Raw genomic sequence first — 115,343 nt, forward strand, 5'->3', positions numbered from 1 at the left:
AACTAGGCCCTCTAGCCATTCGTTGGTATGCCTTGTGTATTGTGACAGGCTTGATTCTTGCGGTTTATTTGACCATGAAAGAAGCGCCTAGAAAGAAGATCATACCAGACGATATTTTAGATTTTATCTTGATAGCCTTTCCCTTGGCTATTTTAGGAGCTCGTCTCTACTATGTCATTTTCCGTTTGGATTATTATAGTCAGAATTTGGGAGAGATTTTTGCCATTTGGAATGGTGGTTTGGCCATTTATGGTGGTTTGATAACTGGGGCTATTGTGCTCTATATCTTTGCTGATCGCAAACTCATCAATACTTGGGATTTTCTAGATATTGCGGCACCTAGCGTCATGATTGCTCAAAGTTTGGGTCGCTGGGGTAATTTCTTTAACCAAGAAGCCTATGGTGCAGCAGTGGATAATCTGGATTATCTACCTGGCTTTATCCGTGACCAGATGTATATAGAGGGGAGCTACCGTCAACCGACCTTCCTTTATGAGTCTCTATGGAATCTGCTTGGCTTTGCCTTGATTTTGATACTCAGAAGAAAATGGAAGAGTCTCAGAAGAGGTCATATCACTGCTTTCTACTTGATTTGGTATGGTTTCGGTCGTATGGTCATCGAAGGCATGAGAACAGATAGCCTCATGTTCTTTGGTCTTCGAGTGTCCCAATGGCTATCAGTTGTCCTTATCGGACTGGGTATTTTTATCATTCTATATCAAAATCGAAAGAAGGCCCCTTACTATATTACAGAGGAGGAAAACTAAATGTTAGAAGTTGCATATATTCTTGTAGCCCTTGCTTTGATTGTCTTTTTGGTTTATCTGATTATCACTGTACAAAAGCTTGGTCGTGTTATTGACGAAACAGAGCAGACGATTAAAACCTTGACTTCAGATGTGGATGTGACCTTGCATCATACCAATGAGTTGCTGGCTAAGGTCAATGTCTTGGCAGATGATATCAATGTCAAGATGGCAACGATTGATCCACTCTTTAGTGCTGTTGCTGATTTATCTCTATCTGTTTCAGACCTCAATGACCATGCGCGTGTCTTGAGCAAGAAAGCTTCATCAGCTGGTTCGAAAACACTCAAGACTGGGGCAAGTTTGTCAGCTCTTCGTCTTGCAAGTAAATTTTTAAAAAAATAAAAAAGGAGAATCCTTATGGGTAAACTATCCTCAATCCTTTTAGGAACCGTTTCAGGTGCAGCTCTTGCCTTGTTTTTAACAAGCGACAAGGGCAAACAAGTTTGCAGTCAGGCTCAAGATTTTCTAGATGATTTGCGAGAAGATCCAGAGTATGCCAAGGAGCAGGTCTGTGAAAAACTGACAGAAGTTAAGGAGCAAGCTACAGATTTTGTTCTGAAAACCAAAGAACAGGTTGAGTCAGGTGAAATCACTGTGGACAGTGTACTTGCTCAAGCTAAATCCTATGCTTTTCAAGCGACAGAAGCATCAAAAGATCGATTTAATAATCTCAAGGAGCAATGGCAAGAAAAGGCCGAAACTCTTGATGAATCAGAAGAGATTGTGATTGACATAACAGAAGAATAAAAGAAATAATAACTATTCTAGGTCCTATAAACTCTCTAGTGGATTATACCTCTATAGAGCTTATAGGTTTTTTTTATGTGGATAAAACCTTAAATAAAAAGAAATTTAATGATTTTTGAAAATAGATAAGTATAATCTATTTTTTTGTGAATAGAGTTGTTTTTAAAAAATATCAATATATTCACAATGTTATACTTAAATATACAATATTTTTCGAATTTTAAAGAATATAAGGCCAAATATTTGATTAAGTATGTATAAAATAGTATAATTGAGCTGTGATAGCTGTGATAGCTGTGATGTTATTTGCCTATAGCAATCATCATAGTGATTTTTGTAGCTTAACTCTTTTTAAGGAGTTGAAGTTATAAAGATTGCTTTTTTATTATATTTTCCTTAGGAGGAGAAATGGAACACAAATCGAATTCATATAAAGTAAATCGACAGCAACGTGAAAAGGTACTGCGCTTTTCGATTCGTAAATATAGCTTTGGTGCAGCTTCAGTAGCTGTTGCGGCATTGATGTTTTTGTCTGGGCATCAGGCTGTTCGAGTTGAGGCGGCTCAAGTTTCAGATACGACTGAAGCACCGGTTATCCCAGATAAAGAAGATGCTCATACTGCTACAATAGTAGATTTGCCTAAAACAGAAGATTCTCTAACTACAGATAAAGAAGAAAAATCACTAACCACTGCTGAGAATCCAGCTGAGACTTTATCTGAGAAACTACCTGAAACTTCAACTGAGAATGCATCTGAAAACGAGACTACTGCCCTTGATAAAGAGGTAGTTGAAAAACAAACATTAGATAAGACTAAATTACAAGCTAATATTACAAAAGTTCAAGAACTCTTGGATAAAGTCAACAAAGAAAAAGCTCCAGCTTCGACCCTTGCTGCAATCCAGGCAGATTTAGAAACAGCTAATAGTGTGCTTAATAACAATAGTCTTGAATTAACACAAGCTGAAATTGATGCGGCAGCTAAAACGCTTAGCGATAAATTGTTTATATTATCTTCAATGCCTAAGATTGGCACTCCTGAAAAAGTAGTAAAAGAAGGCAAAAATACGATTGCTAATACTGGATCTCGTGATTCACGTAATGGCGAAACCATGGAAGAAGGATCTGATCTTCGCTCAGCACCTATTGATAAAAATACCAAACGTGGTGAGTTAGGAATCGTTGTAGCCAACTCTGGATTTATTACAGGATATGCAACGCCATCTTCAACAATTGAGATTAAAAGAAATGGCACAACTGTATTGACTTCTACACTAGACGATACTGGAGCTTTTAAATTAAATGCTCCAGGTATTGAAGTTGGAGATGTTGTTGAATTAGTGGTTAATGGACAGACTGTTACTACTACTACAGTAAAACAAACAGATACAGTAGCGTTTAACGACAGTTTAGCTGGTATTGCTCAAGTTGATGGATATACAGCGGCAGAAGCTGATGTTGAGGTAACTGTTGGCGGAAAAACATATACGACTAGATCACAATCAAATGGATACTTCACAGTCAATGTTGATACGAAATTGATGGTAAAAGATGCAGTTGTTACAACTGTCGTTAAAAAGAATGGGAAAAAAGTAGGTTCTGGAACAAGTACAGTACGTGACACGAAAGTAACAGACTTTGGTGTTGGTTGGATTAAAAATCCAATGATTAACTATTCAGAGCGTGATGTGTACTCGCCAGATACGAAACAATATGCCTTTGTAAGTAAAGGGACTGCTGATAAAGCCTACGATAATATTCGTGTGTATCGTGAAGAGCGTATCGAAAAAGATGGAAATAAATATTACTATTGGATATTAGATTCAGGTCCAGCAGCAAATGCTCAGGCAGGATTGTCTAAGAAAGTTTCACTTACGATTCCTCGTAGTGTAGGAGATCCGTATGACTTTACGTATACAAAATATGCTGATGGGGTTCAGTACTCTCATAATGAATATCCCAATGCAACAGCTTGGGAGCATGAAAACTCTAATTATCGTGCTTATGTAAAAAATGGAGAACGTCGTTCAGGAACTTCTTACACAGAAAATTTAGGTTCTTGGATGGATTATGCTAATCCAGATAATAACTGGTGGAGAAATATTTATCGTGACTCTAGAAAAGATGGTACCGATCGAAATCCAGATGCAGCTTCTCGTGTAAAAGATATGTACGGTATTACAACGGGTGGTCTGATTTACAACCTTGGTAGAGGTGTTATTGAAGACAAACTGAACGTAAAAAAAGGTCAACGTACGATTATCACTTTTAAAACAAAAATTCTTGAAGGGGATGAGCTAGATCAAAGCATTATGTCAGATTGGGGGAATAAAGATAAAAATAACCCAATGCTTGCTGATATTAAAAAACGTTTAGCAAACGATCCATACTTAGCATATGGTGGATATACAGACCTTGGTTATGTTCGATACAGAAATGGTCAAAATGCCATTATCGGTACTTTACCACTGAAACCTGAAGAAGCAGAAAGATATAATATTAAACCAAGAGCTAAGGAACAAAGTACTAAAGTAGGCGTTATTCCAGATGCTTACAATAGTATTGCTAATACAAAAGACTTACCTGCTGGTACAACATACCGTTGGTTTAAAGATCCAGATGTATCAAGACCTACAGTACCAAATGCACCTGTGTATGGTAAAGTGGAAGTCATTATTCCAGAACGTGGAACATTTATTGTAGATGCACCTATTCATGTTACAGAGGATAAGGCAAAAACACCAGAAGCTCCATCAGCAACAGCAAAAGAAGATGGATCTGTAACAGCAAAACCACAAGATTCAACAAAAGTAGATAAAATTAAAGTTAGCTATACAGATGAAAATGGTTCTAATAAGACAGCTGAAGGAAATAAAGGTGGAAATGGAACATGGACTGTTGTGAACAATCCAGATGTTCAAATTGATGCAAACACAGGTGAAATCACAATCCCAGCTGATAAAGTCAAAGACAATACAGAAGTAACAGCAGTTACAAAAAATGGAAACAGTGATGACTCAACTCCAGCAAAAGCAACTGCAAAGACTCCAAAACCTGAAAAACCAATCTTAACTGCACCAAATAACGGTAATGTAACAGCAAAACCACAAGATTCAGCCAAAGCAGATAAAATTACAGTTACTTATAAAGACGAAGATGGAACAAATGTAACGGTAGTAGGTAATAAAGGAAATGATGGTACATGGACTGTTGTGAACAATCCAGGTGTAACTATTGATTCTAATACAGGTGAAATTACAATTCCAGCTGATAAGGTAAGAGATAATACCGTAGTAACAGCTATCACAAAAAATGGAAATAGTGTTGATTCAGACCCAGCAACAGAAACAGCAAGAGCACCAAAACCTGAAACACCAACAGTAACGGCAAAAGAAGATGGATCTGTAACAGCGAAACCACAAGATCCTGAAAAAGCAGATAAAATTACAGTCACTTACACAGGAGAAGATGATTTACCAAAAGAAGTAGTAGGAACGAAAGACAAATTTGGTCAATGGACTTCAGATGATACAGAAATCAAAATCAATGCAGACACAGGTGAAATCACAATCCCTGCTGAAAAAGTAAAAAATGAAACAGTTGTAAAAGCTATCACAAAAAATGGAACGAGTGATGATTCAGATCCGGCAACAGATACAGCGAAAACACCAGATAATGAACCACCAGTTTTAACTCTATCGACTAATAATGTAACAGTAGTAGAAGGCGGAACTATAACCTTTACAGTAACAGCAAAAGATGATAAAAAGGTGACTTTTGACTTAACTGGAACAAGTACTGACTTTTTAACTAAAGCACTTCAATCTGGAAGACTTAATACACAGGGTACACCTGGAACGGTAACGACTAAGTATGTAAAAGAAACAGAAGCAGAAAAAGTAATAGAGATTACAATTAATACTATAGAGGGAGATGTTGGTAAGCAAAATACTATTATATTTGGTGCGAAAGATGATGCAGAGAACAAGGCTAAACCAGTGATTTTCTCATTTGTTGTAACTCCACGTGACAAGATAGGACCAACTATTTCGGCGGATGGAGCAACAGTTACAAGTCGTGAGGAAATTACGCCAATTCCAGTAACAGCTAAAGATAACGATGGCGGAGTTGGAATGCGTGAAAATACTCCAATCGAAGTAAAAGACTTACCAGAAGGACTAAGATTCGAAGATGGCAAAATTGTAGGAACTCCAACTGGAACACCTGGAACTGCCAAAGTAACGATTACAGCTTATGATAAAAATGATAATAAGGCTGAGAAAACAATTGAAATTGTAGTCAAAGGGCAAAATGAGCAGTATAACCCATTAGGAAAAGACCAAACTGTTCCTAAAAATTCAGTACCTAAGGCAGAGGATAGTATTGCGAATAAAACTGACCTTCCACAAGGAACAAAATATACTTGGTTAACTACACCAGATACGAGTCAAGGCGGGCAAACAGTTTCTGCAGTTGTTGTGGTAGAATATCCAGACAAAACAAGAGATAACGTTAGTGTGAATATTAGTGTACCTACGAATTTAACAGCAGAAGTTACGAAACCAAATGAAGTTTTGGAGAAACGTGCAGTCGAATCCAAAAAAGTAGTCACACCAAATAAAGAGGGTTCAACGATTGCAACAGAAAAAGCAGAAAATGGTTTAACCGTTAATGGAGAAGGTAAATTAACTGGAACACCAAAAGTAGAGAATTGGGGCAAAGATGAAGAAAAACGTGCTATCACAATTCCGGTTAAAGTTACGAATGGCAACGAAGAAATCACCGTAAATGTACCAGTTACAATACTACGAGACACAGATGAAGATGGAAAACCAGACACTACAGATCCAGATGATGACGGTGACGGAATTACGGATGAGGAAGAAAAGAAAAATGGAACAGATCCGAAGATTTTTGATAAACCTGATAAACCAACATCATACGGTCTAACAGGAGTAGTCAAACCATCTACTGTTATTGAAAATAAAGATGTTAATATACCAGAAGTAGTAAAACCAAATAAAGAAAACTCAACGATAGAAACACCAGATCCTGTAAATGGCTTGAGAGTTGATAACAATGGTAAATTAACAGGAAGACCGACAGTAGGCAAATGGGGTGAAGGTGAAGAAGAACGTGATATTACTATCCCAGTAAAAGTTAAGAAGGGTTCGGAAGAAGCTAACGTAATTGTACCGGTTAAAATCCAACGTGATACAGACGGAGATGGTGATCCAGATGTTACAGATAAAGATGATGATAACGATGGAATTTCAGATGACGATGAAAAGAGAAATGGAACAGATCCAAAAGTTAAAAATGATCTGACAGGAATCGTTACAGCACCAGCTAAAGTAAAAGAAAAAACTCCAGTACCGACACCTTTACCAAAAGTTGTAACACCGAATAAAAAAGATGCAACAATTGAACCATCAAATCCAGAAAAAGGTTTAATCGTTAATGGAGAAGGTAAATTAGAAGGAACACCAACCGTAAATGATTGGGTTGGCGGAGAAGAAGAACGCAATATCACAATCCCTGTTAAAATTACGAGAGAAAAAGATGGTAAAAAAGAAGAAGTTACGGTACATGTTCCAGTGACCATCCAACGTGATACAGATGAAGATGGAACTCCTGATGTTGATGATTTAGATGATGATAACGATGGAATTTCAGATGAAGATGAAAAGAGAAATGGAACAAATCCAAAAGTTGTAGACGGTCTAGCTGTAAAAGTTACAAAACCGAATGTAGTGATGGAGAAAAAAGAAGTCACTCCAAAAGAAGTTGTTACACCAAATAAAAAAGGCGCAACAATTACAACTACTACGTCAGACAATTCAGGAAAAGTGAACGGTCTGACAGTTAATGGAGAAGGTAAATTAACAGGTACACCAACAGTTGACAATTGGGGCGATGATGAAGAAAAAACTATCAACATTCCGGTTAAAGTTACAAAAGATGTTGAAAAAGTAACGGCAAATGGTAAAGAAACTGTTACCGATGAAGTTCCAGTAACAATCCAACGTGATACAGATGGAGATGGAACACCAGACGTTTTAGATACAGATGATGATAATGATGGAATTCCAGATGAAGTAGAGAAAAGTAATGGAACAAATCCAAAAGTTCCTGATAATCTAACAGCAATAGTTGCTTCACCAACTAAAGTTAAAGAGAAAAAACCAGTAACTCCAACAAAAGTTGTCACACCGAATATGCCAAATTCAGCAATTACGACAGAAAATCCAATGAATGGCTTGAAAGTCAATAATGAAGGTAACTTAGAAGGAACACCGTCAGTAGATAATTGGAAAAAAGACGAAGAAGAACGTCATATCTTAATTCCGGTTAAAGTAAAAAATGGTGATAAAGAAATCATAGTAAAAGTTCCAGTCACAATCCAACGTGATACAGATAATGATGGAATCCCAGATTCAGAAGACACAGATGATGATAACGATGGAATCCCAGACACTGTAGAGGATACAAACGGAACAGATCCAAAAGCTGCAAATGATTTAGAAGTAGCAGTTACAAATCCAGACAAAGTGAAGGAGAAACAACCAGTTACTCCAATAAAAGTTGTAACTCCAAATAAAGAAGGTTCAACGATTGTAACAAACGCCCCAAATGGAACAGTGAACGGACTAAAAGTCAATGATAAAGGCGAACTGGAAGGAATCCCAACAGTAAATGATTGGGATAAAGAGGAAGAAGAACGCCCTATCGACATTCCGGTTAAAGTTACTAAAGTTGTAGAAAAATTCACAGAAAATGGTAAAGAAGAAGTAACGGAAGAAAAAGACGTAACAGTTCGAGTAACAATCCAACGTGACACAGATGGAGACGGAGATCCAGATGTTACAGATACAGATGATGATAACGATGGAATTCCAGATGAAGTTGAAAAAGCAAATGGAACAGATCCGAAAAATGCAAACAACCTAACTGCAAAAGTTTCAGATCCAACTAAAGTTACAGAGAAGAAACCAGTTCCTTCAACATTAGCGAAAGTTGTCACACCGAATAAAGACGGTTCAACAATTACAACAGAAAACCCAGTAAATGGATTAAGTGTTGATAAAGATGGTAAATTAACAGGAACACCGAGCGTAACTAATTGGGGTAGTGATGAAGAACGTAAAATCAACATTCCAGTTAAAGTTAAGAATGGTGATGAGGAAATTCGAGTAGAAGTTCCAGTTATTATTCAACGTGATACAGATGGAGATGGAGATCCAGATGTGACAGATAAAGATGATGATAATGATGGAATTTCAGATGAGGAAGAAAAGAAAAACGGAACAGATCCAAAAGTTGCTACAACACAAACTCCTGTGGAAATAACTATTACACGTGAGAAAAATGGAGACGCAATTGTTACACCGAAAAAACCAGACGGAAAACCGTACCCTAAAGATACGAAGGTAGAAATTCCAGGTGAAAATGGAACAACAATAGTAGTAACGATAGGTGACAAAGGTTTTGGAACAGTACCAAATGATCAACTTCCAAAAGGTGAAGTACCAGGACAAGGTGTCGTAACAGAACCAAACAAACAACCATCAAAACCAGTAGATGTAACAACGCCAGTTCGTAAGACACCAACGGTAGAGTTGACTCAAAACCCAAGCACAGGAGATGTTACAGTAACACCGAAGAAAATAGATGGCTCAAACTATCCTACAGGAACTACTGTAACAATCCCAGGCAAAGATGGAAAAACGATTGATGTAGTAATCGGTGAAAATGGTTCAGGTACAGTTGCAAATGGTGATTTACCAGAAAGAGATGTACCAGGAACAGCTATCATTACAGAACCAAATCAAAAACCATCACAACCAGTGAATATTACAACACCAGCTAAAAAGGTTCCAACACTACAATTAGATCAAGATCCAAAAACTGGAGATGTCACAGTAACACCGAAAAAACCAGATGGAACAACATATCCATCAGGAACTAAGGTAGAAATTCCAGGGAAAGATGGAAATCCAATCACTGTAACAATTGGAAAAGATGGTACAGGAAAAGTTCCTAATAATGATTTACCGGATGAAGATACTCCAGGAACAGGTAAGATTAAAGAAGATGGTAAACCAGAGGTAGAGATTAAGGTAGAAACACCGAAAAAAATTGACCCTAGTGCGCCAGAAACAGCACAAGTAGGGACAATTGAAATCACAAGAAAACCAAACGGAGATGCTGTAGTTACACCTAAGACCACAGATGGAAAAAATTATCCTAAAGATACTAAAGTGAAAATTCCAGGAGAAAATGGAACAAGCATCGTAGTAACGATAGGAGAAAATGGTTCAGGAGAAGTACCGAATGACCAACTTCCAAAATATGAAGTACCAGGAAAAGGAACAGTAACAGAACCGAATAAGAAACCGTCACAACCAGTGGCTGTAACAACACCAGCTCGTAAGACACCAACAGTGGAAATGGAACAAAATCCAAACACAGGAGATGTAACGGTAACACCGAAGAAACCAGATGGAACAACATATCCACCAGGAACGAGGGTAGAAATTCCAGGAAAAGATGGAAAAACTATTGAAGTAACACTTGACAAAGATGGCAAAGGTACAGTTCCGAATAATGATTTACCTGATGAGGATACTCCAGGAACAGGTAAGATTAAAGAAGATGGTAAACCTGAGATAGATGTTAAGGTAGAAACACCGAAAAAAATCAATCCAAATCATCCAGCTACAGAACAACCAACTGAAATTGACATCACAAGAAAACCAAATGGAGATGCGATTGTTACACCTAAGAAACCAGATGGAACACCATATCAAGCAGGAACGACTGTGAAAATTCCAGGAGAAAATGGAACACCTATTGTTGTGACAATCGGAAAAGATGGTTTTGGATTAGTTCCGAATGACAAACTTCCAAAAGATGAAGTGCCAGGAAAAGGAATAGTAACAGAGCCAGGAGCTAGACCGTCACAACCAGTGGATGTGATAACGCCTGCTCGTAAGCCGTCAACTATACGTTTGGATCAAGATCCAAAAACTGGAGATGTAACAGTGATTCCTATGAAGCCAGGTGGAGGAACATATCCACCAGGAACTAAGGTCGAAATACCAGGTAAAAATGGTAATCCAATTGTAGTAGAAATCGGACAAGGTGGAACAGGAACAGTTCCAAATAACGACTTACCAGACGGAAATGTACCTGGAACAGGTAAGATTACAGAACCAGGAAAACCAACTACTGAGACTCAGGTGCTAACACCAGGTAAAATCAATCCAATAGCTCCTCAAACAGAGCAACCAGGTAAGATTGAAATTACAAGAAATTCAAATGGAGATGCTGTAGTAACACCGAAAAAACCAGATGGCTCAACATATCTATCAGGAACTAAGGTTGTGATTCCAGGAGAAAATGGAACATCTATTATTGTAACGATTGGAGATAACGGCTCAGGAACAGTTCCAAATGATAAACTTCCAAAAGAAGCTGTCACAGGAAAAGGAATTGTAACAGAGCCGAATAAGAAACCGTCACAACCAGTAGCTGTAACGACACCTGCTCGTAAGACTCCAACAGTAGAGCTGACACAAGATCCAGCTACAGGAAATGTCACCGTCACACCGAAAAAAACCAGATGGAACAACATATCCACCAGGAACTACTGTAGAAATTCCAGGGAAAGATGGCAAGCCAATCGTTGTACCAATCGGAAATGATGGAACAGGAACAGTTCCAAATAATGATTTACCTGATGAAGATACTCCAGGAACAGGTAGGATTAAGGAACCAGGTAAGCCAACAGTTGAAGTTAAGGTAGAAACACCGAAAAAAATTGATCCTACTGCGCCAGAAACGGCAGAATTAGGTACAATTGAAATCACAATAAAACCAAATGGAGATGCAGTCGTCACACCGAAGAAGAAAACAGATAAAACAACGTATCCGGAAGGTAGTAGGGTGAAAATTCCAGGAGAAAATGGAACATCTATAGTAGTGACAATTGGAAAAGATGGCTCAGGAACAGTTCCGAATGACCAACTTCCAAAAGAAGCTAAACCAGGAAAAGGAACCGTAACAGAACCAGGTAGGAAACCATCTAATCCGGTGTATGTAACAACCCCAGCTCGTAAGACACCAACAGTAGAGTTGGATCAAAATCCAAATACAGGGGATGTGACGGTAACACCTAAGAAACCAGATGGAACACTATATCCAGAAAATACTAAGGTAGAAATACCAGGTAAGAATGGTAAACCTATCGTCGTAATAATTGGACAAGACGGAAAAGGAACTATACCTAATAAAGATTTACCAGATGGAATAGAACCAGGAAAAGGCACGATTATGGAACCAGGAAAAGATCCTGTAGAAGTAATTGTAACAACCCCAGCTCGTAAGACACCAACAGTAGAGTTGGAACAAGATCCTAAGACAGGTGACGTTACAGTAACACCTAAGAAACCAGATGGCTCAACATACCCACCAGGAACTAAGGTAGAAATCCCAGGTAAAGATGGTAACCCAATCACTGTTACAATCGGTGAAGACGGTAAAGGTAAAGTACCAAACAGTGAATTACCAGACGGTAAAGTACCAGGAACAGCTAATATTACAGAACCAGGTCAACCAGCTGTGGAAGTTCCTGATGTAACAACACCAGGTAAAGTCACACCATCAACACCAACTCCTAATACAGATCAGGTAGATACTAAGACTACTATGGATAATGGAGCTAAATCAAATGATTCTCAAAATGTATTGCCAAATACAGGAACAGAATCAAATGCGGCTCTTGCATCTCTAGGACTTCTTGGACTATTGAGTGGATTTGGACTTGTAGCTCGCAAGAAAAAAGAAGACTAAAAATTTAGTCAGATGAACATTCATTCTTTTGTGTTTTAACAACGAACTAGATTGATTCTGATAGTTGTGTTATCCATAAAATACAAAGAATGATTAGATAAAGAAAGCGAACAATGCTAGGATTTTGTTAAACGGAATTCTAAGTATTGTTCGCTTTTTGTGGTATAATAATTACTATGCAGAAAAAACCAACGTCAGCCTATGTGCACATCCCATTTTGTACCCAGATTTGTTATTATTGTGACTTCTCAAAGGTTTTCATCAAAAATCAGCCGGTAGATAGCTATTTGGAGCATCTGCTGGAAGAGTTTCGTTCTTATGACATTCAAAAGTTACGAACCCTTTACATCGGTGGTGGGACACCGACAGCCTTATCGGCTCCGCAACTGGAGGTATTGCTGAAGGGATTGACTGAAAACTTGGACTTGTCTGTCTTGGAGGAGTTGACCATTGAAGCCAATCCAGGAGACTTGGATGCAGATAAGATAGCGGTTTTGAAAAACTCAGCTGTCAATCGTGTTTCACTAGGTGTGCAAACTTTTGATAACAAAATGTTGAAAAAGATTGGGCGCAGTCATTTGGAGAAGGATATTTATGAAAATATCGACCGTCTAAAACTGGCTGGTTTTGACAATATCTCTATTGATTTGATTTATGCACTGCCTGGTCAGACCATGGAGCAGGTCAAGGAAAATGTGGCTAAGGCCATTGGACTTGATATTCCCCATATGAGTCTGTATAGCTTGATTTTGGAAAATCATACGGTCTTTATGAACCGGATGCGACGAGGGAAATTGCCTCTGCCTAAGGAGGAACTGGAAGCAGAGATGTTTGAGTACATCATCACTGAGCTGGAGAGAGCGGGCTTTGAGCATTATGAGATTTCCAATTTCTCAAAGCCTGGTTTTGAAAGTCGTCACAATCTCATGTACTGGGACAATGCTGAATACTATGGCATCGGTGCTGGGGCATCTGGTTATGTTAATGGAGTGCGCTATAAGAATCATGGTCCGATTCGTCATTATCTGAGTGCAGTTGAGGAAGGCAATGTTCGCATCACAGAAGAGAACCTGAGTCAAAAAGAGCAAATGGAAGAAGAAATGTTCTTGGGACTCCGCAAGAAATCAGGGGTCTCGATGGCGCGATTTGAGGAAAAATTTGGCCGGTCTTTTGATGGACTATATGGCGAAATCGTCAGAGACTTGGTTCAAAAAGGTCTCATGCAAATAGAGGGTGACCGAGTTCGCATGACAAAGAGAGGTCTCTTTTTAGGAGACACCGTAGCAGAACGATTTATTTTGGAGTAGGATCATGGGCTTAACTTATCAAATGAAAATGAAAATTCCTTTTGATATGGCTGATATGAACGGTCATATTAAACTTCCAGATGTGGTTTTGCTATCCCTACAAGTTTCAGGGATGCAGTCTATTGAACTAGGAGTCGGTGATAAGACTATTTTAGAAAACTATAATTTAGTCTGGATCATCTCAGGCTATGATATTGAAGTGATTCGTTTACCTCGTTTTGGAGAAGAAATTACCATCGAAACAGAAGCTTTGAGCTACAATCGACTTTTTTGCTACCGTCGCTTTACCATTTATGATGAAGCGGGGCAGGAGCTCATTCACATGATGGCGACCTTTGTTCTCATGGACCGAGACAGTCGAAAAGTTCATGCTGTTGAACCTGAGATTTTGGCTCCTTACCAGTCTGAGTTTGATAAAAAGCTTATCCGTGGACCAAAGTATGCAAATCTAGAAGAGCCTATCAGCAAGGATTACAATGTTCGTTTTTACGACTTGGATATGAATGGTCATGTTAATAACAGTAAATACCTGGACTGGATTTTTGAAGTTATGGGAGCTGAATTTTTGACCCAATATATTCCCAAGAAAATCAACCTCAAGTATGTCAAGGAAGTTCGACCAGGTGGGGTGATTACATCGGCTGTTGAACGGACTGGACTGGAAAGCAAGCATGAGATTACAAGCGACGGTGTTACCAATGCACAGGCTATTATTACTTGGCAAGAAATGAAGAAGGATTAGGGGGAAATAGATGAAATATAAAGGCTATTTAATTGATCTAGACGGAACGATTTATAAGGGGAAAGATCGAATCCCAGCAGGAGAGGCTTTTGTTCATGAATTGCAAAAGCGGGACCTCCCCTATCTCTTTGTGACCAACAATACAACCCGCACTCCAGAGAGTGTTCAAGAGATGTTGGCTCAGAATTTTAATATAGATACGCCCCTATCGACTGTCTACACAGCAACTTTGGCGACTATCGACTATATGAACGACTTGGGACTGGAAAAGACTGTCTATGTCATCGGAGAAGCAGGTCTCAAGGAAGCCATCAAGGCGGCTGGTTATGTGGAAGACAAGGAAAATCCTGCCTATGTGGTAGTAGGCCTGGACTGGCAAGTTGATTATGAAAAATTTGCGACAGCAACTCTTGCGATTCAAAAGGGTGCTCACTTTATCGGAACCAATCCTGACCTCAACATTCCGACAGAACGCGGTCTTTTGCCAGGTGCTGGTTCACTGATTACGCTGCTTGAAGTAGCAACACGAGTGAAGCCTATTTATATTGGTAAACCAAATGCCATCATTATGGACAAGGCGGTTGAGCACTTAGGCTTGGAACGTAAAGAGTTAATCATGGTCGGGGACAACTATCTGACAGATATCCGAGCAGGGATTGACAATGGCATTCCAACGCTCTTGGTGACGACAGGTTTTACCAAGGCAGAAGAAGTAGCAGACCTGCCAATTGCACCGACTCATGTGGTTTCTAGCCTTGCGGAGTGGGATTTTGATGAAAACTAAACTGATCTTTTGGGGCTCTATGCTCTTTCTCCTCTCTCTTTCTATCCTTCTGACCATTTATTTGGCTTGGATTTTCTATCCTATGGAGATTGAGTGGTTGAATTTAACAAATCGGGTTTATCTAAAACCAGAAACCATTCAATACAATTTTCATATTTTGATGAATTATCTGACCAATCCATTTAGTCAGGTCCTAGAGATGCCAGATTTTCGTTCGTCATCTGCTGGGCTACACCATTTTGCAGTGGTCAAGAACCTCTTTCACCTGGTTCAGCTAGTAGCTCTAGTGACACTGCCAAGTTTTTACGTCTTTGTCAAAGGGATTGTGAAAAAGGGCTTCTTGTCTCTATTTAGTAAAGGGCTTTTGGCTCTAGTGGTTTTGCCTTTACTGATTGGGCTTGGGGGAGTGTTGATTGGTTTTGACCAATTCTTTACCCTTTTCCATCAAATTCTCTTTGTGGGAGATGATACCTGGCTTTTTGACCCAGCCAAGGATCCAGTGATTCTGATTTTGCCAGAGACCTTCTTCCTTCATGCCTTCCTCCTCTTTTTCGCCCTCTATGAGACCTTCTTTGCCTATCTTTATCTGAAAAGTTGTAGGAAGTGAAAGATGTTTTTAATTTGTATATATAAAATTGCATATCATTTGAAACCATCGTTAAGAGTGAATTAAGCAAATCCAATTGTGTCCATCGTTCGCGAACAGTCTATTTTTCTTGAAAAATAGGCTTTTTTTCTAAAAATCCCTAGTCAAGCGCTTTATTTTTTTGTATAATAGAAGTAGCAAAGTATAGATAAGAAGAGAAAAGCATGATTACACTATTTCTATCACCGAGCTGTACATCATGTCGTAAGGCTAAGGCCTGGTTAGAGAAACATAAGGTACCTTTTGTGGAACACAATATTATGACCAGTCCTTTAACAAGAAAAGAATTGCAACATATCCTTTCCTTGACCGAAAATGGTACTGATGACATCATTTCAACTCGTTCAAAAATTTTTCAAAAATTGAATATTGATGTAGAGAGTATTTCAGTATCGGAATTGCTTCATTTGATTGAGCAGTATCCTAGTCTTTTGCGTCGCCCAATTATTATCGATGCCAAACGCATGCAGATCGGTTTTAATGAAGATGAGATTCGTGCTTTTCTCCCTCGTAGTTACCGTAAGCAAGAACTAAAAGAAGCAAGAATGAGAGCTGGTATTAGTTAATGAACAAACAGTATAGTTACCCACTAGATTTGTCGTGGAGCACTGAAGAACTTGCTTCAGTGCTTTCTTTTTTTAATGATGTTGAAGCTGCCTATGAAGGCAAGGTAGAGGCTCAAAAGTTACTGGACTCCTATAAGGGGTTCAAGGAGGTCGTGCCAAGCAAGAGTGAAGAGAAGCGTTTGGGACGAGAATTTGAAACGGTCAGTGGCTATTCGCTTTACCGAGCGGTTCAGGTGGCTAAGGAAAAAGGGGAAGGAAAGATTTCTCTTGGAAAGTAAATTTGAATTTGCCAAAGAGCTTGTTAAGAAAGCAGGCCAGTACATCCTTGACCATATGCAGGAAGACTTGTGTGTTGAGACCAAGTCCTCTCCGACAGACTTGGTGACTAGACTGGACAAGGAAGTTCAGGAACTCTTGGTTAGTGAGATTTTGTCCCGTTATCCTGAGGATAAGATTTGTGCTGAAGAGGGCTGTTTGCGTGCTTCGGTTCAAGAGGGCAAGGTTTGGGTTATTGATCCGATTGATGGTACCAATAATTTTGTAGCCCAGCAGGAAGATTTTGCTGTTATGATGGCTTATTTTGAAAATGGTCAGGGACAGTTTGGTCTGATTTATGATGTGGTCAAAGGGGATTGTTACCACGGTGGTGGGGAATTTCCAGTTTGTCTAAATGATAGGCCCCTAGCTCCCTTTAAAGCCAAACCCCTTGGAGATTTTCTCATTGCGGGAAATAGTGGCATGCTGGAAACCAACGAATGGGGGCTGGCTGATTTGAGTCGAGCGGTCCTCGGTGTTCGTGTCTATGGGAGTGCGGCCATTAGTTTTGCCAAGATTTTATCAGGGCGTTTGTTGACCTATGTCACCTATCTGCAACCATGGGATTATGCTGCGGCTAGTATTTTAGGGGAAAGTCTGGGCTATGAGGTTGTGACTCTTTCTGGTGAAGCTCCTGATTTTCAAACCAGACAGGCGGTCATGATGGTGCCTCTTGAGATGCAGGAGGAAATTCAGTCCTATATTTACGAAAGGAAAAGAACTTAAATGCAATTTCCAGAAGGATTTGTTGAAAAATATGAAGAGATACTAGGAGATGAGGCAAGAGATTTTCTTGCCTCTTTTGAGGAGGAAGCGGTTTCGGCCTTTCGGGTCAATCCCTTAAAAGAAGAGCAACTTTCCTTTTCTGATGCCATTCCTCAAACCCCTTGGGGACATTATGGGAAGGTTTCAGGGAAATCGCCTGAGCATGCTACTGGTTTGGTTTATTCTCAAGAACCCGCTGCTCAGATGGTTGCTCAGGTAGCCCAGCCCAGTCCTGGTATGAAGGTTTTGGACTTGGCTGCTGCACCGGGAGGTAAATCCACTCAATTAGCAGCCTATCTAGCAGGGGAGGGGCTCCTTGTTTCCAATGAAATTTCAAGCAAACGGGCTAAGATTTTAGTAGAAAACATGGAGCGCTTTGGAGCGACAAATGTCGTGGTGACCAATGAATCTGCTGACCGTTTGTCCAAGGTCTTTAAAGGCTATTTTGACCTCATTGTCCTAGATGCCCCTTGCTCAGGGGAAGGGATGTTCCGTAAGCAACCAGATGCTATGGACTATTGGAGTCTCGATTATCCGAGTCAATGTGCTAGCTTGCAAAGAGAAATTCTGGAGGATGCGGTGAACATGTTAGCTGAAGGTGGTCGTTTGGTTTATTCAACCTGTACCTGGGCACCTGAGGAAAACGAAGAGATTGTCAATTGGTTGCTGGAAGAGTATGATTTTGACTTGTTGCCAGTAGAGCATATCAATGGAATGGTAGCTGGTATTGACCTGCCAGAAACGGCTAGGATGTATCCTCATCAGTTTAAGGGAGAGGGGCAGTTTGTAGCTCATCTACAGTTTAAAGGTGAAAATACAGCCCCTAAATGTAAGGCAAGTAAGAGCAACCTCAGCCGTGAGCAAGTTGCCTTGTGGCAGGAATTTGCCCAAAAACATTTGAAGGTCAATCTAAGGGGAATCTTGCAGACTTTTGGTGACCAACTCTATCTCCTGCCAGAACTTTTGCCAGATTTAGGGAAACTCAAGATTGCTCGCAATGGACTGCATCTAGGGACCTTTAAGAAGAAACGCTTTGAGCCTAGTTTTGCTCTTGGTCTAGCCTTGAAACCGAGTCAGGTCAAGCAGTCGGTTGAAATTGACCAAGAAGAGTTTGTAAAGTATGTGGCTGGAGAAACTGTTCAGCTGGCAGAAAGTCTGCCAAATGGTTGGTATCAAGTTTTGGTTCAAGGCAATGGGTTGGGCTTTGCTAAGGTGACTGGAAATGTTTTGAAAAATTATTTTCCAAAAGGCCTTAGATTCAAGTGAAAATGCTAGTCAAAGTAGCTTGTCTATGTTATAGTGGAAGTATGGATTTTTTTCAAATTGTCTTTCATTTTAAGTCAAAATTGGTGGGAAAGGTAACTAAGCAAATTTCTAGTTAAACCAAGCTAATACTCTTCGAAAATCAAATTCAAACCGCGTCAACGTCGCCTTGCCGTACTCAAGTACAGCCTGCGGCTAGTTTCCTAGTTTGCTCTTTGATTTTCATTGAGTATAAGAATTTTAGTTGGCTCCCAATTTTAAAAAATAAAAACATAAATAAATAGTTGAAAAAATTCACAGCATTCACCATTATTTTCAAGGAGAAAAACAGTGAAAAAACGGAAAAAACTCGCTCTATCCCTTGCAGCTATCTTGCTAGCAAGTTCTTTGGCGGGATGTGCTAGCTGGATTGATCGTGGAGAATCCATGACAGCTGTTGGCTCAACGGCTCTTCAGCCCTTGGTCGAAGCAGCAGCAGATGAATTTGGCTCTATGCACGTTGGAAAAACAGTCAACGTCCAAGGTGGAGGATCTGGTACAGGTCTGTCTCAGGTTCAGTCTGGAGCCGTTGATGTAGGAAATTCAGACGTATTTGCCGAGGAAAAAGACGGTATCAACGCATCCGCTCTAGTGGACCATAAGGTTGCTGTAGCAGGCTTGGCAGTGATTGTAAATAAGGAAGTTGACGTTGAAAATCTAACAACTGAACAACTCCGTAGCATCTTCACAGGTCAAGTGACCAACTGGAAAGAAGTCGGTGGGAAGGACCTAGCTATTTCCATTATCAACCGTGCGGCAAGTTCTGGTTCACGTGCAACCTTTGATAGTGTTGTCATGGATGGCCAATCTGCCGTGCAGAGTCAAGAACAGGATTCAAATGGGATGGTCAAAAACATTGTTTCCCAGACACCAGGAGCCATTTCTTACCTAGCCTTTGCCTATGTGGATGACTCTGTCAAACGCATGAAATTGAACGGCTATGAGCCGATTGCAGAAAATGTTACAAGCAATAACTGGCCTTTGTGGTCTTATGAACACATGTACACCTTAGGTCAGCCAGACGAATTGGTGGCAGAATTTCTTAACTTTGTCCTCTCAGATGAAGCGCAAAGTGGAATCGTTAAGGGAATGGGCTATATTTCTGTCAAGGAAATGAAGGTTGAAAAAGATGCTGTCGGAACGGTGACAGCGCTAGAAGGGAGTCAATAATGAATCAAGAAGAATTAGCTAAAAAATTACTTTCTCCCTCAAAGAACTCTCGTTTAGAGAAACTAGGAAAAGGTTTGACCTTTGCCTGTCTGTCTTTGATTGTCATCATTGTGGCAATGATTTTGATTTTCGTAGCCCAAAAAGGCTTGTCGACCTTCTTTGTCAATGGAGTTAATATCTTTGATTTCCTATTTGGTCAAACTTGGAATCCTTCAGGTAAACAATTTGGTGCCCTTCCTATGATTTTGGGTTCCTTTATTGTCACAATCCTGTCAGCACTTATCGCAACTCCTTTTGCCATTGGAGCAGCTGTCTTTATGACCGAAGTCTCACCAAAAGGTGCTAGAATCTTGCAACCAGCCATTGAATTGCTGGTCGGTATCCCTTCCGTTGTGTATGGATTTATCGGTTTGCAGGTCGTAGTTCCTTTTGTTCGCAGTGTCTTTGGTGGAACTGGTTTTGGGATTTTGTCAGGGATTTTCGTTCTCTTTGTCATGATTTTACCGACGGTAACCTTTATGACAACGGATAGTTTGCGTGCGGTGCCTCGTCACTACCGTGAAGCTAGTTTGGCTATGGGGGCCACTCGTTGGCAAACCATCTGGCGCGTGACCTTGAAGGCAGCGCGTTCAGGGATTTTCACAGCAGTGGTCTTTGGGATGGCGCGTGCCTTTGGTGAGGCCTTGGCCATTCAGATGGTAGTCGGAAACTCAGCAGTTGTCCCAACTTCATTGACAACACCTGCTGCGACCTTGACCTCTGTGTTGACCATGGGTATCGGAAATACCGTTATGGGAACAGTTGACAATAACGTTCTCTGGTCACTGGCCTTAGTCTTACTCTTGATGAGTTTGGCCTTCAACAGTGTGATTAAATTGATTACGAAAGAAAGAGGAAAGAAAAACTATGCACGCTAAGAAATTAGATAAAATTGCAACAGCTGTCCTCTACTCGATTGCAGGGATTATCGTTGCCATCTTGGCATCCTTGATTCTCTATATCTTGGTTCGTGGTTTGCCTCACATCTCTTGGTCTTTCTTGACTGGCAAATCATCTTCTTACCAAGCAGGTGGAGGGATTGGAATTCAGCTTTATAATTCCTTCTTCCTTTTGGTCATTACCTTGATTATCTCTGTGCCTTTGTCTATGGGAGCTGGGATTTTCCTAGCTGAATATGCCAAGAAAGGTCCTGTGACCAATTTTGTCAGAACCTGTATTGAAATCTTATCTTCACTGCCATCAGTGGTTGTAGGTCTCTTTGGTTATTTGATCTTTGTAGTTCAGTTTGAGTATGGATTTTCAATAATCTCAGGTGCCTTGGCCTTGACGGTCTTTAACCTGCCTCAGATGACGCGTAATGTTGAGGACAGTTTGAAACACGTTCACCATACGCAGCGTGAAGCTGGTCTGGCCCTTGGGATTTCTCGTTGGGAGACTGTGGTCCATGTGGTCATTCCAGAAGCCCTACCAGGTATTGTGACTGGAGTCGTCTTGGCCTCTGGTCGTATATTTGGTGAGGCTGCGGCTCTTATCTATACAGCAGGACAATCCGCTCCAGCCCTTGACTGGTCTAACTGGAATATTCTCAGTGTGACTAGCCCAATCTCTATCTTCCGTCAAGCAGAAACCTTGGCTGTCCACATCTGGAAGGTCAATAGTGAAGGAACCATTCCAGATGGAACTATCGTATCAGCAGGTTCTGCGGCCGTGCTCCTCATCTTTATCCTCATTTTTAACTTTGGAGCCCGTAAACTCGGAAGCTACTTACACAAGAAATTAACCGCTGCCTAAAGGAGAAGCCATGTCAAAATATAATTGGGATGAAAAGCATATCATCACCTTTCCTGAAGAGAAAGTGGCCCTCTCTACTAAGGATTTACATGTTTACTACGGTAAAAATGAATCTATTAAGGGCATCGATATGCAATTTGAAAAAAATAAAATCACGGCCTTAATTGGCCCTTCTGGTTCAGGGAAATCAACCTACCTCCGCAGTCTCAACCGTATGAATGATACCATTGATATTGCCAAGGTCACAGGTCAAATCCTCTATCAAGGGATTGATGTCAACCGCCCAGAAATCAACGTTTATGAGATGCGCAAGCACATTGGAATGGTCTTCCAACGCCCAAATCCCTTTGCCAAGTCTATCTACCGCAATATCACTTTTGCTCATGAACGTGCAGGGGTTAAGGACAAGCAAGTCTTGGATGAAATTGTGGAAACTTCTCTCCGTCAAGCTGCCCTTTGGGATCAGGTCAAAGACGATTTGCACAAGTCAGCCTTGACCTTATCAGGTGGTCAGCAGCAACGTCTTTGTATCGCTCGTGCTATTTCTGTTAAACCAGATATTCTCTTGATGGATGAGCCAGCGTCTGCCTTGGATCCGATTGCGACAGCCCAGCTGGAAGAAACCATGTTGGAATTAAAGAAGGACTTTACCATCATTATCGTGACCCACAGTATGCAACAGGCTGCGCGTGCTAGTGATTACACAGGATTTTTCTACTTGGGTGACTTGATTGAGTATGATAAGACGTCTAATATTTTCCAAAATGCCAAACTACAGTCAACCAATGACTACGTAACAGGACACTTTGGATAGAAAGGAAACAGTATGACAGAAGCGATTTTACAGGTGTCAGACCTGTCCGTTTACTACAATCAAAAAAAGGCCTTGAATAGTGTTTCCCTATCTTTCCAACCTAAGGAAATTACAGCCTTGATTGGTCCATCTGGATCAGGAAAGTCAACTCTTCTTAAGGCTATCAACCGTATGGGGGATCTCAATCCAGAGGTGACTACAACTGGTTCGGTGGTTTACAACGGCCACAACATTTACAGTCCACGTACAGATACAGTTGAATTGCGGAAGGAAATCGGTATGGTTTTCCAACAACCAAATCCCTTCCCTATGTCTATCTACGAAAATGTTGTTTACGGGCTTCGTATCAATGGAGTGAAGGATAAGCAGATTCTGGATGAAGCGGTAGAAAAAGCCTTGCAACGAGCTTCTATCTGGGATGAGGTCAAGGACCGCCTGCATGATTCAGCTATCGGGCTTTCAGGTGGACAACAACAACGTGTCTGCGTTGCCCGTGTCTTGGCAACCAGTCCTAAAATCATTCTCTTGGATGAACCGACTTCAGCCTTGGACCCTATCTCGGCTGGTAAGATTGAGGAAACCTTATATGGCCTAAAAGATAAATACACCATGCTCTTGGTTACGCGTTCCATGCAACAAGCCTCTCGTATCTCTGACAAGACAGGATTTTTCCTTGATGGAGATTTAATCGAGTTTAACGATACCAAGAAGATGTTCCTCAACCCACAACACAAGGAAACAGAAGATTATATTTCAGGAAAATTTGGATAAGGAGATAAATGATGTTACGTTCTCAATTTGAAGAAGATTTGGAGAAATTGCACAACCAGTTTTATGCTATGGGACAAGAAGTGCTATCCCAAATCAATCGGACAGTGCGTGCCTTTGTTACGCACGACCGTGATTTGGCCAAAGAAGTCATCGAAGACGATGCAGAAGTAAACGAATACGAGGTGAAATTGGAGAAGAAATCATTTGAAATGATTGCCCTCCAACAACCCGTTTCTCAGGACTTGCGTACTGTTTTGACAGTCTTGAAGGCTGTATCGGACTTGGAACGTATGGGTGACCATGCCGTTTCCATTGCCAAAGCGGCAATTCGTATGAAAGGGGAGCAACGCATCCCAGCTGTTGAAGAAGAAATCAAGAGAATGGGTCGCGATGTCAAGAACTTCGTCGAAGCAGCCCTTGAACTCTATCTGAATGGTTCAGTGGATCAGGCCTATGAAGTAGCAGCCATGGACGAAAAAATCAACCATTACTTTGATAGCATTCGTGATTTGGCTACAGAAGAAATCAAGAAAAATCCAGATGCCATCGTTACAGGTCGTGATTATTTCCAAGTGATTGCCTTCTTGGAACGCATTGGAGACTATGCCAAAAATATCTGTGAATGGGTTGTTTACTTTGAAACAGGTAAGATTGTCGAACTATAAAACAGGTTCATCCTGTATAAAAAGGAGCTTGAAGTCAACAGATAGCTCCTTTTATTGAATGAAAAAAATATTTTTAAGATAAAAATTCAAAAAAGTGCTTGACAAGTAGCTTGAATAGCGTTATAATTATACAAAATCAACAGAGAGGTTGTTTATTTATGAAATCAAAAAAATGGATATTTGTTTTATGTAGTTTTCTTGCAAGTTTCTTCTTAGTAGCTTGCCAGTCGGGTTCTAATGGTTCTCAGTCAGCTGTTGAGGCCATTAAGCAAAAGGGGAAATTAGTTGTGGCGACTAGTCCTGACTATGCACCTTTTGAATTCCAATCCTTAGTTGACGGGAAAAATCAGGTTGTCGGTGCGGATATTGACATGGCACAAGCTATCGCTGATGAACTTGGGGTTAAGTTGGAAATCTCAAGCATGAGTTTTGACAATGTTTTGACCAGTCTTCAAACTGGGAAGGCTGACCTAGCGGTTGCAGGAATTAGCGCTACTGATGAGAGAAAAGAAGTCTTTGATTTTTCAATCCCTTACTATGAAAACAAGATTAGTTTCTTGGTTCGTAAGGCTGATGTAGAAAAATACAAGGATGTAACTAGCCTAGAAAGTGCTAATATTGCAGCCCAAAAAGGGACTGTTCCAGAATCTATGGTCAAGGAACAATTGCCAAAAGCGCAATTAACCTCCCTAACCAATATGGGTGAAGCTGTTAATGAATTACAGGCTGGAAAAGTAGATGCTGTTCACATGGATGAGCCTGTTGCCCTTAGCTATGCTGCTAAAAACGCGGACCTAGCTGTCGCAACTGTCAGCTTGAAGATGAAAGACGGCGAAGCCAATGCAGTTGCCCTTAGAAAAAATAGTGCTGATTTGAAAGAAGTGGTGGACAAGGTCATCCAAAAACTCAAGGATGATGGTACCTACCAAAAATATCTTGAAAAAGCAGCAAGCCTAACAGAAGTTGAACAATAAGAAAAAGCAGAGTTGGAAGTTATTCCAATTCTGCTTTTAAATAGTCTAAAACATTTTTTAGATTGTCTAAGGACACCTTGGCAAATTGATAAGGACAGGCACCCAAGTAAGCCTCTTCAAAGAAGTCCAAGCCTAGTTGACTGTGTTTGAGACTGGCGATTTTAGGGTACTGTCTGAGATCAAGCAATAAACCATCATGTAGAGAGAAATGAGGAAGGGGGCAAGGAGTGTTAGCTAATCTTTCCTCGAGTTGTTTTTGGTAAGCTTCCTGATTGGACAAGCGAGCTAGCCGATTTTTTTCAAACAATTGACTGTCGATATAGAGTGACAGGGCCTTTTGCATGATGAGGTTGCTGTCGTAATCTAGGATATTTTTGTAGGCCACAAAGGCTTCTTTGATAGCATTTGGCAGAATGAGTGCTGTTATCCGCAGGGCTGGAAAGAGGCTGGTTGAGAAGGACTTGATATAAATGACGCGCTCCTCTGTATCCAGATAGTGGAAGGTCTGGCCCTTCTTGGAGTCCAAATCACCCAGATAGTCGTCCTCTACGATATAGACTCCATACTTGGCAGCTAAGTCAAGAATAGCTCGTTTGTCCTGCTCTGAGTAGGAATGGCCTAGGGGATAGTGAAATCGAGGAATGGTATAGAAAAACTTAATTTTTCCTGTTTTGAAATGGCGCTCCAGTTCCTCCAAGTCAATCCCATCAATGCCTCGTTCAATCGTTTGATAGTCCAGACCCTGAGCAATCAAGAGTCGATTCATCCGATGATAGGTCGGCTGCTCCACCAAGATTTCCTTAGCTAGGCTAGGAAAGGATATTTGAGAAAGGATAAAAAGGGCTTGTTGGGTTCCAGAAGTCAGTACCAGTTGATCAGCTTTGCAGTAGAGGGCTTGTTCAAAGAGGAGTTTATGAATGGATTGTCTTAAGTCTTCTAATCCTTCTTGGTTGTCATAGTAGTTGAAGAGGTAGTTTTCCCGTCCAATCAAGGTTTCATTGATACAGAGTCGGAAATCGTCATAGGCGCTGGCATGTTCATCGGTAACCTCGATTTCAAGGTCTTGATGTTGCCCTTGTTCTAATACATAGTAACCACTCTGGGGCTTGGCATAGAGGTATTGTTCGTGCCGTAATTCCAGCAGGGCGCGTTGAATGGTGTCCTTGCTGCAGTGAAAGTCAAGGCTCAGTTGACGGATAGAAGGCAGGCGACTTCCCGTTGGAAAACGTCCAGACTCGATACCGTTTTTCAGATAGGAAACAACCTCTTGGTACTTGCTTTGTTTCTTCATTCCATACCTCCTTGATTTTGTTACATTGTACCTTTTTTTTTCCTTCTTGGCAATGTATAGAGTGTTTCTCTCGTTCACATCTAGGGGCAAATGTGGTATACTTAGGAGTAAGATTTATAGACTAATACTCTTCGAAAATCTCTTCAAACCACGTCAGCTTCGCCTTGCCGTAGATATGGTTACTGACTTCGTCAGTTCTATCCACAACCTCAAAACAGTGTTTTGAGCTGACTTCGTCAGTTATATCTACAACCTCAAAGCAGTGCTTTGAGTAACCTGCGGCTCGCTTCCTAGTTTGGTCTTTGATTTTCATTGAGTATAACAGACAAGAAAGTGAATGGATAAGAACGTGCAGGAACCAGTGAAATTATTTCAATACAATACCCTTGGAGCCTTGATGGCTGGCCTTTATGGTGGTACTATGACAGTAGGAGAATTGCTAGAGCATGGTGACCTTGGTTTGGGAACCTTGGATTCTATTGATGGAGAATTGATTGTCTTAGATGGCAAGGCCTATCAGGCCAAAGGCTCAGGAGAACAACCAGAAATTGTAGAAGTGTCACCAGATGCCCTTATTCCTTACGCAGCAGTGGTACCACACCAGGCAGAGGTCATTTTCCGTCAGCGCTTTGAGATGACGGACAAGGAGTTGGAAGAACGAATTGAGTCTTATTATGATGGGGAAAATCTTTTCCGCTCTATCAAGATTCGGGGGGAATTTTCGCATATGCATGTGCGTATGATTCCTAAGTCAACACCAGATACCAAGTTTGCTGAGGTCGCAACCCATCAACCTGAATATAGTTGTGATAATGTGGCGGGAACCATCGTTGGTTTCTGGACGCCAGAGATTTTTCATGGTGTCAGTGTGGCAGGCTATCATCTACACTTCATCTCAGATGACTTGACCTTCGGTGGGCATGTTATGGACTTTGTCATCAAGGAAGGCATTATCGAGGTAGGAGCAGTTGACCAGTTGGACCAACGTTTCCCAGTCCAAGACCGTCAATACTTGTTTGCTAAGTTCAATGTTGACGAGATGAAAAAAGATATTGAAAAGGCGGAATAGGAGAAGAAAATGACCATTCATATTATCATTACCATGGTGCTGTTGCTAGCTTTTCTGTTTGGGAGCATTTGGTATGCCAAAAAGAAATACCAGATCAATCTAGCTGTTTTGGGCTTGGGGGCTGTTGCCTTCTTTGTCTCTTCACAGATTTTGGAAAAACTGGTGCATATCTTGGTTTTGCATCCTCAAAAAGACGGTAGTATTGCCCTCTTGCAGGATCATCCGCTTGTCTATATCATTTATGGTCTAGCCATGGCAGCATTTTTTGAGGAAACAGCTCGCCTTATTTTTTTCAAATGGTTGGAGAAAAAGAGAAGTTTGGAAAAGGCAGATGCCTTGGCCTATGGCTTGGGGCATGGTGGCTTGGAGTTGATTTTCCTAGGCCTTACTAGTTTGATCAATCTCTACATCGTTCTTTCGGCAGTTCAAACGCAAAATCCACAGATTATGCAATTACTGTCTGAAAATATGTTGAAAACCATCCAGTCGCTATCAATCTGGCAGATTTATTTGCTTGGTTTTGAGCGAATCTTGGCGCTAGGTTTCCAATTACTTTTGACAGTTTGGGTTTACCAAGCTATTCGCCAGAAGAAATGGATTTATCTCCTAGCAGCCTATGGCCTACATGCCTTCTTTGATCTGGCACCATCTCTAGTCCAAGTTGGCTGGTTGACAAATCCAGCCTTGGTTGAAGTGGTCCTAGCACTTGAACTTGTTCTGGTTGCCTATGGAACAAAGGCAATCTTTTGCAAAAAATCATAAGAAAAGGGGGAAACCTCTTTTTCTTATGCAAAAACCAAACGAGATTTTTTTAGGGTCGTCAAATGGTCTTAAAAATGGTATAATGGAATGAATTTTGTAAAAGGAAGAGTGACATGTCTGTAAGAGAAAAAATGCTTGAAATCTTAGAAGGAATTGATATCCGTTTTAAGGAAGCCTTGCATAGCTATAGTTATACAAAAGTAGGTGGAGAGGCCGATTATTTGGTCTTTCCACGAAATCGTTTTGAGTTGGCGCGCGTTGTCAAATTTGCCAATCAAGAAAATATCCCTTGGATGGTTCTTGGAAATGCTAGCAACATCATTGTTCGTGATGGTGGGATTCGTGGATTTGTTATCTTGTGTGACAAGCTCAACAACATTTCCGTTGATGGCTATACCATCGAAGCTGAAGCTGGTGCTAACTTGATTGAAACAACTCGCATTGCCCTTCGTCATAGTTTGACTGGCTTTGAGTTTGCTTGTGGCATTCCAGGGAGCGTCGGTGGTGCTGTCTTTATGAATGCAGGTGCCTATGGTGGTGAGATTGCCCACATCTTACAGTCTTGTAAGATTTTGACTAAGGACGGAGAAATCGAGACCCTGTCTGTCAAGGACTTGGCTTTTGGTTACCGCCACTCAGCCATTCAGGAGTCTGGTGCGGTTGTCTTATCAGCTAAATTTGCCCTAGCCCCAGGAAGTCATCAGGTTATCAAGCAGGAAATGGACCGCTTGACGCACCTACGTGAACTCAAGCAACCTTTGGAATATCCATCTTGTGGTTCGGTATTTAAGCGTCCTGTTGGGCATTTTGCAGGTCAATTAATTTCAGAAGCTGGCTTGAAAGGCTATCGTATTGGTGGAGTAGAAGTCTCAGAAAAACACGCAGGTTTCATGATTAACGTTGCTGATGGAACGGCTAAAGACTACGAGGACTTGATTGAGTCTGTGATTGAAAAAGTCAAGGAACACTCTGGCGTTACTCTTGAGAGAGAAGTCCGTATTTTAGGTGAAAGCAAGTAAGAAGCTGTATTTGAAAAGCTGCTGCTATATCATGGAAAGGGGGTGAAAGCCTATCGTTAGTGCAGAAGAATGTAGGCAGTTTAATCTCCTACACGAGGTAGTGGCGGCCTGACAGAGCCCTGATCTGTTAATCTATGAAAAAGAAGGAATAAATGACAATTGAAAAAACCAATTATTGAATTCAAAAACGTCTCAAAAGTTTTTGAAGACAGCAACACCAAGGTTCTCAAAGATATCAACTTTGAGTTGGAAGAAGGGAAATTCTATACCCTTCTAGGCGCGTCTGGTTCAGGGAAATCAACTATCCTTAACATCATTGCAGGTTTACTGGATGCGACGACAGGAGATATTTTACTGGACGGTGTCCGCATCAATGACATCCCAACCAACAAGCGAGACGTCCATACTGTCTTCCAATCCTATGCCTTGTTTCCACATATGAATGTGTTTGAAAATGTTGCCTTTCCACTCCGCTTGCGTAAAATTGATAAGAAAGAAATCGAGAAACGCGTAGCGGAAGTTCTCAAGATGGTTCAGTTGGAAGGGTATGAAAAACGTTCCATTCGCAAACTTTCTGGAGGACAACGTCAGCGTGTGGCTATTGCCCGTGCCATCATCAACCAACCCCGTGTGGTCTTGTTGGACGAGCCTTTGTCAGCGTTGGACTTGAAATTAAGAACAGATATGCAGTACGAACTGCGTGAACTGCAACAACGATTGGGAATTACCTTTGTCTTTGTTACCCACGATCAGGAAGAAGCCCTTGCCATGAGTGACTGGATTTTCGTTATGAATGATGGAGAGATTGTCCAGTCTGGAACTCCTGTGGACATCTACGATGAGCCAATTAACCATTTTGTTGCCACCTTTATCGGCGAGTCAAACATCTTGCCAGGTACCATGATTGAGGACTACTTGGTTGAGTTTAACGGCAAACGCTTCGAAGCGGTTGATGGGGGGATGAAGCCAAATGAACCTGTTGAGGTTGTTATTCGTCCAGAGGATTTGCGGATTACCCTTCCTGAAGAAGGCAAGCTCCAAGTTAAGGTCGATACCCAGCTCTTCCGTGGGGTTCACTATGAGATTATTGCCTATGACGAACTTGGAAATGAATGGATGATCCACTCGACTCGCAAGGCCATTGTGGGTGAGGAAATCGGTCTGGACTTTGAACCAGAAGACATCCATATCATGCGTCTCAATGAAACCGAAGAAGAGTTCGATGCCCGTATCGAAGAATACGTGGAAATCGAAGAGCAAGAAGCAGGTTTGATCAATGCAATCGAGGAGGAAAGAGATGAAGAAAACAAGCTCTAAACTCTTTGTAGTGCCCTACATGCTTTGGATTGCACTCTTTGTCCTGGCACCCTTGGTATTGATTTTCGGCCAATCCTTTTTCAACATCGAAGGCCAGTTTAGCTTAGAAAACTATAAATCCTACTTTGCGTCACAAAACTTGACCTACCTAAAAATGAGTTTCAACTCTGTACTCTATGCAGGAATTGTGACCTTTGTGACCTTGCTTATCAGCTATCCAACAGCCCTCTTTTTGACCCGTCTCAAGCACCGTCAACTCTGGCTTATGCTGATTATCCTGCCTACATGGATCAATTTGCTCCTTAAAGCCTATGCCTTTATTGGGATTTTTGGTCAAAATGGCTCTATTAACCAATTTTTGGAATTCATCGGAATTGGTTCACAGCAGTTGCTCTTTACCGATTTCTCCTTTATCTTTGTCGCAAGCTACATCGAGCTTCCCTTTATGATTTTGCCGATTTTTAATGTCTTGGACGATATGGATAACAATCTCATCAATGCCAGCTATGACCTCGGTGCGACCAAGTGGGAGACCTTCCGTCATGTCATCTTCCCTCTATCGATGAACGGTGTAAGAAGTGGGGTTCAGTCGGTCTTTATCCCCAGCTTGAGTCTCTTCATGCTGACACGTTTGATTGGTGGGAACCGTGTTATCACCTTGGGGACAGCCATTGAGCAGAATTTCCTAACCAATGACAACTACGGTATGGGTTCAACCATCGGTGTGATTCTCATCTTGACCATGTTCATCACCATGTGGGTGACCAAGGAAAGGAGAGAACGATGAAAAAATTTGCCAACCTTTATCTGGGACTGGTCTTTCTTGTCCTCTACCTGCCGATTTTTTACCTGATTGGGTATGCCTTTAACGCAGGCAATGACATGAATAGCTTTACAGGCTTTAGCCTGAGCCATTTTAAAACTATGTTTGGGGATGGTCGTCTCATGTTGATTGTGACTCAGACCTTTTTCTTGGCCTTTCTGTCAGCCTTGATTGCGACCATTATCGGGACTTTTGGAGCTATTTATATCTACCAGTCTCGTAAGAAATACCAAGAAGCCTTTCTATCACTCAATAATATCCTCATGGTTGCGCCTGACGTTATGATTGGTGCCAGCTTCTTGATTCTCTTTACCCAACTTAAGTTTTCACTCGGCTTTTTGACCGTTCTATCTAGTCACGTGGCCTTCTCCATTCCTATCGTGGTCTTGATGGTCTTGCCTCGACTCAAGGAAATGAACGGCGACATGATTCATGCGGCCTATGACCTTGGTGCCAGTCAATTTCAGATGTTCAAGGAAATCATGCTTCCTTACCTGACTCCGTCTATCATTGCAGGTTATTTCATGGCCTTCACCTATTCGCTAGATGACTTTGCTGTGACCTTCTTTGTAACGGGAAATGGCTTTTCAACCTTGTCCGTCGAGATTTACTCTCGTGCTCGCAAGGGGATTTCGCTAGAAATCAATGCCCTGTCTGCCCTTGTCTTTCTCTTTAGTATTATCCTAGTTGTTGGATATTACTTTATCTCACGTGAGAAGGAGGAGCAAGCATGAAAAAACTCTATTCATTTTTAGCAGGAATTGTAGCCATTATCCTGGTCTTGTGGGGAATTGCGACGCATTTAGATAGTAAAATCAATAGCCGAGATAGTCAAAAACTGGTTATCTACAACTGGGGGGACTATATCGATCCAGAACTCTTGACTCAGTTTACAGAAGAAACAGGAATCCAAGTCCAGTACGAGACCTTTGACTCCAACGAAGCCATGTATACCAAGATTAAGCAGGGTGGAACGACCTACGATATTGCCATCCCTAGTGAATATATGATTAACAAGATGAAGGACGAAAACCTCTTGGTACCGCTTGACTATTCAAAACTTGAAGGTCTTGAAAATATCGGACCAGAGTTTCTCAACCAGTCCTTTGACCCAGGCAATAAATTCTCCATTCCTTACTTCTGGGGAACCTTGGGAATTGTTTACAATGAAACCATGGTCGATGAGGCGCCTGAGCATTGGGATGATCTCTGGAAGCCAGAGTATAAGAACTCTATCATGCTCTTTGATGGGGCGCGTGAGGTGCTGGGACTGGGGCTTAACTCGCTGGGCTACAGCCTCAACTCCAAGGATCCCCAGCAGTTAGAAGAGACAGTTGATAAGCTCTACAAATTGACTCCAAATATCAAGGCTATTGTGGCGGATGAGATGAAGGGCTATATGATTCAGAACAACGCTGCAATCGGCGTGACCTTCTCTGGTGAAGCCAGCCAAATGCTGGAGAAAAATGAAAATCTACGCTATGTGGTACCGACTGAAGCCAGCAACCTTTGGTTTGACAATATGGTCATTCCCAAAACAGTCAAAAACCAAGATGCAGCCTATGCCTTTATCAACTTTATGTTGAAACCCGAAAATGCTCTCAAAAATGCAGAGTATGTCGGATATTCAACACCAAACCTACCAGCCAAGGAACTACTCCCAGAGGAGAAAAAAGAAGACAAGGCCTTCTATCCAGATGCTGAAACCATGAAACACCTAGAAGTTTATGAGAAATTTGACCATAAATGGACAGGCAAATATAGCGACCTCTTCCTACAATTTAAAATGTATCGGAAGTAGAAATAGAATGTACGAAAACGAATCAGTTAAGCTGGTTCGTTTTTTAAAAAATAAAAGGCAATTTTGTAACGGTATCTTTTTCTATGATAGTTGCTTATTTGCTTGCCTAGTAGTATACTAAGCTTAACCTTACAGAAAGCGGTAACAAATAATGAAAATATCTACTTTTTTCAAAAAATTTTTTTGGCCAGCCCTTTTGACTGCTCAGCAAACTGTTATACTATTCTCTCTAAAGGATGGTTTGGATCGACAATACCTAACAACTGATTCCATACATTTGGTGATAGGGTTCTTTATATTTGCAAATATTTTCGTAGCTATCTTTAACAATTCAAAACTTTGGGATAAAAGTTGGGATAAAAAGAAAAATGGCAGTAAGAAAAAGTATATTCTGAAAAAGTAATCTGAGATGTAGGGAATGGGTTATTTAAATAGGAATCATTTCCAGTTGACGCAAACTTAAAAAAACGTTATAATAAGAAAGTTGAGAATTGATTTTCAGTTGTCTTAGTCCAGAGAAATGGCGGTGCTGCGAGCCATCTAAGCTAGGAAGTCATGCTACTCAATTTAACAATTGCATAAGAACAAGAGAATGACAAGTTCATTGAATGAAGGTGGTACCGCGGTTTTTCGCCCTTCGTGATATGAGCTTGTCTTTTGATTTTTTGGAGGTGTTGATGAAAACATTTCTTGTCAAACAAAAGTTTCGTCTTGGAGGCGAACGCTTCGCTATCAAGGATGACAGGGGAGAAATCGCCTATCAGGTAGAGGGATCATTTTTTAAGATTCCCAAAACTTTTACCATCTATGATGCTAATGGTGAACAAGTCAGTCAGATCAGTAAAGAAATCTTGACCTTGCTACCTCGTTTTGAGATTCAGCTTCGGGATGGCTCGAGTTTTGTCATTCGTAAGAAGTTGACCTTCTGGCGAGATAAGTATGAGTTTGATAATCTGGGTCTTCGTATCGAGGGCAATATCTGGGATTTGAATTTCAAATTGCTGGATGATCGCGATCAGCTGATTGCGGAAATCAAGAAGGAACTCTTCCATCTGACCTCTACCTATACCGTAACGGTTCTTGAGGATGCTTATGCAGACCTAGTCATTTCTCTCTGTGTCGCGATTGACTATGTGGAAATGCTGGAAAGCCAATCACATTAAACAAGTAATAAGGAGACAATATGAAACAACTATCTAGTGCACAAGTCCGCCAAATGTGGCTTGATTTCTGGGCGACCAAAGGACACTCTGTAGAACCATCAGTGAGTTTGGTTCCTGTAAATGACCCAACACTTTTGTGGATCAACTCTGGGGTAGCAACCCTTAAGAAATACTTTGATGGGACTATCATCCCTGAAAATCCACGTATTACCAATGCCCAAAAAGCGATTCGTACCAACGACATCGAAAACGTAGGGAAGACAGCACGTCACCATACTATGTTTGAAATGTTGGGGAACTTCTCTATCGGGGATTACTTCCGTGACGAAGCTATCACTTGGGCTTATGAGCTTTTGACAAGCCCTGAGTGGTTTGACTTCCCAGCTGAAAAACTTTACATGACTTACTATCCAGATGATAAAGATTCTTACAACCGCTGGATTGAGGTAGGAGTGGACCCAAGTCACTTGATTCCGATTGAGGACAACTTCTGGGAAATCGGTGCAGGACCTTCTGGACCTGATACAGAGATTTTCTTTGACCGTGGAGAAGCATTTGACCCAGAAAATATCGGTCTTCGTTTGCTTGCAGAAGATATTGAAAACGACCGTTATATCGAAATCTGGAACATCGTTTTGTCACAATTTAACGCAGACCCTGCTGTTCCTCGTAGCGAATACAAGGAATTGCCACACAAGAACATTGATACGGGCGCTGGTTTGGAGCGTTTGGTGGCCGTTATCCAAGGGGCTAAGACCAACTTTGAAACAGACCTCTTCATGCCAATCATTCGTGAAGTAGAGAAATTGTCTGGTAAGGTCTATGACCAAGATGGCGACAACATGAGCTTCAAGGTCATCGCAGACCACATCCGTTCACTTTCATTTGCTATCGGTGATGGTGCCCTTCCAGGAAATGAAGGCCGTGGTTATGTCCTTCGTCGTCTCCTTCGCCGTGCTTCTATGCATGGTCAAAAATTGGGAATCAACGAGCCTTTCCTTTACAAACTCGTTCCAACTGTTGGAAAAATCATGGAAAGCTACTACCCAGAAGTGCTTGAAAAACGTGACTTTATTGAGAAAATCGTTAAGAGCGAAGAAGAATCATTTGCGCGTACTCTTCACTCAGGTCAACACTTTGCCCAAGGCATTGTAGCAGACTTGAAAGAAAAAGGTCAATCTGTTATCGCTGGTTCAGATGTATTCAAACTCTATGATACTTATGGATTCCCAGTTGAATTAACTGAAGAAATCGCTGAAGAAGCTGGCATGACTGTAGACCGTGAAGGTTTTGAAGCAGCCATGAAAGAACAGCAAGAACGTGCGCGTGCGTCAGCTGTTAAGGGTGGTTCAATGGGGATGCAAAATGAAACCCTTCAAAACATCACTGTAGAAAGTGTCTTCAACTACAATGCTAGCCAATTGCCTTCTAAGTTGGTGGCTATCGTGGCTGACAATGCAGAAGTAGAAGCTGTAGCAGAAGGAACTGCATCACTGATCTTTGCAGAAACACCATTCTATGCTGAAATGGGTGGACAAGTAGCTGACCACGGACAAATCTTGGATGAGTCAGGTAAGGTCGTAGCTACTGTGACCAATGTTCAAAAAGCTCCAAACGGACAAGCTCTTCATACAGTTGAAGTTCTTGCACCACTTGCTTTGAACCAAGAATATACCTTGGCAATTGATACAAATCGTCGTCACCGTGTTATGAAAAACCACACTGCGACTCACTTGCTTCATGCTGCCCTTCATAATATCCTTGGAAATCACGCAACACAAGCAGGATCTCTTAACGAAGTCGAATTCCTTCGCTTTGACTTTACCCACTTCCAAGCAGTGACTGCTGAAGAATTGCGTGCGATTGAACAGCAAGTCAACGAAAAAATCTGGGAAGCTCTTGAAGTCAAGACAGTTGAAACAGATATTGACACTGCCAAGGAAATGGGAGCTATGGCCCTCTTTGGTGAGAAATACGGCAAGGAAGTCCGTGTTGTTACTATCGGTGACTACTCTATCGAGCTTTGTGGTGGTACCCACGTTGGTAACACTTCTGAAATTGGTCTTTTCAAGATTGTCAAAGAAGAAGGTATCGGTTCAGGAACTCGCCGTATCTTGGCAGTGACTGGTAAGGAAGCCTTTGAAGCCTACCGTGAACAAGAGGACGCTCTTAAAGCTGTCGCAGCAACTCTTAAAGCACCACAAGTCAAGGAAGTACCTCACAAGGTAGAAGGACTTCAAGAACAACTTCGTCAATTGCAAAAAGAAAATGCTGAGTTGAAAGAAAAAGCCGCAGCCGCAGCCGCAGGAGACATCTTCAAGGATGTTAAGGAAGTCAATGGTCACCGTTACATTGCTAGCCAAGTTTCTGTATCAGATGCAGGTGCCCTTCGTACTTTTGCAGATAACTGGAAACAAAAAGACTACTCTGATCTTCTTGTCCTAGTTGCCGCTATCGGTGACAAAGTCAATGTCCTTGTAGCAAGCAAGACAAAAGACCTTCATGCAGGAAACCTTGTCAAAGAATTGGCACCAATCGTCGATGGACGTGGTGGTGGTAAACCAGACATGGCCATGGCAGGAGGAAGCAACCAAGCTAAGATCCAAGAATTGTTGGATGAAGTAGCAGGTAAATTGTAATCAAGTAATACTCTTCGAAAATCTCTTCAAACAATGTCAGCTTCACCTTGCCGTAGGTATGTAACTGACTTCGTCAGTCTTATCTACAACCTCAAAACTGTGTTTTTAGCAGCCTGCGGCTAGCTTCCTAGTTTGCTCTTTAATTTTCATTGAGTTTAAAGATCTATCCATTTGGGTAGGTCTTTTTCATACCAAAAAAGCCAAATCTGATTGGATCTGACTTTATAATCATTGACTATTAGATTGTATTAGCTGCCCAGACACTTACCGAAGCAGCTGAGACTGGGAATTGTCCATAACCTTCCTCATCGATTGTAACTTGATCTTGGTGGTTTTCAAGTAAATCTACAAAGGTTTGGTTAGCCCATTCTTGGCCGACAAACATTGACTTGCTGTTTTCTTGGTCATTTGAGATAAGGACTGCGATTGGGTATTGATTTTCAGCACCTGAACGTACCCAACCGATACAGTTAGCATCATCAAAGTAGTCTGTTTGCTCTCCATAGGCCAAATCTTTTCGGATGGTTAGGAGGCGGTCAAGGACTTCTTTGAAATCTTCTTGAGCATATTGCCCTGAAATCCCATAGTAGTCGCCGTAAAAGACACATGGAAGGCCATTTTGGCGTAACAGAATGAGGGCATAGGCTGCTGGTTTGAACCATTCTTCAACAGTAGACTCAAGAGCCTGACCTCGTTGTGTATCGTGGTTGTCGACAAAAGTCACAGCCTTGTCAGGCTTGAGTTCAACCAGGCTATCTGTGAAAATGCCACGAAGGTCATAGTTGGAACCTGCTCGGCTAGCATCAAAGAGATTCTGGTGGAGACGAACATCGACAAGGTCAAAGCGTTCTTCCGTTTTTTCGAGATAGTCCAGATTGGCTTCTTTGTCTGGGTTCCAAAATTCCCCAAAAACATAGAAATCCTCACCGTATTTTTCCTTCATATCGCGGATGAAATTGCGCATGAAGAAAGAGTCGATGTGTTTAACGGCATCCAAGCGGAAACCAGCTACACCAGTCGTTTCCATGAACCAGTCAGCCCAGTCATAGATGTTTTGGATGACTTCAGGATGTTTAAAGTCTAGGTCGGCATACATGAGGTAGTCGTAGTTTCCGTTTTCGTTATCGACCAATTCCTCGTTAGCCCAGCCTTTATTGTCCCCTTGGATGAGATAAATCCCAGACTTACGACGTTTGGCATCGTAGTCTGTACCTGTGAAGTGGTACCAATGCCAGTGGAAGTCATTGTAGGTATCTTGGCGACCATCAAAGGTAAAGCTAGTCCAGCCATTGATGGTGAAGGGTTCTCCAAGTTCGACTGTACGGTCTACAGGGTCCACTTCGATGACCTGAAAGGCTTCCATGTGATCGGCCGCAGCCTTGTGGTTGAGTACCACATCAGCCATTGGTTGGATTCCCTGTGCTTTTAGAGCTTGAATGGCTTGAAGATAGTTTTCTTTAAAACCATACTTGGTGCGGACAGTCCCTTTTTGATTAAACTCTCCTAAGTCAAATAAATCATAGACCCCATAGCCGACATCTTTTTCATTGGTAGCCTTGAAAGCTGGTGGCATCCAGACATGACTGATACCGAGATCAGCTAGGTGTGGAGCATCTTCAGCCAGACGCGTCCAGTGCTGACCGTCGTGGGGCAGATACCATTCAAAGTATTGCATGAGTGTTTGATTTTGCATGATGTTTCCTCTTACTTGTCAATCTTGTTCTTTATTCTATCATAAAGTATTGGTTAGCGCCAACGTTTGCGTAAGAATAGAAGGAAACTATTGTATCTACTTAAAATAAAGTGTTGATTTTTTTGTATCAAAGTGCTAGTATAATAGTATGTAATATAGATAAAGATAGGAGTCATCCCATGATTGAATTTCAAAATGTTAGTAAGTTGTATGGTGATAAAGAGGCTTTGAGCAATCTCAATTTGCAGATTGAAAATGGGGAGATTATGGGCTTGATTGGCCATAATGGGGCTGGAAAATCGACCACCATAAAATCCTTAGTCAGTATCATTTCGCCCAGCAGTGGTCGTATTCTGGTAGATGGTCAGGATTTATCGGAAAATCGCTTGGCGATCAAACGAAAGATTGGCTACGTAGCAGACTCGCCTGACTTATTTTTACGCTTAACGGCCAATGAATTTTGGGAATTGCTTGCCTCATCCTATGATCTGACTAGCTCTGACTTGGAGGCTAGTCTAGCTAGGCTATTGAACGTTTTTGATTTTGCTGAAAACCGCTATCAGGTTATTGAAACTCTTTCTCACGGAATGCGTCAGAAAGTCTTTGTCATTGGGGCACTCTTGTCTGATCCTGATATTTGGGTCTTGGACGAACCCTTAACTGGTTTGGATCCCCAGGCTGCCTTTGATTTGAAGCAGATGATGAAGGAACATGCACAAAAAGGTAAGATAGTTTTGTTTTCAACCCATGTCCTAGAGGTAGCTGAGCAAGTCTGTGATCGGATTGCCATTTTGAAAAAGGGACATTTGATTTATTGTGGTAGCGTAGAGGACTTGAGAAAAGACCATCCAGACCAGTCTTTAGAAAGTATCTATCTTAACCTTGCTGGTAGAAAAGAGGAGGTTTCAGATGCGTCTCAAGGTCATTAAAAAATTAGTTGATATCAATATCCTCTATTCATCTCAAGAAGCTAATCTGGCTAACCTACGAAAGAAGCAAGCCAAGAATCCTGGGAAAAAAGTAAATGTTTCCGCTAGAGTCCTAAGTTCTTACATTTTTTCTAGTCTCTTGATGCTTTTAATGTTTATAAATATAGCATTTCGTTTTCCTTTTGAGGAAATACCAAGTTTTTTTAGTAGCATGGTTGCTATTTTACTGGTGCTTGCCTTTTCAACTTCTTTCACTGCATTTTACAATGTCTTTTATGAGAGTAAGGATTTGGTATCGTATAGGCCTTATGCCTTTAAAGAATCAGAGATTATAATTGCTAAAGGACTGTCTGTCCTCTTGCCAGCTCTGCCTGGAATTGTACCAATCCTAGCTTATTTTCTAGTTCTCTACATTAGGCTAGCACCTTCTCTTTGGCTTGGCTTGCCTTTGATGCTGCTGTCCTTGGCCTTATTATTTGTCTCTGTTACTTTAGTGATGGTAGTGGCAGTACATTTCTTGGCTCAGACTAGGGTCTTCAGAAAGTATCAGTCTATTTTTGCCAATGTGATGATTGGGATAGGAGTTCTCATACCTTTAATATTTGTCCTCTTTCTACAGTCGACTTTTGGAAGTATTGTTGACAAAGTTAGAGACATTCCATTTCTCCTTTATCCTCTTCATATCTTTTACAAAATAGCAGTGGAGCCTTTTTCGACAGAAGCCATACTGGGTCTGCTCGCTTGGATAACTCTAACTGTCTTCTTACTTTACCTGACCAAAAAGAAGGTTCTTCCTCATTTTTATGACGTGATTCTGCTTAACAGTGAGGAGAAGGTCAAGAAAGAACGTCGCAATAAGGAGAGAATTTCAACTACTAATAAAAAGGGCTTTTTCCGTATGGTTTTACGCTACCACCTCACCCTCTTGGGACAGGGAACTGGCGTGGTTACAGTGCTTTTTACAAGTGCTTTCCTTCCTTATCTCATGATGATTGGTCTGATTTCCAAAATCCGAGATTCTCAGATAGTTCCATATATTCATCCTCTATACTGGTTACCCTTGTTTTTTGTAGGAGTGTTTATAGCAGTTGTCAATAACAATATCACCAGCCTGCATTCAATTGCTTTATCCTTGGAGAGGGAAAATGTTGATTTTCTGAAGAGTTTACCCTTTGATTTTGCTCGTTATGTGAAAGTGAAATTTTGGATTATATTTGCTGTCCAGTCCTTTTTACCAGTTCTGACTTTACTTGGCTTTTCTCTATATCTAGGCTTGCCCATCCTTTCGATGATTTACCTTCTTGTGGCATGGATCCTTGCCAGTGTTATCCTTTCTTGCCACCATTACCTTAAGGACGTGAAAAATCTGTCAACCAATTGGAGTAGTATTACTGACCTGGTGAACCGTTCAAATCGTATAGTAGCAATAGTTTTGATTTTTATTTATAGTGCAATCTTAATGGCCCTTGTAATAGGGAGCTTATTCTTGGTTCGGTCTCTCGCCCCTGTCCTTGCCATCAGCTTGGGAGTAGGAGTTCTTATCCTCTTGCTTGCTCTTGCTATTTTTGGATATCATTACTACCTGTCACGCATATTGACAGAAATAGAAAAAAGATGAGCTAGTTGGTCGCTTGCTTGATAAATTCAATTCTACAAACGCTTTTATAGTTTGTTATAATGTAGTTGTAAATGATTAAGATTGGTAATCAAAAAATATAGGGAGGAATGTTTTGAATAAGAAATATAACATAGTTCTATTTTTGTTGTTTATAGTTTATTTATTGGGATATTTTTCAATTTCAAAAACTTTCATTCCTATAATGTGTGTGATCCAAGTGTTTTTGATAGAACATATATTTAAAGTTCGAAATAGAATGATGCAAATAGGCGAAATTTTAATTATTGTTGCTTCTATAATATTATTTATTGATAGTATATTGAGTTTGTAACAAAAGGCTTTTCTATAAAATTAAATTTTCCAGATACCTGCTGAAGCTGATTTATCTTCTACTATCTACGTCACTAAACTTGACAGACATATATTGTAGTTACAACCTCTCTACCTATAATCTCAAAGTTAATCTGAGGCTAGTTTTTTAGTTTGCTCTTTGATTTTCATTGATAAAAAGAAATGCTCCTCCACGATGGAAGAGCATCTTTTATTGTGATTTTGATTCGGTTTCTGCCGACTCGGGATGGAGTTCTTGGTAACTTGGTGCCTTGAAAAGGTCAGCACTGGTCTTACCTTGTCGTTGGCTAAAGAGACTGGTTGATTGACTACCTTTTTCCTGCTCAATCTTTTGAAGAATTGGTAAAGAATTGAGGTAAGAAATACTTTCAGTATCAACTTTTCCAAGATGATCTGCTTGGTAGAAACGGATCAAATCGCCAGTTTGAATCTGGTCGCTGATTTTCAGCTGTTGACTGGCTGCCTGACGAACGCTTTCCAGTTCGGTCTGAGTTTGTTCATCAAAATTGCTGATTTCAAGACCGCTCTCAGTATAGTAGGTTCGTCCGTCGTAGCTGGTATATTTGGGTGTGACGAAGGAATTGGCAGTCCGAAAGGCAACGATTTCTTGATGATCTGGAGACAGAAGGTCTTGGCCGACTTGAAGGAAGGAATTGGACTCAATACCAAGGAGGTGTTCGAGAGTCGGTAAGATATCGATTTGTCCACCGTAGGTATTGATGATTTGCCCCTTTTCATAACCAGGCATGACCACCATAAAAGGCACTCGTTGCAACATGGCATTGTCGTAATTCGACCAGTTCTCAGAAGTCTTGCCAATCAAGGGTGCCAGCTCAGGATTGCGGGAGTTGGAAATCCCATAATGGTCTCCGTAAATGACGATGATGGATTTTTCATAGAGGCCACTTTCTTTGAGATAGTCAAAGAAAGCCTTGATGGCACTGTCCAGATAGTTGGCGGTTTGGAAGTAGCCGTTGATTGTTTCATCTTTGGTCTTAGCCAGTGGGAAACCAAGCTCATCGCCTGTCAGATTGCTAGCATAGGGATAGTGATTGGACACTGTGATATACTTAGCATAAAAAGGTTGCTGTAAATGCTCCAGATACTGAATAGAATCTTTCATCATGATTTTATCATTTAAACCATATTGGAAAGAATTGCTACTGTCCTGCTTGGTGAAGTAGGAAGCATCAAAGAAGTATTGGTAGCCCCATTGTTTGTAGGTCGTATTTCGGTTCCAGAAGGTCCCAATATTACCGTGAAAGACAGCACTTGATTGGTAGCCATTTTTCGATAGGATAAAAGGCGCTGCCTGCTGGGTATTGGTACCACCGTAATTGACCATAAAGGAACCTTGGTCAAGTCCAAACAAACCAGTCTCCAGCATGGTTTCTGCATCTGAGGTCTTCCCAGCCTTGACTTGGTTAAAGATATTCGAAAAGGCTAGGGTTGATTGCGAATGGTAGAGGGAGTTGAGGAAGGGAGTGACTTCATGCTCAGTTCCATCTATGTTGAGTTTATAGTCAAGCAGGAACTGTTGGAAACTCTCCAAGTGGAGATAAATCACATTTTTTCCTTTGGCAAGGCCAAAATAGTCTGGATTGGGTTTAGCAGAATGTTCTTGAATATAATCTGTAATAGGTTGCAGGTCGGTCTCAGAGGCCTTGGCACGTTCCTTGTTGGCGCTGTAGGATTGGTTGGCACTATAACCTAGAAAAGCTGGTAAACTGAGGGCGCGGACAACATAATAATTCGAAAATCCTCGCGACAGGAGATCGGGACGTTCAATTTCAGCCAAGAAAAGATTAGCAGAAAAGAGCAGGGCTGAGAGAGCAGTGATAGCAACACTGGAGCGGAATTTGAAGGGTCTCCTATCCAGTTGGATGAATTTTTTATAGAAAAGGAAAGCCAGCAATGGGAAATCCATAAAATAGATGAAATCCCAAGGACGCAGTAACTCTAGTTCTGCAGTGCCGACAGACACCTTGCTGACCACCTTCATGGTATTAGCCGTGATAAAGTCGCTAAATTCTCGATAGTAAAAGACGTTAGAATAAAGCCAAATGAATAAAAGGCTATAAATAGCTATACTCAGGCCATAAAAAATCTTGGTTGACCGAGCATAGAGGGCTAGAGCCAGCAGGAGTAGTCCCAAGGGAAGGGGATTGAAAAAGGCGATAAAGGCAAGGTAATTTCCCTGCAACTTGCCCACTTGAATATCTAAATTAAAGTCAACGGCATAGGCTAATAAGGTTTTGAGCCAATATAGGATTAAAAGGGTTAGGACAAAACCCAGTCTGGTACCGACGGCTTTTTGGATTTTGTTAAAATTGCTTTTCACACATTTACTTCCTAATTTTTTATTAGTATTAGTATACCATTTTTTAAAAGAAGAGTAAAAAAGCAAGGGTAGTTTCTTTTTTGAGAATTGTCTAAAAGTTTGATATAATGGTAGTTATGAATAGAATAAGAGTTAGCAAAAGGGTTGAAAAGAAGCTCGCTAAGGGACTAGTTTTACTAGAAGCCAGTGATCTTGAGAATGTCAATCTCAAGGATCAGGAAGTAGAAGTCCATAGTCAAGATGGAACCTTTCTTGGGACTGCCTACCTTTCTCAACAAAACAAGGGCTTGGGCTGGTTTGTTAGTAAGGACAAGGTGGCCTTCAATCAAGCTTTCTTTGAAACGTTGTTTAGAAAAGCCAAAGAAAAGAGAAGCGCCTACTATCAAGATGATTTGACAACTGCCTTTCGTCTCTTTAATCAAGAGGGAGATGGCTTTGGCGGTCTGACAGTGGACTTTTATGGCGACTATGCTGTCTTTTCTTGGTATAACTCTTATGTTTATCAGATTCGCAAGGTTATCTCAGAAGCCTTTAGCCAGGTTTTTCCTGAGGTGTTAGGGGCCTATGAGAAGATACGCTTTAAGGGTTTGGACTATGAATCAGCCCATGTTTATGGTCAAGAAGCACCTGACTTTTTCACTGTTCTGGAAAATGGTGTCTTGTATCAAGTCTTTATGAATGATGGCCTGATGACAGGGATTTTCCTTGACCAGCACGAGGTTCGCGGTAGTCTGGTTGATGGATTGGCTATGGGCAAATCTTTGCTCAATATGTTTTCTTATACAGCAGCCTTTTCAGTAGCTGCGGCCATGGGAGGAGCTAGCCAGACAACTTCTGTTGATCTAGCTAAACGTTCACGAGAATTGTCGGAAGCGCATTTTCAGGCAAATGGAATCAGTACAGACGACCATCGTTTTATAGTCATGGATGTCTTTGAGTATTTCAAATATGCCAAACGAAAAGGCTTGACCTACGATGTGATTGTCCTAGATCCGCCTAGCTTTGCTCGGAACAAAAAACAGACCTTCTCTGTGGCCAAGGATTATCACAAGTTGATTTCCCAGAGTCTTGAGATTTTAAATCCGGAAGGGATTATCATTGCCAGTACCAATGCTGCCAATGTTTCCCGTCAGAAATTTATAGAACAAATTGATAAAGGCTTTGCAGGAAGAAGTTACCAGATTTTAAATAAATACGGTCTTCCAGCAGATTTTGCCTATAATAAAAAAGATGAAAGTAGTAATTACCTCAAGGTGATTAGTATGAAGGTTAGTAAATGAAATTGATCGTTTCAGTAATGCCAAGAAGTTTAGAGGAGGCCCAGGCTCTGGATGCCACTAGGTACCTGGATGCCGACATCATTGAATGGCGTGCCGACTATCTGCCTAAGGAAGCGATTTTGCAGGTAGCTCCAGCCATTTTTGAAAAATTCGCAGGTCGTGAGTTGGTTTTCACGCTGAGAACTCGCTCTGAAGGGGGAGAAATCGAACTTTCTCCAGAAGAATATATCCATCTAATCAAGGAAGTGGCGCAACTCTATCAACCAGACTATATTGATTTTGAGTACTATAGCTACAAGGATGTTTTTGAGGAAATGTTGGATTTTCCAAATCTCATTTTGAGTTACCACAATTTCCAAGAAACACCTGAGAACATGATGGAAATCTTGTCAGAGTTGACGAGCCTAAATCCAAAACTTGTTAAGGTTGCGGTGATGGCTCACACGGAGCAGGATGTCTTAGACTTGATGAACTATACACGAGGCTTTAAAACCCTCAATCCTGAACAGGAGTATGTGACCATTTCTATGGGCAAGGTGGGCAAGGTTTCTCGTATCACTGCGGGTGTGACTGGTTCGAGTTGGTCTTTTGCCAGTCTGGATGAAGCCAGTGCCCCTGGTCAGATTTCCCTAGCTAACATGAAAAAAATCAGGGAGATTTTGAATGAAGCTTGATGGCTATACACGTTTAGCTGCCGTTGTTGCCAATCCTATTAAGCATTCTATTTCTCCTTTCATCCACAATAGGGCCTTTGAGGCGACAGCTACCAATGGTGTTTATGTGGCTTGGGAGATTGAAGCGAGTGACTTGGCAGAAACAGTGGCTAATATTCGCCGCTACCAGATGTTTGGAATTAACCTTTCTATGCCCTATAAGGAGCAAGTGATTTCTTATTTGGATGAGCTGAGCGATGAAGCGCGCTTGATTGGTGCGGTTAATACGGTTGTCAATGAGAATGGCAATTTAATTGGATATAATACAGATGGCAAGGGATTTTTTAAGAGCTTGCCTTCTTTTACAATTTCAGGTAAAAAGATGACCCTGCTGGGTGCAGGTGGTGCGGCCAAGTCCATTTTGGCACAAGCTATTTTGGACGGAGTCAGTCAGATTTCAGTCTTTGTTCGTTCAGTTTCTATGGAAAAAACAAGACCTTACCTGACCAAGTTACAGGAGCAGACAGGCTTTAAAGTGGACTTGTATGCTTTAGAAGATGTTCCTGAACTGCAAGCAAGGATTGCTGGGTCTGATTTACTGGTCAATGCGACAAGTGTAGGGATGGATGGTCAATCCTCTCCAGTTCCAGAAAGCATAGTCTTACCAGAAACTCTTTTAGTAGCAGATATCATTTACCAACCCTTTGAAACACCATTTTTGAAATGGGCTAGAAGTCAGGGGAATCCAGTTGTCAATGGTCTGGGAATGTTGCTCTATCAAGCTGCAGAAGCTTTTCAACTGTGGACAGGCAAGGAAATGCCGACGGAAGAGATTTGGCAGTCCTTAACAGAAAAATACCAATAAAGAAAAGGAGACTCTCCTATGAAAATCAGAATCGATATTCCTCATCATCCTTATGATATTCAGATTGAAAAAGGTTGTCTAGCTCAGGCTGGTCAATGGTTGCGAGAACTCTGGCAACCACAAAAGGTAGTCATCGTAACAGACAACCATGTAGCTTCTCTTTATGCAGAGAAGGTCAAGCTCAGCCTAGAAGATGCTGGTTTTCAGGTAGCAGTTTTTGACTTTTTAGAAGGGGAAGAAAGAAAGAACTTAACCACTGTTCAGAAAGTCTATGAATTTCTAGTTAAGCAGGGGTTGACTCGTAGCGATGGAGTCGTGGCTCTCGGAGGTGGTGTCGTTGGAGACCTGGCTGGTTTCGTAGCCTCTACCTATATGCGGGGTATTCATTTTGTTCAGATTCCGACTAGTTTGACTGCTCAAGTTGATTCTTCTATCGGCGGAAAGACAGGCGTTAACACTCCATTTGCTAAAAATATGGTGGGGACCTTTGCCCAGCCAGACGGGGTTTTGATTGATCCGCTTGTCCTTGAAACGCTTGGAAAAAGAGAGTTGATTGAAGGAATGGGTGAAGTTATCAAATATGGCTTGATTGAGGACCCAGAACTATGGACTCTCTTGACGGAGCTGGATGGTTCTGTTGAGAGCATTTTGGAGCATGCAGAAACCTTGATTGAACATTCTTGTCAGGTCAAGCGCAAGATGGTGGTTGAGGATGAGTTGGACAATGGTGTTCGTCTTTACCTCAATTTTGGCCACACTATTGGTCATGCCATTGAAGCAACTGCCGGTTATGGAAAAGTCATGCATGGAGAAGCTGTGGCCATGGGCATGGTTCAGATTTCCAAGGTAGCTGAGGAAAAAGGCCTTATGCCAGCTGGCATAACTCAGTCCATTACAGATATGTGTCAGAAATTTGGCTTGCCTGTTGACTATGAGAGCTGGGATGTTGACAAGCTTTATCAGGCTTTGACTCATGATAAGAAAGCGCGTGGCAACACCTTGAAATTGGTCTTGGTACCAGAGCTTGGTTCTGCAACCATTCACCCAGTTTCTCTGGAAGAGATGAAAGACTACTTGGTAAAATAAGGAGAACGTATGAGATATTTAACTGCAGGAGAATCACACGGCCCCCGTCTGACGGCTATCATTGAAGGAATTCCAGCTGGACTTCCTTTGACAGCAGAGGACATCAATGGGGACCTTAAACGTCGTCAGGGTGGATACGGCCGCGGTGGTCGTATGAAGATTGAGAGTGACCAAGTTGTCTTTACTTCGGGCGTTCGCCACGGGAAGACGACAGGGGCGCCTATTACTATGGATGTCATCAATAAGGACCACCAGAAATGGCTGGACATCATGTCTGCGGAGGACATTGAAGACCGCCTTAAAAGCAAGCGGAAAATTACTCATCCTCGCCCAGGTCATGCCGATTTGGTTGGGGGGATTAAGTACCGTTTTGATGATTTGCGAAATTCTTTGGAGCGTTCGTCAGCTCGTGAAACCACCATGCGGGTGGCAGTTGGTGCAGTAGCCAAACGCCTCTTGGCTGAGCTGGATATGGAGATTGCCAACCATGTCGTGGTCTTTGGTGGCAAGGAAATCGATGTTCCTGAAAATCTAACAGTCGCTGAGATTAAGGAACGAGCTGCCCAGTCCGAAGTTTCTATTGTCAACCAAGAACGGGAACAGGAAATCAAGGACTACATTGACCAAATCAAGCGTGACGGTGATACCATAGGTGGGGTTGTAGAGACAGTCGTTGGAGGTGTTCCAGTTGGTCTTGGTTCCTATGTCCAATGGGACAGAAAATTGGATGCGCGATTGACCCAGGCAGTTGTCTCTATCAATGCTTTTAAAGGGGTGGAATTTGGTCTTGGCTTTGAAGCTGGTTATCGTAAAGGCAGCCAAGTCATGGATGAAATTCTCTGGTCTAAAGAAGACGGTTATACCCGCCGTACCAACAATCTGGGAGGCTTTGAAGGTGGTATGACTAATGGGCAACCGATCGTTGTTCGTGGCGTCATGAAACCCATTCCTACTCTCTACAAACCACTTATGAGTGTGGATATCGAAACCCATGAACCCTACAAGGCAACAGTCGAAAGAAGTGATCCGACCGCTCTTCCAGCAGCAGGAGTGGTTATGGAAGCCGTTGTGGCAACGGTTCTGGCACAAGAAATCCTTGAAAAATTCTCATCAGATAATCTTGAGGAACTAAAAGAAGCGGTAATCAAACACCGAGACTATACAAAGAACTATTAAGGAGTTCCTATGGCAAAAACAATCTATATCGCAGGTCTTGGTTTGATTGGTGCCTCGATGGCACTCGGTATCAAACGCGATCATCCTGATTATGAGATTTTGGGTTATAATCGCAGTCAAGCTTCGAGAGATATCGCCTTGAAAGAAGGCATGATTGACCGTGCAACGGATGATTTTGCCAGTTTTGCTCCTTTGGCAGATATCATCATTCTCAGCTTGCCAATCAAGCAAACTATTGCTTTCATTAAGGAGTTGGTCAACTTGGACTTGAAAGAAGGCGTCATTATTTCAGATGCTGGTTCAACCAAGTCAGCCATTGTGGATGCAGCGGAGCAGTATTTGGCTGGCAAATCTGTTCGCTTTGTCGGGGCTCATCCCATGGCTGGTAGTCACAAGACAGGGGCTGCTTCTGCGGATGTCAATCTTTTTGAAAATGCCTATTATATCTTTACACCTTCAAGTCTGACAGGTCAGGATACGCTTGAGGAAATGAAGGATCTGCTTTCAGGTCTTCATGCTCGTTTTATCGAGATTGATGCCCAGGAGCATGATCGTGTGACTTCTCAGATTAGCCATTTTCCTCATATTCTGGCTTCCAGTCTCATGGAGCAGACTGCGGTCTATGCTCAAGAGCATGAGATGGCAAGGCACTTTGCGGCAGGTGGTTTTCGAGATATGACTCGAATTGCAGAAAGCGAGCCAGGAATGTGGACCTCCATTCTCTTGTCCAATCGCGAAACAATTTTAGATAGAATTGAGGATTTCAAGGAGCGTTTGGACGAGATTGGACAAGCTATCAGTAAGGGTGATGAAAACCAAATCTGGAACTTTTTCAACCAAGCGCGTGAGCAACGTCAGGTCATGGAAATCCATAAACGTGGCGGTGTGGATAGCTCTTATGACCTCTATGTGGATGTTCCCGATGAAGAAGATGTCATTTTACGAATCTTGGAACTGCTACGTGGAACTTCCTTGGTTAATATTCACATCAATGAGGAAAACCGTGAAGATATTCACGGGATCCTACAAATTTCATTTAAAAACGCTCAAGACTTGGAACGAGCCGAGTACCTCATAACAGAAAATACCGACTACACAGTCGTTATCAAATAAGGAGAAAAATATGCCTAAAATAGAGCCTAGATTCATATTTGGTATTATCTTTATTTCTTTTATCCTACTTAGTGCTTGTGCTGTTAAAAAAGATGTGAAAACTAATTCAGAAGCAAGTGTCGAGACAAAAAATGAACCATCCAAGAAAGAAACAAGTTCAGAGAAAACTAATTCAAAGTATGTAGACGATAGAATTATTAATGAGTTTATCAATAGCTATAATCAAAATTCTAATAGCCCATTAGAAAATATCAAAAAAGGAAATATAAAAATAAAATATTTCGCATCAAGCTACGGATACTACTTGGAGCTTTTACATGCAAATGATACTGACAAAATCAATGTAACAATAAATCAGACAAATGAAAATAGTGAATCTGGTGTTGCAGGAATGAAAGAAGTATTTCATGATATTGTTAAATCGATTGAATCATCCTTATCTGATGATGAGATAAATAACTATTTTGATAATCTTACGTCAAATGAAATAAAAACAGGCTCTAATTTAGGAACTTTGAAGATAGAGTATATACCAGATAAGGAATTAAGCAATGGACATTCAAGAGGTCATATAAAAGTGATTGCACAATAATAATGACCACAGAGTGACTAGTAATTTTAAAAGAAATAAATAAGGAGAAAATTATGTCAAATATTTACGATAGTGCAAACGAACTCAGTCGCGGTCTACGCGAATTACCAGAATACAAGGCTGTCAAAGCAGCTAAAGATGCGATTTCAGCAGATGCTGAGGCAAGCAAAATTTTTACAGAATATGTTGCTTTCCAAGACGAAATTCAAAGACTAGCGCAGACAGGTCAAATGCCAGATGCATCCTTCCAAGCGAAGATGGAAAACTTTGGCAAGCAGATTCAGGGGAATAGCTTCTTGTCAGAATTCTTTACCAAGCAACAACAATTGGCCATTTACCTTTCTGACATTGAAAAAATTGTTTTTGAACCAGTTTCAGAATTGCTAAAATAAGAAAATAACTATCATAAAGTCAGGAATTTTTAAGGAATTTCTGGCTTTTTATGATAAAATAGGTAAAAGTATTGCAAGTATGAGGTCCAGTATGAAACTAAAAACAAACATTAGCCACTTACACGGCTGTATCCGAGTTCCAGGTGACAAATCTATCAGTCACCGTTCCATTATCTTTGGAAGTTTGGCTGAGGGTGAGACCAAGGTTTATGATATTCTTCGAGGTGAAGACGTTCTTTCGACCATGCAGGTTTTTCGTGACCTTGGTGTTGAAATTGAGGATAAAGATGGGGTTATTACCATTCAAGGTGTCGGTATGGACGGCCTAAAAGCTCCGCAAAATGCCCTTGATATGGGAAATTCTGGAACCTCGATTCGCCTGATTTCAGGTGTCCTTGCTGGTGCAGACTTCGAAGTAGAAATGTTCGGAGACGATAGTCTTTCCAAACGTCCTATGGACCGTGTGACGATTCCTCTGAAAAAAATGGGCGTCAGCATTTCAGGGCAAACTGAACGAGACCTGCCTCCCCTTCACTTAAAAGGGACTAAAAACCTAAGACCTATTTACTATGAGTTGCCAATTGCCTCTGCCCAGGTCAAGTCAGCCTTGATGTTTGCAGCTTTACAAGCTAAGGGAGAGTCAGTGATTATTGAAAAAGAGTGCACTCGTAATCATACTGAAGATATGCTACAGCAATTTGGTGGTCATTTAAGTGTGGATGGCAAGAAAATCACAGTCCAAGGACCGCAAAAATTGACAGGACAAAAGGTGGTTGTTCCAGGAGATATTTCCAGTGCAGCCTTTTGGTTGGTCGCAGGTTTAATTGTTCCAAACTCTCGTGTCGTGCTGCAGAATGTGGGTATCAATGAAACGCGTACTGGTATTATTGATGTCATTCGCGCCATGGGTGGAAAATTGGAAATGACTGAAATCGATCCAGTCGCTAAATCTGCTACCTTGACTGTTGAGTCTTCTGACTTGAAAGGAACAGAGATTGGCGGTGCCTTGATTCCACGTTTGATTGATGAATTGCCCATTATTGCTCTACTTGCGACCCAAGCTCAAGGTGTAACAGTTATTAAGGATGCTGAGGAACTTAAGGTCAAGGAAACAGACCGCATTCAGGTTGTGGCAGACGCCTTAAATAGTATGGGAGCAGATATTACTCCTACGGCAGATGGGATGATTATTAAAGGAAAATCAGCCCTTCACGGTGCTAGAGTCAATACTTTTGGTGACCACCGTATCGGCATGATGACAGCCATCGCGGCCCTTTTGGTTGCAGATGGAGAGGTGGAGCTTGATCGGGCAGAAGCCATCAATACCAGTTATCCTAGCTTCTTTGATGATTTGGAGAGCTTGATTCATGGCTAAGGTATTACTAGGATTTATGGGGGCTGGAAAATCGACTATTGCAAGAGGCTTGGATCCTAATTACCTTGATATGGATGCCCTGATTGAGAAGCGCCTAGGTATGTCCATTGCGAATTTTTTTGCTGAAAAGGGAGAAGTGGCCTTTCGTCAGATAGAGTCAGAAGTCCTAGCGGATTTACTACAAAGAGACCAAGTCGTGTCAACTGGAGGAGGAGTGGTTATTTCTCAGAGAAATCGTGACTTGCTCAAGACTAATACAGATAACATCTACCTGAAAGCAGATTTTGAAACTCTCTACCAACGCATATCAGCTGATAAGGACAATCAGCGCCCGCTTTTTTTAAATAATAGTAAGGAAGAACTAGCAGCTATTTTTCAAGAAAGACAGGCTTGGTATGAGGAAGTGGCTAGTAGGGTTTTGGATGTGACCAAGCTAAGCCCAGAGGAAATTATAGAGGAACTAAGATGAAAATTGCTTATCTAGGTCCCAAGGGATCATTTTCACACCACGTTGTGCAGACAGCTTTTCCTCATGAGGAATTGCAGGCCTTTGCCAATATTACAGATGTCATCAAGGCCTATGGACAAGGATTGGTGGACTATTCTGTGGTGCCAGTTGAAAATTCTATCGAGGGTAGTGTGCATGAAACCTTGGACTATCTTTTTCATCAGGCTCGCATTCAAGCAGTAGCAGAAATTGTTCAGCCCATTCATCAGCAGTTGATGGTGGTTCCGGGTCACACTAAGATTGAAAAGATTTTTTCTCATCCACAGGCCTTGGCTCAAGGAAAGAAATTCATCGATGAACAGTATCCAGAGGCTCAAATCGAGGTAACAGCTAGTACAGCCTATGCGGCCCGTTTTATTTCCGAACATCCAGACCAGCCTTATGCAGCCATTGCACCTAGAAGTTCTGCTGAAGAATATGGCTTGGAACTGATTGCTGAGGATATTCAGGAAATGGAAGCCAATTTCACACGTTTTTGGGTGCTAGGAGCCGAAATTCCTACTATTCCCTTGCAAGCACAAATTGAAAAAATGAGTTTGGCCTTGACCTTACCTGACAACCTTCCAGGTGCTCTTTACAAGACCCTTTCTACCTTCGCTTGGCGAGGAATTGACCTGACAAAAATTGAAAGTCGTCCACTCAAGACAGCGCTAGGCGAATACTTTTTCATTATCGATGTGGACTATACTGATAAGGACTTGGTTCACTTTGCCCAAAAAGAACTAGAAGCCATCGGAATCCAGTATAAAGTTCTGGGTGCCTATCCTATTTATCCAATATCAGACCATGGAAAGGAGAGAAGATGAGTAAAGAAAATCCTCTCAGTCATCATGAAAAATTACGTTATGATTATTTGCTAAAAAATATTCACTATCTCAATGAGAGAGAAAAAAATGAGTTTGCCTATTTGCAAGAAAAGATAACTCTTGCTAGGGTAAATAGTAGTTCCAGTCTGGAGCAAGAAAGAGAAGAGCAGGTTGACTTACCAAGCTATGCGAACCGGAGTCGCTTACAATCCAAATCACAAGCACTCTCTGCTCCTCCCAAAAAGAAAAGACGGAAGCTCCGTCTTAAACGCATTTTTATGGTGATTTTTTCACTTTTGGTCTGTGTGGCTTTGGCCATGGTATTCATGTTTTTGCGTGGTTACCAAGATGCTAGTGCAAAGAAAACTGCTGATGCCCGGGCAGCTCAAGTAGAAGTCTTTAATGGTCAGGATACCAGAGATGGTGTTAATATTTTGATTATGGGTACAGATGGGCGAATCGGTCAAAATAGTGCTGAGACGCGGACTGACTCTATTATGGTATTAAATGTTGGTGGCTCAGATAAGAAAATGAAGCTGGTCAGCTTCATGCGTGACAATTTGGTCTATATAGACGGTTACAGCCAAGTCATTAACGGTAGAAAACAGACGGATAACAAGTTAAACGTAGCCTACGAGTTAGGAGAACAAGAGGGGCAAAAAGGGGCAGAAATGGTTCGCCAAGTCTTGAAAGATAATTTTGACTTGGACATTAAGTACTATGCCTTGGTTGATTTTCAGGCCTTTGCAACAGCGATTGACACCCTTTTCCCTGATGGGGTGACGATTGATGCCCAATTTTCAACATTGAATGGGCGTCCACTAACAGAAGCTACAGTCGGAGATGATTTACACGCTACTGAGACTGAGTCCCCAACCCAAACCATCAAAGTCGGAAAACAGCAGATGAATGGCTCGACCCTGCTCAATTATGCTCGTTTCCGTGATGACGATGAGGCGGATTACGGCCGTACAAAAAGACAGCAACAAGTTTTAACAGCAATTTTAGAGCAAATTAAAGATCCTACTAAACTTTTCACTGGTTCTGAAGCTCTTGGAAAGGTTTTTGCTATGACCTCAACCAATGCACCCTATACTTTCCTCCTAACAAACGGTTTATCTGTTTTGGATGGAGCAAAAAATGGTATTGAAAAATTGACGATTCCAGAACTTGGTGACTGGGTAGATGCCTATGATGTTTATGGAGGCTTGGGCTTGCTTGTCGATCAAAACAAATATCAGAATAAATTGTCTCAGATGGGTTTGAGATAAGATAAGACAGGAGAATCAAAGCTTGAAGGCTATTTATCTAGCAGTCAGGCTTTGATTTTTTACAGTCTTCAATAGATTTTCACCCCCTATTTGTGGTATAATGAAATGATACGATAGAAAGAATAATGAACAATATGACTGATTTAAAAGCAATTCAGGCTCGTAGTCTGGAGATGGCTGAATATTTTGTGGCCTTTTGTAAAGAACATGATTTACTTTGTTATCTCTGTGGAGGGGGTGCTATTGGTGCCCTTCGAAACAAGGGATTTATTCCTTGGGACGACGACCTAGACTTTTTTATGCCTCGTAAAGATTATGAGAAATTAGCAGAATTATGGCCTCGTTATGCAGATGAGCGTTATTTCTTGTCAAAGAGTCACAAGGATTTTGTCGATCGTAATCTTTTTATTACCATTCGTGACAAGGAAACCACCTGTATCAAACCTTATCAGCAGGATTTAGAATTGCCGCATGGTCTGGCCTTGGATGTTTTGCCTTTGGATTATTATCCGAAAAATCCAGCTGAGCGGAAGAAACAGGTTCGTTGGGCACTGATTTATTCTCTTTTTTGTGCTCAAACTATTCCAGAAAAGCATGGCGCACTTATGAAATGGGGAAGCCGTATTTTACTGGGTGTGACTCCAAAATCTCTCCGTTATCGCATTTGGAAAAAAGCTGAGAAAGAAATGACTAAGTATGATTTGGCTGAGAGCGATGGCATCACAGAATTATGCTCAGGTCCTGGCTACATGAGAAACAAGTACCCAATCGCATCTTTTGAAGACAATCTTTTCTTACCATTTGAAGGGACAGAGATGCCTATTCCAGTTGGCTACGATGCCTATCTCAGCACTGCTTTTGGAGATTATATGACGCCACCACCAGCAAATAAGCAAGTACCGCATCATGATGCTGTCATCGCTGATATGAATAAGCCTTATACAGAATACAAGGGAGAATATGGTGGCTAAGAAAAAAATCTTATTTTTTATGTGGTCTTTTTCTCTCGGAGGCGGTGCAGAGAAGATTCTGTCTACCATTGTTTCAAATCTAGATCCAGAAAAGTATGATATTGATATTCTTGAAATGGAGCACTTTGACAAGGGATACGAATCTGTTCCCAAGCATGTACGAATGTTAAAATCCCTTCAGGATTATCGCCAAGCCAGATGGATTCGAGCTCTTTTGTGGAGAATGAGAATTTATTTTCCAAGATTGACACGTCGCTTACTGGTGAAAGATGACTATGATGTTGAAGTTTCCTTTACCATTATGAATCCTCCACTTTTGTTCTCTAAAAGAAAAGAAGTCAAGAAAATCTCTTGGATTCATGGAAGTATTGAAGAATTTCTTAAGGATAGCTCCAAAAGAAAATCACATAGACGACAGTTGGATGCTGCGGATACCATTGTAGGGATCTCAAAAAAGACCAGCCATTCTATCAAGGAAGTCTACCCAGATTATGCTTCAAAATTACAGACGGTCTACAATGGTTATGATTTTAAGACTATCCTAGAAAAATCTCAAGAGAAGATTGATATCGAGATTGCGCCTCAAAGTATCTGTACTATCGGACGGATTGAAGAAAATAAGGGTTCTGACCGTGTGGTGGAAGTGATACGGTTATTACACCAAGAGGGGAAAAATTATCACCTTTACTTTATAGGTGCTGGTGATATGGAAGAGGAACTGAAAAAACGGGTCAAAGAGTATGAGCTTGAGGACTACGTACATTTCCTTGGCTATCAAAAAAATCCTTATCAGTATTTATCTCAGACGAAAGTTCTCTTGTCTATGTCTAAGCAAGAAGGTTTTCCCGGAGTGTATGTGGAAGCCTTGAGTCTGGGACTTCCTTTTGTCTCTACAGATGTTGGAGGGGCTGAGGAATTATCCCAAGAAGGTCGATTTGGACAAATCATTGAGAGCAATCAAGAGGCAGCTCAGGCAATTACAAACTACATGACATCTGCCTCAAACTTCGATGTCGATGAGGCTAGCCAATTCATTCAACAATTTACAATTGCCAAACAAATCGAACAAGTAGAAAAACTATTAGAGGAGTAGCATGGAAACTGCATTAATTAGTGTCATTGTGCCAGTCTATAATGTGGCGCAGTACCTAGAAAAATCGATAGCTTCCATTCAGAAGCAGACCTATCAGAATCTGGAAATCATTCTTGTTGATGATGGAGCAACGGATGAAAGTGGTCGCTTGTGTGATTCAATCGCTGAACAAGATGATAGGGTGTCAGTGCTTCATAAAAAGAATGAAGGTTTGTCGCAAGCACGAAACGATGGAATGAAGCAGGCTCACGGAGATTATCTGATTTTTATTGACTCAGATGATTATATCCATCCAGAAATGATTCAGAGCTTATATGAGCAAATAATGCAAGAAGATGCGGATGTTTCGAGCTGTGGTGTCATGAATGTCTATGCTAATGATGAAAGTCCACAGTCAGCCAATCAGGATGATTATTTTGTCTGTGATTCTCAAAGATTTCTGAGGGAATACCTCATAGGTGAAAAAATACCTGGAACGATCTGCAATAAGCTAATCAAGAGAGAGATTGCAACTGCCCTATCCTTTCCAAAGGGATTGATTTACGAAGATGCCTATTACCATTTTGATTTGATCAAGTTGGCCAAGAAGTATGTGGTTAATACCAAACCCTATTATTACTATTTCCATAGAGGAGATAGTATTACGACCAAACCCTATGCAGAGAAGGATTTAGCCTATATTGATATCTACCAAAAGTTTTACAATGAAGTTGTGAAAAACTATCCTGACTTGAAAGAGGTTGCTTTTTTCAGATTGGCCTATGCCTACTTTTTTATTCTGGATAAGATGTTGCTAGATGATCAGTATAAACAGTTTGAAGCCTATTCTCAGATTCATCGTTTTTTAAAAGGCCATGCCTTTGCTATTGCTCGGAATCCAATTTTCCGTAAGGGGAGAAGAATTAGTGCTTTGGCTCTATTCATAAATATTTCCTTATACCGATTCTTATTACTGAAAAATATTGAAAAATCTAAAAAATTACATTAGAACGGGGGTGAGCAAGTGATTGATGGAAAACGATTATTATTTAGTTTGACCATAGTCAGTTATGCCTTGACGCTAATAAGTGGAATTGTGTATCTGTTTAATAATAACAATGTTAGCTTGCTTTCTACTTTATTGTTCTTACTGGTTAGTAGCTTAATTGCCTGCTGGAATGATATCAAGTATTACTTAATCCATTTTATTTTCTATTTAACTATTTTTGTCTTTCTGGTATCAAGACCGACCATTGATTATTTTAGGGATGGCGCTCTGGATACCTATCATCCCATAGCCTATCGTTTTGCCTTTATAGTCGTCATGGTTTCGATTCTGGGCTTGACCACAGGAGGCGTCCTGGCTCGTTACTTCATAGCTAGGAAGAAAATAAAAGTAGCAAATATAGGAAATTCTCTAAAAGAGGTTTATATCAAGCGGTTACGCTTTGTTTCGCTAGGAGTTTTTCTTCTCACCTATCCTTTCTATTTCATTCGGTTATTTGAACGGCTCCTGTATCGCTTGCAGACGTCCTACTATGCCTACTATGCAAATTTTGAAAGTAAACTGCCTTATTTTACCTACATTTTGTCTACCTTTACGGTCTACGCAATGTGTATGTATCTGGCAACCAAGCCAAAGAAATTGCAGGCCACAGCAGTGCTTGTCTCCTTTATTGCAGCCAATACCATTCATTTGGCAATCGGGACACGAAATCCCTTTATTTTAAGTATTTTATTTGCTTTTGTTTATTACTTTATGCGGGAGCAAACTGAAAAAGGAAAATGGATTGGGTTTAAAGAAAAGTTAGCGATTTTTGTAGGTTCTCCTATTCTCATGTTAGCGATGGGAGTGCTCAATTATGTACGGGATAATGTCCAGGTTTCCCATACAGGTTTCTGGGATATCTTGCTTGACTTTATCTATAAACAAGGGACTAGTTTTGGTGTCTTGGCTCGAGGTTTTCTATTTAACAGTAGCCTCCCTTACCGAGATTTCCGTAATTTTACTTTTGGTCCTGTTCTTGATTATTTTGCAAGGGGGAGTTTGGGGGCCATTTTCGGAGGAAAAGCTTTTGAGCATACAACCAATAGTGTGGAGCTAGCTATTGATAGTAATAGTTATGCCCACAATTTATCCTATCTTGTTTTGAACAAGGAATACTTGAAAGGACATGGTATCGGAAGTAGTTATATCATGGAGTTGTATACAGACTATGGTATGATAGGAGTCTTTCTACTTAGTCTCTTACTCGGTATGCTATTTATAGCCATGTTGCAAGTAGCCTATCGTTCAAGGACAATCCTATTTGCCTTGTCCCTACTCATCTTGAATAATTTATTCTTTATGCCAAGAAGTAGCTTTTCAGAAAGTTTCTTCAATCTATTTACAATGCAATTCTGGGGAATTGTTCTTGTGATGATATTTGTAGCAAAAATGCTTACAAAAGAGAACCAGTATCTACTCAACAAAGGAGAAAAAAATCATGTTTGAACATTATTCAGTAGCTGATTTGTTTGCAAATCTTTATAAAAAACGAAAAGTAAATATTTTAGCTCTTATCGCTTTATTTGCTCTCATTGCTGTACCATTTACAATTAAAGCAGTTAGGAATAAAAACACTGTCAAAGATACAACAAGTTATTCAACTTATCTTAGTTATAAAATCACTCCTCCAGAGGATTCAGCTAAAACGATTTTGAATCATCAAATTGGTGGTTATAGTGATTTTTATGGGAAATTGATTGATGGGAATTTGAATGGAGCTTATCTTTTCAATGATGTAGAACCCAGTGAGTTGAAAAAAATTGCCAGTGAATTAGACACGACAGAAACAACCTTGAAAAATTCAACGAATGACTATTGGTGGAAAAAATTGACCGTCTACTATATGATTGACGATGCAGGGGTTGGTGTGAAAATTTTGACACCAAGTAAAGATGTCAATGACTTGTTAGAGCGAAAAATTGATGGATTGATTGAGAAATTTAAACACACTTATGCAAATGTAAAAATTGAAAAATTGGAAACCATCAACTCTAAAGAATTGAATGCAAATGGTGAGACAGCACTTGGATTGAATGTGAAGAATTTGATTCTCCGTTTAGCTGTTATTGGAGTAGTCTGTGTGATTTTGGTTGTGATGGGAAATGTATTGGTTTATCTCTTTAACCCAACAATCAATAGAGCAGGTGATTTTTCTCGATATCAAATTGATTTTGTAACAGAGATCACAACAATTGCCAACCTAGCAGATGTCTTGTCATACAAAAATGCTGGACAGGAATTGACTATCGTTAGCTCAAATAAAGCTATCCTAGATAAATTGAAACAGAGTCAAGAGGCTTTAAAAGGAATGCATTTTGTAGATTTACAGGATGTATCATCTATTTTGGAAAGAGATACCGTCCTTCTTGTTGAAGAATATGGAGTAACTCGTTATAAGAAATTTGAGCAAAGTCTTCAAATTCTCAGAAACTTAAATCGTTCTATCCTCGGTGTAGCAACCTTTAAACTATAAGCTTTCTGATGTATTAGGTCTTCAAAGTCGGCTAAGAGCCGATTTTGAAGGCTTTTTCTATCTGTCTGCAGAAATTTTCTTTTGGAGTCTCCTATAGAAATACCCTAGGGAAAATCTATCCGTATAGAGGAGCCTTCTTTTGATAAAATCGTAAAAATCTAGTATAATAGATAGAACTGAAAGTATGAGGTTACTAGCAATGAAAATGAAACAAATTAGTGATACAACTTTGAAAATCACGATGTCTTTAGAGGATTTGATGGATCGTGGAATGGAGATTGCTGACTTTCTTGTTCCTCAAGAAAAAACAGAAGAGTTCTTTTATGCTATCTTGGATGAGTTAGAGATGCCTGATAGCTTTCTGGATACAGGCATGTTGAGCTTCCGTGTGACTCCAAAACCTGATAAGGTAGATGTCTTTGTAACCAAATCAAAGATTGACCAAAATCTAGATTTTGAAGACTTATCGGATTTACCAGATATGGAAGAATTGGCTCAAATGTCTCCAGATGAATTTATCAAAACCTTGGAAAAAAGCATCGCAGAAAAGACTAAAGATGATATCGAAGCGATTCAATCTCTAGAGCAAGTTGAAGCCAAGGAAGAAGAGCAGGAACAGGCTGAACAAGAAGTTGAAAGTAAGAAAGAGCCTTACATCTATTACATCCTTTCTTTTGCTAAGTTGGCTGAGTTGGTGGCTTTTGCCAAGACAGTGACTTTTGAGATGGAAACTTCTGAACTCTACAAGATGAATGAGCGCTATTATTTGACTATTTTAGTGGATATTGAAAATCATCCAAGTCCATATCCAGCTTGGCTGTTGGCTCGTATGCGTGAGTTTGCGGACGATAGTGACATCAGTCGCTCGGTCTTGCAAGAGTATGGTCAAGTCTTGATGAATCACGATGCAGTACTTAATCTGCAAAAGATTGGATAATCATTTCTGGAAAGCTATTTCTAGATTTCGAGAAGAGCGAATCGTCTGATTCGTTTTTTCTTTTTATACTGAAATAGTGATTTACTATAATAGGAATTTTCACAAAATTCTGTTATAATGGCTATATCAGAAAATTTCGAGGAGACAAACATGACAGTTAAAATTGCTTTACTAGGATTTGGTACCGTTGCAAGTGGTGTGCCTTTCCTCCTAAAGGAAAATGGAGAAAAAATTAATCAATCAGCACATTCAGAGATTGAAGTTGCTAAGGTGTTGGTCAAGGATGAAGATGAAAAGAATCGCTTGCTTGCAGCAGAGAATGATTTTAATTTTGTAACCAATGTGGATGACATTTTGTCAGACCAAGACATTACGATTGTAGTGGAATTGATGGGGCGTATCGAACCAGCTAAGACCTTTATCACTCGTGCCTTGGAAGCTGGAAAGCACGTTGTTACTGCTAACAAGGACCTTTTGGCTGTCCATGGTGCAGAATTGTTAGAAATCGCTAAAGAGAATAATGTAGCACTTTACTATGAAGCAGCAGTAGCTGGTGGGATTCCAATTCTTCGCACTCTAGCAAATTCCTTGGCTTCTGATAAAATCACGCGTGTGCTTGGAGTAGTCAACGGAACTTCCAACTTCATGATGACCAAGATGGTGGAAGAAGGCTGGTCTTATGATGATGCTCTTGCGGAAGCGCAAAGACTTGGTTTTGCAGAAAGCGATCCGACAAATGATGTAGATGGGATTGATGCAGCCTACAAGATGGTTATTTTGAGCCAATTTGCCTTTGGTATGAAGGTTGCCTTTGACGATGTAGCCCACAAAGGAATCCGCAATATCACACCAGAAGATGTGGCTGTAGCCCAAGACCTTGGCTATGTAGTGAAATTGGTTGGTTCTATCGAGGAAACTCCTTCAGGTATTGCTGCAGAAGTGACTCCAACCTTCCTACCTAAAGCGCATCCACTTGCCAGTGTGAATGGGGTAATGAACGCTGTCTTTGTAGAATCTATCGGTATTGGTGAGTCTATGTATTACGGACCAGGTGCTGGTCAAAAACCAACTGCAACAAGTGTTGTAGCAGATATTGTCCGTATCGTTCGTCGTTTGAATGATGGTACCATTGGCAAAGACTTCAACGAATATAGCCGTGACTTGGTCTTGGCAAATCCTGAAGATGTCAAAGCTAATTACTACTTCTCAATCTTGGCTCCAGACTCAAAAGGTCAGGTCTTGAAATTGGCTGAAATCTTTAATGCCCAAGATATTTCCTTCAAGCAAATTCTCCAAGATGGAAAAGATGGTGACAAGGCGCGTGTTGTTATCATCACACACAAGATTAATAAAGCCCAGCTTGAAAATGTTTCAGTTGAATTGAAGAAGGTTTCAGAATTCGACCTCTTGAATAGCTTCAAGGTGCTAGGAGAATAAGATGAAGATTATTGTACCTGCAACCAGTGCCAATATCGGGCCGGGTTTTGACTCGGTCGGTGTAGCTGTAACCAAGTATCTTCAAATTGAGGTCTGCGAAGAACGAGATGAGTGGCTGATTGAACACCAGATTGGCAAATGGATTCCTCATGACGAGCGTAATCTCTTGCTCAAAATTGCTTTGCAAATTGTACCAGACTTGCAACCAAGACGCTTGAAAATGACCAGTGATGTTCCCTTGGCGCGTGGTTTGGGTTCTTCCAGTTCTGTTATTGTTGCTGGGATTGAACTAGCCAACCAACTGGGAAATCTCAACTTATCTGACCATGAAAAATTACAGTTGGCGACTAAGATTGAAGGACACCCTGACAATGTAGCTCCGGCCATTTATGGTAATCTCGTTATTGCAAGCTCTGTTGATGGACAAGTTTCTGCTATCGTAGCAGACTTCCCAGAATGTGATTTCCTAGCCTACATTCCAAACTATGAATTGCGTACTCGAGACAGCCGTGGCGTCTTACCTAAGAAATTGTCTTACAAGGAAGCTGTTGCAGCTAGTTCTATCGCCAATGTGGCGGTTGCAGCCTTGTTGGCAGGAGACATGGTGACCGCTGGGCAAGCAATCGAGGGAGACCTCTTCCACGAGCGCTATCGTCAGGACTTGGTGAGAGAATTTGCGACGATTAAGCAAGTGGCCAAAGAAAATGGTGCCTATGCAACCTACCTCTCTGGTGCTGGGCCGACAGTTATGGTCTTGGCTTCTCATGATAAAATGCCAAAGATTAAGGCAGAATTGGAAAGGCAACCCTTCAAAGGAAAACTTCATGACTTGAAGGTTGATACCCAAGGTGTCCGTGTCGAAGCAAAATAAAGAATAGAAGATAGGATGGGGAAACTCTCGATAAGAGGGCTTCCTATCCTTTTTTTGAAAAGAAGTTTATACTCAATGAAAATCAAAGAGCAAACTAGGAAGCTAGCCGCAGGTTGCTCAAAGCACTGCTTTGAGGTTGTAGATAAGACTGACGAAGTCAGCTCAAAACAGTGTTTTGAAGTTGTAGATGAAGCGACGCTGACGTGGTTTGAAGAGATTTTCGAAGAGTATTAGTTAAAAACTTGATAAAGGAGAAATAAAGATGACAGAAATTTATCTAGCAGGCGGTTGTTTTTGGGGCTTAGAGGAGTATTTTTCACGTATTTCTGGAGTGCTAGCAACCAGTGTCGGCTACGCTAATGGGCAAGTCGAAACGACAAATTACCAGCTACTCAAGGAAACAGACCATGCAGAAACAGTTCAAGTGATTTATGATGAGAAGACAGTGTCACTTAGAGAGATTTTACTTTATTATTTCCGTGTCATCGACCCTTTATCCATCAATCAACAAGGGAATGACCGTGGACGTCAGTATCGGACCGGAATTTATTACCAGGACGAAGCAGACTTGCCAGCTATCTACACAGTGGTGCAGGAGCAGGAGCGCATGCTGGGTCGAAAGATTGCAGTGGAAGTGGAGAAACTACGTCATTACATTCTGGCTGAAAACTACCATCAAGACTATCTTAAGAAAAATCCTTCAGGTTACTGTCATATCGATGTGACCGATGCTGAGAAGCCATTGATTGATGCCTCTAACTATGAAAAGCCTAGTCAAGAAGTGTTAAAGAAAAGCTTAACCGAAGAGTCCTATCGTGTTACCCAAGAAGCTGCCACAGAGGCTCCATTTACCAATGCCTATGACCAAACCTTTGAAGAGGGAATTTATGTAGACATCACGACAGGTGAGCCACTCTTTTTTGCCAAGGATAAGTTTGCCTCAGGTTGTGGTTGGCCAAGTTTTAGCCGTCCGATTTCCAAGGAATTGATTCATTATTACAAGGATCTCAGTCATGGAATGGAGCGAATCGAGGTTCGTTCTCGGTCAGGCAATGCTCACCTAGGTCATGTTTTCACAGATGGACCTCGGGAGTTAGGCGGCCTCCGTTACTGTATCAATTCTGCTTCTTTACGCTTTGTGGCCAAGGATGAGATGGAAAAAGCAGGATATGGATATCTATTGCCTTACTTAAACAAATAAAACAGAGAGGGTGGGTGCTTCCCACTTTCTTCATTTTCAGAATAAGAATAGAAGGGATTTATGAAACACTTACTATCTTACTTTAAACCCTACATCAAGGAATCCATTTTATCCCCCTTGTTCAAGCTATTAGAAGCTGTGTTTGAGCTTCTTGTTCCCATGGTGATTGCAGGGATTGTTGACCAATCCTTGCCCCAGAGAGATCAAGGACATCTCTGGATGCAGATTGGCCTGCTCCTTATCTTTGCAGGGATTGGCGTTGTAGTGGCCTTAATAGCCCAGTTTTACTCAGCCAAGGCTGCGGTTGGTTTTGCCAAAGAACTGACAAACGACCTTTATCGTCATATTCTTTCCTTGCCCAAGGATAGCAGAGACCGTCTGACCACTTCTAGTTTGGTGACTCGCTTGACTTCGGACACCTATCAGATTCAGACTGGTATCAATCAATTCCTGCGCCTCTTTTTGCGAGCACCTATTATCGTTTTTGGAGCCATTTTTATGGCTTATCGCATCTCGGCTGAGCTGACTTTCTGGTTCTTGGTCATGGTTATCATTTTGACCGTCGTCATTGTAGGTCTTTCTAGGTTGGTCAATCCTCTCTACAGTAGTCTCAGAAAGAAAACGGACCAACTGGTTCAGGAAACACGTCAGCAATTACAAGGGATGCGGGTTATTCGTGCTTTTGGGCAAGAAAAACGAGAGTTACAGATTTTTCAAACCCTTAACCAAGTCTATGCTATATTACAAGAGAAAACAGGTTTCTGGTCTAGTTTATTAACACCTCTGACCTATTTGATTGTCAATGGAACTCTCCTCGTTATTATCTGGCAGGGATATATTTCTATTCAGGGAGGATTGCTCAGTCAAGGTGCTCTCATTGCCCTTATTAATTATCTCCTACAGATTTTGGTGGAATTGGTCAAGCTAGCCATGCTGATAAATTCTCTCAACCAGTCCTATATCTCAGCTAAGCGAATTGAGGAAGTCTTTGCCGAGGTTCCAGAAGATATCCATTCAGAATTAGAACAAAAGCAAGCTACCAGTGATCAGGTTTTACAAGTTCAAGAACTGACCTTTACCTATCCTGATGCGGCCCAGCCTTCTCTGAGAGATATTTCCTTTGATATGAAGCAAGGGCAAATCCTGGGTATCATTGGGGGAACGGGTTCTGGTAAATCAAGTTTGGTGCAACTCATCCTTGGACTTTATCCAGCAGACAAGGGGAACATTGACCTTTATCAAAATGGACGTAGTCCTCTTAATTTGGAGCAGTGGCGGTCTTGGATTGCCTATGTACCTCAAAAGGTCGAGCTCTTTAAAGGAACCATTCGTTCCAACCTGACTCTAGGTTTACATCAAGAAGTAACTGACCAAGAGCTTTGGCAGGCCTTGGAAATTGCACAAGCCAAGGATTTTGTCAGTGATAAGGAAGGACTCTTGGATGCTCTAGTTGAGGCAGGAGGGCGAAATTTCTCGGGCGGTCAAAAACAAAGGCTGTCTATCGCACGAGCAGTCTTGCGGCAGGGTCCGTTTCTCATCCTAGATGATGCGACCTCGGCCCTTGACACCATTACTGAGTCCAAGCTCTTGAAAGCTATCCGAGAAAACCTGCCAAATACAAGTTTAATCTTGATTTCTCAACGAACCTCGACTTTACAGATGGCTGACCAGATTCTCCTCGTAGAAAAAGGAGAGCTCCTAGCTATCGGCAAGCACGAGGACTTGATGAAATCCAGTCAAGTTTATCGTGAAATCAATGCATCTCAACATGGAAAGGAGGACTAGCATGAGACGACAAACTGCAAACCAGACGCTCAAACGTTTAGCCGTAGATTTAGCAAGCCATCCCTTCCTCCTTTTCCTAGCCTTTCTAGGAACTATTGCCCAAGTTGGCTTATCAATTTACCTACCTATCTTGATTGGGCAGGTCATTGACCAGGTTCTGGTGGCTGGTTCTTCACCAGTTTTTTGGCAGATTTTTCTCCAGATGATCTTGGTGGTCATAGGAAATACACTGGTACAATGGGCCAATCCTCTTCTTTATAATCGTCTAATCTTCTCTTATACCAAAGACTTGCGAGAGCGAATCATCTATAAGCTCCATCGTTTACCGATTGCTTTTGTGGATCGGCAAGGTAGTGGGGAGATGGTTAGTCGTGTAACTACCGATATCGAACAGTTGGCAGCTGGCTTGACCATGATTTTTAACCAATTTTTCATTGGTGTCTTGATGATTTTGGTTAGTATTTTAGCCATGCTTCAAATTCATCTCCTCATGACTCTTTTGGTCTTGCTGTTGACGCCACTGTCTATGGTGATTTCACGCTTTATTGCCAAGAGATCCTATCATCTCTTCCAAAAGCAAACAGAGACAAGGGGGATTCAAACTCAGTTGATTGAAGAATCTCTTAGCCAGCAGACCATTATCCAGTCCTTTAATGCTCAGGCAGAATTTATCCAACGGCTGCGTGAGGCTAATGACAACTATGCAGGTTATTCTCAGTCAGCCATCTTTTATTCTTCAACGGTCAATCCTTCGACTCGCTTTGTAAATGCGCTCATTTATGCCCTTCTAGCTGGAGTAGGAGCTTATCGTATCATGATGGGTTCCACCTTGACCATTGGACGCTTAGTGACTTTTTTGAATTATGTTCAGCAATACACCAAGCCTTTTAATGATATTTCTTCTGTTTTAGCCGAGTTGCAAAGCGCTCTGGCTTGTGCAGAGCGCGTCTATGCTGTCTTAGAAAGTCCTGAGGTGGCTGAAACAGGCAAGGCGGTCTTGACCAGTGACCAAGTTAAGGGAGCTATTTCCTTTAAACATGTCTCTTTTGGCTACAATCCTGAAAAGATTTTGATTAAGGGCTTATCTATCGCTATTCCAGCTGGTAGCAAGGTTGCCATTGTTGGTCCGACAGGTGCTGGCAAATCAACCCTTATCAATCTCCTTATGCGATTTTACCCCATTAACTCGGGAGATATCTTGCTGGACGGTCGTTCCATTTACGACTATACCCGAGCATCATTGAGACAGCAGTTTGGCATGGTGCTCCAAGAAACCTGGCTCAAACAAGGAACTATTCATGACAATATTGCCTTTGGCAATCCTGATGCTAGTCGGGAGCAAGTGATTGCTGCTGCCAAAGCAGCCAATGCAGATTTTTTCATCCAACAGTTGCCACAGGGTTACGATACCAAGTTGGAAAATGCTGGAGAATCTCTCTCTGTCGGTCAGGCTCAGCTCTTGACCATAGCGCGAGTCTTTTTGGCTATTCCAAAGATTCTTATCTTAGACGAAGCAACTTCATCCATCGATACGCGGACAGAAGTGCTGGTACAGGATGCCTTTGCTAAACTCATGAAGGGGCGCACAAGCTTTATCATTGCCCACCGCTTGTCAACCATTCAGGATGCGGATATGATTCTAGTCTTAGTGGATGGTGATATTGTTGAGTATGGGAACCATCAGGACCTTATGGCTAAGAAGGGCAAGTATTACCAAATGCAGCAAGCTGCCGCTTTTAGCTCTGAATAATCCATTCTCTTTTGAAAGTTTATGAACGAAAAAAGTTGCCTTCGGGTGACTTTTTTGTTACAATAGCTAGAAAAATTATTCACTGTAAATTATTTTTTAGAAAAGGAGCCTAGTATGAAAGTCTACCAGCATGTAAATATCGTGACTTGTGACCAAAATTTCCATGTTTATTTGGATGGAATCTTAGCAGTTAAGGATTCTCAAATCGTCTATGTCGGTCAAGAGAAGCCAGAGATTTTAGATCAAGCTGAGCAGATTATAGACTATCAGGGAGCCTGGATTATGCCTGGGTTGGTCAATTGCCACACCCATTCTGCTATGACAGGATTGAGAGGAATTCGAGATGATAGCAATCTCCATGAATGGCTCAATGACTATATTTGGCCTGCAGAAGCTGAGTTTACTCCCGACATGACTACCAAGGCGGTCAAAGAAGCTCTGACAGAGATGCTCCAGTCGGGAACAACAACCTTTAACGATATGTATAATCCCAATGGTGTAGATATTGAGCAGATTTACCAGGCAGTGAAATCTTCCAAGATGCGTTGTTATTTTTCTCCTACTCTTTTTTCTTCTGAGGCGGAGACAACTGCTGAGACCATTGCTAGAACTCGAGCAATCATTGAAGAAATTATTGGATATAAAAATCCAAATTTCAAGGTGATGGTGTCCCCACATTCTCCCTACAGCTGTAGTAAAGATTTGCTACAAGCGAGTTTAGACATGGCAAAAGAACTGGGTATTTCCATCCATATCCATGTAGCAGAGACCAAGGAGGAGTCAGGCATTCTCCTGAAACGCTACGGCAAACGCCCCCTTGCTTTTCTAGAAGAACTGGGTTACTTAGATCATCCGTCTGTCTTTGCTCACGGGGTCGAATTAAAGGAGCGAGAAATTGAACGCTTGGCAACTTCTCAAGTGTCTATTGCCCACAATCCTATCAGTAACCTCAAATTGGCATCAGGTATTGCTCCCATCATCCAACTGCAAAAAGCAGGAATAGCAGTAGGAATTGCGACTGACTCGGTCGCTTCTAATAATAATTTAGACATGTTTGAGGAAGGACGGACCGCCGCTCTCCTACAGAAAATGAAGAGTGGAGATGCTAGCCAATTCCCAATCGAAATAGCCCTTAAGGCACTGACAATCGAAGGGGCTAAGGTTCTAGGGATGGAAAATCAGATAGGAAGCCTAGAAGTAGGTAAACAGGCAGATTTTCTCGTCATTCAACCACAAGGGAAAATTCATCTCCAACCTCAGGAAAACATGCTTTCTCATCTCGTCTATGCTGTTAAATCCAGTGATGTAGATGATGTCTATATTGCTGGAGAACAGGTTGTTAAGCAAGGTCAAGTCCTGACAGTAGAACTTTAAAAGAAAAATAACGAAAAAAATTTAAAAAAAGTTTGCAAAAATCTTGCATTCTTTTTTTGACTATGCTATACTTATATACGGTTTGAAAAAACTGCCTAAGACAGTAGGGGAGCTCGACTCATAAGGATCCTACCGAGGACAAAACGTATCATGTAAAAAGAAGCGTATTGTACTTTCGTGTCTAGGTTTGGGCGCGTTTTTCTTTTGGAAAAATTCCCCAAGCAAAATAATTACGGAGGTGAACACACTAATGAGTGAAGCAATTATTGCTAAAAAAGCGGAACTAGTTGACGTAGTAGCTGAAAAAATGAAAGCTGCTGCATCTATCGTCGTTGTAGACGCTCGTGGTTTGACAGTTGAGCAAGATACAGTTCTTCGTCGTGAGCTTCGTGGAAGCGAAGTTGAGTACAAAGTCATTAAAAACTCAATCTTGCGTCGTGCAGCTGAAAAAGCTGGTCTTGAAGAACTTGCATCAGTATTTGTTGGACCATCTGCAGTAGCATTTTCTAACGAAGATGTTATCGCACCAGCGAAAATCTTGAACGACTTTTCTAAAAACGCTGAAGCACTTGAAATCAAAGGTGGTGCAATCGAAGGCGCTGTCGCATCTAAAGAAGAGATTCTTGCTCTTGCAACTCTTCCAAATCGCGAAGGACTTCTTTCTATGCTCCTTTCTGTACTTCAAGCGCCAGTGCGCAACGTTGCTCTTGCAGTCAAAGCGGTTGCAGAAAGCAAAGAAGACGCAGCTTAATCTTAAGCTACGCAGCGTAGCTTAGCTACGAAAAATCTATTATAAATTTAAAAACATATTTGGAGGAAATAACAATGGCATTGAACATTGAAAACATTATTGCTGAAATTAAAGAAGCTTCAATCCTTGAATTGAACGACCTTGTAAAAGCTATCGAAGAAGAATTTGGTGTAACTGCAGCTGCTCCTGTAGCTGTTGCTGCGGTTGGTGCTGCTGACGCTGGTGCTGCTAAAGATTCATTCGACGTTGAATTGACATCTGCAGGCGACAAAAAAGTTGGCGTTATCAAAGTTGTACGTGAAATCACAGGTCTTGGTCTTAAAGAAGCTAAAGAACTTGTTGACGGTGCACCAGCACTTGTTAAAGAAGGCGTTGCAACTGCAGAAGCTGAAGAAATCAAAGCTAAATTGGAAGAAGCTGGAGCTTCAGTTACTCTTAAATAATAGAGCGACTACATTAGTAGCTTAAAAACATGATTAAACCGTTATTCTTAGGAGTAGCGGTTTTTCTTTTTGTATAAAAAAGTTGGCGAGTAAGTAATACTCAATAAAAATCAAAGAGCAAACTAGGAAGCTAGCCGCAGGCTGCTCAAAACACTGTTTTGAGGTTGTGGATAGAGCTGACGAAGTCAGTATCATATACATACGGTAAGGCGACGCTGACGTGGTTTGAAGAGATTTTCGAAGAGTATAAAATAGATTGAATTTAGAATAGTCCACCGAGTTTTATAAAACATTGTTAGAAATTGGTTTGAATTCCGAAATCAATTTGTTTGGTTTTTATTTCATTTCATTTAATTAAATGAAATGAAATTAGAATTTTCCAACTGTTTAACTCAACTAAAAATCCCCAATCAGAGCGATTGAGGATTGAGAAAATAAATCTTAAACAATACCTTGTGCAATCATAGCATTTGCTACATTTTCAAAGGCAGCAATGTTTGCTCCTGCAAGGTAGTCTTTATCAAGACCGTATGTTTCTGAAGTTGTTTTAGCTGTGTTGAAGATGTTTGTCATGATGTCTTTGAGACGTCCATCAACTTCTTCACGAGTCCATGAGAGGCGAAGACTATTTTGGCTCATTTCAAGTGCTGAAACGGCTACACCACCAGCGTTGGCAGCTTTTGCAGGTCCGTAGAAGATACCATTTTCTTTGTAGACTTTGATGGCATCAAGGTCGCTTGGCATGTTGGCACCTTCAGATACACAGATAACGCCTTGAGCAACCAAACGTTTAGCTGCTTCACCGTTGATTTCGTTTTGAGTCGCACATGGAAGCGCAATGTCATAGTTTCCAGCGTAAGTCCATACAGAACCTTCATGATAAGTAGCAGTTGCTTTTTCAGCAGCATACTCAGTCAAACGAGCGCGACGTTTTTCTTTAACGTCAACCAAAAGATCGAAGTCGATACCATTTTCATCGATGACATAGCCGTTTGAGTCAGATACAGAGATAACAGTTGCACCAAGTTCAGTCGCTTTTTGAAGAGCGTATTGAGCTACGTTACCAGAACCTGAAATAACCACTTTCTTACCAGCAAAGCTGTTACCGTTAGCTTTGAGCATTTCTTCAGTGTAGTAAACCAAACCGTAACCAGTTGCTTCTGGACGAATCAAGCTACCACCAAATCCAAGAGGTTTACCAGTCAAGACACCAGCATCAAATTGGTTAAGGCGTTTGTATTGACCGTAAAGGTAACCAATCTCACGTCCACCAACACCGATATCACCAGCAGGTACATCAAGTGATGGCCCAATGTATTTTTGCAATTCAGTCATGAAGCTTTGGCAGAAGCGCATCACTTCAGCATCTGTTTTACCTTTAGGATCGAAGTCTGATCCACCTTTACCTCCACCGATAGGAAGTCCAGTCAAGACATTTTTAAAGATTTGTTCAAATCCGAGGAATTTCAAGATCCCTTGGTTTACAGTTGGATGGAAACGAAGTCCGCCTTTGTATGGTCCAACAGCTGAGTTGAATTGAACACGGTAGCCACGGTTTACTTGAACTTTTCCATCACGGTCAACCCAAGGAACACGGAAAGAAATCACGCGCTCAGGCTCAGTAATACGTGCCAAGATATTTTCTTCGATATACTCAGGGTGTTTTTCAAATACAGGTTCTAAAGTGTTGAAAAATTCTTCAACAGCTTGGAGGAATTCAGCCTCGTGCCCGTTACGAGCTTTTACAGTTTCAAACACGCTTTGGATATATTCTTTAGCAGATGTCATATCGTTCTCCTTTTATTGTCATATTTTATTACATGAGCTATTATAGCAGAATTTTTTTAAACTGTAAAGAGAAAAGCAAAAATTTTCTAAAAATTCTTTCAATGCTAACTTCTCAAAGTAACTTCCACTTGCCTATCCAAAGTGGAAGTTAGTCTAAAACGGATTTTTATGGTGGAATTAAGTGTGAGACGTTTGAGTTAGAAATGAGGTCTACTATGACAAAACATAAACATCTTACCCTTTCAGACCGTAATGATATCCAACTGGGCTTAGAGCGCGGTGAAACCTTCAAAGCGATCGGGCAACTTATTCTAAAAGACCCGACTACTGTTTCCAAAGAAGTCAAACGAAACAGACAAGTCCGAGAGTCTACAGGCCATAACCTTCCTTGCCCTCTACTCGACAAGGCTCCCTTTGTCTGTAACGGCTGTCCTAAAAGAAGACAAAATTGTGGATTTAAAAAAATCTTCTACCTCGCTAAACAAGCTCAAAAACAATACGAACAAACTCTTGTAGAAGCTCGTGAAGGAACTCCCCTCAATTCTAAGACCTTCTGGGACATGGACAAAGTCATTTCTGATGGTGTTAAAAAGGGACAACACATCTATCATATCCTCAAAACTCACAATCTTGATGTCAGCTCCTCAACTGTCTATCGACACATCCGAAAAGGTTACCTGTCTATCGCTCCTATTGACCTAACCAGAGCCGTTAAATTTAAAGAACGAAGAAAAAGTAAGCTACCTCCCATCCCTAAAGAAGCTAAAAAAGGCCGTTCCTATGAGGATTTCCTAAATTATTTAACCCTTAATCAACTAGACTCTTGGCTAGAAATGGATACCGTTATGGGCAGAATGGGAGGTAAAGTCCTACTCACCTTCAATCTATCTTTCTGTAACTGTATCTTCGCTAGACTGCTGGATAATAAAACTGCCCTTGAGGTTACCAAACACCTCTATGACATCAAGAACACTCTTCACCAAGCTGACAAAGATTTCTTCCAACTCTTCCCTGTCATTCTTACCGATAATGGTGGAGAGTTTGCAAGGGTTGATGACATCGAAATGGATGTGCGAGGAGAGAGTAAACTCTTCTTTTGTGACCCTAATCGCTCTGACCAGAAAGGGAGAATCGAGAAAAATCACACCTTGATTCGCGACATCCTAACAAAGGGAATTTCCTTTGACAACTTAACTCAAGAGGACATCAATCTCGTCTGCTCTCATGTCAACAGCGTCAAACGTGCTGCTTTGAATGGAAAGTCAGCTTATGAACTCTTTGCCTTTACTTATGGAGAAGAAATTCCTAAGCTTCTCGGCATTTCTAAAATACCTGCAGAAGACGTCTGTCAGTCGTCTACATTACTCCAACATAAGTTCTAAAAACTAACCTAAAACCCTATTCAAACGTCTCACACTAACTTCCACCATAGCGGAACTTAATCTGAAACGCTTTCAGATGAGGGGATTTTGTGCGCTCTTTTTTTCGATTCCTTTCGGCTACAAAAACAATAAAATCAAGCATATTTAAAACCAGTGGAACTTACCCTGACACGGATTTCCACTGGTTTTTAGGATTTTTATCAGACTAACTTCCACTTGGATTAGCGGTGGAACTTAGTTTGGGAATTTACCAAATTCTTTCAATTTAGTTTTAAGACTTTTTGAAAATAGACAAAAAACGAACCTTTTTCTTGTAAATATCTTTCTCAAAGAGAAAATCTGAAAATATGCTATAAGAAAAGAAAATGTTTAGCAATTCAGAAATCACTTGTTAATTTATCCATGATATGTTAGATTTGCCAGCAAAACTATGACCATTTTGGAGGAAAGAAATATTTACATCTCCTTATTCAGGGCAGGATTTTCTATACAAGTATAGATGTCTTGCTGGAGTTGGATCATGGAACCCAAGCGGTTATTGAGATTTAGAACTATCATCAGAATTTTTTCATTAGACTTGTTCGGTAACCATAAAGTACTATACTATCTATGAACAAGACCCAGAAAAAGTAGCCTTATTTCTTAAAAAATTTAATAATTTAAAGCACCTAGCACCTGTTTATATTGATGAAACAGGATTCGATACTTATTTTTATCCAGAATATGGTCTCTCATTAAAAGGTCAGTTAATAAGAGGTAAAGTATCTGGAAGAAGATATCAGAGGATTTTCTTTGGTTGCAGGGTTAACAAATGAATGGTGAGTTAATCGCTCCAATGACCTACGAAGAGACGATGACGAACGACTTTTTTGAAGCTTGGTTTCAGAAGTTTCTCTTACCAACATTAAATACACCATCAGTTATTATTATTATTATTATGGATAATGCAAGATTCCATAGAATGGGGAAGCTAGAACTTTTATGTGAAGAGTTTGGGCATAAATTTTTACCTCTTCCTCTCTACTCACCTGAGTACAATCCTATTGAAAAACATGGGCTCATATCAAAAAGCACCTCAAAAAGGTATGAGCAACTTGCAGTACTTTTTACGAGGTGCTTTTGTCTTGTTCTTGTTTCAGTTTGTTATAAACGTCTAAGATAAGAGCTATACTAGGTAAATAAAAATCTCTATACTATCTGAAAGTGAAGATTACTCACTGTGAGATAGTATAGAGTCTTTTTGGTGTGTTAAATTATCCTACCCATTCCCCATTGTAATTAACACGGTAACCGTCAGGTGTAGTCGTATTGATTGCGAGTGCACCTGAATTATAGGCATAGTACCATTTGCCAGATACTTTCATCCAGCCTGTTTTCATAGCACCTGAATCTTGAAGGTAGTACCAGCTACCATTATCTTTGAGCCAACCAGTCTTCATAGCGCCTGAACCGTCGAGATAGTACCAGCTACCGTCTTTCACCCAGCCTGTTTGCATCCAGCCAGAGTTGTCAAAGCGATACCAAGTTCTATTTATTTTTTCCCATCCATTACTCGTGTATGAGCCGTCATTGTGTTTAAACCACCAACGTCCGTTTGATTGAATCCAACTTCCGAAGTATTGGGAATGATTGAACCCATTTTTCTGACTTGAATTTGTATTTTCATTTTTGGTTTTATGAGTTCCGATAGCCTTTAAGTCTTTGTCAAAAAGATTCGCCTTAGTTGCAAATGTTTGAGTCTGAGAAGAATTTGCTTCTGTATATTGAATGGCCTTTCCATAACCACCAGCTAATTCTTCAGAGCCACCAGATGCTGTTCCGAAACTTTGTGCAACGGTAATCCATCCATTTTGAGTGACAGGGTTTTCAAAGGCTGCAAGCCCCATATAGGTCAGCTTTGGATCAATTAAGGATTTATAGTGTCCAGTTTGACCTGTAACACTGACACCACTACGAGATTTAACATAATCGGCTTTTTCATCATACCATTGCTGGATGGCCTTCATAAATCCATTGTAGTTCCAAGCCAAATTTTCTGAAAGGGAGAAATTTCCTGAAGGCCAAGCGCTCCAAATGTCCTTACTAGACAAGCGTGTGTGATCAATGGTGATCGAAGCTTCTGCTGCACGAACAAAGGCTGTTTTCTCTAGGGCCGTTGACCATTTGATGGGAACATAGCTAGTAACTAGACCTTCATCTGCAGCCTCTTTTCGAATAGAGTTGATACGATCTAAGATTGCTTGTTTATCTGGCGTTAAGAAAGTCCCTTCAATCCCAACTAGAGTAGTACCAGCAGAAGTACTAGTGACCTCAGAGTTTAAGATATGGTAGGATTGACCATTGATTTCTTGAGTGGAAACCAGCCTATCATTAGCAGCAACGGATTGTGGTGCAAGACTTCCAGCTCCTAACAATGAAAGTGCTAGAACTGTAGCAAGTGTAAAGGCTTTAGCTTTTTGGTTCATTTTATCTCCTCCTATTTTTATTATAACATCTCCCTTGTACATAGTAAATCCAAATATAAAGTAGAAACCAGATACACAGATTTTACTTTTTTCAGTGACATAAAAAATAAGATGTATTAGCAGTTTTTGTCATATTTGATTGCATTTAGTGTATAATATAAAGAGAAAGTTATAATAAAAACTCCTTCATCAAGGAAGTCAAATAACTCAATAACACAGGGATTCCATTTCCCTAGAAAGGTTAAATAAATGAAATCATATAAGAAATTTACGATTCTTGCTCTGACTCTTCTTGGATTCACTAGCCAAACAGTTTTAGCTAATGATACTAGTCATCCTACGAATAACTCTATCGGTGGTTCAACTACTAGCTCTGCAAGTCCTTTTCAAGTAGCTACAGAAAATCAGCCAACGACTCCTAGTTCGAGTAAGCAGGAGACAAAGCCAACTCTTCCTACTGAGTCTAAGCTACAAACTGGTTGGGTAAAAGAAGACGGGAAGTGGACTTATTATAGTCAAACAGGTGTCAAATTTACAGATACTCTTTATGAGGGCTACCTATTTGATAAGGATGGTTACTTACTTGAAAATAGCTGGTATCAGATGGCTAACAAGTGGTACTACGCCAATGGCTCAGGAAAATATCTGTCTAACCAATGGAGTCAAATCAATGGTAAATGGTATGCATTTGATCAAAATGGTGTCATGATGGCTAATACCTGGAAGGGAAATTATTACCTGAAATCCAGTGGGGCTATGGCAGATAAAGAATGGGTGTACGATCCTAACTACTCTAGCTGGTTTTATCTTAAGCCAGGCGGACACTATGCTGAACAGCAATGGGTTGGCTCTTACTATCTAAAATCTGATGGCTACATGGCTCACAAAGAGTGGCTTTATGATCAAGATTATAAAGCATGGTATTATCTTAAAGAAGATGGCGTTTATGTCACTGGAACTTATACTATTGATGGAAGTAGTCATTTTTTCAAAGATAATGGTAAATGGGTGCAAGAACTTCCAAAAGGATTTGAAAAGGGGCGCTATACTAAAACTATCTTCCTAGATCCTGGGCATGGTGGACGTGATTCGGGCGCTTACTATTATGGAATAGCTGAAAAAGATTTGAATCTACAGGTCTCTCGTAAATTACGGAAACGTTTAGAAGAACTTGGCTATACAGTTCTAACATCTCGTGATAGTGATGTGGATGTTGACTTTGTGACGGAGCGTTCTCGTATGGTAAATAAGACGAATGCAGACTTCTTTATTAGTATTCATTTTAACGCTACTGGGAATGACACAACACTGAATCTGGGAATACAGACTTATTCTTATAAGGAAGATGCAGGTTACCCGAGCAAGATTAACCAGTACTGGCACAATAATCCAGACCGAATGAGTGAAAGTAATCGTTTGGCAGCTGACCTTCACTCCTCTCTCTTGACCGAGACAGGTGCTAGAGATGCTGGGCTTCTGCAAGCCACCTTCGCTGTTCTTCGTGAGACTGCGAAACCTGCTGTGTTATTGGAGTTGGGTTATATGGATAATCCAGAAGAAAACCAACGAATCCGTAGTGATCAATACCAAGATAAGTTAGTTGAAGGCATTATTAAAGGAATTCAAAAATATTACGCTGGAAATTAAGAATTACATCAAACTAAGCTTTGGAGATTGTCCTAGGCTTAGTTTTTTACATTTGTAATGCTATTCATAACATTAAATTTTCTGAAAATTTATTGAAAAATTAGTGAAAACATGGTATAATGAAACGTAATACTCAATAAAAATCAAAGAGCAAACTAGAAAGCTAGGCGCAGGCAGTACTTGAGTACGACAAGCCGACGCTGACGTGGTTTGAATTTGATTTTTGAAGAGTATAAAATTAATTCAGGTTTCCTGAACCACTAGGAGTATACAATGAAAAAACTAGGTTTTGTCCTTTTATCTTCAGCCTTGCTATTGACAGCTTGTGCTGTTAGGTTTGAAAAATCAGCAGATACAACCGATTCATCTAAGGTGACAGCCTTGTCTGAAGACAAGCAAAAAATGCTTGATAAGGCCACTGCTGACTATAAGACTTTTGTGCAAGAGCAAATCGATAAACTCTTGACAGATACGGAAGGCTTTGTCAAACTTTTGAAAGAAGGTAAGTTAGAAGAAGCTAAGAAGGTCTATCCACTGATTCGTATGTCTTATGAGCGTTCAGAACCGATTGCCGAGAGTTTTGGTGAGTCAGATGTCAAGATTGACTTCCGTTTAGCAGACTACATGGATGAAAACAAGACAGAGGAAGGCTGGTCAGGTTTCCACCGTATTGAGCGTATTCTTTGGGAAGACAATACAACTAAAGGGACTGAAAGCTATGGCGATCAGTTGGTCAATGATATCAAGGAATTGAAAGCTAAGATTGCAACTGTTGATGTGGACTACAAGGTTATGCTGACTGGGGCAGTTGACTTGCTTAACGAAGTGGCAACAAGCAAGATTACAGGGGAAGAGGAAATTTATTCTCATACAGACTTGTATGACTTCCGTGCCAATATTGAGGGTGCTGAGAAGATTTTCCAACTCTTTAAACCTTTACTTGAAAAATCAGATGCTAACCTAGTTAAAGAATTGGAAGCAGACTTCAAGTCTGTCAATAGTTTGTTGGATAAACACATGACAGATAAGGAACACTACAAACTCTATACTGATTTGACAAAAGAAGATACCAAAGAATTGTCAGAAGCTGTGACAAAACTTGGTGAACCTCTGTCACAAATGGGTAAATTTCTTAGTGGAGAATAAGAGTCATGACTGAAAAAGACGAAAAGTTTTTTGAGAAGAAAATGGACCGTCGAGAATTTCTAAAAAAAGCAGGGATTGGAGGGGCTGGTTTAGCGCTAGGACTCTCTGGTGCTTCTGCTTTTTTCGCACCTAAGCTAGGAAGTCAGGAAAAAATCTCGTACGGAAATGAAAAAATTGCTTTTTATGGCAAGCATCAAGCAGGGATTAGTACGCCCATGCAAAAGAATATCTATTTTGTCGTTTTGGACTTGCATACGACGGATAGAGATAAGATTATCCAACTATTCAAGGATTGGACGGATTATAGTGCTAAGTTGGTTGAGGGGGAATTGGTCAAAAAAGATGGACAGAATGCTCTCTTACCTCCTAGCGATACTGGGGAGACAGTCGGGCTTAACCCGCATCGCTTGACTCTGACTTTTGGTGTGTCTGCCAGTTTCTTGAAAAAGATGAACTTGGAAAACAAGCGTCCTCAAGTGTTTAGGGATTTGCCGCCTTTTCCTAAGGAGCAATTGCGTGAAAAATATACTGGTGGGGATATTGTCATCCAGGCCTGTGCAGATGATGAGCAGGTTGCCTTTCATGCTATTCGAAATCTCATTCGTAAGGGGAGAAATGCAGTGACCCTTCGTTGGAGTCAGTCTGGTTTTGCTGCCATCGGAGATCGAATGGAGACTCCGCGTAACCTCTTTGGTTTTAAAGATGGGACAGCAAATCCAACCAAGGAGCAAGACTTTGACCGTGTTATCTGGGCTGATAGTAAGGACTGGATGGAACATGGTTCTTATATGGCAGTCCGTCGGATTCAAATGTTTTTAGAGACCTGGGATCGCACTAGTCTCGAAGAACAAGAAAATACATTTGGCCGTTATAAGGAAAGTGGTGCCCCCTTTGGTAAGAAGAATGAGTTTGATGAAGTGGATTTGAGTCTTTTGCCTGATGATTCGCATGTTCGTTTGGCCAAAGAAGTGGATAAGCCACTTTTACGTCGTTCTTATTCTTACTCAGATGGGATTGATGAAAAGACTGGCCAGTTTGATACAGGCTTGCTCTTCATTTCTTTCCAGAAGGATCCTGATAACTTTGTCAAGGTTCAAACCAATCTAGGTGCTACTGATAAGATGAATGAATACATCACTCACATCGGTAGTGGACTCTTTGCTTGCTTTGGTGGTGTGGAGAAAGGAGGCTACGTTGGTCAGAAATTATTGGAAGGCTAAAAGCTGGTTACTAGTTTTAGCTTTGTCATTTTTAATTCTTTCCCCAGCAGGTGCCCAAGAAAGCTTGAGTTCTTACTTTGTGAAAATCACAGATGCTTCTAAAGCGGTCAAAAATGGGAATCAATCTGAGGCTCAGAAACTTGTTCAAGAGATGGCATCAGACTTCGAAAGAGTAGAAGACAGCAGTTCTGAGGCTGGTAAGGTTGTTAAGAAAAAGTTAGCTCTATCTGGAGAGATTACTGAAGATAAACTCACCGAAATTTCTTCAGCCTTATTAGCCTTTGAAAAAGAACAAAATCCTATTGACCTAGATGCGGAAAAGGAAAAATTGGTCAACCGCCTAAGTCCTCGTTTTGAAGCTTTGGAACAGGCCATTGCCTCCAAAGATTTGGAAAAGGTTCGTGAAGCCTTTAAGAAAATGAATTCCACTTGGACTATCAATGAAAGTGTGGTTCGTGACAATAGTACAGCCCATTATGGCCGTGTTGAAACAGCTATTTCTTTCTTGCGTAGTAGTATGGAAACCGAGCCTACAGATTTCAACTCCATCCAGACTTCCTTTGAGGACTTAAAAAAGGCTATTGATGATTTTGTGAGTGGAAAAGAAGTTGCAGAAGCATCTTCTGATTTGAGTCTTAAAGATGGTATTGCCCTTTTGAAGAAGGCTTTGGAACAATTCCAAGCTGGTGACCAAGCATTAGGAGTAGCCAGTATGAAGGAATTTATTACCATTTGGCCAACGATTGAGGGTTCTGTTAGCACGACCAATCCTTCCCTCTATACACGAGTGGAAAGTGAAAGTCCTGTGATTATGGTCAAGGGAAGTGAGAAGGAATACCAAGAAAAATTAGAAAAACTGATAGCAGATTTATCACAAATTGATACTAGCGCACGTTACAATGCCTTTGATGCTATGCTGATTCTTCTAAGAGAAGGAGTAGAGGCCCTCTTAATCGTCATGGCCTTGGTGACGACCTTGAAAGCAGCCAAGATGCGAAAAGGGCTCAAGTGGGTTTATGGTGGTTCTATCACTGGAATTATGGCCAGTCTGGTCATTGCTTTCATCCTGCAAATAGCCTTTCCAGCAGTAACATCAGGCTCCAATCGAGAAATCATAGAAGGAGCAGTGGGGATTTTTGCAGTAGCTATGATGATTTTGATTGGAATCTGGCTCCACAGCAAATCCTCAGTCAAAAAATGGAATACCTTTATGGAGTCACAAATGGAAACAGTGACTAAGACAGGATCTTTTATTTCCATGTTTGCTCTCAGTTTTCTAGCTGTTTTCCGTGAGGGAGCAGAAACCATTCTCTTTTATGTTGGGATTTTACCAAGGATTTCTAGCTTTGAATTTGTCTTGGGAATTTCACTTGCCTTACTGGTTCTGATAATTATTGCCCTTGTGATGAACAAGGCCAGTCAATTCTTCCTGCCACATAAGGTCTTCTTTATCCTGACTTGGATGATTTATGCCCTAGCCTTCAAGATGCTGGGGGTTAGTGTCCATGCTCTTCAGTTGACCAATATGGCACCAAATCACCTGCTGACAGACTTTCCAACTATCGACCTACTTGGAATTTATCCAAGTTGGGAGGGTTTGACTAGCCAGCTAATCTTTGTTGTCATTGTCTTGATTGTCACTTTTAGACAGGGTGAAAAATAAATGGATAGAAAAGAATTGACAATCGTTGAACATCTGGTAGAATTTAGAAAGAGATTATTGGCAGTAGTCATTTGTTTCTTTTTGGTATTCTGTGTCTCTCTGCTTTTTGCAGACCAGATTTACCAGTATGTGACCCAATCTTTTCAGCAAAAATTGATTGTTTTAGGGCCCAATGATATTTTATGGATTTACATACGTTTGGCTAGTCTGATGGCCTTTACCGTTACCCTGCCTTACACAATTTATCACATCTGGTCTTTCATTAAACCCGGTTTAAAGAAGGAAGAGGCTAGAGCAGTTTTTGCTTATATTCCAGCTAGTTTCCTTTGTTTTCTAGTTGGACTGGCTTTTGGTTTTTACTTTGTAACACCAGCCTTACTTCAGGTTTTATTAGGGTTGGGAGAGGGATTATTTGAAACGCAGTTAACCGCCCAAAATTATCTGTCCTTTGTTTTTCAAACGACCTTGCCTTTGGCATTGATTTTTGAATTGCCAGTTATCATTGCTTTTTTGACGTCGATTGGACTCATTGGACCAGAATGGTTGATTGCTTATCGCCGATATGCTTATTTTATCTTATTGGTACTTGCAGTCATCTTGACACCAGCTGACTTTGTCAGCGATTTGGCAATGACTGCCCCCTTGATTTTACTCTATGAATTGAGTATAGCTATCAGCAAATATATTATGAAACGAAAGCAGAAAGGAGCGAGAAATGGGAATCTTACGTGATATAGGAGCACCAGGATTGATTATTATCGTTTTAGGAGCTCTCTTGATCTTCGGACCAAAACGATTGCCTGAACTAGGCGAGTCAATCGGTAAAATGCTATCTGAATTTAAAAAAGCAGTTAAAGGAACTGAAAGTCAAGATAAGGAAGACTAAATCTTGTCAGATAAAAAAACTTTGTACTCTGGTTACCATTGTGTGGCTAGCTAGAGTGCAAAGTTTTTTTATTTTTTAGTTAAAATGAAGACTGTGTTCCTTATAAGTACAAGGTTATTAAGAGAGTGGTGGACATTAAAATGATGATTTTGAGTTTTTGTTATTTTTGCTTTGGAGCAAGGTAACATAGTCACTTTTGGTGTGGAATAAGTGGGAAAGAAAAACAGCTCTTTGAGTTTGGTCGATAAAGTAAAGCAAGATATACTGACCGATAATTTTTCCTCGCGTAGGGTACTTACTGTTGATTTTTAGTCCTATTTTTTCATCTGCATCAAAGCCAGCTTCAGGAAAAGTTTCTAAACTTTTTAAGCCGTCTAAAATTCTGGCTACAGTATTTTTAGCCGACTGGGGTGATAAAAGAACAGTGCTGATGTAGTTATGGATACTGTCAATTGCCTGACTCACTTCAGTAGATAGAATCACTTTATAAGTCATATCGTAGCCTCATGTCATCTAGGGAAGTTCCTTGTCCGGATTCATATTCTCTTAAGGCGCGTTCAGATTGGGCTTGTAGCTCCTGAATCAATCGTTCACAGTGTAAATCTTCTGCAGTTTTTATTGGCAAATCTTGTTCGAGAACAATCTGCTCGATAAAAAGACTAATAGCATCCGTCATAGTCATTCCTTTTTCCTTGATGATAGCTCTAGCTTGTTCCATTGATGATTCATTGATTTTAAAATTGTATTGCTTAGTAAGTGATGTAGTCATGGTATATCTCCAATCTATACTATATATAGCTAGTATATATCTTTTATACTTTTTAGGCAAGAAAAAACTTTGTTCTCTAGAAACCATTGTGTGGCTAGCTAGAGTTCAAAGTTTTTTTGAGTTTTGAACATAAAAACAGTAGTTGATTTCAAGAAACAAAAAAGAACAGCCGAAGCTGTCTTTTTATCACTATTTGAGACCGTATTTTTTGTTGAAACGATCCACGCGTCCATCTGCTTGAGTGAACTTTTGACGTCCAGTGTAGAATGGGTGTGAGTCTGATGAAATTTCCACACGGATCAATGGGTAAGTTTCGCCTTCGAACTCAACTGTTTCGTTAGAGCGTTTTGTTGAACCGCTAAGGAATTGGTAACCAGTAGTTGTGTCCATGAAGACAACTGGGCGATATTCTGGATGGATATCTTTTTTCATTTTGCAATATTTCCTTTCTGCCATGGTCTCTTTGCGAGCCATAGATTGTTACCATACTAGTCTATCAGATTCTGAAAAGTTTGGCAAGTATTTTATCAATTTTTAAGCAAGTTTTTTAACTTTTGGTAGATGATTTCGTTTTCCTCTAGGCTATAGGAATTAGCACCGCTTGCTAGAGGGTGGCCTCCACCATCATGTTCCTTGGCGATTTCATTGATAGGATGGATTTTACTGCGTAAGCGAACGCGGTAGTGGCCATCAGCCTGTTCTACAAAAATTCCCCAAAGACTCACACTGTCAATGCGTCCAGGTGCACCTACGATGGCTGCAGTTTCAGCATCGGTAACATTGAATTGTTTCAAGACTTCTTGACTCAGGATAACGCGCGCCGCGCCATTTTCATCCACATCCAGATGGTCGTAGATGTAGCCTTGAAGTTTTGCGATTTTGTAGCTCATAGTGTCCATTTTGCGAGTGAGAGCCGCAAAGTCAAAGTTATGTTCTCTCAAATAAGCAGCCAGGCGAAGAGTCCGTGCAGTGGTAGAAGGGTAGAGGAAGCGACCTGTATCACCAACAATTCCTGCAAAGAGCAACTCAGCAGCTCGATCTGACAAGGCCAGTTGGGTTGTTTGGGCAAATAGAGTAATCATCTCGCTAGCGCTGCTTGAACTAGTATCCACCCAAGATAGGTCACCATATACATCATCATTTGGATGGTGGTCAATCTTAATGAGAAAATCACCTTGACGATAGCGCTTATCATCGATACGAGCAGTATTAGCTGTATCACAGACGATGACAAGGGCACCTTGGTAGGCACTATCTTCAACAAGATCCATCTCAGCCATCCAAGTTAGAGTTGGTTCATCATAACCAACGGCTTTGATGGTTTTTTCAGGGAAATGATGTTTGAGAAGAGCTTTCAAACCCACCTGACTTCCCAAGGCATCAGGGTCTGGTTTCATATGACGATGAATGATAATCGTGTCGTATTCTTTGATTTTTTCTAAAATTTGATGGCAAATTTCCATAAATAACCTCAATTCTTTCTCATTTCATTGTAGCACAAGAATTTTTATTTTTAAAATGAAAAAGATGTGATATAATGGAGAAAGATAAATTGAGGAGGACGATATGGTATTAGCAAAAATTGTATTTGCCAGTATGACCGGTAATACCGAAGAAATTGCAGATATTGTAGCAGACAAATTACGTGACTTGGGCTTGGATGTTGATGTTGATGAATGTACAACTGTTGACGCTTCAGACTTCTTGGAAGCAGACATCGCTATCGTTGCGACCTATACTTATGGTGATGGAGAATTGCCAGATGAGATGATGGACTTCTACGAAGACCTAGCAGATCTCAACTTGAATGGCAAAATCTACGGAGTGGTTGGTTCAGGAGATACCTTCTACGATGAATTCTGTAAGGCTGTTGATGACTTTGATCGTGTTTTTGTTTCGACAGGAGCAGAAAAAGGTTCAGAATGTGTTAAAGTTGATCTCTCTGCTGAGGAAGAAGACATTGAGCGCTTGGAACAATTCGCAGAAGAATTGGCTGCTAAAGTAGGATAAGTATAAACGTGCGCTGATGTAATCAATCAGTGCATTTTTCTTATCGTGAGTTAGGATTTTACTAGCCTATTTGGTGGCTTTTTGATACAATAATTCAAATAAAGGAGGAGACTGTATGGATTTAGATAGTATTCGTCAAGAAATTGATCAAATCGACGACCAAATCGTCAAGCTCTTAGAAGAACGAATGCATTTGGTTGAGGGTGTAGTTGCCTATAAGAAAGCTTCAGGTAAACCGATTTTAGATACCAAGAGAGAAGCGGTTATTTTTGAAAAGGTTAGAAGTCGTGTAGGAGATAAGCGCTATCAGGAAACTATTGTCGCGACTTTTTCGGACATACTCAAACGTTCGCGTGATTATCAGAATCAGAATATCAAATGAAAAAAGAACAATTTTATCCGCTAGGCATTTTTATAGCTGCTATGTTGGGCGGACTTGTGCGCTACCTTGTTTCTACTTGGTTATCAGCCAGTCCAGACTTTCCTTGGGGCACTCTCTTTGTCAACTATCTGGGAATTTTCTGCTTGATTTATCTTGTCAAGGGATATCTGGTCTATAAGGGGACTAGTAAGGGCTTGATTTTAGCACTAGGGACGGGCTTTTGTGGAGGTTTAACAACTTTTTCCAGCCTAATGCTTGATACTGTGAAGCTGCTTGATACAGGGCGTTATCTTAGTTTAGTCCTGTATTTGCTTTTGAGCATCGGTGGAGGCCTACTCTTAGCTTATTTTCTAGGGAGGAAGAAATGGTAATGGTCTATCTTGCAATTGCTTGTGGTTTCGGAGCACTCGTACGCTATTTCTTTTCCCGCTATAATCAAACTTCTAAATTGCCCCTCGGAACGCTCATAGTCAATCTTCTAGGTTGTTTTTTAATTGGATTATTCTACAATCATGTGGAGTCTAAGGAAGTCTATGCTATTTTAGCAACAGGATTTTGTGGAGGTTTGACAACTTTTTCGACCTTGAATGACGAACTCCAAAGATTGTTAAGTGATAGGAAGGGATTTTATTCTTATTTAGCTTTGACCTACCTCGGTGGTTTGATTGCGATTTTTTTAGGAATTCTGCTATAAATTTCTTTACTTTTTTGTGGAAATTTGGTAAACTGTATCTTGTGTGTAATGGACGCACAAAAATACAGTTTATCCGCTGAGGAAGATTCCTCAAGATTGACAAAGATAGGAGAATAAAATGAATCCATTAATCCAAAGCTTGACTGAAGGTCAACTTCGTACAGATATCCCATCATTCCGTCCTGGTGACACTGTTCGTGTACACGCGAAAGTTGTCGAAGGTAACCGTGAACGTATCCAGATTTTTGAAGGTGTTGTTATCGCACGTAAAGGTGCTGGTATCTCAGAAAACTACACAGTTCGTAAAATCTCTAACGGTGTAGGTGTTGAGCGTATCTTCCCAATCCACACTCCACGTGTTGAAAAAATCGAAGTTGTTCGTTACGGTAAAGTACGTCGTGCGAAATTGTACTACTTGCGTGCTCTTCAAGGTAAGGCAGCTCGTATCAAAGAAATCCGTCGTTAATTCGACTAAAACTCTGCTTTTTCAGCAGAGTTTTTATCTAGCTCCCTTAGTTCAATGGATATAACAACTCCCTCCTAAGGAGTAGTTGCAGGTTCGATTCCTGCAGGGGGCATAATAAGAAGCGTAAAGAAACATAAAGAATATTCAAAGTGTTTATTTGTAGGCAATCATCACAATTTAGTTTTTTAAAATAGGTTAGTATTTTTGGAATCTTTGACCAAAGTGTGACCAAAATTTGACCAAAAGTCAATGAATATAGAATAAAGTAGATCAGGAAGCTGGTCTATTTTATTTTGTAGTTATTGAGAAAAAGTGGTTTGTTTTAATTTGACTATTATACACATAATGCGTATAATAGTAAGTGTAAGGAGGTAACGAATATATATGCCACTTACAGGTAAAGAAATGGTGAAACTAGCTCTTGAGAATGGATGGTTTGAAGTTCGTCAAAGAGGAAGTCATCATCATTTTAAGAAAGAGGGTTTTTCTTATCTTGTCACGATTCCAGTTCATGGAAATGAAGATTTGGGAAAGGGATTGGAGAGAAAGATTCTCAAAGATTTAGGATTGTAATTTTTACTTTCCTAAGTCTTTTTACATCAGAGGTAGTAGAATGTTGGGGGTAGTAGAATGTTAAAAACGTATCCAGCTATTTTTCATAAAGAAGGAACAGGATATTGGGTAGAATTTCCAGAATTTGGTGGTGGTACAGAAGGAAAAAATATCGAAGAAGCGATGAAAAATGCTCGAGAAATGCTTGAAAATGTTTTAGCTTCTTATATCGATGAAGGGATGGCGTTGCCTACTCCAAGTGATATTTTAAAGATTGAAGTTTCAGATGGTTTTGTATCAATGATTCAAGTTGATCCTGCGCCTTTTGTGAGAAGTAACAAGGCGATTAGAAAGAACGTGACCGTTCCTGAATGGCTAGTTCGTCTTGCTGATCGAGAAAAGATTAACTATTCAGAAGTTTTGGCACAAGCATTAGAGAAGAAGTTGCAAGTTTAAATTTAAAGACTGTATTTATTAGGGAATAAGTTTGATATGTATTGGTAAAAGTGATACAATAGATATACAAGAAGAAAAGGAGAAATGCTATGTCACAAATTGCTGTAAGAGTAGATGATGAATTGAAAAAAGAAGCGACTGCGATTTTTAATGAGTTGGGGTTGGATATGTCAACTGCTGTGAAGTTATTTTTGAAGCAAAGTGTGTTGACAAGAAGTATTCCTTTTGAAGTTAAACTTGATTCTGAGTAAGGTGAAATAAAAGTGTGGATAGATATAATCTAAAGGGGTTCGGTTATGGTTTATACAATAGATCAGATAAAGGAAAAAATTGTTCCTGTTGCTAAACAATATGATTTATCTAAAATTTATCTATTTGGCTCTTATGCTAGGGGCGAAGCTGATGGGAAAAGTGATGTTGATATTGCTTTGGAGTTAGAGGATGATTCTATATATTTTGATGTATATGGTAGACTTTTGACTATTTTTGATGGTAATATAGATATTCTATTGGTTAGTGATTTACTTTCTCCAAAAACAAACATTGGGAAGTTAGTCAAGAAAAATTTTTTGAATGATAGAGAGGTTATTTATGAGAAGTCAATCTCTTGAAACTGATATAGCATATTTGAAGGATGTGGTTTTATATCTTGATAAGGCCGATGCTGTTTTGTATAAAGCAAGAAGATATAATTTACCTTTAGATGATGATATGGTAGTTGATTCTATCGCTATGAATTTAGGACAGGTAGGAGAACAGTTATCGTTAGGCAAATTATCAGAGGAAGTAAAACAGAAGTATTCAGATAGGATAAACTGGACTCAGATAAAAGGTTTTAGAAATTTTATTTATCATAATTATTCTAACTTAAATTTTAAAATTATAGAGGGTATATTGAAGGAATCTGTTCCCAAAACGAAAGAATCTTTACACTCGATTATAAGAGAATTAGAAGGTGAATTATAAAATAGAAAATGAAAGAGAAACTCTAAAAACGTATGGAAGATTTGCTAGAAATCGACAAATTTTATTCCTCAAAAAACGAATACTTCCATAAGAGAAATTATTATTGATGAAGATTTAATATCTGTATTGGATGCATTGAAAGAGGAACAAGATAAGGTTCTTTATAATCGTGAAGAATTAAAGAAATATGATTTGGTCTCTTGTGATAGAAGGTATAAACTTTCTACAAATTATGGATTGAATAAATACTTGAAAGTATTTTTATCCGAACTTGGGATAGGTAGCCAAACCATGATAGCAAAAGCAGGCAGGCATATTTACGGTTTATATTTATTAGACTTCCTGCAAAACTAGAATCCTAGTTCATGATTGATAATACCAACAATCAAATTCATTCGTAATCCGAAGCGTTTACGATGATTTCGATAGGTTGTTGAAAATATTTTAAACGTTTTCATAGTGAAATGAAATAAGAACAGGACAAATCGATCAGGACAGTCAAATCGATTTCTAACAATGTTTTAGAAGTAGATGTGTACTATTCTAGTTTCAATCTACTATACTCTGTCAAAAATATTCTCAACCTTGATTCTCTCCTTAGATAGCGCATGGTTACAGGCTTTATCTTCAGCTGTTAGCAGCTTGAGTTTGCTGGATTTCCTCGGAGTTTGCGCTTGAGGATATAGCTTCATGAGCCCTTGATAAGCACTGTCAGCCAAGATTTTACCAGCTTGTCCGATATTTCTGCGACTCATTTTGAACAACTTCATATCATGACAATAGTTCACAGCGAGCTCCAAAGAAACAATTCTCCCTTGACTTGTGACAATCGCTTAAGCCTTCATAGCGTGGCATTTCTTTTTACCAGAATCATTCTCTAATTGTTTTTTTAGAACGATTGATTTTTACTTCCGTCGCATCAATCATTACCGTGTCCTCAGAACTGAGAGGAGTTCTTGAAATCGTAACACCACTTTGAACAAGAGTTACTTCAACCCATTGACTCCGATGGGTTAAGTTGCTTTCGTGGATACCAAAATCAGCCGCAATTTGTTCATAAGTTCGATATTCTCGCACATATTGAAGTCGCCATAAGAAGGTATTCTAGGCTTAGTTTAGGTTTTCGTCCCCCTTTTGCGTGTTTACCTTGATAAGCTGTTTTCAATACAGCTAACATCTCTTCAAAAGTCGTGCGCTGAACACCAACCAGGAGCTTAAATCGTGCATCAGTTAGTTGTTTACTTGCTTCATAATTCATAGAACTATTCTACCATATTTTGTTTCGCAGGAAGTCTATTATCAAAAGGTGTTGATATATGGGCTGTTTCAAGATTACTAAGGCATAAAGATATACAACAAATTATTCAAACTTACGGACATACTCTAAAAGAGGGTTATTGATAAATAGTATAGGAAGAGCCTTAAAATAAGGTTTTTTCTATTTATCGATTCCAGCAGGGGGTATGTAATTAGATACTATAGTAGATTGAAACTAGAATAGTGTATCTGGACTTCTAAAACATTACTAGAAATTGATTTGTCCTATTCCTATTTCATTTTACTATAAAAACCGCTCAACTGAGCGGTTTTCGTCTATTCATATCCTCTTACAGTACCCATGTTCGGATGGCGTGGGCAACGCCGGATTCGTCATTTGTTTTAGTGATGTATTTGGCGATTTTTTTGATTTCTGGATTTCCATTTTCCATGACAACGGGGTTTCCAACGACTTCCAGCATGGCACGGTCATTTTCTTCGTCACCGATTGCCATGGTTTCATCTTTGGTCAATCCGAGTTTTTCAGCCAAGTGAGTAATAGCTGAACCCTTGTCTACATTCTTTTTAAGGAGTTCGAGGTAGAAAGGAGCAGATTTGTTGATAGAGTAGTGCTCGTAAAATTCGGCTGGTATTTTTTCAATCGCAGCATCGAGAATTTCTGGTTCATCGATGAACATACACTTGACAATTTCCTTGCCAGCCATTTCTTCAGGGGTACGGTAGAAGATAGGCATGCTGACGAGGGTTGATTCGTGCACAGTGTATGTTCCGATATTGCGATTTGCAGTATAGATACCGTCCTTGGTAATGGCATGCATGTGGACACCGAGCTTGCGACTGAGGAATTCCATATCCAGATAATCCTCATAGGTCAAGGATTCGCTGATAATCTCATGGCCAGTAGCAGTTTCTTGGACAAGGGCACCATTGAAGGTCACCACATAGTCACCTTGGTCTCTCAACTGCAAGTCGTCCAGAAGTTTGGCAACACCTGCGATGGGGCGGCCAGTTGCAATCACGACTTTGACACCAGCTTCTTTGGCATCTTGGATGGCAGAAAAGACTTCAGGAGTGATTTCCTTTTGGCTGTTGACTAGGGTTCCGTCAATATCGACGGCGATTAGTTTAATACTCATAAATTTCCTCTTTTAGTTTTTATTTGGGGTAAAATGATCGTTCTCAATCAAGTGTAAAAATTGCTGGGTGATGCTTGCGAAGATGCTGTTTTGGTCTAACATTTCTTTCGGGAAATAAAAGCGATTATCTCCGTGGCGACTTCCAGCAAGGGATTGGACGATAGGGGACAGGCTAGAGAGTTCTGCCAGTTCTCCATTTTTTTGTAAAATCTCAATCTGTGTCCTTGGATTTTCAGATTCGGGACGGTAAATATCATAAGGGAGGTCAAAGTTCTTATGAATGGCAGTATAGTAGTCGGGATCAAAGCCGATGTCCTCAACCAATTTTCTCATGCTAGCGAGTTGGTCTTGGTCTTCTTGTGAAAAGGTAATGGATTTAAAGACCTTGCGGTTGACAAAGCGATGCGATAAATCTGCAAGAATCTTGTCAGGACTGGTCATCCAAAGCTGGAAGTAGGTATTCATCACGCCATCATCCAGAGCCAGATAGTCAGTCAAGGTCACATTTTTTTCGAAGAAAGGCAGGAGGTGTGGAGAAGTTCGGGCAAAGAAATCCTTGTCCTCAGGATAGAGTTCCTTGGCGCGTTTGAGAAGATTCTGTAGGAGAACTTCCATGGCGCGTGTTGCGGGGTGGAAATAAACCTGCATGTACATCTGGTAGCGACTGAGGACGTAGTCTTCGATGGCGTGCATGCCATTGCGCTGAAAGGCGATACCATTTTCGATAGGACGAATGACTCGGAGGATTCGAGTCAGGTCAAATTCCCCATAGGATGCTCCTGTAAAATAGGAGTCGCGCAAGAGATAGTCCATGCGATCTGCGTCAATCTGACTAGAAATGAGCTGCACGACCTGCTTATTAGGATAGGTATGGTCAATGACACTGGCCACCTTTTCTGGGAAATCAGGTGCCACTTGTAGCAGGACTTGGTGAATCTCTGTCTCAGGATTTTGAATAATCTCCTGAGTAATGGCTTCATGGTCTGTATCAAAGAGATTTTCAAAAGTATGGGAGTAGGCACCATGCCCAAGGTCGTGTAGGAGAGCAGCGGTCATGGTCAAGAGAGACTCGGCAGGATTCCATTCCTCAGGATATTTTTCTTCGAAAATCTCTGTGATGCGTCGTGCAATTTCATAGACTCCTAGACAGTGAGAGAAGCGACTGTGTTCTCCACCGTGGAAGGTATAACTGGAAGTTCCCAGTTGTTTGATCCGGCGCAAACGCTGAAATTCTTTTGTATTAATCAAGTCATAGATGATTTGATTATTGACATGGATGTAGTTGTGAACAGGGTCACGGAATACTTTTTCGTTCATATGACCATTATAGCAAAATCCTGCTCTTTTTGGTAAAATAGTAGGACAAGAGACAAGAAAGAGGGCCTGATGTGAAGATTCGGATGCGAAATACAATTCAGTTTGATGAGCAGTTGGAAGTGATTGACCAGCTTTATGATGTGGAAGTGCATGAAAAAGGAGATTATAGCTACCTGCTTTTCTATAATGAGGAAAAGGAAAAAGTAGTGATTAAATTTCATGGTCAAGAACTTGTGATGAGTCGATTTTCCAATCCCAAGACCATTATGCGCTTTCTAAAGGATAGTGATAGTTTAGCCTATATTCCCACACCTATGGGTATGCAGGAGTTTATTATCCAAACGAATCGTTATCAAGTGGATGGGCAAAAGATTGAACTAGATTATCAACTACAAAATCAAGAGGGACATCCCTTTGCCAGCTATCAATTGGAAATTACTTGGGGCTAGGCTCATGTCTTTTTCAAATTTAGCTATCTATCTTCTTGGATCGGCTTCCTAGTGTGGTAGATTAGGCTAATTTTTGGTATAATAAAAGTTATGGAAATCGAAAAAACCAATCGTATGAATGCGCTCTTTGAATTTTATGCGGCGCTTTTGACAGATAAGCAAATGAATTATATCGAGCTCTACTACGCTGATGATTACAGCCTTGCTGAGATTGCTGAAGAGTTCGGTGTCAGTCGTCAGGCTGTCTATGACAATATCAAGCGAACAGAAAAGATTCTGGAAGATTATGAGATGAAATTGCACATGTACTCGGACTATATTGTCCGCAGTCAGATTTTTGATCAGATTTTGGAGCGCTATCCCAAGGATAACTTTCTGCAGGAGCAGATAGAAATTTTAACAAGCATTGATAATAGAGAATAAGAGGAAGAAAAATGGCATTTGAAAGTTTAACAGAACGTTTGCAGAACGTCTTTAAAAATCTACGTAAAAAAGGAAAAATCTCTGAATCTGATGTCCAAGAGGCAACCAAAGAAATTCGCTTGGCCTTGCTCGAGGCCGACGTTGCCTTGCCTGTTGTAAAGGACTTTATCAAGAAAGTTCGTGAGCGTGCAGTCGGGCATGAGGTCATTGATACACTTAATCCTGCGCAACAGATTATTAAAATCGTTGATGAGGAACTGACAGCCGTTTTAGGTTCTGATACGGCAGAAATTATCAAGTCACCTAAGATTCCAACCATCATCATGATGGTTGGTTTACAAGGGGCTGGTAAAACAACCTTTGCTGGTAAATTGGCCAACAAACTCAAGAAAGAAGAAAATGCTCGTCCTTTGATGGTTGCGGCGGATATTTATCGTCCAGCTGCCATTGACCAGCTTAAGACCTTGGGACAACAGATTGATGTGCCTGTCTTTGCACTTGGAACAGAAGTACCAGCTGTTGAGATTGTACGTCAAGGTTTGGAGCAAGCCCAAACTAATCATAACGACTATGTCTTGATTGATACTGCGGGTCGTTTGCAGATTGATGAGCTCCTCATGAATGAGCTTCGTGATGTGAAAGCATTGGCTCAACCAAATGAAATCTTGCTTGTCGTTGATGCTATGATTGGTCAGGAAGCAGCCAATGTTGCGCGTGAGTTTAATGATCAGTTGGAAGTGACTGGGGTTATCCTTACCAAGATTGACGGCGATACTCGTGGTGGTGCGGCTCTATCTGTTCGTCACATTACCGGAAAACCAATCAAGTTCACTGGTACAGGTGAAAAGATTACGGACATTGAGACCTTCCACCCAGACCGCATGTCTAGCCGTATCCTTGGCATGGGGGATATGCTTACGTTGATTGAGAAAGCTTCTCAGGAATACGATGAGCAAAAGGCTCTTGAAATGGCTGAGAAGATGCGTGAAAACACCTTTGATTTCAATGATTTCATTGATCAGTTGGATCAGGTGCAAAACATGGGGCCGATGGAAGACTTGCTCAAGATGATTCCAGGTATGGCCAACAACCCAGCCCTTCAAAACATGAAGGTGGATGAACGCCAGATTGCTCGCAAACGTGCCATTGTGTCTTCTATGACACCTGAAGAACGTGAAAATCCAGATTTGCTAAATCCAAGCCGTCGACGTCGTATCGCAGCTGGTTCTGGGAATACATTTGTCGAAGTTAATAAATTCATTAAAGACTTTAACCAGGCTAAACAACTCATGCAGGGTGTTATGTCTGGAGATATGAACAAAATGATGAAGCAAATGGGAATCAATCCAAACAACCTTCCTAAAAATATGCCAAATATGGGAGGAATGGATATGTCTGCCCTTGAAGGAATGATGGGACAAGGCGGTATGCCTGACCTGTCAGCTCTCGGAGGAGCAGGAATGCCAGATATGAGTCAGATGTTTGGTGGTGGACTCAAAGGTAAAATCGGTGAATTTGCCATGAAACAGTCCATGAAACGCATGGCTAACAAAATGAAGAAAGCGAAGAAGAAACGCAAGTAAGACGAAGGAAGGCCGCAGGGCTTTCCTTTTTTAGAAAGAAGAAAAATGAGCACTTCCGTAATTGGAAATGCTCGTTTTTTGATGTGTTTAGACTCTTAATCTTTATTTTCGTATGGCAAGATTAAGTTCAAGATGATTCCTGTCATGGCTGATAGGGCAGTTCCTGAAAGGGTAACTGGACCGAGTTTAAGGATAGCTCCTCCAAGTCCAAGGACCAACATAGCACTTGCGATGATGAGGTTACGCATTTGACTGAAGTCAACACGTTCTTTAATCAAGACTTTCAAACCGTTGCTGGCGATAACTCCATAGAGAAGTATTGACATACCACCAAGTACAGCATTTGGAATAGTTGAAATCAAAGCAGTGAATTTACCAAGGAAGCTGAGGGCAATCGCGATAAAGGCAGCGTTACGGATAACTGAGACAGAAGCGATACGAGTCATACCGATAACCCCTGTGTTTTCTCCATAAGTTGTATTGGCTGGTCCACCAAGGAAGGCAGAAACAGAAGTTGCGATACCGTCACCAAGAAGAGTACGGTGAAGACCTGGTTCTTTCAAGAATTGACGGCCACAGATTTGACCCAAAACAGTATGGTCTCCGATATGCTCAGAAATTGTTACGATAGCGATTGGCAAGATAGCGATAGTTTCTGGACCAAAGTAAAGATTGTATTCTTTAAAGGCACCACCTGTGCTAAATGGCAAGTAGAAACCAGGAATTTCAAACCAGTTAGCTTCTAGGACAGGCGTAAAGTCAACCAAGCCAAGAGTTAGTGCGAAGAGGTAACCACCGATAATGGCAAAGAGGAATGGAATGATTCGTAGGAAGCCTTTTCCTTTTGTATTGATAAAGGCAGCAATCAAGAACGTAACAACGGCTACAAGAGCATTTTTCCAATTTCCGTCTGCTACAAGACCTGCATTGGTAACAGCTGAACCTGCAAGTCCAAGACCGATAACGATGATCATAGGACCGATAATGATTGGTGGCAAGAGTTTATCAATCCATTTTGTTCCTACAAATCGGATGCTGGTAGCCACAAGGACATAGACCAAACCAGTCAAGATAACCCCTGTTTGAGCAGCAGATACATCCCCACCCATTTCTTTCATAGCCAGTGACATAGCTGTGATAAAGGCGAATGAAGAACCTAGATAAACTGGAACTTTAAAACCAGTTGAAATCATGTAGATGAGTGTTCCAACACCTGAAGCAAAAAGGGCAACAGATACAGGCATTCCCAAAATCAATGGTACTAAGATGGTCGCACCAAACATGGCGAAAACGTGTTGGAAGCTAAGGAGAATTCCTTTTCCAGCCGAAGGACGTTGGTCAACGTCTAGTAACAAATCAACAGTTGATTCTTGTTTCATATAAACCTCACTTTTGGGCATCAAAAAAGAGCCCATTATTTTACAGCAATAGGCCCTCAGAGTAAGACTTCTTTAAAATCTAGACTTTAAAGAGTTTCAAATATTTCTGCGTCTTCGTCACCTCACGGGATGACATTAAAAACCTTTGCTTGTGATAGTATAGCAGAAAAAAATGATTTTGTAAATCATTTTTTCCCGAGCCTAAAAATAAAAGAGCGAGGTTGATTTTGTAAATCATTTTTTCCCGAGCCTAGAAATAAAAGAGCGAGGTTGATTTTGTAAATCATTTTTTCTCGAGCCTAGAAATAAGAGAGCGAGGATGACTTTGTAAACATTTTTTACTAAAAAATTTAAAGCGGGCGTTTATTTGGCATACCAGCCTTTCTTGGGTATTTGTTGGGCGTTTCTTTTTTCTTTTCTACCACTGTGATATAACGCGGATCTCCATTTGGTAGGGCGTAGCTGAGATTGTCTTCGACTTTACTAAAAAGGAGGTTGAGGGCATTCTTAGCTTCAAATAATTCCTCAGGCGCATTGCTGGCCTTGAGTGCCAATAGTTTACCACCAACTTTAAGGTAAGGAATTGTCAATTCAGACAAGACCTGCATACGGGCTACAGCACGAGCTGTTACAAAATCATACTGAGCACGGAAGTTCTTGTCTTGGGCAAAATCTTCGGCACGTCCATGGTAGAAATGAACATCGTCCAAATCCAGTTCTTGAGCCAAGAGTTGTAGGAAGTTGATGCGCTTATTTAGCGAATCAATGATGGTCACATCTAACTGAGGATAGAGGATTTTCATTGGTAGACTAGGAAATCCTGCCCCAGCTCCAATATCAAGAAGTTTGATAGTTTCATTAGGAATCAAACCTTGAAGAATGGGTGCAATCGAATCGTAAAAATGTTTGAGATAAACTTCTTCCTTGTCCGTAATCGCCGTCAAATTAATCTTCTCATTCCACTCGACCAAGAGTTCAAAATAACGTTCAAATTGTTTTTTTTGCTGGTCCGAAAGTGGAAGATTTTGCTCGGCAAGCAAGTTGTAAAATGTTTCTGGTTTCATAGTTATTTCCTTCTTTAGTATCATCTTATTTTACCACAATCATTAAAAATTTGATATACTGGTACTAATCTAAAAGTAGAAAGGACTTATATCATGACTTGGATTATTCTTGGAGTTATCGCTCTTGTTGTTATTTTTGTGATTGTTAGCTATAACGGTTTGGTTAAGAATCGTATGCAAACAAAGGAGGCTTGGAGCCAAATTGATGTTCAGTTGAAACGTCGAAATGACCTCTTGCCAAACTTGATTGAGACTGTAAAAGGTTATGCTAAATATGAAGGTTCTACCCTTGAAAAGGTGGCAGAACTGCGTAACCAAGTGGCAGCAGCGACTTCACCAGCAGAAGCTATGAAAGCTAGTGATGCCCTCACTCGTCAGGTTGCAGGTATTTTTGCAGTTGCAGAAAGCTATCCAGATTTGAAGGCAAGCGCCAACTTTGTTAAATTGCAAGAGGAGTTGACAAACACAGAAAATAAAATTTCTTACTCTCGTCAACTCTACAACAGTGTTGTCAGCAACTACAATGTAAAATTAGAAACTTTCCCAAGCAATATTATCGCTGGAATATTTGGATTTAAAGCAGCAGATTTCCTTCAAACACCAGAAGAGGAAAAGGCAGTTCCTAAAGTTGATTTTAGCGGTTTAGGTGACTAAGATGTTGTTTGATCAAATTGCAAGCAATAAACGAAAAACCTGGATTTTGTTGCTGGTATTTTTCCTACTCTTAGCTCTTGTTGGTTATGCAGTTGGTTATCTCTTTATGAAATCTGGGCTTGGTGGTTTGGTTATCGCACTGATTATCGGCTTTATCTATGCCTTGTCCATGATTTTTCAATCAACAGAGATTGTCATGTCCATGAACGGGGCGCGTGAGGTGGATGAGCAAATGGCACCAGACCTCTACCATGTAGTGGAAGATATGGCTATGGTGGCTCAGATTCCTATGCCCCGTGTTTTCATCATTGATGATCCAGCCTTAAATGCCTTTGCGACAGGTTCTAATCCTCAAAATGCGGCGGTTGCTGCGACGTCAGGTCTCCTAGCTATCATGAATCGTGAAGAACTAGAAGCTGTTATGGGACATGAAGTCAGTCATATTCGTAATTACGATATCCGTATTTCGACTATTGCCGTTGCTCTTGCCAGTGCTATCACCATGCTTTCTAGTATGGCAGGTCGTATGATGTGGTGGGGTGGAGCAGGTCGCAGACGAAGTGATGATGACCGAGATGGAAATGGTTTAGAAATCATTATGCTCGTGGTTTCCCTCCTAGCTATTGTGCTGGCACCTCTCGCTGCAACCTTGGTGCAACTAGCTATTTCTCGTCAGAGGGAATTCCTAGCTGATGCTTCCAGTGTTGAGTTGACGCGCAATCCTCAAGGGATGATAAATGCTCTACATAAGTTGGATAATAGTAAACCGATGAGTCGTCCTGTCGACGATGCCAGCAGTGCACTTTATATCAATGATCCCAAGAAAGGTGGAGGGTTCCAAAAACTCTTTTATACCCACCCACCTATCTCAGAACGGATTGAACGTTTGAAACAGATGTAAAATGAAGGCTGGGAAAAAGCCTTTAAAATCTGAAAAAATGCATAATATCAGGTGTGAAAACTTGATATTATGCGTTTTATTATGGGAAGATTTACTTCTTTTTCTCCTAAAATTGTGTTTTTGCCCCACCTATCTGCTATGTTGCAAATTTATAAATCTTCAAAATCAACTACCTCTAAACCATGTTCTGTCATGCGATAGATGATCGAGCAGACCTCTTTTAAGAAACGACGGTCATGCGAAACAGTGATGAGACCACCAGGATAAGTGGCAAAGAGTTTTCTGATTTCGGGTTGAGAAGTTGGAGAAAAGTTTCGTGTGGGCTCATCCAGCAGGAGAAAGTTTGGTTTGCGCAAGACTAAATCCAAAAGCAGGAGTTTGCCTTGTTGTCCGCCAGATAAGGAGCGAATTTGATGCTGCATTTCTGGATAACTGAAATTGAGACTGGCTAAGTGAGATTGGATTTTCTGCAGTTCCTCTTTTTCCCCAGTTTTGCTGAGATAGGCTATTGGTGATAAATCCAATTGCAGTTTTTTGTGGTAATCTTGTGGCATAAAACCAAGCGAAATCTCTCTTTTATCATTCAGAAGTTGCTGTAATTTGGCTAACAGAGTTGATTTCCCCATACCATTTGGGCCAATGATACCGATTTTTTCTTGGCCACGAACAGTTAGTTGAAGTCCTTGAGCCAAAACTCGCTCGCCGATGGACAAATTTTCTTTTTCCAGTTGGATTAAGACTTTAGAAGCAGGTAATGGCTGTATATCTGAGAAGAAAAGTCTGATTTCTTCCTCTTCAAGTGGTTTTTGGGTCATGGACTGAGCTGTCTTTTCAAAGCGTTTTTCTTGAGAGAGGACATTTTTCATTTTTTTAGCCAATAGGCGACCTGCAGTACTGTCTTTGGTAGCTCGAAGCGCAGTTTCTACATTTTGCTTGACTCTCCGATGTTTTTCAATGGTTTTATCGTAGGCTCTCTGGTCGTTAGCAGCTTGCTGGCTTTGTCTGGCAAAATTAACTTTTCTCTGCTCACTATAGCTATCATAGTCTAAATGTTCTACTAACGTTTCTGCTTCTTTACGGTGCTTGACCAGTCGCAAGTGGACAATAGTGTCTGCCGTTTCAGAAAGAAAGTCTTCATCATGGGAAATGAAAATAACGGCTTGCCGAATCTTGCGCATTTGACCTTTTAGCCAATCAACCGTCTCAAGGTCCAAGTCATTTGAAGGTTCATCTAAAAATAGAATCTCAAAGGGGTTGGCTAACTCATGGATAAGCTGAATTTTCAAAGCTTCGCCACCCGAGAGGCTCCCGATCTCTTGGTCACTAGCGAAACGATCGCTATCAAAATGCAATTCCTCAGCCAAACGATAGAGGACACTGTAGTCTAAATCAATAGAATCTAAAAAGAAGTAGTCGTGTAGACTTCTCTTTTTCAGCTCCTCGGGGAGTTTTTGAGGAATATAGGCTATTGATTGATAATCAGATTGAATGTCTCCCCTGATAGTGAAATCAGGCAAAGCTTCCCCCATTAAAGTTTTAAGTAAGGTTGATTTACCATTTCCTTCTTCGCCGATAATAGCTACCTTTTCCCCGGATTGGATGGTCATGTTTAAGTCTGAGACAAGGTCTTGTAAATCTTTGTTTTGTGTGATGGTCAGGTGATTGATTTTTATCATATGATTGCCCTTTCTAGAATGTCCATAGTGCATAACAAAAAGCTCTACTTTATCTAGTAGAGCCCAAAGTCACTGTCAAAACTCTATTATCCTCGTTGAAAAACTCGTCAAACTAGCTTGGAGTTGCCTAACCCAACCCAAGAGGAGCATAGCTTTCTAGTTTTTTGATTTTCAATGGGGACAAGATACTAGAAAATCTAGTATGAAAAGAGCACACAAAAAGAGACAAAAACAAGATCTACTAAATAAAGGTTCTTTATTTGATAGACTTAGTTGTTCATGTCTCCCTTACCTCCGAGTATTAGTATCTTTATACTATACCTTTAAGGAAATTTTGTCAACAGAAAACTGGAAATTCTATGCTCTAAAATCCGTGTGGTAGGCATTAGTAATGAGTTCTTTGTCTTCCATGTGAGTATCTTCCTTGCTCTGATGTATTCTTGCCTATAGTATAGAACTAAAAAAATGACATAGTAAACATGTTAAAAACTCGAATGTTAATTACAAAGTTTGCTGTGCTGATTTGTAGCCTTTTCATGGTATAATCAAGAGAGTAAATCTTTATGGAGGAAGTATGAAATTAAATATTCAAGAAATTCGTAAGCAGTCTGAAGGCTTGCATTTTGAACAAGCGTTAGATTTAGTTGCTGACCTACGTGCACGTAATCAAGAAATTTTAGATGTAAAAGATATCCTTGCAGTTGGGAAAGTCCAATATGAAGACCGTATGTATTTCTTAGATTATCAGTTGTCTTATACCATTGTCCTTGCTTCAAGTCGTAGTATGGAGCCAGTTGAGTTGGCTGAATCTTATCCAGTCACAGAAGTTTTCATGGAAGGCGCAACTAACCAGCTGGATCAAGAAGTCTTAGACGATGATTTGGTCCTGCCTATCGAAAATGGAGAACTTGACCTTGCTGAGAGCGTGTCAGACAATATCCTACTAAACATTCCTATCAAGGTCTTGACGGCTGAAGAAGAAGCTGGTCAAGGATTTGTTTCAGGAAATGACTGGCAAATCATGACTGAGGAAGAATACCAAGCTCAACAGGCAGTTAAGAAAGAAGAAAACAGTCCTTTTGCTGGCTTACAAGGACTATTTGATGGAGACGAATAATGGTCTTGTCAAAAAAACGAGCACGAAAAGTGCTAGAAGAAATCATTGCTCTTTTTCCAGATGCCAAGCCCAGTCTTGATTTTACCAATCATTTTGAACTCTTGGTTGCGGTCATGTTGTCAGCTCAGACAACGGATGCAGCGGTAAATAAGGCCACACCAGGTCTCTTTGCTGCCTTTCCAACGCCACAAGCCATGTCTGTTGCGACAGAGGGTGAGATTGCTTCACACATTTCTCGCCTGGGACTGTATCGGAATAAGGCTAAATTCCTTAAAAAATGTGCCCAACAGTTACTAGACGATTTTGATGGTCAAGTTCCTCAGACACGTGAAGAATTAGAAAGTCTAGCAGGCGTTGGTCGCAAGACGGCCAATGTTGTCATGAGTGTGGGATTTGGGATTCCAGCTTTTGCAGTGGATACTCATGTCGAGCGTATTTGCAAACACCACGATATCGTCAAAAAATCAGCTACGCCACTTGAGGTGGAAAAGCGTGTCATGGATATCTTGCCGCCTGAGCAGTGGTTAGCAGCTCATCAGGCTATGATTTATTTTGGAAGAGCCATTTGTCATCCTAAAAATCCAGAGTGTGACCAGTACTCACAGTTATATGATTTTAGCAATTTATAAGATGGGGTTTCAAAAGTTTTTGCTTGATTTTAAGCATGCTTTGTGCTATAGTATTTGATAACTAAATATTCCTTTAAACCTGTCCCGTGAGGCAGGCAAGGAGCACGATAAAGTAGAAGGGTGAAGTCTATACTGCTAGCAGTAGGGCTCGCTTGGCTATACATTTCAAGTCTCCTTGTTTAAGGAGACTTTTCTTTTTGGAGGTTTGTCATGAAGACAAAAGAAGTTGTAGACGAATTGACCGTCAAACGAGCGATTACGCGTATTACATATGAGATTATCGAACGCAACAAAGATTTGAATAAAATCGTCTTGGCTGGTATTAAAACTCGTGGCGTCTTTATCGCCCACCGTATCCAAGAACGTTTGGAGCAGCTAGAAAATCTTTCAGTTCCTGTTGTGGAATTGGATACCAAACCTTTCCGTGATGATGTTAAAAGTGGAGAAGATACTTCTTTGGTTTCTGTAGATGTGACAGACCGTGAAGTTATCTTGGTGGATGATGTGCTTTATACAGGCCGTACCATCCGCGCTGCTATTGATAATATTGTAGGTCATGGTCGTCCTGCGCGCGTGAGTTTAGCAGTTCTAGTCGATCGTGGACATAGAGAATTGCCAATCCGTCCAGATTACGTTGGAAAAAATATCCCAACTAGTCGTTCTGAAGAAATCATCGTAGAGATGGCAGAACTTGATGGCCAAGACAGAGTTCTGATTACTGAAGAAGCTTAGAAAGCTAAAGGAGTAGCCATGTCAGAAAATCAACAAGCATTGAACCATGTGGTGTCCATGGAAGACCTCACTGTCGATCAAGTCATGAAATTGATCAAGCGAGGAATTGAGTTTAAAAATGGAGCCCAGCTTCCTTATGAAGACCATCCGATTGTTTCCAATCTTTTCTTTGAGGATTCTACACGGACGCATAAGTCCTTTGAAGTGGCAGAGATTAAACTGGGGCTGGAACGACTTGACTTTGATGTGAAGACTAGTTCGGTTAATAAGGGTGAGACACTTTATGATACCATTTTGACTTTGTCTGCTTTAGGAGTGGATGTCTGTGTGATTCGCCACCCAGAGGTTGACTACTACAGAGAGTTGATTGCTAGTCCTACGATTACGACTTCCATCATCAATGGTGGAGATGGTTCGGGCCAACACCCTAGCCAGAGCTTGCTTGATTTGATGACTATTTATGAGGAATTTAGTCACTTTGAGGGTCTCAAGGTTGCGATTGCAGGTGACTTGGACCACTCGCGCGTTGCCAAATCTAATATGCAGATTTTGAAACGCTTGGGAGCTGAACTCTTTTTCGCTGGACCTGAGGAATGGAGAAGTCAAGAGTTTGCAGACTATGGACAGTTTGTAACCATTGATGAAATCATTGATCAGGTGGATGTCATGATGTTTCTTCGTGTGCAACATGAACGTCATGATAGTGGAGCTGTCTTTTCAAAAGAAGACTACCATACCCAACATGGCTTGACTCAAGAACGTTACGATCGTTTGAAAGAAACAGCAATCCTCATGCACCCAGCTCCAGTCAACCGTGATGTAGAAATTGCAGACCATTTGGTTGAAGCACCAAAATCACGGATTGTCCAACAAATGACCAATGGTGTCTTTGTTCGAATGGCAATCTTAGAATCCGTACTGGCGAGTAGAAACGCCAACTAAAACACAAGACGTTAAAAGACGCCAGTGAGCGTCCACGAGAGGTGAGAATATGACAAAAAGACTTCTAGTATTAGAAGATGGCACAGTTTTTGAAGGCAAGGCCTTCGGAGCAGATATTGATGTAACAGGCGAAATCGTCTTTAATACAGGGATGACCGGCTACCAAGAATCCATTACAGACCAGTCTTATAATGGACAAATCTTGACCTTTACTTATCCTTTGGTAGGAAATTATGGAATCAACCGTGATGACTACGAATCCATTATTCCAACTTGTAAGGGAGTCGTTGTTTTTGAAGAAGCGCGTAGAGCAAGCAACTGGCGCAACCAAATGACCTTGGATGAATTTTTGAAAGCCAAGAAAATTCCAGGTATTTCAGGAATTGATACGCGTGCCCTTACCAAGATTATCCGTAAGCATGGTACCATGCGTGCAACCTTGACCCATGTTGGGGATAGCATGGACCATGTGACGGACCAGCTCCAAGCGACAGTCTTGCCGACAGACAATATCAAACAAGTTTCTACTAAAACTTCCTATCCAGCTCCAGGAGTTGGTTTGAGCGTGGTTCTAGTGGACTTTGGTCTCAAGCACTCAATCCTACGTGAACTTTCTAAACGCAACTGTAACGTGACCGTGGTTCCATACACGACAACGGCTGAAGAAATTCTCCATCTTAATCCTGACGGAGTGATGTTGTCAAACGGTCCAGGTAACCCAGAAGACGTTCCACAAGCACTGAACATGATTCGTGGTGTGCAAGGGAAAATCCCAATCTTTGGTATTTGTATGGGACACCAACTCTTTGCTATGGCAAACGGGGCTAAGACTTACAAGATGAAATTTGGTCACCGTGGCTTCAACCATGCGGTACGCGAAATTGCTACAGGACGTGTAGATTTTACAAGTCAAAACCATGGTTATGCAGTTAGCCGTGAGGATTTGCCAGAACACTTGATTATCACCCACGAAGAAATCAATGACAAGTCAGTTGAAGGTGTGCGTCACAGATACCAACCTGCTTTCTCTGTCCAATACCACCCAGACGCAGCTCCTGGTCCTCATGATGCAAGCTACCTATTTGACGAGTTTATCGAGATGATGGAAGCTTTTAAACAATCAAACTAAGAACGAGTAAAAGCTCGTCGGAGAATTTATGTAACTGAACACGGACGGAAAGCTCGGAATTTAGAGAAACCAACTGGGATTGTCAATCCTTCCTTGGTTTCCTAAAATTCAATCGCTTTCTATTCGTCCTTTGTATCTTATTTAATGGCAACCCGAGAGTTGCCGAGTAGAAAGGCAGGTCGTTTCTTTTAGTCGCTATCAGGCGAACTAAAAACTCCCTGCACTAGATTTTTTATCGAAAAATATCGTTTCGCTAAAAAATTGTCGGAGAATTTATTTAATGTCGCCCTGAGAGGCGACGAATAGAAAGGAGAAGATACATTGTTCGCGGAAGTGAACACGCCCTAAGAACTGTGTGAAAAAGATAAACATCGTCTTGACGCTGAAGGCGTCTGCACCGAGTTTCCTATTTTCACTGTGTTCTTTACGGGCTTTGTATCATAAACTATGCCTAAACGTACTGATATTCAAAAAATTATGGTGATTGGTTCTGGTCCGATTATTATTGGTCAGGCTGCTGAGTTTGACTACGCTGGGACCCAGGCTTGCTTGTCTTTGAAAGAGGAAGGTTATGAGGTTGTTTTGGTTAACTCAAATCCTGCAACTATCATGACGGACAAGGAAATTGCTGATAAGGTTTACATCGAACCGATTACACTTGAGTTTGTGACACGTATTCTTCGTAAGGAACATCCAGATGCCTTGCTACCAACACTCGGTGGTCAGACAGGTCTCAACATGGCCATGGAATTGTCTAAAAATGGTATCCTCGATGAGCTTGGTGTTGAACTTCTGGGTACTAAATTATCTGCCATTGACCAAGCCGAGGACCGTGATCTCTTTAAACAATTGATGGAAGAGCTCAACCAACCAATCCCAGAATCTGAAATTGTTAACACAGTAGACGAAGCAGTTGCCTTTGCAGCGACAATTGGTTACCCAGTTATCGTTCGTCCAGCCTTTACCCTTGGTGGTACTGGTGGTGGTATGTGTGCCAACGAGGAAGAATTGCGTGAAATCGCTGAAAATGGTTTGAAATTGTCACCTGTCACTCAATGTTTGATTGAGCGTTCGATTGCAGGTTTCAAGGAAATCGAATACGAAGTGATGCGTGACTCAGCTGACAATGCTTTGGTTGTTTGTAACATGGAAAACTTTGACCCAGTTGGGATTCACACAGGGGATTCCATTGTATTTGCCCCTGCGCAAACCATGTCAGACTATGAAAACCAAATGCTACGTGACGCGAGCTTGAGCATCATTCGTGCCCTCAAGATTGAAGGTGGATGTAACGTTCAGCTAGCCCTTGATCCACACAGCTTCAAGTACTATGTCATCGAAGTAAACCCTCGTGTGTCTCGTTCGTCAGCCCTTGCTTCAAAAGCAACAGGTTATCCGATTGCAAAATTGGCTGCCAAGATTGCAGTTGGCTTGACCTTGGATGAGGTGATCAACCCAGTCACAGGTTCAACCTATGCCATGTTTGAACCAGCTCTCGACTACGTGGTTGCCAAGATTCCACGTTTCCCATTTGACAAGTTTGAAAAGGGTGAGCGCCGTCTGGGTACCCAGATGAAGGCGACTGGAGAAGTCATGGCGATTGGTCGTAACATTGAGGAATCTCTTCTTAAGGCTTGTCGCTCCCTTGAAATTGGTGTGCACCACAATGAAATGCCTGAACTTGCATCAGTTTCTGATGATGCCTTGATTGAAAAAGTAGTCAAAGCCCAAGATGACCGTCTCTTCTACGTATCAGAAGCCATTCGTCGTGGCTACACACCAGAAGAAATTGCTGAATTGACTAAGATTGATATATTCTATCTTGATAAACTCCTACATATCTTTGAAATTGAGCAAGAATTAGGTGCCCATCCACAAGATCTAGACGTTTTGAAAACGGCTAAACTAAATGGATTTTCAGACCGTAAGGTTGCTGAACTTTGGGAAACGACTGCAGACCAAGTTCGTCAGCTTCGTTTGGAAAACAAGATTGTTCCAGTTTATAAGATGGTCGATACTTGTGCGGCAGAATTTGACTCTGAAACACCATACTTCTATTCAACCTATGGTTGGGAAAATGAGTCTATCAAGTCTGATAAAGAATCTGTACTTGTCCTAGGTTCTGGTCCAATCCGTATCGGTCAAGGGGTCGAGTTTGACTACGCAACTGTTCATTCAGTTAAGGCTATTCAGGCGGCTGGCTATGAAGCCATCATTATGAATTCAAACCCAGAGACCGTTTCTACAGACTTCTCTGTATCAGATAAGCTTTACTTTGAGCCATTGACATTCGAAGATGTTATGAACGTCATTGACTTGGAGCAACCAAAAGGGGTTATCGTTCAGTTCGGTGGTCAAACAGCCATCAACCTTGCGGAGCCATTGGCAAAAGCAGGTGTGACCATCCTTGGGACACAGGTTGCTGACCTAGACCGTGCCGAAGACCGTGACCTCTTCGAGCAAGCACTCAAAGACTTGGATATTCCGCAGCCACCAGGACAAACGGCTACCAATGAAGAAGAAGCAGTGCTTGCAGCTCGCAAGATTGGCTTCCCAGTTCTCGTTCGCCCATCTTATGTCTTAGGTGGACGTGCTATGGAAATCGTTGAAAACGAAGCAGACCTTCGTTCTTACATGCGAACTGCTGTTAAGGCTAGTCCAGACCACCCAGTTCTTGTCGACTCTTATATCGTTGGGCAAGAGTGCGAAGTTGATGCCATTTCAGATGGTAAAAATGTACTCATTCCTGGTATCATGGAGCATATCGAACGTGCCGGTGTCCACTCAGGTGATTCAATGGCAGTTTACCCACCACAAACCTTGTCGCAAAAGGTGCAAGAAACAATCGCAGACTATACGAAACGCCTAGCAATCGGTCTTAACTGCCTTGGAATGATGAACATCCAGTTTGTTATCAAGGATGAAAAAGTCTATGTTATTGAGGTCAATCCACGTGCCAGCCGTACCGTTCCATTCCTTTCTAAGGTGACCAATATTCCTATGGCTCAAGTAGCGACTAAGCTCATTCTTGGTCAAAGTTTATCAGAACTTGGCTACCAAGATGGACTTTACCCTGAAAGCACCCGCGTTCATATCAAGGCACCTGTCTTCTCCTTTACCAAACTAGCTAAGGTAGACAGCTTACTTGGTCCTGAAATGAAGTCAACAGGGGAAGTTATGGGTTCTGATGCTACTTTGGAAAAAGCTCTCTATAAGGCCTTTGAAGCTTCTTACTTACACTTGCCAACTTTTGGAAATGTTGTCTTTACCATCGCTGATGATGCTAAAGAAGAAGCCTTGGACTTGGCTCGTCGTTTCCAAAATATTGGCTATGGAATCCTCGCGACAGAAGGGACAGCAGCCTTCTTTGCCAGTCATGGATTACATGCTCAGCCTGTTGGAAAGATTGGTGATGACGATAAGGATATCCCAAGCTTTGTTCGCAAAGGAAGAATTCAAGCTATCATTAACACAGTAGGAACTAAACGAACTGCTGACGAAGATGGTGAGCAAATCCGCCGTTCAGCCATTGAACACGGAGTGCCCCTCTTTACAGCCCTAGATACAGCTAACGCCATGCTCAAAGTATTGGAAAGCCGTAGTTTTGTTACAGAAGCTATTTAATACCCAATGAAAATCAAAGAGCAAACTAGGAAGCTAGCCGCAGGCTGTACTTGAGTACGGCAAGGTTAAGCTGACACGGTTTGAAGAGATTTTCGAAGAGTATAAATAGGAAAATAAGTTGGACAAAAAGTCTTTAAGAAGATAAGGAAAACGCATAATATCAGGTGTTGAAAAACCTTGATATTATGCGTTTTATTGTGGGAATATTTACTTCATTTTCTACTAAAATTATGTTTTTGAATAACCTCTATCTTAGTAGTTTGTATGGTCGCCCTCAATCAGCTTTTGCGATAAGCTTTAATACTGTGACTATACCACTCTTGCATTTCCTTTGATGGTGGTGTCATATAATCCCCATACATCTGAGTTAAAAATTGGTCATATTTTTTTGGAACTGGTAACATACGACCTTCAAACTCAGTTAAGATGAGTTCTTTAAAGGTATCAACTGGGAAGACTTCTTTCATTCCTTCCTTACCGATCCCAACTCCTCCTTCATATTGAGGAGTGCTGGTTGCAGCATTTTTGATTAGCTGATCAATTTTCTTGTAAAAGTAACGGGGATTGACCACTCGGAGGGCGTACCAGCTACATAATCTTAGAAAATCTTTTAATTTGCTGTCACCGTGAACTGCGCGTGATTTTTTGATATAAGCTAGTTGACGAAGGGCCACATACTTATAGCTCTTGTCGACAATGCTCAGGTCTGTAAAGCGATCAATTGGGAAGACATCGATGAAAAGGCTGGTGTCATGACGCTTGTACTTAACATGGTCTTCGATAACAGTAGAAGTATCCAAAATCGATGCGAAATTATGGAAGTACCAAGAAGAAGTGTCGTAGGAGAGAACCTTATAACGTGGATGGTCTTCTTCCTCAATAATCTTCAGTAAACGCTCATAATCCTCACGATAAAGGGAAATATCAATATCATCATCCCAAGGAATCATACCTTTGTGGCGGATGGCTCCAAGCATGGTTCCATAACTGAGAAAATAAGGAATATCATGTTTCTTACAAGTCTCATCAATATAGTCTAGCAGAGCTAGTTGAATTTCTTTAATTTCTTCTTTTTCTAAATATTGCATCCTAATCCTCCAATTTGTAGGCATGAAATTCATGACTGTAGAAGCGTTTTTCTTCAGGTGGCAAGGTCATATAATCTCCATAAAATTGTGTCAAAATAGTATCATATTTTTCAGGTGCAGGAAGGGTCAAATTCTCAAAGGGTAAATCGATTGTTTTATCAAAGGTAGCACTTGGAAAGACTTCCTTTTCCTTAAATTTTGAAGGGATAAAGGCCATATACTGACCATTTTCACGGCTATATTTTTGAATTTCTTTCTCGATTTTATGTGCAAAATAACGAGGAGAAACCGGTCGAAGGAGCAACCAAAAGGCTGTTCGTATCCAATCTTTTAAAAGGCTATCCTTATAGACAATATTTTTGTGTTTACTGAAAGATAGAAGTTTGAAGCTTTCCAGTTTATAACAAGTATCAATGACCTTAGGATCATCAAAGCGATCCATAGGGAAAATATCGATAAAAACACCTGACTCATAGGTTTTTGTATTCCGAGTATCAATAATTTTAGTTGTACTGTCTGTTATTTTGATAAAGTTATTAAAGTAGTTTTTATCAGTTTCTAAGGATAGGAGATTATACTTACTTTTTTCCTTTTGAAAAATGTTTATAAATCGTTGGTAGTCTTCTCGAGGCATGGACAGATCAATATCGTCGTCCCAAGGAATAAAGCCTTGATGTCGAACTGCCCCAATCAGAGTACCGTAGTTAATAATATAGTGGATATTGTGCTTTTTACATAGAGTATCAATATAATCCAAAATTTCTAATTCAATTTGTTTTGCATCTTCAATGGTTAGTTGTTTCATTCTATACTCCTATGATCTTTTGAATTTATTTTTTAAGGCTAGGACATGGTTTAAAAATTCATAGAAAATGCTATCTTTGGTGAAGACAAGTAGACCAATATAAGAGATGGCTGATAGCAAGACAATCAAACCAGTATTAATCAAAAATGGCAAATTAATGACCATATCCACGGGATACAAGAAATTAATCAGGAAATAAATTCCTACAAAGGAAAGTGAAAAGAGAGAGTATCGAATAGTATAGCTAAAGATATGTCCCAAGTGAATAAGCTGTTTTCTATGGATGAAAATGATATAGAAAACAAGTAGAGAGGCCTCTGATAACATAGTTGTCAGTAAGTAGTATTCAGGAGCCACGATATGGTTGAAAAAGAGGAGACTATTTAAGCCCAAATTGAGTAGCCCAGCAAAGACTGTATAGACTGTGATACGTTTTTCATAGCCATTTGTAAAGAGAATTTGTGAACCAAGAATGGTATCTAGTGCCAGGATAATCGTACGAAAAGCGAAGAGAGAGGTTAAGATACCGCCTCCGATATATTTTTCACTACCGTAAAGTAGGATGGCATTTGGTCCTAAGACCATGAGCCCAAAACTGAGTGGGATGATAAAGAAGTTAAAGATTCGACTGCCTCTGTTAACAAGTGCGACATAAGCTTCCTTATCGCCTTTTCCTAGATAGTAACTGAGACGAGGGACACTCACTCCGATAGCTCCTGTTACAACACCAGCAATAACGGTCACAATTCGTTGAGCTATGGTGTAGTAACTAACGTTGACATCAATCCCTGTTTTAACGAGGAAGAGACGGTCCAAAAATGTGAAGAGCATATTGGCATTGGCAAAGACCAACATGGCTGTCAGAGGGAGAAAGAGCGGTTTAAAATCACTGATGTGAATTTTAACAAGCTTAATGTCTCTTTTAATCCAAAAATAACTAATCAGATAGTTAATCAGCGTCGATAAACTCATCACAAGTGTATAGACAACAATATCGTGTTCATTTTTGACAAACAGGAAAATAGAGACTAGCATCAAGATACGGATGAAGGCAGTCTTGTAAAAAAGAAAACTGTAATTTTCCAGAGCTTCATTAACCCATTCGATTGAAAAAATCTGGGCAATGAGTTGGATCCCCATAACAAGATAGACTTTTTTGATGATTGGATTATCAGTAAAGAAGAGAGGATAGGCTAGGATATAGACAGCGGTGGTCAAAATCGTACAAGCTATGCACAAATAAAAAAGACTAGAGAAGGTTCTATTCAGATCTTTTTTGTTATCCTTGACATTACTGATGGCCCGTAAACCGTAGTTATAGACACCATAAGTTGCAAAGGGCAAGAAAAATGACAAAATAGTGTCGACTGAGTTGAAGTAACCATAGTCGGTTCGGTCCAAGACACGCGCGACATAGGTTCCAGTTAGGATGGGAAAAATAATATTTAAGACACGAATTCCCATGTAAGATAGAGCATTTAATTTTATACTTTTCATTCAATTTACCTCGTTTTTCATTATATCATAAAGTCAGCTAATAAGAAATGAAGGGCAGTAATACTCTTCGAAAATCAAATTCAAACCACGTCAGCGTCGCCTTACCGTACTCAAGTACAGCTTACGGCTAGCTTCCTAGTTTGCTTTTTGATTTTCATTGAGTATAAGTCAAGTAATCACTTTGAAGTTTCAAATCTTAATTTTAAGTTTTCTTTAAGGAAAGTATATTATTCTGAAGGACTCTAAAATTTCACAGCCATTTATTAGCAATGACTACAGAATTCCTGGTCATTACTAGAAATGGACTAGTTTCTTTGAATAATAGAACTCCTTAATCCTTCTATTCTAGAACGGGAGGGTCGGTATTTCTTTCATGATAGGACTAGATTGTGGTATAATAGAGAGAATAAGTTTTTTTAGTAAGACAAAGGAGAAAATAGATGATTTATGCAGGAATTCTTGCTGGTGGAACTGGCACACGCATGGGAATCAGTAACTTGCCAAAACAATTTTTAGAGCTAGGTGATCGACCTATTTTGATTCATACAATTGAAAAATTTGTCTTGGAACCAAGTATTGAAAAAATTGTAGTTGGGGTTCATGGAGACTGGGTTTCTCATGCAGAAGATCTTGTAGATAAATATCTTCCTCTTCATAAGGATCGTATCATCATTACAAAGGGTGGTGCTGACCGCAATACAAGTATTGAGAAAATCATTGAAGCTATTGATGCTTATCGTCCGCTTACTCCAGAGGATATCGTTGTTACCCACGATTCTGTTCGTCCATTTATTACACTTCGCATGATTCAGGACAATATCCAACTTGCCCAAAATCATGACGCAGTGGACACAGTGGTAGAAGCGGTTGATACTATCGTTGAAAGTACCAATGGTCAATTTATTACAGATATTCCAAATCGTGCTCACCTTTATCAAGGACAAACACCTCAAACATTCCGTTGCAAGGACTTCATGGACCTTTATGACTCTCTTTCTGCTGAAGAGAAAGAAATCTTGACAGATGCATGTAAAATCTTTGTGATCAAAGGAAAAGATGTGGCCTTGGCCAAGGGTGAATATTCAAATCTGAAGATTACAACAGTAACAGATTTGAAGATTGCAAAAAGTATGATTGAGAAAGACTAGTAAAATGATTAATCAAATTTATCAACTAACTAAGCCCAAGTTTATCAATGTCAAATACCAGGAAGAGGCTATTGACCAAGAGAATCATATCCTCATCCGCCCTAATTATATGGCGGTCTGTCATGCGGATCAGCGTTACTACCAAGGAAAACGTGATCCCAAGATTTTGAATAAAAAGCTTCCAATGGCAATGATTCACGAGTCATGTGGAACCGTTATTTCTGACCCGACAGGAACCTACGAGGTTGGGCAAAAAGTTGTCATGATTCCCAATCATCCTCCTATGCAGAGTGATGAAGAATTCTATGAGAACTACATGACAGGGACTCATTTCTTGTCTAGTGGATTTGATGGCTTTATGAGAGAGTTTGTTTCTCTTCCTAAAGATCGTGTGGTGGCTTATGATGCTATCGAAGATACGGTTGCAGCCATTACAGAGTTTGTCAGTGTCGGCATGCACGCTATGAATCGTCTATTGACCCTTGCTCATAGCAAGCGGGACCGAATCGCCGTTATCGGAGATGGAAGTTTAGCTTTTGTAGTTGCTAATATTATAAATTATACTTTGCCAGAAGCAGAGATTGTGGTTATTGGTCGTCATTGGGAAAAGTTGGAACTTTTCTCATTTGCCAAAGAATGCTATATCACTGACAATATTCCTGAAGATTTGGCCTTTGACCATGCTTTTGAGTGTTGTGGTGGTGATGGTACTGGACCGGCTATAAATGACCTGATTCGCTACATTCGTCCTCAGGGAACGATTCTCATGATGGGTGTTAGCGAGTATAAAGTCAATCTCAATACACGCGATGCCTTAGAAAAAGGCTTGCTCTTGGTTGGGTCATCTCGTTCTGGTCGCATTGATTTTGAAAATGCCATCCAAATGATGGAAGTCAAGAAATTCGCCAATCGTCTTAAAAATATCCTTTATCTAGAAGAACCTGTAAGAGAAATTAAAGATATTCACCGTGTCTTTGCGACCGATTTAAACACAGCCTTTAAAACTGTGTTTAAGTGGGAAGTATAAGTGCTGGAGGTTAATTGTGGAGAAAATCATTAAAGAAAAAATTTCTTCCTTACTTAGTCAAGAAGAGGAAGTCCTCAGTGTTGAACAACTGGGAGGAATGACCAATCAAAACTATTTGGCCAAAACAACAAATAAGCAATACATTGTTAAATTCTTTGGTAAAGGGACAGAAAAGCTGATCAAT

The 115,343-nt window shown here is 40.7% G+C and carries 108 protein-coding genes, 1 tRNA gene, 4 pseudogenes and 1 other annotated feature (2 of these 114 cut by a window edge); of the genes and pseudogenes, 93 read left to right on the top strand and 20 right to left on the bottom strand.

Annotation, left to right across the window (positions count from 1 at the left end; all coding sequences use genetic code 11):
- From lgt to OC529_RS10805, 20 genes are all read left to right on the top strand, one after another.
- On the top strand, window positions 1-767 hold the 3' portion of the coding sequence (lgt, locus tag OC529_RS10710) for a prolipoprotein diacylglyceryl transferase (RefSeq protein WP_262082149.1). 22 nt of this gene lie to the left of the window's left edge; only the last 767 of its 789 coding nucleotides appear in the window; its start codon lies beyond the left edge, outside the window; the stop codon is at window positions 765-767.
- Entirely contained in the window at window positions 768-1,151 is a 384-nt protein-coding gene (locus OC529_RS10715; RefSeq protein ID WP_410096748.1) for a DUF948 domain-containing protein, read from the top strand. It abuts the gene before it with no gap.
- 15 nt (window positions 1,152-1,166) lie between these two features.
- Window positions 1,167-1,556, top strand: coding sequence for a YtxH domain-containing protein (locus tag OC529_RS10720; protein WP_262082150.1), 390 nt, complete (start codon window positions 1,167-1,169; stop codon window positions 1,554-1,556).
- Between the two features lie 408 nt (window positions 1,557-1,964).
- Window positions 1,965-11,264, top strand: a complete 9,300-nt coding sequence (locus tag OC529_RS10725) for a Rib/alpha-like domain-containing protein (RefSeq protein WP_262082151.1) — start codon at window positions 1,965-1,967, stop codon at window positions 11,262-11,264.
- Complete coding sequence (locus tag OC529_RS10730; RefSeq protein WP_262082152.1) at window positions 11,155-12,411, top strand: LPXTG cell wall anchor domain-containing protein; 1,257 nt, start codon at window positions 11,155-11,157, stop codon at window positions 12,409-12,411. Before OC529_RS10725 ends, OC529_RS10730 begins: the two co-directional genes overlap by 110 nt.
- 176 nt (window positions 12,412-12,587) lie before the next feature.
- Window positions 12,588-13,718, top strand: coding sequence for a radical SAM family heme chaperone HemW (gene hemW, locus OC529_RS10735; protein ID WP_262082153.1), 1,131 nt, complete (start codon window positions 12,588-12,590; stop codon window positions 13,716-13,718).
- Between the two features lie 4 nt (window positions 13,719-13,722).
- Complete coding sequence (locus OC529_RS10740) at window positions 13,723-14,460, top strand: acyl-[acyl-carrier-protein] thioesterase (protein ID WP_262082154.1); 738 nt, start codon at window positions 13,723-13,725, stop codon at window positions 14,458-14,460.
- Between the two features lie 10 nt (window positions 14,461-14,470).
- Complete coding sequence (locus tag OC529_RS10745) at window positions 14,471-15,244, top strand: TIGR01457 family HAD-type hydrolase (RefSeq protein WP_262082155.1); 774 nt, start codon at window positions 14,471-14,473, stop codon at window positions 15,242-15,244.
- Entirely contained in the window at window positions 15,234-15,851 is a 618-nt protein-coding gene (locus OC529_RS10750) for a TIGR01906 family membrane protein (RefSeq protein ID WP_262082156.1), read from the top strand. The genes OC529_RS10745 and OC529_RS10750 overlap by 11 nt, the downstream gene beginning before the upstream one ends.
- Window positions 15,852-16,054: 203 nt before the next feature.
- The gene (locus OC529_RS10755) at window positions 16,055-16,456 is read left to right on the top strand and encodes a Spx/MgsR family RNA polymerase-binding regulatory protein (protein WP_000631259.1); all 402 of its coding nucleotides are present in this window, start codon (window positions 16,055-16,057) and stop codon (window positions 16,454-16,456) included.
- Window positions 16,456-16,734 (top strand): UPF0223 family protein, encoded by a 279-nt coding sequence (locus OC529_RS10760; RefSeq protein WP_262082157.1) that lies wholly within the window; start codon window positions 16,456-16,458, stop codon window positions 16,732-16,734. The genes OC529_RS10755 and OC529_RS10760 overlap by 1 nt, the downstream gene beginning before the upstream one ends.
- Window positions 16,724-17,497: an inositol monophosphatase family protein gene (locus tag OC529_RS10765; RefSeq protein ID WP_262082158.1), complete on the top strand. Its 774-nt coding sequence runs from the start codon at window positions 16,724-16,726 to the stop codon at window positions 17,495-17,497. Before OC529_RS10760 ends, OC529_RS10765 begins: the two co-directional genes overlap by 11 nt.
- Window positions 17,498-18,802 (top strand): RsmF rRNA methyltransferase first C-terminal domain-containing protein, encoded by a 1,305-nt coding sequence (locus OC529_RS10770; RefSeq protein WP_262082159.1) that lies wholly within the window; start codon window positions 17,498-17,500, stop codon window positions 18,800-18,802. It begins immediately after the preceding gene.
- A gap of 327 nt (window positions 18,803-19,129) precedes the next feature.
- Window positions 19,130-20,008, top strand: a complete 879-nt coding sequence (locus OC529_RS10775) for a phosphate ABC transporter substrate-binding protein PstS family protein (protein ID WP_262082160.1) — start codon at window positions 19,130-19,132, stop codon at window positions 20,006-20,008.
- A complete protein-coding gene (pstC, locus tag OC529_RS10780) occupies window positions 20,008-20,925 on the top strand; it encodes a phosphate ABC transporter permease subunit PstC (protein WP_001070903.1) in 918 nt (305 codons plus the stop codon). The genes OC529_RS10775 and pstC overlap by 1 nt, the downstream gene beginning before the upstream one ends.
- On the top strand, window positions 20,915-21,799 hold the full coding sequence (gene pstA / locus OC529_RS10785; protein ID WP_000543046.1) for a phosphate ABC transporter permease PstA: 885 nt from the start codon (window positions 20,915-20,917) through the stop codon (window positions 21,797-21,799). The genes pstC and pstA overlap by 11 nt, the downstream gene beginning before the upstream one ends.
- 10 nt (window positions 21,800-21,809) lie before the next feature.
- Window positions 21,810-22,613, top strand: a complete 804-nt coding sequence (gene pstB / locus OC529_RS10790) for a phosphate ABC transporter ATP-binding protein PstB (RefSeq protein ID WP_000049848.1) — start codon at window positions 21,810-21,812, stop codon at window positions 22,611-22,613.
- A 12-nt stretch (window positions 22,614-22,625) separates the two neighbouring features.
- Window positions 22,626-23,384, top strand: a complete 759-nt coding sequence (gene pstB / locus OC529_RS10795; protein ID WP_000133482.1) for a phosphate ABC transporter ATP-binding protein PstB — start codon at window positions 22,626-22,628, stop codon at window positions 23,382-23,384.
- 11 nt (window positions 23,385-23,395) lie between these two features.
- Window positions 23,396-24,049: a phosphate signaling complex protein PhoU gene (gene phoU, locus OC529_RS10800; RefSeq protein ID WP_000946458.1), complete on the top strand. Its 654-nt coding sequence runs from the start codon at window positions 23,396-23,398 to the stop codon at window positions 24,047-24,049.
- Between the two features lie 158 nt (window positions 24,050-24,207).
- A complete protein-coding gene (locus tag OC529_RS10805; protein ID WP_262082161.1) occupies window positions 24,208-25,023 on the top strand; it encodes an ABC transporter substrate-binding protein in 816 nt (271 codons plus the stop codon).
- Between the two features lie 19 nt (window positions 25,024-25,042).
- On the opposite strand, the gene OC529_RS10810 is transcribed toward OC529_RS10805, so the two are convergent.
- Window positions 25,043-26,314, bottom strand: a complete 1,272-nt coding sequence (locus OC529_RS10810; RefSeq protein WP_262082162.1) for a PLP-dependent aminotransferase family protein — start codon at window positions 26,312-26,314, stop codon at window positions 25,043-25,045.
- Window positions 26,315-26,435: 121 nt separating this feature from the next.
- Entirely contained in the window at window positions 26,436-26,627 is a 192-nt protein-coding gene (locus OC529_RS10815; protein ID WP_262082163.1) for a hypothetical protein, read from the bottom strand.
- A 24-nt stretch (window positions 26,628-26,651) separates the two neighbouring features.
- Here OC529_RS10815 and budA point away from each other — a divergent pair, with 24 nt between their 5' ends.
- The 10 genes from budA to alaS all read left to right on the top strand — a co-directional run bounded on the left by budA (window position 26,652) and on the right by alaS (window position 36,907).
- Complete coding sequence (budA, locus tag OC529_RS10820) at window positions 26,652-27,383, top strand: acetolactate decarboxylase (protein ID WP_173282644.1); 732 nt, start codon at window positions 26,652-26,654, stop codon at window positions 27,381-27,383.
- 9 nt (window positions 27,384-27,392) lie between these two features.
- Window positions 27,393-28,145 (top strand): YhfC family intramembrane metalloprotease, encoded by a 753-nt coding sequence (locus OC529_RS10825; RefSeq protein ID WP_173282645.1) that lies wholly within the window; start codon window positions 27,393-27,395, stop codon window positions 28,143-28,145.
- Window positions 28,146-28,258: 113 nt separating this feature from the next.
- Window positions 28,259-29,164: a UDP-N-acetylmuramate dehydrogenase gene (murB, locus tag OC529_RS10830; protein WP_262082164.1), complete on the top strand. Its 906-nt coding sequence runs from the start codon at window positions 28,259-28,261 to the stop codon at window positions 29,162-29,164.
- A 159-nt stretch (window positions 29,165-29,323) separates the two neighbouring features.
- On the top strand, window positions 29,324-30,481 hold the full coding sequence (locus tag OC529_RS10835; protein ID WP_000742895.1) for an ABC transporter ATP-binding protein: 1,158 nt from the start codon (window positions 29,324-29,326) through the stop codon (window positions 30,479-30,481).
- Window positions 30,462-31,268, top strand: a complete 807-nt coding sequence (locus tag OC529_RS10840; RefSeq protein ID WP_000753801.1) for an ABC transporter permease — start codon at window positions 30,462-30,464, stop codon at window positions 31,266-31,268. Before OC529_RS10835 ends, OC529_RS10840 begins: the two co-directional genes overlap by 20 nt.
- Window positions 31,265-32,038 carry an ABC transporter permease gene (locus OC529_RS10845; protein ID WP_000712740.1) on the top strand — a complete coding sequence of 258 codons (774 nt, stop codon included), beginning with the start codon at window positions 31,265-31,267 and terminating at the stop codon, window positions 32,036-32,038. Before OC529_RS10840 ends, OC529_RS10845 begins: the two co-directional genes overlap by 4 nt.
- The gene (locus OC529_RS10850; RefSeq protein WP_262082165.1) at window positions 32,035-33,105 is read left to right on the top strand and encodes an ABC transporter substrate-binding protein; all 1,071 of its coding nucleotides are present in this window, start codon (window positions 32,035-32,037) and stop codon (window positions 33,103-33,105) included. Before OC529_RS10845 ends, OC529_RS10850 begins: the two co-directional genes overlap by 4 nt.
- A 151-nt stretch (window positions 33,106-33,256) precedes the next feature.
- Window positions 33,257-33,508: a hypothetical protein gene (locus tag OC529_RS10855; RefSeq protein WP_262082166.1), complete on the top strand. Its 252-nt coding sequence runs from the start codon at window positions 33,257-33,259 to the stop codon at window positions 33,506-33,508.
- Window positions 33,509-33,782: 274 nt separating this feature from the next.
- Window positions 33,783-34,268: an LURP-one-related/scramblase family protein gene (locus tag OC529_RS10860; RefSeq protein ID WP_049522288.1), complete on the top strand. Its 486-nt coding sequence runs from the start codon at window positions 33,783-33,785 to the stop codon at window positions 34,266-34,268.
- 20 nt (window positions 34,269-34,288) lie between these two features.
- The gene (gene alaS, locus OC529_RS10865) at window positions 34,289-36,907 is read left to right on the top strand and encodes an alanine--tRNA ligase (protein WP_173253363.1); all 2,619 of its coding nucleotides are present in this window, start codon (window positions 34,289-34,291) and stop codon (window positions 36,905-36,907) included.
- Window positions 36,908-37,145: 238 nt separating this feature from the next.
- Here alaS and OC529_RS10870 read toward each other — a convergent pair whose 3' ends face one another.
- On the bottom strand, window positions 37,146-38,600 hold the full coding sequence (locus OC529_RS10870) for an alpha-amylase (protein ID WP_173253364.1): 1,455 nt from the start codon (window positions 38,598-38,600) through the stop codon (window positions 37,146-37,148).
- Between the two features lie 179 nt (window positions 38,601-38,779).
- On the opposite strand from OC529_RS10870, the gene OC529_RS10875 reads away from it, so the two are divergent.
- Window positions 38,780-39,529, top strand: a complete 750-nt coding sequence (locus OC529_RS10875) for an ABC transporter ATP-binding protein (RefSeq protein WP_173253365.1) — start codon at window positions 38,780-38,782, stop codon at window positions 39,527-39,529.
- Window positions 39,510-41,147, top strand: a complete 1,638-nt coding sequence (locus OC529_RS10880) for a hypothetical protein (RefSeq protein WP_173253366.1) — start codon at window positions 39,510-39,512, stop codon at window positions 41,145-41,147. Before OC529_RS10875 ends, OC529_RS10880 begins: the two co-directional genes overlap by 20 nt.
- 541 nt (window positions 41,148-41,688) lie before the next feature.
- On the opposite strand, the gene OC529_RS10885 is transcribed toward OC529_RS10880, so the two are convergent.
- Complete coding sequence (locus tag OC529_RS10885) at window positions 41,689-43,839, bottom strand: LTA synthase family protein (RefSeq protein ID WP_173253367.1); 2,151 nt, start codon at window positions 43,837-43,839, stop codon at window positions 41,689-41,691.
- 116 nt (window positions 43,840-43,955) lie between these two features.
- On the opposite strand from OC529_RS10885, the gene OC529_RS10890 reads away from it, so the two are divergent.
- The 27 genes from OC529_RS10890 (at window position 43,956) to rplL (ending at window position 71,069) form a co-directional block, all read left to right on the top strand.
- Window positions 43,956-45,119 (top strand): class I SAM-dependent rRNA methyltransferase, encoded by a 1,164-nt coding sequence (locus OC529_RS10890; RefSeq protein ID WP_262082167.1) that lies wholly within the window; start codon window positions 43,956-43,958, stop codon window positions 45,117-45,119.
- The gene (gene aroD, locus OC529_RS10895; RefSeq protein WP_173214106.1) at window positions 45,116-45,793 is read left to right on the top strand and encodes a type I 3-dehydroquinate dehydratase; all 678 of its coding nucleotides are present in this window, start codon (window positions 45,116-45,118) and stop codon (window positions 45,791-45,793) included. Before OC529_RS10890 ends, aroD begins: the two co-directional genes overlap by 4 nt.
- Window positions 45,783-46,637 (top strand): shikimate dehydrogenase, encoded by an 855-nt coding sequence (locus tag OC529_RS10900; RefSeq protein ID WP_262082168.1) that lies wholly within the window; start codon window positions 45,783-45,785, stop codon window positions 46,635-46,637. The genes aroD and OC529_RS10900 overlap by 11 nt, the downstream gene beginning before the upstream one ends.
- Window positions 46,638-46,655: 18 nt before the next feature.
- Complete coding sequence (gene aroB / locus OC529_RS10905) at window positions 46,656-47,723, top strand: 3-dehydroquinate synthase (RefSeq protein ID WP_262082169.1); 1,068 nt, start codon at window positions 46,656-46,658, stop codon at window positions 47,721-47,723.
- 9 nt (window positions 47,724-47,732) lie between these two features.
- Complete coding sequence (gene aroC, locus OC529_RS10910) at window positions 47,733-48,899, top strand: chorismate synthase (RefSeq protein ID WP_262082170.1); 1,167 nt, start codon at window positions 47,733-47,735, stop codon at window positions 48,897-48,899.
- Window positions 48,900-48,908: 9 nt separating this feature from the next.
- Window positions 48,909-50,012, top strand: coding sequence for a prephenate dehydrogenase (locus OC529_RS10915; RefSeq protein WP_262082171.1), 1,104 nt, complete (start codon window positions 48,909-48,911; stop codon window positions 50,010-50,012).
- A gap of 10 nt (window positions 50,013-50,022) precedes the next feature.
- Window positions 50,023-50,604, top strand: coding sequence for a hypothetical protein (locus OC529_RS10920; protein ID WP_262082172.1), 582 nt, complete (start codon window positions 50,023-50,025; stop codon window positions 50,602-50,604).
- Window positions 50,605-50,657: 53 nt separating this feature from the next.
- Window positions 50,658-50,996: a YlbF/YmcA family competence regulator gene (locus tag OC529_RS10925; RefSeq protein WP_262082173.1), complete on the top strand. Its 339-nt coding sequence runs from the start codon at window positions 50,658-50,660 to the stop codon at window positions 50,994-50,996.
- Between the two features lie 91 nt (window positions 50,997-51,087).
- The gene (gene aroA / locus OC529_RS10930) at window positions 51,088-52,371 is read left to right on the top strand and encodes a 3-phosphoshikimate 1-carboxyvinyltransferase (RefSeq protein ID WP_262082174.1); all 1,284 of its coding nucleotides are present in this window, start codon (window positions 51,088-51,090) and stop codon (window positions 52,369-52,371) included.
- Window positions 52,364-52,840, top strand: coding sequence for a shikimate kinase (locus OC529_RS10935; protein WP_262082175.1), 477 nt, complete (start codon window positions 52,364-52,366; stop codon window positions 52,838-52,840). The genes aroA and OC529_RS10935 overlap by 8 nt, the downstream gene beginning before the upstream one ends.
- A complete protein-coding gene (gene pheA, locus OC529_RS10940) occupies window positions 52,837-53,685 on the top strand; it encodes a prephenate dehydratase (RefSeq protein WP_262082176.1) in 849 nt (282 codons plus the stop codon). Before OC529_RS10935 ends, pheA begins: the two co-directional genes overlap by 4 nt.
- Complete coding sequence (gene psr / locus OC529_RS10945) at window positions 53,682-54,956, top strand: polyisoprenyl-teichoic acid--peptidoglycan teichoic acid transferase Psr (RefSeq protein WP_262082177.1); 1,275 nt, start codon at window positions 53,682-53,684, stop codon at window positions 54,954-54,956. Before pheA ends, psr begins: the two co-directional genes overlap by 4 nt.
- Window positions 54,957-55,081: 125 nt before the next feature.
- The gene (locus tag OC529_RS10950; RefSeq protein WP_262082178.1) at window positions 55,082-55,927 is read left to right on the top strand and encodes a phosphorylcholine transferase LicD; all 846 of its coding nucleotides are present in this window, start codon (window positions 55,082-55,084) and stop codon (window positions 55,925-55,927) included.
- The gene (locus tag OC529_RS10955) at window positions 55,917-57,020 is read left to right on the top strand and encodes a glycosyltransferase (protein ID WP_000225908.1); all 1,104 of its coding nucleotides are present in this window, start codon (window positions 55,917-55,919) and stop codon (window positions 57,018-57,020) included. Before OC529_RS10950 ends, OC529_RS10955 begins: the two co-directional genes overlap by 11 nt.
- 1 nt (window position 57,021) lies before the next feature.
- Window positions 57,022-58,008, top strand: a complete 987-nt coding sequence (locus OC529_RS10960; protein ID WP_262082179.1) for a glycosyltransferase family 2 protein — start codon at window positions 57,022-57,024, stop codon at window positions 58,006-58,008.
- 15 nt (window positions 58,009-58,023) lie between these two features.
- Window positions 58,024-59,493: an O-antigen polysaccharide polymerase Wzy family protein gene (locus tag OC529_RS10965; protein ID WP_262082180.1), complete on the top strand. Its 1,470-nt coding sequence runs from the start codon at window positions 58,024-58,026 to the stop codon at window positions 59,491-59,493.
- Window positions 59,486-60,520, top strand: a complete 1,035-nt coding sequence (locus OC529_RS10970; protein ID WP_262082181.1) for a prephenate dehydratase — start codon at window positions 59,486-59,488, stop codon at window positions 60,518-60,520. Before OC529_RS10965 ends, OC529_RS10970 begins: the two co-directional genes overlap by 8 nt.
- Window positions 60,521-60,719: 199 nt before the next feature.
- Window positions 60,720-61,457, top strand: coding sequence for an adaptor protein MecA (gene mecA, locus OC529_RS10975; protein ID WP_112444067.1), 738 nt, complete (start codon window positions 60,720-60,722; stop codon window positions 61,455-61,457).
- Between the two features lie 150 nt (window positions 61,458-61,607).
- Entirely contained in the window at window positions 61,608-62,894 is a 1,287-nt protein-coding gene (locus OC529_RS10980) for a homoserine dehydrogenase (RefSeq protein WP_112444064.1), read from the top strand.
- A 1-nt stretch (window position 62,895) separates the two neighbouring features.
- Window positions 62,896-63,765 carry a homoserine kinase gene (thrB, locus tag OC529_RS10985; RefSeq protein WP_112444062.1) on the top strand — a complete coding sequence of 290 codons (870 nt, stop codon included), beginning with the start codon at window positions 62,896-62,898 and terminating at the stop codon, window positions 63,763-63,765.
- A gap of 75 nt (window positions 63,766-63,840) precedes the next feature.
- Window positions 63,841-63,999 carry a chlorohydrolase gene (locus OC529_RS10990; RefSeq protein ID WP_234990548.1) on the top strand — a complete coding sequence of 53 codons (159 nt, stop codon included), beginning with the start codon at window positions 63,841-63,843 and terminating at the stop codon, window positions 63,997-63,999.
- A gap of 28 nt (window positions 64,000-64,027) precedes the next feature.
- Complete coding sequence (gene msrB / locus OC529_RS10995) at window positions 64,028-64,966, top strand: peptide-methionine (R)-S-oxide reductase MsrB (RefSeq protein WP_173275794.1); 939 nt, start codon at window positions 64,028-64,030, stop codon at window positions 64,964-64,966.
- A 60-nt stretch (window positions 64,967-65,026) separates the two neighbouring features.
- Window positions 65,027-66,751 carry an ABC transporter ATP-binding protein gene (locus OC529_RS11000; RefSeq protein WP_173282667.1) on the top strand — a complete coding sequence of 575 codons (1,725 nt, stop codon included), beginning with the start codon at window positions 65,027-65,029 and terminating at the stop codon, window positions 66,749-66,751.
- A gap of 1 nt (window position 66,752) precedes the next feature.
- Window positions 66,753-68,501 carry an ABC transporter ATP-binding protein gene (locus OC529_RS11005; protein ID WP_262082182.1) on the top strand — a complete coding sequence of 583 codons (1,749 nt, stop codon included), beginning with the start codon at window positions 66,753-66,755 and terminating at the stop codon, window positions 68,499-68,501.
- Window positions 68,502-68,615: 114 nt separating this feature from the next.
- Window positions 68,616-69,875, top strand: coding sequence for a TRZ/ATZ family protein (locus OC529_RS11010; protein WP_262082183.1), 1,260 nt, complete (start codon window positions 68,616-68,618; stop codon window positions 69,873-69,875).
- A gap of 76 nt (window positions 69,876-69,951) precedes the next feature.
- Window positions 69,952-70,087: a sequence feature (ribosomal protein L10 leader region), on the top strand.
- A gap of 38 nt (window positions 70,088-70,125) precedes the next feature.
- Window positions 70,126-70,626 (top strand): 50S ribosomal protein L10, encoded by a 501-nt coding sequence (gene rplJ / locus OC529_RS11015; protein WP_054380833.1) that lies wholly within the window; start codon window positions 70,126-70,128, stop codon window positions 70,624-70,626.
- A gap of 74 nt (window positions 70,627-70,700) precedes the next feature.
- A complete protein-coding gene (rplL, locus tag OC529_RS11020; RefSeq protein ID WP_049541306.1) occupies window positions 70,701-71,069 on the top strand; it encodes a 50S ribosomal protein L7/L12 in 369 nt (122 codons plus the stop codon).
- A 441-nt stretch (window positions 71,070-71,510) separates the two neighbouring features.
- On the opposite strand, the gene gdhA is transcribed toward rplL, so the two are convergent.
- Window positions 71,511-72,857, bottom strand: coding sequence for an NADP-specific glutamate dehydrogenase (gene gdhA, locus OC529_RS11025; RefSeq protein WP_000199543.1), 1,347 nt, complete (start codon window positions 72,855-72,857; stop codon window positions 71,511-71,513).
- A gap of 215 nt (window positions 72,858-73,072) precedes the next feature.
- Between gdhA and OC529_RS11030 the strand changes: the two genes are divergently transcribed.
- Both OC529_RS11030 and OC529_RS11040 read left to right on the top strand, forming a co-directional pair.
- Complete coding sequence (locus OC529_RS11030; protein WP_262081817.1) at window positions 73,073-74,239, top strand: IS30 family transposase; 1,167 nt, start codon at window positions 73,073-73,075, stop codon at window positions 74,237-74,239.
- Window positions 74,240-74,832: 593 nt separating this feature from the next.
- A pseudogene (locus OC529_RS11040) lies at window positions 74,833-75,328 on the top strand (transposase); the annotation flags it as partial.
- A gap of 164 nt (window positions 75,329-75,492) precedes the next feature.
- Here the strand turns inward: OC529_RS11040 and OC529_RS11045 are convergent.
- Complete coding sequence (locus OC529_RS11045; protein WP_262082184.1) at window positions 75,493-76,704, bottom strand: N-acetylmuramoyl-L-alanine amidase family protein; 1,212 nt, start codon at window positions 76,702-76,704, stop codon at window positions 75,493-75,495.
- Between the two features lie 249 nt (window positions 76,705-76,953).
- Between OC529_RS11045 and OC529_RS11050 the strand changes: the two genes are divergently transcribed.
- From OC529_RS11050 to tatA, 6 genes are all read left to right on the top strand, one after another.
- Window positions 76,954-78,351: an N-acetylmuramoyl-L-alanine amidase gene (locus OC529_RS11050; RefSeq protein ID WP_262082185.1), complete on the top strand. Its 1,398-nt coding sequence runs from the start codon at window positions 76,954-76,956 to the stop codon at window positions 78,349-78,351.
- A 273-nt stretch (window positions 78,352-78,624) separates the two neighbouring features.
- On the top strand, window positions 78,625-79,497 hold the full coding sequence (gene efeO, locus OC529_RS11055) for an iron uptake system protein EfeO (RefSeq protein ID WP_173307314.1): 873 nt from the start codon (window positions 78,625-78,627) through the stop codon (window positions 79,495-79,497).
- A gap of 5 nt (window positions 79,498-79,502) precedes the next feature.
- Entirely contained in the window at window positions 79,503-80,717 is a 1,215-nt protein-coding gene (efeB, locus tag OC529_RS11060; RefSeq protein ID WP_173307315.1) for an iron uptake transporter deferrochelatase/peroxidase subunit, read from the top strand.
- Window positions 80,692-82,380 (top strand): FTR1 family protein, encoded by a 1,689-nt coding sequence (locus tag OC529_RS11065; protein ID WP_262082186.1) that lies wholly within the window; start codon window positions 80,692-80,694, stop codon window positions 82,378-82,380. Before efeB ends, OC529_RS11065 begins: the two co-directional genes overlap by 26 nt.
- Window positions 82,381-83,112 (top strand): twin-arginine translocase subunit TatC, encoded by a 732-nt coding sequence (gene tatC, locus OC529_RS11070; protein WP_173307317.1) that lies wholly within the window; start codon window positions 82,381-82,383, stop codon window positions 83,110-83,112.
- Window positions 83,096-83,266 carry a twin-arginine translocase TatA/TatE family subunit gene (gene tatA, locus OC529_RS11075; RefSeq protein ID WP_173307318.1) on the top strand — a complete coding sequence of 57 codons (171 nt, stop codon included), beginning with the start codon at window positions 83,096-83,098 and terminating at the stop codon, window positions 83,264-83,266. The genes tatC and tatA overlap by 17 nt, the downstream gene beginning before the upstream one ends.
- A gap of 135 nt (window positions 83,267-83,401) precedes the next feature.
- Here tatA and OC529_RS11080 read toward each other — a convergent pair whose 3' ends face one another.
- The 4 genes from OC529_RS11080 to OC529_RS11095 form a co-directional block, all read right to left on the bottom strand.
- Window positions 83,402-83,761, bottom strand: a complete 360-nt coding sequence (locus OC529_RS11080) for a type II toxin-antitoxin system RelE/ParE family toxin (RefSeq protein WP_173307319.1) — start codon at window positions 83,759-83,761, stop codon at window positions 83,402-83,404.
- The gene (locus OC529_RS11085; protein WP_173307320.1) at window positions 83,751-84,035 is read right to left on the bottom strand and encodes a type II toxin-antitoxin system RelB/DinJ family antitoxin; all 285 of its coding nucleotides are present in this window, start codon (window positions 84,033-84,035) and stop codon (window positions 83,751-83,753) included. The genes OC529_RS11080 and OC529_RS11085 overlap by 11 nt, the downstream gene beginning before the upstream one ends.
- A gap of 189 nt (window positions 84,036-84,224) precedes the next feature.
- Complete coding sequence (locus OC529_RS11090) at window positions 84,225-84,467, bottom strand: type B 50S ribosomal protein L31 (RefSeq protein ID WP_000710764.1); 243 nt, start codon at window positions 84,465-84,467, stop codon at window positions 84,225-84,227.
- Between the two features lie 95 nt (window positions 84,468-84,562).
- A complete protein-coding gene (locus OC529_RS11095; RefSeq protein ID WP_262082187.1) occupies window positions 84,563-85,498 on the bottom strand; it encodes a DHH family phosphoesterase in 936 nt (311 codons plus the stop codon).
- 103 nt (window positions 85,499-85,601) lie between these two features.
- On the opposite strand from OC529_RS11095, the gene OC529_RS11100 reads away from it, so the two are divergent.
- The 12 genes and pseudogenes from OC529_RS11100 to OC529_RS11810 all read left to right on the top strand — a co-directional run.
- On the top strand, window positions 85,602-86,045 hold the full coding sequence (locus OC529_RS11100) for a flavodoxin (RefSeq protein WP_000241950.1): 444 nt from the start codon (window positions 85,602-85,604) through the stop codon (window positions 86,043-86,045).
- A gap of 115 nt (window positions 86,046-86,160) precedes the next feature.
- Entirely contained in the window at window positions 86,161-86,427 is a 267-nt protein-coding gene (locus tag OC529_RS11105) for a chorismate mutase (RefSeq protein WP_000362492.1), read from the top strand.
- On the top strand, window positions 86,424-86,798 hold the full coding sequence (gene crcB, locus OC529_RS11110; RefSeq protein ID WP_000712082.1) for a fluoride efflux transporter CrcB: 375 nt from the start codon (window positions 86,424-86,426) through the stop codon (window positions 86,796-86,798). Before OC529_RS11105 ends, crcB (OC529_RS11110) begins: the two co-directional genes overlap by 4 nt.
- Complete coding sequence (gene crcB, locus OC529_RS11115; protein ID WP_054388225.1) at window positions 86,792-87,121, top strand: fluoride efflux transporter CrcB; 330 nt, start codon at window positions 86,792-86,794, stop codon at window positions 87,119-87,121. The genes crcB (OC529_RS11110) and crcB (OC529_RS11115) overlap by 7 nt, the downstream gene beginning before the upstream one ends.
- Window positions 87,122-87,239: 118 nt before the next feature.
- On the top strand, window positions 87,240-87,587 hold the full coding sequence (rplS, locus tag OC529_RS11120) for a 50S ribosomal protein L19 (RefSeq protein WP_001068669.1): 348 nt from the start codon (window positions 87,240-87,242) through the stop codon (window positions 87,585-87,587).
- A gap of 40 nt (window positions 87,588-87,627) precedes the next feature.
- A tRNA-Arg gene (locus tag OC529_RS11125) sits at window positions 87,628-87,699 on the top strand.
- A gap of 272 nt (window positions 87,700-87,971) precedes the next feature.
- Window positions 87,972-88,160, top strand: coding sequence for a type II toxin-antitoxin system HicA family toxin (locus tag OC529_RS11130; protein ID WP_023936121.1), 189 nt, complete (start codon window positions 87,972-87,974; stop codon window positions 88,158-88,160).
- A 57-nt stretch (window positions 88,161-88,217) separates the two neighbouring features.
- Window positions 88,218-88,595 carry a type II toxin-antitoxin system HicB family antitoxin gene (locus OC529_RS11135; RefSeq protein ID WP_000921490.1) on the top strand — a complete coding sequence of 126 codons (378 nt, stop codon included), beginning with the start codon at window positions 88,218-88,220 and terminating at the stop codon, window positions 88,593-88,595.
- Window positions 88,596-88,684: 89 nt separating this feature from the next.
- Entirely contained in the window at window positions 88,685-88,846 is a 162-nt protein-coding gene (locus OC529_RS11140) for a type II toxin-antitoxin system RelB/DinJ family antitoxin (RefSeq protein ID WP_000077979.1), read from the top strand.
- 45 nt (window positions 88,847-88,891) lie between these two features.
- The gene (locus OC529_RS11145; RefSeq protein WP_000263130.1) at window positions 88,892-89,206 is read left to right on the top strand and encodes a nucleotidyltransferase family protein; all 315 of its coding nucleotides are present in this window, start codon (window positions 88,892-88,894) and stop codon (window positions 89,204-89,206) included.
- Window positions 89,187-89,561 (top strand): DUF86 domain-containing protein, encoded by a 375-nt coding sequence (locus tag OC529_RS11150; RefSeq protein ID WP_262082188.1) that lies wholly within the window; start codon window positions 89,187-89,189, stop codon window positions 89,559-89,561. The genes OC529_RS11145 and OC529_RS11150 overlap by 20 nt, the downstream gene beginning before the upstream one ends.
- Before the next feature lies 1 nt (window position 89,562).
- Window positions 89,563-89,897: pseudogene (locus OC529_RS11810) on the top strand (site-specific integrase); the annotation flags it as partial.
- Between the two features lie 14 nt (window positions 89,898-89,911).
- Here the strand turns inward: OC529_RS11810 and OC529_RS11160 are convergent.
- The 4 genes and pseudogenes from OC529_RS11160 to OC529_RS11175 all read right to left on the bottom strand — a co-directional run.
- Window positions 89,912-90,016: pseudogene (locus tag OC529_RS11160) on the bottom strand (IS5/IS1182 family transposase); the annotation flags it as partial.
- Between the two features lie 105 nt (window positions 90,017-90,121).
- Window positions 90,122-90,819: pseudogene (locus tag OC529_RS11165) on the bottom strand (transposase family protein); the annotation flags it as partial.
- A gap of 349 nt (window positions 90,820-91,168) precedes the next feature.
- The gene (yidA, locus tag OC529_RS11170) at window positions 91,169-91,975 is read right to left on the bottom strand and encodes a sugar-phosphatase (protein ID WP_000023526.1); all 807 of its coding nucleotides are present in this window, start codon (window positions 91,973-91,975) and stop codon (window positions 91,169-91,171) included.
- Window positions 91,976-91,987: 12 nt separating this feature from the next.
- On the bottom strand, window positions 91,988-93,292 hold the full coding sequence (locus tag OC529_RS11175; protein ID WP_001003498.1) for an HD domain-containing protein: 1,305 nt from the start codon (window positions 93,290-93,292) through the stop codon (window positions 91,988-91,990).
- A 71-nt stretch (window positions 93,293-93,363) separates the two neighbouring features.
- On the opposite strand from OC529_RS11175, the gene OC529_RS11180 reads away from it, so the two are divergent.
- The 3 genes from OC529_RS11180 (at window position 93,364) to ffh (ending at window position 95,747) form a co-directional block, all read left to right on the top strand.
- Complete coding sequence (locus OC529_RS11180) at window positions 93,364-93,741, top strand: DUF1934 domain-containing protein (protein ID WP_001813593.1); 378 nt, start codon at window positions 93,364-93,366, stop codon at window positions 93,739-93,741.
- A gap of 90 nt (window positions 93,742-93,831) precedes the next feature.
- Window positions 93,832-94,164: a putative DNA-binding protein gene (locus OC529_RS11185; protein ID WP_000402071.1), complete on the top strand. Its 333-nt coding sequence runs from the start codon at window positions 93,832-93,834 to the stop codon at window positions 94,162-94,164.
- Window positions 94,165-94,175: 11 nt separating this feature from the next.
- Window positions 94,176-95,747, top strand: coding sequence for a signal recognition particle protein (gene ffh / locus OC529_RS11190; RefSeq protein ID WP_262082189.1), 1,572 nt, complete (start codon window positions 94,176-94,178; stop codon window positions 95,745-95,747).
- A gap of 95 nt (window positions 95,748-95,842) precedes the next feature.
- On the opposite strand, the gene OC529_RS11195 is transcribed toward ffh, so the two are convergent.
- Both OC529_RS11195 and rsmG read right to left on the bottom strand, forming a co-directional pair.
- Window positions 95,843-97,126, bottom strand: a complete 1,284-nt coding sequence (locus OC529_RS11195; protein ID WP_064276971.1) for a uracil-xanthine permease family protein — start codon at window positions 97,124-97,126, stop codon at window positions 95,843-95,845.
- A 350-nt stretch (window positions 97,127-97,476) separates the two neighbouring features.
- Complete coding sequence (gene rsmG / locus OC529_RS11200) at window positions 97,477-98,190, bottom strand: 16S rRNA (guanine(527)-N(7))-methyltransferase RsmG (RefSeq protein ID WP_119948297.1); 714 nt, start codon at window positions 98,188-98,190, stop codon at window positions 97,477-97,479.
- 93 nt (window positions 98,191-98,283) lie between these two features.
- On the opposite strand from rsmG, the gene OC529_RS11205 reads away from it, so the two are divergent.
- Both OC529_RS11205 and htpX read left to right on the top strand, forming a co-directional pair.
- Complete coding sequence (locus OC529_RS11205; RefSeq protein ID WP_173278483.1) at window positions 98,284-98,844, top strand: LemA family protein; 561 nt, start codon at window positions 98,284-98,286, stop codon at window positions 98,842-98,844.
- Between the two features lies 1 nt (window position 98,845).
- Entirely contained in the window at window positions 98,846-99,745 is a 900-nt protein-coding gene (htpX, locus tag OC529_RS11210; protein ID WP_262082190.1) for a zinc metalloprotease HtpX, read from the top strand.
- A gap of 149 nt (window positions 99,746-99,894) precedes the next feature.
- On the opposite strand, the gene OC529_RS11215 is transcribed toward htpX, so the two are convergent.
- Complete coding sequence (locus OC529_RS11215) at window positions 99,895-101,454, bottom strand: ATP-binding cassette domain-containing protein (RefSeq protein WP_262082191.1); 1,560 nt, start codon at window positions 101,452-101,454, stop codon at window positions 99,895-99,897.
- A gap of 541 nt (window positions 101,455-101,995) precedes the next feature.
- Between OC529_RS11215 and OC529_RS11220 the strand changes: the two genes are divergently transcribed.
- From OC529_RS11220 to carB, 6 genes are all read left to right on the top strand, one after another.
- Window positions 101,996-102,538 carry a YceD family protein gene (locus OC529_RS11220; RefSeq protein WP_088791026.1) on the top strand — a complete coding sequence of 181 codons (543 nt, stop codon included), beginning with the start codon at window positions 101,996-101,998 and terminating at the stop codon, window positions 102,536-102,538.
- The gene (gene nth, locus OC529_RS11225; RefSeq protein ID WP_262082192.1) at window positions 102,538-103,167 is read left to right on the top strand and encodes an endonuclease III; all 630 of its coding nucleotides are present in this window, start codon (window positions 102,538-102,540) and stop codon (window positions 103,165-103,167) included. The genes OC529_RS11220 and nth overlap by 1 nt, the downstream gene beginning before the upstream one ends.
- A 210-nt stretch (window positions 103,168-103,377) precedes the next feature.
- Window positions 103,378-103,899: a bifunctional pyr operon transcriptional regulator/uracil phosphoribosyltransferase PyrR gene (gene pyrR, locus OC529_RS11230; RefSeq protein ID WP_000850023.1), complete on the top strand. Its 522-nt coding sequence runs from the start codon at window positions 103,378-103,380 to the stop codon at window positions 103,897-103,899.
- Between the two features lie 18 nt (window positions 103,900-103,917).
- Window positions 103,918-104,841: an aspartate carbamoyltransferase catalytic subunit gene (locus OC529_RS11235; protein WP_088791029.1), complete on the top strand. Its 924-nt coding sequence runs from the start codon at window positions 103,918-103,920 to the stop codon at window positions 104,839-104,841.
- Window positions 104,842-104,890: 49 nt separating this feature from the next.
- Window positions 104,891-105,970, top strand: coding sequence for a carbamoyl phosphate synthase small subunit (locus OC529_RS11240; protein ID WP_088791030.1), 1,080 nt, complete (start codon window positions 104,891-104,893; stop codon window positions 105,968-105,970).
- Window positions 105,971-106,417: 447 nt separating this feature from the next.
- Window positions 106,418-109,594: a carbamoyl-phosphate synthase large subunit gene (gene carB, locus OC529_RS11245; RefSeq protein ID WP_262082193.1), complete on the top strand. Its 3,177-nt coding sequence runs from the start codon at window positions 106,418-106,420 to the stop codon at window positions 109,592-109,594.
- Between the two features lie 278 nt (window positions 109,595-109,872).
- Here the strand turns inward: carB and OC529_RS11250 are convergent, their stop codons facing one another.
- Genes OC529_RS11250 through tacF form a run of 3 tightly spaced genes read right to left on the bottom strand, consistent with a single transcriptional unit; the run spans window position 109,873 to window position 112,984 of the window.
- Window positions 109,873-110,682 (bottom strand): phosphorylcholine transferase LicD, encoded by an 810-nt coding sequence (locus tag OC529_RS11250; RefSeq protein WP_173229056.1) that lies wholly within the window; start codon window positions 110,680-110,682, stop codon window positions 109,873-109,875.
- Window position 110,683: 1 nt separating this feature from the next.
- The gene (locus OC529_RS11255; RefSeq protein ID WP_088791033.1) at window positions 110,684-111,487 is read right to left on the bottom strand and encodes a phosphorylcholine transferase LicD; all 804 of its coding nucleotides are present in this window, start codon (window positions 111,485-111,487) and stop codon (window positions 110,684-110,686) included.
- 9 nt (window positions 111,488-111,496) lie between these two features.
- Window positions 111,497-112,984, bottom strand: coding sequence for a type IV teichoic acid flippase TacF (gene tacF, locus OC529_RS11260; RefSeq protein ID WP_262082194.1), 1,488 nt, complete (start codon window positions 112,982-112,984; stop codon window positions 111,497-111,499).
- A gap of 440 nt (window positions 112,985-113,424) precedes the next feature.
- Between tacF and OC529_RS11265 the strand changes: the two genes are divergently transcribed.
- The 3 genes in view from OC529_RS11265 to licA are tightly spaced (at most 16 nt apart) and all read left to right on the top strand, a layout consistent with a single transcriptional unit that may run on beyond the window.
- Window positions 113,425-114,132 carry a 2-C-methyl-D-erythritol 4-phosphate cytidylyltransferase gene (locus tag OC529_RS11265; RefSeq protein ID WP_262082195.1) on the top strand — a complete coding sequence of 236 codons (708 nt, stop codon included), beginning with the start codon at window positions 113,425-113,427 and terminating at the stop codon, window positions 114,130-114,132.
- A 4-nt stretch (window positions 114,133-114,136) separates the two neighbouring features.
- Window positions 114,137-115,159 carry a ribitol-5-phosphate dehydrogenase gene (locus OC529_RS11270; RefSeq protein ID WP_140209064.1) on the top strand — a complete coding sequence of 341 codons (1,023 nt, stop codon included), beginning with the start codon at window positions 114,137-114,139 and terminating at the stop codon, window positions 115,157-115,159.
- A 16-nt stretch (window positions 115,160-115,175) separates the two neighbouring features.
- Window positions 115,176-115,343: the start of a choline kinase LicA gene (licA, locus tag OC529_RS11275; protein ID WP_262082196.1), read on the top strand. 702 nt of this gene lie beyond the right edge of the window; the window shows 168 of its 870 coding nt (coding positions 1-168); the start codon lies at window positions 115,176-115,178; its stop codon lies off the right edge, out of view.

The sequence above is a fragment of the Streptococcus sp. Marseille-Q5855 genome, from assembly GCF_946901985.1.
GTDB lineage: Bacteria > Bacillota > Bacilli > Lactobacillales > Streptococcaceae > Streptococcus.

Excerpts from the sequence above, each read along its gene's own strand:
- OC529_RS10715 (WP_410096748.1), top strand. The coding sequence starts at position 768 with ATGTTAGAAGTTGCATATATTCTTGTAGCCCTTGCTTTGATTGTCTTT.
- OC529_RS10720 (WP_262082150.1), top strand. The coding sequence starts at position 1,167 with ATGGGTAAACTATCCTCAATCCTTTTAGGAACCGTTTCAGGTGCAGCT.
- OC529_RS10725 (WP_262082151.1), top strand. The coding sequence starts at position 1,965 with ATGGAACACAAATCGAATTCATATAAAGTAAATCGACAGCAACGTGAA.
- OC529_RS10730 (WP_262082152.1), top strand. The coding sequence starts at position 11,155 with ATGTCACCGTCACACCGAAAAAAACCAGATGGAACAACATATCCACCA.
- hemW (WP_262082153.1), top strand. The coding sequence starts at position 12,588 with ATGCAGAAAAAACCAACGTCAGCCTATGTGCACATCCCATTTTGTACC.
- OC529_RS10740 (WP_262082154.1), top strand. The coding sequence starts at position 13,723 with ATGGGCTTAACTTATCAAATGAAAATGAAAATTCCTTTTGATATGGCT.
- OC529_RS10745 (WP_262082155.1), top strand. The coding sequence starts at position 14,471 with ATGAAATATAAAGGCTATTTAATTGATCTAGACGGAACGATTTATAAG.
- OC529_RS10750 (WP_262082156.1), top strand. The coding sequence starts at position 15,234 with ATGAAAACTAAACTGATCTTTTGGGGCTCTATGCTCTTTCTCCTCTCT.
- OC529_RS10755 (WP_000631259.1), top strand. The coding sequence starts at position 16,055 with ATGATTACACTATTTCTATCACCGAGCTGTACATCATGTCGTAAGGCT.
- OC529_RS10760 (WP_262082157.1), top strand. The coding sequence starts at position 16,456 with ATGAACAAACAGTATAGTTACCCACTAGATTTGTCGTGGAGCACTGAA.
- OC529_RS10770 (WP_262082159.1), top strand. The coding sequence starts at position 17,498 with ATGCAATTTCCAGAAGGATTTGTTGAAAAATATGAAGAGATACTAGGA.
- pstC (WP_001070903.1), top strand. The coding sequence starts at position 20,008 with ATGAATCAAGAAGAATTAGCTAAAAAATTACTTTCTCCCTCAAAGAAC.
- pstA (WP_000543046.1), top strand. The coding sequence starts at position 20,915 with ATGCACGCTAAGAAATTAGATAAAATTGCAACAGCTGTCCTCTACTCG.
- pstB (WP_000049848.1), top strand. The coding sequence starts at position 21,810 with ATGTCAAAATATAATTGGGATGAAAAGCATATCATCACCTTTCCTGAA.
- pstB (WP_000133482.1), top strand. The coding sequence starts at position 22,626 with ATGACAGAAGCGATTTTACAGGTGTCAGACCTGTCCGTTTACTACAAT.
- phoU (WP_000946458.1), top strand. The coding sequence starts at position 23,396 with ATGTTACGTTCTCAATTTGAAGAAGATTTGGAGAAATTGCACAACCAG.
- OC529_RS10805 (WP_262082161.1), top strand. The coding sequence starts at position 24,208 with ATGAAATCAAAAAAATGGATATTTGTTTTATGTAGTTTTCTTGCAAGT.
- OC529_RS10810 (WP_262082162.1), bottom strand. The coding sequence starts at position 26,314 with ATGAAGAAACAAAGCAAGTACCAAGAGGTTGTTTCCTATCTGAAAAAC.
- OC529_RS10815 (WP_262082163.1), bottom strand. The coding sequence starts at position 26,627 with ATGAAAATCAAAGACCAAACTAGGAAGCGAGCCGCAGGTTACTCAAAG.
- budA (WP_173282644.1), top strand. The coding sequence starts at position 26,652 with ATGGATAAGAACGTGCAGGAACCAGTGAAATTATTTCAATACAATACC.
- OC529_RS10825 (WP_173282645.1), top strand. The coding sequence starts at position 27,393 with ATGACCATTCATATTATCATTACCATGGTGCTGTTGCTAGCTTTTCTG.
- murB (WP_262082164.1), top strand. The coding sequence starts at position 28,259 with ATGTCTGTAAGAGAAAAAATGCTTGAAATCTTAGAAGGAATTGATATC.
- OC529_RS10840 (WP_000753801.1), top strand. The coding sequence starts at position 30,462 with ATGAAGAAAACAAGCTCTAAACTCTTTGTAGTGCCCTACATGCTTTGG.
- OC529_RS10845 (WP_000712740.1), top strand. The coding sequence starts at position 31,265 with ATGAAAAAATTTGCCAACCTTTATCTGGGACTGGTCTTTCTTGTCCTC.
- OC529_RS10850 (WP_262082165.1), top strand. The coding sequence starts at position 32,035 with ATGAAAAAACTCTATTCATTTTTAGCAGGAATTGTAGCCATTATCCTG.
- OC529_RS10855 (WP_262082166.1), top strand. The coding sequence starts at position 33,257 with ATGAAAATATCTACTTTTTTCAAAAAATTTTTTTGGCCAGCCCTTTTG.
- OC529_RS10860 (WP_049522288.1), top strand. The coding sequence starts at position 33,783 with ATGAAAACATTTCTTGTCAAACAAAAGTTTCGTCTTGGAGGCGAACGC.
- alaS (WP_173253363.1), top strand. The coding sequence starts at position 34,289 with ATGAAACAACTATCTAGTGCACAAGTCCGCCAAATGTGGCTTGATTTC.
- OC529_RS10870 (WP_173253364.1), bottom strand. The coding sequence starts at position 38,600 with ATGCAAAATCAAACACTCATGCAATACTTTGAATGGTATCTGCCCCAC.
- OC529_RS10875 (WP_173253365.1), top strand. The coding sequence starts at position 38,780 with ATGATTGAATTTCAAAATGTTAGTAAGTTGTATGGTGATAAAGAGGCT.
- OC529_RS10880 (WP_173253366.1), top strand. The coding sequence starts at position 39,510 with ATGCGTCTCAAGGTCATTAAAAAATTAGTTGATATCAATATCCTCTAT.
- OC529_RS10890 (WP_262082167.1), top strand. The coding sequence starts at position 43,956 with ATGAATAGAATAAGAGTTAGCAAAAGGGTTGAAAAGAAGCTCGCTAAG.
- aroD (WP_173214106.1), top strand. The coding sequence starts at position 45,116 with ATGAAATTGATCGTTTCAGTAATGCCAAGAAGTTTAGAGGAGGCCCAG.
- OC529_RS10900 (WP_262082168.1), top strand. The coding sequence starts at position 45,783 with ATGAAGCTTGATGGCTATACACGTTTAGCTGCCGTTGTTGCCAATCCT.
- aroB (WP_262082169.1), top strand. The coding sequence starts at position 46,656 with ATGAAAATCAGAATCGATATTCCTCATCATCCTTATGATATTCAGATT.
- aroC (WP_262082170.1), top strand. The coding sequence starts at position 47,733 with ATGAGATATTTAACTGCAGGAGAATCACACGGCCCCCGTCTGACGGCT.
- OC529_RS10915 (WP_262082171.1), top strand. The coding sequence starts at position 48,909 with ATGGCAAAAACAATCTATATCGCAGGTCTTGGTTTGATTGGTGCCTCG.
- OC529_RS10920 (WP_262082172.1), top strand. The coding sequence starts at position 50,023 with ATGCCTAAAATAGAGCCTAGATTCATATTTGGTATTATCTTTATTTCT.
- OC529_RS10925 (WP_262082173.1), top strand. The coding sequence starts at position 50,658 with ATGTCAAATATTTACGATAGTGCAAACGAACTCAGTCGCGGTCTACGC.
- aroA (WP_262082174.1), top strand. The coding sequence starts at position 51,088 with ATGAAACTAAAAACAAACATTAGCCACTTACACGGCTGTATCCGAGTT.
- OC529_RS10935 (WP_262082175.1), top strand. The coding sequence starts at position 52,364 with ATGGCTAAGGTATTACTAGGATTTATGGGGGCTGGAAAATCGACTATT.
- pheA (WP_262082176.1), top strand. The coding sequence starts at position 52,837 with ATGAAAATTGCTTATCTAGGTCCCAAGGGATCATTTTCACACCACGTT.
- psr (WP_262082177.1), top strand. The coding sequence starts at position 53,682 with ATGAGTAAAGAAAATCCTCTCAGTCATCATGAAAAATTACGTTATGAT.
- OC529_RS10950 (WP_262082178.1), top strand. The coding sequence starts at position 55,082 with ATGAACAATATGACTGATTTAAAAGCAATTCAGGCTCGTAGTCTGGAG.
- OC529_RS10955 (WP_000225908.1), top strand. The coding sequence starts at position 55,917 with ATGGTGGCTAAGAAAAAAATCTTATTTTTTATGTGGTCTTTTTCTCTC.
- OC529_RS10960 (WP_262082179.1), top strand. The coding sequence starts at position 57,022 with ATGGAAACTGCATTAATTAGTGTCATTGTGCCAGTCTATAATGTGGCG.
- OC529_RS10970 (WP_262082181.1), top strand. The coding sequence starts at position 59,486 with ATGTTTGAACATTATTCAGTAGCTGATTTGTTTGCAAATCTTTATAAA.
- mecA (WP_112444067.1), top strand. The coding sequence starts at position 60,720 with ATGAAAATGAAACAAATTAGTGATACAACTTTGAAAATCACGATGTCT.
- OC529_RS10980 (WP_112444064.1), top strand. The coding sequence starts at position 61,608 with ATGACAGTTAAAATTGCTTTACTAGGATTTGGTACCGTTGCAAGTGGT.
- thrB (WP_112444062.1), top strand. The coding sequence starts at position 62,896 with ATGAAGATTATTGTACCTGCAACCAGTGCCAATATCGGGCCGGGTTTT.
- OC529_RS10990 (WP_234990548.1), top strand. The coding sequence starts at position 63,841 with ATGAAAATCAAAGAGCAAACTAGGAAGCTAGCCGCAGGTTGCTCAAAG.
- msrB (WP_173275794.1), top strand. The coding sequence starts at position 64,028 with ATGACAGAAATTTATCTAGCAGGCGGTTGTTTTTGGGGCTTAGAGGAG.
- OC529_RS11000 (WP_173282667.1), top strand. The coding sequence starts at position 65,027 with ATGAAACACTTACTATCTTACTTTAAACCCTACATCAAGGAATCCATT.
- OC529_RS11005 (WP_262082182.1), top strand. The coding sequence starts at position 66,753 with ATGAGACGACAAACTGCAAACCAGACGCTCAAACGTTTAGCCGTAGAT.
- OC529_RS11010 (WP_262082183.1), top strand. The coding sequence starts at position 68,616 with ATGAAAGTCTACCAGCATGTAAATATCGTGACTTGTGACCAAAATTTC.
- rplJ (WP_054380833.1), top strand. The coding sequence starts at position 70,126 with ATGAGTGAAGCAATTATTGCTAAAAAAGCGGAACTAGTTGACGTAGTA.
- rplL (WP_049541306.1), top strand. The coding sequence starts at position 70,701 with ATGGCATTGAACATTGAAAACATTATTGCTGAAATTAAAGAAGCTTCA.
- gdhA (WP_000199543.1), bottom strand. The coding sequence starts at position 72,857 with ATGACATCTGCTAAAGAATATATCCAAAGCGTGTTTGAAACTGTAAAA.
- OC529_RS11030 (WP_262081817.1), top strand. The coding sequence starts at position 73,073 with ATGACAAAACATAAACATCTTACCCTTTCAGACCGTAATGATATCCAA.
- OC529_RS11045 (WP_262082184.1), bottom strand. The coding sequence starts at position 76,704 with ATGAACCAAAAAGCTAAAGCCTTTACACTTGCTACAGTTCTAGCACTT.
- OC529_RS11050 (WP_262082185.1), top strand. The coding sequence starts at position 76,954 with ATGAAATCATATAAGAAATTTACGATTCTTGCTCTGACTCTTCTTGGA.
- efeO (WP_173307314.1), top strand. The coding sequence starts at position 78,625 with ATGAAAAAACTAGGTTTTGTCCTTTTATCTTCAGCCTTGCTATTGACA.
- efeB (WP_173307315.1), top strand. The coding sequence starts at position 79,503 with ATGACTGAAAAAGACGAAAAGTTTTTTGAGAAGAAAATGGACCGTCGA.
- tatC (WP_173307317.1), top strand. The coding sequence starts at position 82,381 with ATGGATAGAAAAGAATTGACAATCGTTGAACATCTGGTAGAATTTAGA.
- tatA (WP_173307318.1), top strand. The coding sequence starts at position 83,096 with ATGGGAATCTTACGTGATATAGGAGCACCAGGATTGATTATTATCGTT.
- OC529_RS11080 (WP_173307319.1), bottom strand. The coding sequence starts at position 83,761 with ATGACTTATAAAGTGATTCTATCTACTGAAGTGAGTCAGGCAATTGAC.
- OC529_RS11085 (WP_173307320.1), bottom strand. The coding sequence starts at position 84,035 with ATGACTACATCACTTACTAAGCAATACAATTTTAAAATCAATGAATCA.
- OC529_RS11090 (WP_000710764.1), bottom strand. The coding sequence starts at position 84,467 with ATGAAAAAAGATATCCATCCAGAATATCGCCCAGTTGTCTTCATGGAC.
- OC529_RS11095 (WP_262082187.1), bottom strand. The coding sequence starts at position 85,498 with ATGGAAATTTGCCATCAAATTTTAGAAAAAATCAAAGAATACGACACG.
- OC529_RS11100 (WP_000241950.1), top strand. The coding sequence starts at position 85,602 with ATGGTATTAGCAAAAATTGTATTTGCCAGTATGACCGGTAATACCGAA.
- OC529_RS11105 (WP_000362492.1), top strand. The coding sequence starts at position 86,161 with ATGGATTTAGATAGTATTCGTCAAGAAATTGATCAAATCGACGACCAA.
- crcB (WP_000712082.1), top strand. The coding sequence starts at position 86,424 with ATGAAAAAAGAACAATTTTATCCGCTAGGCATTTTTATAGCTGCTATG.
- crcB (WP_054388225.1), top strand. The coding sequence starts at position 86,792 with ATGGTAATGGTCTATCTTGCAATTGCTTGTGGTTTCGGAGCACTCGTA.
- rplS (WP_001068669.1), top strand. The coding sequence starts at position 87,240 with ATGAATCCATTAATCCAAAGCTTGACTGAAGGTCAACTTCGTACAGAT.
- OC529_RS11130 (WP_023936121.1), top strand. The coding sequence starts at position 87,972 with ATGCCACTTACAGGTAAAGAAATGGTGAAACTAGCTCTTGAGAATGGA.
- OC529_RS11135 (WP_000921490.1), top strand. The coding sequence starts at position 88,218 with ATGTTAAAAACGTATCCAGCTATTTTTCATAAAGAAGGAACAGGATAT.
- OC529_RS11140 (WP_000077979.1), top strand. The coding sequence starts at position 88,685 with ATGTCACAAATTGCTGTAAGAGTAGATGATGAATTGAAAAAAGAAGCG.
- OC529_RS11145 (WP_000263130.1), top strand. The coding sequence starts at position 88,892 with ATGGTTTATACAATAGATCAGATAAAGGAAAAAATTGTTCCTGTTGCT.
- OC529_RS11150 (WP_262082188.1), top strand. The coding sequence starts at position 89,187 with ATGAGAAGTCAATCTCTTGAAACTGATATAGCATATTTGAAGGATGTG.
- yidA (WP_000023526.1), bottom strand. The coding sequence starts at position 91,975 with ATGAGTATTAAACTAATCGCCGTCGATATTGACGGAACCCTAGTCAAC.
- OC529_RS11175 (WP_001003498.1), bottom strand. The coding sequence starts at position 93,292 with ATGAACGAAAAAGTATTCCGTGACCCTGTTCACAACTACATCCATGTC.
- OC529_RS11185 (WP_000402071.1), top strand. The coding sequence starts at position 93,832 with ATGGAAATCGAAAAAACCAATCGTATGAATGCGCTCTTTGAATTTTAT.
- ffh (WP_262082189.1), top strand. The coding sequence starts at position 94,176 with ATGGCATTTGAAAGTTTAACAGAACGTTTGCAGAACGTCTTTAAAAAT.
- OC529_RS11195 (WP_064276971.1), bottom strand. The coding sequence starts at position 97,126 with ATGAAACAAGAATCAACTGTTGATTTGTTACTAGACGTTGACCAACGT.
- rsmG (WP_119948297.1), bottom strand. The coding sequence starts at position 98,190 with ATGAAACCAGAAACATTTTACAACTTGCTTGCCGAGCAAAATCTTCCA.
- OC529_RS11205 (WP_173278483.1), top strand. The coding sequence starts at position 98,284 with ATGACTTGGATTATTCTTGGAGTTATCGCTCTTGTTGTTATTTTTGTG.
- htpX (WP_262082190.1), top strand. The coding sequence starts at position 98,846 with ATGTTGTTTGATCAAATTGCAAGCAATAAACGAAAAACCTGGATTTTG.
- OC529_RS11215 (WP_262082191.1), bottom strand. The coding sequence starts at position 101,454 with ATGCACTATGGACATTCTAGAAAGGGCAATCATATGATAAAAATCAAT.
- OC529_RS11220 (WP_088791026.1), top strand. The coding sequence starts at position 101,996 with ATGAAATTAAATATTCAAGAAATTCGTAAGCAGTCTGAAGGCTTGCAT.
- nth (WP_262082192.1), top strand. The coding sequence starts at position 102,538 with ATGGTCTTGTCAAAAAAACGAGCACGAAAAGTGCTAGAAGAAATCATT.
- pyrR (WP_000850023.1), top strand. The coding sequence starts at position 103,378 with ATGAAGACAAAAGAAGTTGTAGACGAATTGACCGTCAAACGAGCGATT.
- OC529_RS11235 (WP_088791029.1), top strand. The coding sequence starts at position 103,918 with ATGTCAGAAAATCAACAAGCATTGAACCATGTGGTGTCCATGGAAGAC.
- OC529_RS11240 (WP_088791030.1), top strand. The coding sequence starts at position 104,891 with ATGACAAAAAGACTTCTAGTATTAGAAGATGGCACAGTTTTTGAAGGC.
- carB (WP_262082193.1), top strand. The coding sequence starts at position 106,418 with ATGCCTAAACGTACTGATATTCAAAAAATTATGGTGATTGGTTCTGGT.
- OC529_RS11250 (WP_173229056.1), bottom strand. The coding sequence starts at position 110,682 with ATGCAATATTTAGAAAAAGAAGAAATTAAAGAAATTCAACTAGCTCTG.
- OC529_RS11255 (WP_088791033.1), bottom strand. The coding sequence starts at position 111,487 with ATGAAACAACTAACCATTGAAGATGCAAAACAAATTGAATTAGAAATT.
- tacF (WP_262082194.1), bottom strand. The coding sequence starts at position 112,984 with ATGAAAAGTATAAAATTAAATGCTCTATCTTACATGGGAATTCGTGTC.
- OC529_RS11265 (WP_262082195.1), top strand. The coding sequence starts at position 113,425 with ATGATTTATGCAGGAATTCTTGCTGGTGGAACTGGCACACGCATGGGA.
- OC529_RS11270 (WP_140209064.1), top strand. The coding sequence starts at position 114,137 with ATGATTAATCAAATTTATCAACTAACTAAGCCCAAGTTTATCAATGTC.